This is a genomic window from Emticicia aquatilis (genome assembly GCF_014644295.1).
Classification (GTDB): Bacteria; Bacteroidota; Bacteroidia; order Cytophagales; family Spirosomataceae; genus Emticicia; species Emticicia aquatilis.
This window is the reverse complement of the sequence record NZ_BMKK01000007.1, coordinates 1-115,343: the sequence shown is the minus strand read 5'-3', so window position 1 is coordinate 115,343 and position 115,343 is coordinate 1. Positions and strand designations below refer to the sequence as shown.

The window sequence follows — 115,343 nt, the reverse complement described above, 5'->3', positions numbered from 1 at the left end:
TGGTCACCCTCATCGCCGTATTTTCCCATCAAAACCGAAAGGTTTTCGATAGTTGGAGTTTCGATTGGTTGAAAACCGAATTTCTGAAAAGTACGCTTAATTGTATCAAAAATATAATTTCGCTTGACCATTACCGATGGTCCAAAATCTCTTGTTCCTCTTGCTAAACTTGGTTTACTCATTTTATTTTTTTAGTATTTTCTAAGAGCGTGTATCTCAGAAATACCGTCAGACCCGAGGTGCGTAACTTGCGGTGCAGACGGAGTTTTTAGATAATTATTTTTACGAAGCACAAAATTAGCTTAAAAAAGTCATTGTTAATTATTAAATGTTAATTGATTTTCGTAACTTTGTACCCTAATTTTGCCCCAAGCCCCTCAAAAAGGGACTTTAGATATTCCAAAAATTTTTTACTATGCTCTGATTCTCCATTAGTAAATGGGTTTTAGGGTCTAAAATACATAATACAATGGCAGTAACACAGTTAAAGCGTAAAGCGAAAAGAAACCAAGCAGTAGCTAAAAATAGAGTAGCAACAATCAAACGTTTATCTTTGAAATTAGATGTTAAACGTGTTGATATCGAGGCATTGAAAGCAGAATTTACAAAATAATTTTTGTAGTTCGATTATCGAACAAAAAAAGAGATACTCGGCGAGTATCTCTTTTTTTGTTTATCTAAGTGGTGTTTCGAGCTGAAAAGCATTTTCGGTAGGCTCACTATTTTTCGAGTAAAAAATAGCTATTTTGGGACTACACGGAAACGAATTACTATTTGCTTCTACATCCATAAAGTCTTCGTTCCAAGCAATTACGGCTGACTCGCACAGCGTTTCTTCAATTTTCAACAAGAAATTTGCTAAATTTCGGGTAGCTTGTAGGATAAAATTAAAAGTAAAATTGGCATCAAAAAAAGTTTGATACTGTTTCATTGTCTTTTGTTTCTCTTCCAAACATTCTTTTGAATCAACAAAAAATACAAAGTTCAGTAAGACATTAAACTGAGATATGTATCGGTTGAAAGCAGTTAATTTCTCTATATCAGTTTTCTGCTCAGTATCAGCCAAAATACTAATATTGTGCGGAAACGCTAACTGAATTTCTGGTGGGACTACCAAAATACCAGCAGGTACTTTACGTAAAATTTGCGTAGAAACACTACCCATTTTCCACGATTTTGGGGTATTTGAAGTTCCGACAACGATTGTATCAAAACTTTCTATGCTATGCAACTCCGCAATTTTATTAGAAATTTGTTCGGCAGAAATTCTGTGTTCCAGAATACTTTTAACTTCTACTCCATGAACATCTTTTACTTTTTTTAGAAGTAAGTTCACCTTTTCGGCATCCGTAGGGTCTAATACTTTTTCTTTATAGCAGTACAATAAGGTGTATTCGCAAAGAATACGCTTTGTAACTACCACCGAATACATTATTAGATTTTCTGAGTTTTTTTCTAAGTCAACAGCTATTAAAATTTTTCGTATTCTTTGAGTTGCTAATGGCATTTGTGTACCATTATCAGTTTGTTTCATCTATAGGTTTTAGCAAAATTGAGTAAAAACGACTTTCATCATATTGGTTTTACAAAATTACATATATTAATTATATTTTCACAAAATACTGATAATCAATTATTTAAATTTACACATTATAAGTATTTATACTCAAAATAATTCTATAAAAACTTTCCATTATTCAAAAGTCAATGGTTTTGTTTGGAAGCTATTAGCTGTATATCGGAAAAGATTAACTTATTCACTTCTCGAAGTATCTAATTTTGTGATAGTTAGCTTCTTTCTTGCGTTTTTTTCTCTTTGTTTTAAGGCCTTTTTGATAAGCTTTTTGTTTTCCATTCTTACCTTAAAAATAATAGCTTGCCCAAACACACACAACCCTGCGTTAATCATGATTAGGCTGTAACTCCCGAGCAAAAACCAACGCAAAAACGGAGCATTCGTATGCTTTAAATTGGAGGCTTCGCTAAAAATACTCAGGCCAAAGCCAATTAAGATTAAACCACCAATAGCACACAAAAGCCATTTGGTGTAAAGACTCATTCGTTTCAACATTTTTTTTCCAGGTGGTTTTTGCTTTTTTACTTCCATCTTCTTGAATCTTTATTGGTATTGGTGTAAAATCTAACAACAAAAATAACTAATTTTGAGAAAAAAACAGAACAATTATCAATTATCCGTTATTAGTTACTTACTTGATTTTCTTGATAATGAGCTGATAATAAACCACTTGACTTGTTTCACCAAAACACTTGTTGGTTAATAAAAACGCAGAACTCAGAAATAAGAACTCAGAACTCTATTACTCATGGGAAAAATTATTAGTTTTTTACTCCGATTTATACCTCGAAAATACCTTCAATTATTCAGTCATATTCCGCTCAAAATCTATACATTTTTCTTGAAAGGAAATAATGTCGAATGCCCAGTTTGTGATGCAAAGCTTACGAAGTTTATGCCTTATGGTCGTTTGGTTTCTCGTCCAAATGCACTTTGCCCTAATTGTTTAGCTCTCGAACGCCACCGTTTGATGGCTTTGTATTTGAAACAACGAACAAATTTCTTTACTGCTCAAAACTTAAAGGTATTACACGTAGCACCCGAATATTGTTTCATTGACCGTTTCGAGGAAATGAAAAATTTGGAATACATCACGGCCGATATTGAGTCGCCGTTGGCAAAAGTGAAGATGGATATTCACCAAATTCCGTTTGAAGCTAATACTTTTGATGTGGCAATCTGTAATCACGTCATGGAACATGTAGATGATTATCACAAAGCAATGTCGGAACTTTATAGAGTACTGAAACCAAACGGCTGGGCGATTATTCAATCGCCACAAGATTGGACAAAAGCACATACTTTTGAAGACCCAACCATCACCGACCCACGTGAACGTGAACGAGTTTTCTGGCAAAATGACCACCTACGTCTTTTTGGTCGTGATTATGGTCGTGAGCTTGAAAAAGCAGGTTTTACAGTAACAGAAGACGATTTCGTAATGAAAATGTCGAAAGAACTGGTGAAGCGTTACTCTTTGCCAAGCGAAGAAATTGTTTATTTCTGCGAAAAAAAGTAGATAAATAATGGCGAATTGAAAATTGATAATGGAAAATTATCAATCGAGCGACGTTCCATTATTAATTATTCATTATCAATTATTCATTAACATTCAACCTATGAGATTTAAAGACAAAGTTGTAATCATTACTGGCGGAAACTCTGGTATTGGCAAAGCAGCAGCAATACTATTTGCCAAAGAAGGTGCAAAAGTAATGATTGCTGATTTATCAGAAAAAATGGGCGATGACCTCGTCGAAGAAATAGAAGCAGCTGGCGGAGAAGCAAGTTTCATTAGAGTAAACGTAACCGACCTTGATGATGTGCAACGCATGGTTGAGCAAACAATTAGCCGTTTGGGACGCTTCGATATTTTGGTCAATTCGGCTGGGATTTTGGGGCCACGCATCCGCACTGATAAATATCCCGAGGAAGATTTTGATAAAGTAATCAACGTAAACGTGAAGGGTCTTTGGAACTGTATGAAAGTGGCACTTCAGCATTTCATAGTTCAACGCAGCGGAAATATTGTCAATATTGCATCAGTGGCTGGGCATCTTGGCATGGTTGGCCACATTGCATATTCGGCAAGTAAGCACGCCGTGATAGGGATGACCAAAACTGCGGGAATAGAATATGCCAAGCATGGCATCAGAATCAATGCAGTCTGCCCAGGGTTTACACAAACCCCAATGCTCGAAGGAGCAGACACCGATGATGCGTATTTGGAAGCACTCCAACACGCAACTCCGATGAAACGCTTTGGTAAGCCCGAAGAAATTGCAAGTGCAATTTTATATTTAGCCGCCGAAGAATCATCTTTCATCACGGGTCAGAGTATTATTTTAGATGGTGGGCTGATATTGCAGTAATGCCGCCCAAGCCCCTAACTCCTAAAGGGGGATAAAGGAAAAACAATAAAAACTTGTAAGTAAAATAATTTCAACTTTGTTAAAGCCCCTTTAGGGGTTTGGGGCGACCGTCGCTCGGTGTTTATGAAAAACGTATTCGATTTAACAAATAAAGTAGCCGTAATTACGGGTGCGAGTAAAGGGATTGGCGAGGCCATTGCCCGTATATATGCTTCTCACGGGGCAAAAGTGGTCATTAGTAGCAGAAAACAAGCCGATTTAGACGAGTTAGCTGCCGAAATAAAAGCTGAAGGTGGCGAATGTGTAGGCATTGCAGCTAACACTGGCGATATGGCACAGCTCCGAAACTTGGTTGATAAAAGCGTAGAAATCTACGGTGGAATTGATATTTTGGTCAATAATGCGGCTACCAACCCAGTTTATGGGCCATCGCTTGAATGTTCGGAGAGTGCTTTTGATAAAATCATGCAAGTGAATGTGAAAGCTCCTTTTGAACTGGCCAAAATGGTTCACCCAATCATGAAATCTCGTGGTGGTGGAAGTGTAATCAATATCAGTAGTATTGCTGGGCATACGCCTGACCCGGGTTTGGGTATGTACAGTGTCAGCAAGGCTTCTTTGAATATGCTAACAAAAGTGTTGGCAAAGGAATGGGGAGAAGATGGTATCAGAGTAAATGCAATTGCTCCAGGTTTGATAAAAACCAAATTTAGCCAAGCACTTTGGGACAACGAAAAAACTTTGGCTCACTTTACCAAAAACCTTCCGATTGCCCGCATGGGAAGTGTAGAGGAAATTTCACCGATGGCACTTTACTTAGCTTCGGCTGCATCAGGCTATACAACTGGCGGTATTTTTGCCATTGATGGTGGTACGATAATTTAATTTTAGTGATTAGCTTTTAGCTTTTAGCTTTTAGCTTTTAAAAATACTGTAGAAACGCTAATAGCTAAACGCTAATAGCTAAAAGCTCAAAAAAGTGAGTGTTTGCGTAATTATTCCTATTTATCAAGAAAAACTGAGCAAGACCGAAGAGATTTCACTTGCACAAGGCATACGTGTATTGGGGCATTATCCAATTATTATCATCAAGCCAAAGTCGCTGAATATCAATCATTTACAACAACAATATTCACAAATACAATTTGAAGACTTTGATGATTCATACTTCAAAAGTACGCTTTCTTATAATAAGCTCATGCTTTCGGAAGAGTTTTATGGTCGTTTTTTGAAGTATGAATATATGCTCATCTATCAATTAGATGCTTTTGTTTTTCGTGATGAACTCGAATATTGGTGCAAACAAGGCTATGATTATATTGGAGCTCCGTGGAGAATTGAGATAGATTTTGACTCGAAAATCAAAGAATTGATTTGGAATGTAAAGAAAAAAGTCGCTCTGTGGTTCGACCTCAAAGAGGAACTTTACGGTAAATACGGCCCAAAAGAAATCATCATGAAGCGTGCCGTAGGTAATGGAGGATTTTCGCTGAGAAAAACGAAGAAATTGCTTAGTATGATTCCGAAAAACCGACAAAAAATTGAAGAATATCTCGAAAAAGTTAAGACTCACCCAGCTTATAACGAAGATATGTTTTGGGGAATTGAACTAAACAGGTATTTTCCACAACTGAAAATTCCGAGCTGGCGAACAGCTCTAAAATTTGGCGTTGAACACATGCCCGAAAAAGCATTTCGTCTCAATGGTGGTTTACCATTTGGTTGTCACGCTTGGGATATTTACGAAACTGATTTTTGGAAGAAAGAGATTGAAAAATTTGGGTATAAATTTTGAAAGGCTCTACTAATTTAAAAATGACAGGTTGAAAACCTGTCCTACGAAACAAACACTGTATGAGAAAATACTGCGGAACACCACGAGAAACCATTCCTTTTAAAATCATGGATTTTTTTGTGGATATTTATGCAAATCTTTTCTATAAAAAACGAAAAAAAGCTCCAATCAATCATGATGCACCCCGAATCTTGGTGGCTTCATTGGGGCATTTGGGCGATGCTCTCACGGTGACGTATATGTTTCCGCTCATTAAGAAAACTTACCCAAACGCCACAATTGATTTGCTGACGGCTCAATGGTGCGAGCCTGTCAATCTGCATAATCCGTACGTAAATCAGACGATTTATATCAATCATTTTCAGACAAACCGACGTAAGATTTCTCGCTGGGAAAAATTCAAAGACTTTTATCAGACTTTTCACCAAGCATTATCTGTGTTACGCCAAGCTGATTATGATTACTACATTGACATTCGTTACAGCGATGCCGTGGCACATTTTGTGTTGCCTTTCATCTCCGTAAAAAAGGCTTATGGTTTTTCGAGACGTGCCTTGGGCGGACTTTTAGACAAAGAATTTGACGTACCAACGCACGAATTTCATCATTTTGATATGTATTTCATGCTTTTGCGTGAAATCGGGGTGAAAGGAACTTTTGCTGATATTGAACCTTATTTTCCAATACCTGAGAGTGTTAATTTTGAGAAAATCCAAGAAAAAATAGGTTTAGCTAATGAGTCATTTTTCATGCTTTTCCCTGAATCTGGTGGCGAACACAAGCAACTTTCAACAGCATTCTGGGCGAAGTTAATTGAACAGATTTTAGAAAAACATCAACTAAAAGTATTGCTGTGCGGACAAACCTCGATGTCGAAACAAATTTTGGATTTGGTTGCTGATAATTTCAAAACTCAACTCATTGATACTTCGGCCAAAATCAACATTCAAGAAATAGCAGTTTTATCAAAAAATACCAAATTCGCTCTTACACTTGATTCTTTTCCTGAGCATTTAGGTTGTATTTTTACCAAAACAATTACCATTTTTAAAGGAACAGGTTATCCGTTTTTCCCTTTAGCCAACTTCCCTGTTTACCTTATTCATAACCACAAACCGAGCGTTGGATTGCCATTTGAGAGAGATAACGTAGAGGTGGTTTATCAAGAAAATGTTGAAACTGATGCCGTAAAAGCCTTAGTTTTGAACAAAATAAGCAATTTTTTAAATGAATAAAGTCATTTTAGATACATCGGTTTTGGGATTGGGTTATTTCCATGAGCAATCTCGCACTGGAATTTTCAGAGTTGCCGAAGAACTTTTCAAGGGCCTGCACAGCAGCAACGAAATAGAACTTTCGTTGGCAAATACCGAAAATTTGCCCGAAATGATAAGTTATCTAAAAAAATACTTTCCCGAATCGAAGTTTAATTTGGTCAATAAACAATCAGATAAAGTTAGGGCAAGATTCGAGAGTTCGATTATTTCAATTTTTCCGTTTAAATCTTTACCACAAAAGGCTGTCAGAGAGGCATTTGTGCGTACTCGTGGATACTTGAAACCACAATTTTCGTTCAATCCAACATCTTTGTCCGCCTACGATATTTATCATTCGCCATTTTTGCCGATTCCGCAAGAATTAAAAGGTTTTTCAAAACCCAATAAAATCATCACGATTCATGATTTGATTCCGCACTTATTTCCTCAATATTTCGGGGAATGGAATAAAATAATCATGCGTAAGATTTTAGCAAGCATTGATGAGCATACAACGCCTATTTGTGTTTCGGAAGCAACAAAAAATGATTTGTGTGAAGCCACTGGTCTTTCGCCCGAAAGAGTTTCGGTAGTGTATTTGGCAGCCTCGAAAGAAGTCTTTTATCAAGAAAGCAATCAAGAAAAGATAGCCAATATCTTAAAAAAATACAATATTCCGACTGAAAGTAAGCACCTTCTTTCGGTTTCTACTTTAGAACCTCGCAAAAATATCGAACGTACGATTAGGGCTTTCTTGAAACTCATTCAGCAAGAGCGTATTGATGATTTAAACTTGGTGCTTGTAGGCACAAAAGGCTGGCAATTTGATGGAATTTTTGAAGAAATCAAGTCAAATCCTGCTCTAAAGGAGCGAATCATCACAACTGGTTTTGTGGCAGATGAAGACTTAGCTGCTCTATATTCTTCGGCCATTGGGTTTGTGTATCCATCGCTTTACGAAGGCTTTGGGCTACCTCCGCTCGAAGCCATGCAGTGCGGAACGCCCGTGATTTCATCTACTAAAAGTTCAATTCCAGAGGTCGTTGGCGATGCAGGAATTTTGGTCGAACCGACCGATGAAACTGCTATTTCGGCCGCTATGCTGAAATTTTATCAAAACGAAACTCTCAGAAACGAGTTAAGTAAAAAGGCTCTTTTACACGCAGCCAAGTTTTCGTGGGAAAGATTTACCGACGAACACATCAAAATCTACCAAGAGGTTTCTTAAATTTCATCATTTTTATAAAAGTTTATTCATTAACTTTGATGAACTAACGACAAAATCTTGTCAAAAACCTAAGTTTTTTGACCTTAATGAAGCAATTTTTCTCGATAATCGCCATTCTTCTGATGCTTTTGGGAAATCGGACAGAAGCCCAAATCAAAATTGTGGTTTCTGAATATCCGACATTCCTCGTGCCTGATGGCGAACTATACATGGCCAGTTCGATTAATAATTGGAGCCCAGGCGACCCCAACTACGCACTCAAAAAAGACATCGACGGTAGCTATTTTATTATTTTACCCGACTCAATCCCTTACTTTGAATATAAATTTACACAAGGAAATTGGATGCTGGTTGAGGGCGGAAAAGATGGAAGAAGCCGCCAAAACAGAATTTATGATGCTGCAAACGAAGCTAATCCAAGATTAGTAAATGTGAAAATTGAAAGTTGGGAATCGAAACCTTCGTATGTGATGGTGATTGAGAAAATCCCAACAAATACGCCCAAAGATGCTCATATTTATATTACAGGAAATTTTAATAATTGGAACCCTGGAGAAGAAAAATACCGACTCAAACGCCAAGCTGATGGCACTTATCGCACTATTATTTACAGCGATTTGTCTCGATTAGAATATAAATTTACTCGTGGGTCGTGGGAATCTGTCGAAGGGCGTGAAAGTGGAAAAGCCCGCCCGAATCGAGTATTTAATCGCTCAAATAGCACCGACTTAAAGACAATTCAGATAACTATCGAAAGCTGGGAAGACTTTTCGGGAGCATTTAACTTTTTCTCTCTCTTTGATTTACTGATGCTTTTTGCCTCTTTTCAAGGCATTTTGCTCATTATTGCTATTCCTACCATTCATGATTACAACCGAGCGGCAAACCGTTGGTTGGTTTCCTTGATAGCGGTGACATCGCTCATGGTGCTTTTGCGAGAAATGTCAAACCACAAAGAATTTGCTCAGACCTATCCTAAACTTTTGCTAATACCGAATTTATTGTTGTTTCTCTACGCCCCTCTTTTTTATTTTTATCTGAATAAATTGCTATTTCAGACCAAGAAATTACCTAAAAAATGGCAGTTTCATTTTATTCTACCAGCCATTCAGCTCGTTGTGTATCTGCCGTATTTTTTGATGGATTTCAGCGTTTTCAGGTTAAAGTTGGTCAACGAAGACAATGATTTGCAAACCGTTTTGGCAGTAATGGGGTCGATTGGTTTATGTAGTAATTTCTACTATTGGAATATCTGTCGAAAAATGATTCAAACCTACAAGCGGGATTATAGCCACAATTATTCTTACGAACAAAACCTACAATACCTCAACACTGTTCTTTCGATTCAAGCATTGTGCTTAATTCTTTGGCTATTTACGGGTTTTTGGAGTTTAATTTCTTATTTGGGTTACGTCAACGACAGTCTTATTGCCGAGCGAAGCATCGACACTATTTGGTTGGTATTCTCAACTATTGTCTATTTCTTAGGCTATTTTGCTATTCATCAACCCGAAATTTTCAAGCTTCCACAGCGTGAGGTCGAATTTTTTCAAAATCCGCTACCAATCAATCACGCCAATAGCTACGCTCCTACTCCCGATAAAACCGAGGTTATTGATGAAAATATCATAGTTTTGAAAAGCCAGTTGGAAACCTACATGGACAAACACAAACCTTATGAAAACCCAAAACTGACACTCAACGACCTTGCTGCAAAACTCAAGATTCAGCCCCACGTATTATCAAAAGTTATCAATGATGGCTTTGATAAAAACTTTTTTGATTTAGTGAATACCTACCGAATCGAAGAGTTTAAACGACGTATCGAAGACCCACGTTACAAAAATTACACGCTACTCAGCTTGGCTTTTGAAGTGGGGTTCAATTCTAAAACTGCCTTCAATCGTTCGTTCAAAAAGATTACAAACCAAACTCCAAGCGATTTTTTTGAACAAATCAATGATTAAATTGCTCATTTTGTAGTTCCACTTTATAAAGTGGATACTCATTTGACTTTTATAATCAGCTACACATCAACACATTACATCTTCTAAGTTATAGTTTACTGCACTTTTTATAATATTTATAAAGTGGAGCGACACGCCTTAATATCAATTGTACTTTTGCAGGAAATACTTTAACTATACTCACCGTATTTCGTAAACATTATTTCTTTTCGATGAAACAAACTTACTTGTTAGGTGTCACTTTTTTGTTTTCGAGTTTTTGTTGCCAAGTAAAAGACATTGAAAAAGAACCACTCTTTCTTGGTGGCGATTTATCGTATGTCAATGAAATGGAAGACTGTGGTGGAACTTACCAAAGCAATGGTATGAAAGTTGACCCTTACAAACTCTTCAAAGATAAAGGTGCGAATGTAGTGAGAGTCCGTTTGTGGCATTCGCCCGATTGGACAAAGTATTCAACTTTTGAAGACGTAAAGAAAAGCATTCGCCGAGCCAAAGAGCAAAATATGCAAGTGCTGCTTGATTTTCATTACTCCGATACTTGGGCCGACCCCGCTCATCAAACTATTCCGAAAGCTTGGGAGAATATCAAAGACACCAAAATCTTGGGAGATACTGTTTATGCCTACACTTTTAATATACTTAACAAACTCGCCAATGCCAATCTAACGCCCGAATTTGTGCAAGTAGGCAACGAAATCAATAGTGAAGTGATGCAATACACAAAAGATGCTGCCAAAACAATCAACTGGCAACGGAATGTGGCATTGCTGAACAGAGGAATTGAGGCCGTTGATAAAATTTCAGCTATACGTGGACAAAAAATTCAAACCATGCTGCACATTGCCCAGCCTGATGAAGCCTATAATTGGTTTGAAAATGCCAAGAAAAACGGCATCATCAACTACGATTGGATTGGCCTTTCATATTACCCAAAATGGTCAAAATTTAATCTTTTGGGCTTAACAAATGAGGTAAAAAGATTGAAAGCCGATTTCAATAAAAGAGTAATGATTGTCGAAACGGGCTACCCGTATTCGCCAAAAAACTTTGATACTGCCAATAATGTATTAGACGGTGAAGGAAAAATTTCGGGTTACGATTACACGCCAGACGGACAACTAAAATTTATGATTGACCTGACAAAAACAGTCGTGAAAGGTGGTGGAGAAGGAATTATCTACTGGGAACCCGCTTGGATTTCGACCAATTGCAATACCGCTTGGGGAAAAGGCTCCCATTGGGACAATGCCATTTTCTTCGATGCAGAACGCAACAACGAAGCACTTCCTGTTTTCGATTTTTTCAATCAAAAGCTTTATAAGTAAGAGATTTATTCCGCAGTCGATTGTCCACAGTCAACAGAAATGGAGTAAAATCAGACTTCTTAATAAATAAAAAGACTTTAACTAAATACTTTAATTTTTAAAACAAACTACTTTTCAAAACTATGAACAAATACTTTAACAATTGGAAAGTCTTAACTGCGGCGGGAGTCCAACGCATGGCTTACTGTAAGGGTATCGTTTCGGTATTGCTTGCGGTGATGCTCACAAGCGTGGCTTTTGCACAAAAAACAGTTAGCGGCAAAGTTACCGACCTAACCGATGGTTCTCCACTACCTGGAGTAGCGGTTTCGGTCAAAGGAACAACAACGGGTACACAAACCGATGCCAGTGGTAGCTACCAAGTGGCAGTACCAGCCAACGCAACGCTGGTTTTCAGTTTTATTGGTAAAGCAACTCAAGAAATTGCGGTGGGTAATCGCTCAATGATTGATGTAAAGTTGGTTGATGATAACAAAATCTTGCAAGAAGTGGTAGTTGTGGGTTATGGAACACAAAAGAAACAAGATTTAACAGGTTCGATTACATCAATCACTTCGACTGACTTCGTAAAAGGAAACATCGCTACGCCTGAGCAATTGGTTTCGGGTAAATTGGCGGGTGTGCAAATCACCTCGAATGGTGGAGCTCCAGGTTCGGGTAGCCGTATCCGTATTCGTGGTGGTTCGTCGTTAAGTGCCAGCAATGACCCACTTATCGTAATTGATGGAATTCCGCTCGATAATAGTAATGTTTCGGGTGCTGCTAACCCTTTGAGTTTTATTAATCCAAATGATATTGAATCGTTTAATATCTTAAAAGATGCCTCAGCAGCAGCTATTTATGGTTCACGTGCGGCCAATGGTGTAATTATCATCACTACCAAAAAAGGCAGCAAAAAAGATAAGCTTAATGTGGCGTTTAGTACATTGTTTTCGTCAGCCTCAAGAGTAAATAACGTTGATGTACTTACAGCCGATGAGTTCAGAACTGCTGTGAATACTTATGGAACTGCTACACAGCAAAAACTTATGGGCAATGCTAACACCAACTGGCAAGACCAGATTTTCCGTACAGCACTAAGCAGCGATAATAATTTGAGCGTAACGGGCAATTTGAAAACAATGCCTTATCGTGTATCAGTGGGTTATACCAAACAAAATGGTATTTTGAAAACTTCGTCGATGGATAGAACTTCAACATCGGTTGGTCTTACGCCTACGTTCTTCAAATCGCATTTAAAACTTGATATTAACTTCAAATATTCTTCAACCAAAAGCAATTTTGCTGATGAAGGAGCTATCGGAAGTGCCATTGGTTTCGACCCAACTCAAAATGTTTATGCCGAAAACAAATTCGGTGGTTATTTCCAATGGTTGGCACAAAATGGCGACTTGGCTGGTTTAGCACCAATCAACCCACTGGCTTTATTGAATCTAAAAAGCAATGTTGGTACGCTTAATCGTATGATTGGAAATATCCAAGCTGATTACAAATTCCATTTCTTCCCAGACCTTCGTGCCGTTTGGAATGTTGGTTTCGACCGCTCAAATACCAGAGGCGACCAAACTGAATCAAACTTACTTTCGGCTACTTCATTTACTAATCAAGGTTCGGTTGGCTATTATACCCAAACTCGTAATAATTTCACCAACCAGTTTTACTTAAACTATGTAAAAGGCTTGAATGGTCAGTCGATAAATATCATGGCGGGTGCTGAAAACCAAGGATTTGTGAGAGAAAACGAAAATGGAACTACTTACGGAAATAGCGGTGTAGTGCCAATTTACTCATACTTCAAAACTGACTACGCTCTACTTTCATTTTTCGGTCGTTTGAATTATTCATTAAATGATAAATATTTGGCAACCGTAACAGTTCGTCGTGATGGGTCTTCTCGTTTTGCTCCAGAAAATCGTTGGGGAACATTCCCATCGGTAGCTTTGGCTTGGAAAATCAATAAAGAATTCAAAAACGATGAGATTTTCTCTGATTTAAAACTACGTTTTGGTTGGGGACTTACGGGTCAACAAGATTTATCAACGGGCGATTATCCTTATTTGAATGCTTATACTAAAGGTCAAGGTTTGAAGTACCAGTTTGGAGATAGATACTACGATGTACTTCGCCCAAATGCCTACGACCCAAATATCAAATGGGAACAAACGGCTTCTACTAACTTAGGTTTAGATTTTGGTTTGAAAAAAGCACGCATTTCTGGTAGCATTGATGTTTACCAAAAGAAAACAACCGATTTGATTAACGAAATTGATGTAGCGGCTGGCTCAAACTTCAGTAATAAAGTAACAACCAACGTTGGAACACTCGAAAACAAAGGTCTTGAAGTGGTGATTAATTACACACCAATTATGAACAAAAACTTCAATTGGGATATTAGTGGAAACTTCACGTATAACGAAAGAAAAATCACGGCTTTAACCAAAGTTGATAACCCAACTTACGTAGGTGTTTTGGTAGGTGGCATCAGTGGTGGTGTAGGAAACTACGCACAAGTGCATTCAACTGGCTACACGCCAAATACATTCTTTGTCTATAAACAAGTATATGACGAAGCAGGAAAGCCAATCGAAGGCTTATTTGCTGACCTCAATGGTGATGGAAAAATCACTGAATTAGACCGCTATCGTTATCAATCGGCTGTTCCTAAATATTTCTTAGGTTTTAGCTCGCAGATGTCTTACAAAAAAGCAAGTTTAGGCTTTGTAATGCGTTCAAACATCGGTAATTACGCCTTGAATAATATTTACTCAAGCATGGCTACTTACCAAAACATTACGGGTGCGGGCAACTTCATCAATAACGTTTCGGCCAATGTTTTGGAAACGAACTTCAAAACTCGCACTGACCAAACCATTCTTTCAGATTATTACGTACAAAATGCTTCATTCTTACGCATGGACAATTTGAACGTGGGTTATAATCTGAGCGATTTGTTTAGAGCTAAGAAAATCCAAGCACAATTATCGTTTGTGGTGCAAAATGTATTCGTAATTACGAAATACAAAGGTTTAGACCCAGAGATTGCCGATGGTATCGACCGTCAAATCTATCCAAGACCACGCACCTACTCGGTAGGCTTAAACATCAACTTCTAATTCTAAATTTCAAATGAAAAATATATCTAAAAAATTAATAGCCGTTTTAGCACTGATTTTCGTGATGGGGTCGTGCAAAGACTTAGATACCAAGCCTTATGTGGGGCAAGTTTCAGAATTGGTTTATCAAGATGCCAATAATTACAAAGAGATTTTGGCAAAATTATACGCAGGTTTGGCGGTTTCGGGTATCAAACCAAAAGACGATGATGTAGATTTGAAAAACTTTGATGGTGGTTTTCAGGGCTATATGCGTGTGTATTGGTACTTACAAGAATTTACGACCGATGAAGCAATCGTAGGTTGGGGAGACCCAGGTTTACCTGATTTGCACAAAATGTCTTGGACAGCCTCAAATGCTTGGACATCAGCTTTTTATTCAAGAATCTTATTCCAAGCAGCCGTAGCTAATGAGTTTTTGCGTGAAACTACTGACGCTAAATTGAGCAGTCGTGGAATTGCCAATTCACAAGATATAAAAAACTACCGTGCCGAAGCCCGTTTCATTCGTGCATTGGTTTACTCGCATGGAATCGACCTTTTTGGTAGTATTCCGCTCGTAACCGAAAACGATAAAGTAGGTTCTGATTTGCCTAAACAAGCATCTCGTCAAGAATTATTCAATTACTTAGAAACTGAATTAAAAGCTCTTGAAACGGAACTTCCAGATGCACGCAAAAATGAATACGGAAGAGCCGATAAAGCAGCCGCTTGGATGGTTTTAGCTAAATTGTATTTGAATGCTGAGGTTTATACTGGTCAGAAAAAATTCAGCGAAGCTGCTCTTTACGCAAAAAAAGTAATTGATGCGGGTTATGTTTTAGAAAACAATTATCAGCACAATTTTTTAGCCGATAATCACCTTTCTACCGAAAATATCTTTGCTATCAATTTTGATGGAAACGAAACTCAAACTTGGGGCGGAACTACCACAATTATTCACGCTTCGATAGGTGGAAGCATGAATGCCGCTGAATTTGGCGTTGACGGTGGCTGGAGTGGCTTCCGTACAACCAAAGAATTTGTGTCTTTATTCAATGACAAAGCCGATAAACGTGGAATGTTCTACACTAATGGACAAGAATTAGAAATTGATGAAGTAGGTACTTTCTCGAATGGTTATGCCGTTACGAAATGGAAAAACGTAAAAAGAGATGGAAAACCAGGCAAAAACCTAACGCACACGGACACCGATTTCCCGTTATTCAGATTAGCCGATGCTTATTTAATTTACGCCGAAGCCGTTACTCGTGGCGGTAGTGGCGATGGTACTTTGGCACTTAGCTTAGTAAACTCACTTCGCAAACGTGCAGGTACTGCCAACCTTTCTTCACTGACATTAGACAATCTTTTGGCCGAGCGTGGTCGTGAATTATACTGGGAAGCACATCGTCGTACTGACTTAGTTCGTTTTGGGAAGTTTACAAATGGCTATAATTGGGCTTGGAAAGGTGGAATTAAAGCAGGAAAAGACGTAGAAACGTTCCGTTCGGTATTCCCGTTGGCAGCTTCCGACCTTATTGCAAACCCTACTTTGAAACAAAATACAGGATATTAATAGCCGTTGGTAATTAGCATTTAGCAGTTAGAACTTTGAGCGTTTTTATCAAGAAAAGCTAATCGCTAAAAGCTAAATGCCAATAGCCTAAACATAAAAAATATGAAAACATTCAATAAATTATTTCTCTTCGGGCTGGCGATTTTGTTTGCGTGGGGCTGCGAAAAAGAAGAAGAACGAGCAATTTTAAGTACTGGAGCAGCTCCTGTGGTCACGCTTTCGAGCAAAAGTGTTGTATTGAATAAAGACAATGCCACCAAAGAAGCACTAACTATCTCATGGGCAGCCGATTATGGTTTTAGTGCGGCAGCAACCAACACCATTTTGATTGATAAAAAAGGTGGAAATTTCTCGAAAGCATCATCAATCACTGCTGGTTCTGACCTAAAGAAAACCTTTACAACCGCCGAGTTAAACGGAATCTTATTGGGTCTTGGACTTGCCCCTGGCACACCTGCCGACATCGACATCAAAATAACAGCTACAATGGGAGCTTCTACGGTGTTGAGTTCGACAGTAAGTAGCCTTACGGCCACGCCTTATCTCGATAAATTAGACCTAAGTTCTACTTGGGGTGTAGTGGGAAGTGCCACAACCAACGGTTGGGATGGCCCTGATATGCCATTCTACAAAACTGAAGTACCAAATGTATTTGTAGCGTATGTAACACTTAAAGACGGTGAAATCAAGATTCGTGAAAACAACAACTGGGCAGTAAATTATGGTGGAACAAACGGTGTGTTGAAAAAAGATGGTGATAATATTGCTGTAAAAGCAGGTACTTATAAAATCACATTTAATCCAGTTGCACTCACTTACAAGGTTGAGAAATATTCTTGGGGAATTGTGGGAAGTGCCTACAATAACTGGGGTGCAACGCCTGATGCTCCGCTCAACTACGACCCAAGCGTTGACCTTTGGACTGGCATTGTGACACTTATTGATGGTGAATTTAAGATTCGCAAAGACAACGACTGGGGTGTAAATTATGGTGGTTCGAACGGAGTATTGAAAGAAGGTGGAGATAACATTGCAGCAAAGAAAGGAACATACTTGATTACGGTAGATTTCAAAAAAATGAAATATACGATTACAAAATATGCTCCTTGGGGAATTGTGGGCGATGCTACTGCCACAGGTTGGGGCGACAAACCTGACCAAAAATTCAGCTATGACCTCAGCACCGAAACTTGGTATCTGAACAATGTAGTGCTGAAAGATGGCCAAATCAAATTCAGATTGAATGATGATTGGGGTGTAAATTATGGCTCGGCCAATAGCACCGAACCAGACCCAATTGCAGCAAGCGGAGCATTGAAAGACGGTGGCAAAAACTTTGGTGTAAAAGCAGGTACGTGGAATTTCGTCTTAGACGTAAAAGACCCTGCCAAGCCAACTTACAAAGCTACTAAGGTTAAATAAGAATCATCATAGGTTAAATAATCAGAATCTGCATAACGTTTGTTATGCAGATTTTTTTGAACTCATTTTTCTTGCAGCCTAATAATTTTCACTTTAACCTCTCCTTTTACGCTAAACTTACAGCTATTATGTTAAAGAAATCATTCACTTTATTATGTATTTTGTGCCTGAAATTTTCCGTAAACGCACAAATCCAGCACGTTGAGCCACTGAATTGGTGGGTAGGCTTAAAAAATCCAAACTTGCAATTATTGATTCATGGAGAAAATATCTCCGAAACTCAACCCTCTATCAACTATGCAGGTGTAAGCATCAAAAAAGTCAATAAAGCAGATAGTAAAAACTATCTTTTCCTTGATTTAGTCATTGCCAAAACCACCAAAGCAGGTAGTTTCACTATCAATTTTAAGAAAGCAGGCAAAACTATTTATACGTACAATTATAGCTTACTTCCCAAGCAACAAGCATCAGCCCAAATGCGTGGGTTTAATTCTTCTGATGTCATTTACCTTATCACACCCGACCGCTTTGTCAATGGAGATTACTCGAATGATGTGGTTGCGGGCATGAAAGAAGCCAAAATCAATCGTAGCCTTGATGGCGGACGCCACGGCGGCGATATTAGAGGAATGATAAATAGCCTTGACTACATTGCCAGCATGGGTTTTACGGCAATTTGGCCAACGCCTGTGCTCGAAAACAATATGTCGGGCTATTCTTATCATGGCTATGCCATTACGAATCACTACAAAGTTGACCCAAGATACGGCACGCTTGATGATTATAAGGAACTTTCGAGCAAAGCTCGCCAAAAGGGTATAAAATTAATTTTTGATGAAGTATTGAATCATACTGGCTACGGATATTGGTGGACAGAGGATTTGCCATTTAAAAACTGGCTCAACTATCCCGATACCAAAACTTCGACTAATCATCGTCGTACGGTCAATCAAGACCTTTATGCTTCAGATTATGACAAAGAGTTCATGAAAAAAGGTTGGTTTGATAGAATGATGCCCGACATGAACGGCGAAAACCCTTTCATGGCTAACTATCTGATACAAAACACAATATGGTGGATTGAAACCATCCAACTGGGCGGAGTTCGTCAAGATACCTACGGATATTCGGATAAGACTTTCTTGAAAAACTGGAGTTGTGCCATCATGAACGAATATCCTAATTTTAGCATGGTTGGTGAAGAATGGAGCGTCAATCCGCTCATAACTTCTTATTGGCAAAGAGGCAGAAAAAATGCCGATGGCTATGATGGTTGTCTGACGAGTATCATGGATTTCCCACTGCAAGAAGCACTCGTCAATGCCCTCAAAGAAAAAGAAACTTGGGGAAAGGGCTTAACAGTTTTGTATGAGGCATTGGCAAATGATTTTGTGTATGCCGACCCATCGAATATTCTAATTATGGGCGATAACCACGATATGGACCGCATTTTTACACAACTCAACGAAGATGTTGACCTTACTAAAATGGCACTGGGCTATTTGCTTACTACCCGTGGAATACCTCAAATTTATTACGGAACAGAGGTTTTGATGCAAAACACAGGGCATCATAAAGTAGATGGACTGATTCGTTCGGATTTGCCCGGTGGTTGGAAAGAAGATACTGTGAATGTTTTCACCGAAAAAGGCCTAACGGCAGCACAAAAAAGCACCAAGTCATATTTGAAACAATTGTTAAATTGGCGAAAAAACAACTCTGTTATTGCCAATGGAAAAACGCTTCATTTTGCACCATTTGATGGAATTTACGTTTATTTCAGATACGATAATCAGAAAACGGTGATGGTTGTGATGAATAAAAATGAAAAAGAAATAAAGCTCGAAACCAAGCGTTTTGATGAAATCTTGCAGAATAAAACTTCAGCCAAAAATATTCTAAACAACGAAACACAAAGCCTAAAAAATGGTCTTTCTATCTCACCAAAATCTACGATGATATTTGAGATTTTCTAAGAAATACCAACAAAAAAGTCCGAAATTCAATAATTGAGTTTCGGACTTTTTTGTTGGTTAGACATGCGGTTCAGACCTCTTTAAAAGAAATTCAAATACATTTCGATACCATAAGTACGTGGGCGACTCAACGAGGCTTGACTCCCCCAAATATATTCCCAACCGTGCTGATAATATATTTGATTACCTAAGTTTTTGCCCCATAAAGCAATGCTCCATTTACCATTTTTAGGCATTAACGAAACACGACTATTGATAATGGTCGACGGCTGACGTGCAATGATTTCTGAGTTACTAATATCGTTATAGGCTTTACCAACATGATTGATACTAAGTCCGAACAATAATTTATATTTATCAATCAAATTATAAGTATATGATGGAGCCACCGAAAGCGTTACGTTGGGAGCTTTCAAAAGTTTGTTTCCCGAAAAATCTATCAATTCGCCGTTTTCATCTTTCCCGAAGATAAATTTTTTGTATTTCATGTCAATCAAACCACCAGAAATATCAAAACGAAAACCTTTCAACATTGCCGAAAACTCAGCTTCTGCTCCCATTCCACCTGTTTTATCGGCATTCACAATGGTTACGGTTTCGCCTTGGTCTAAGAACTCTTGTTTGTTCAAATAATTGTTATAAAAAACAGCCGCATTAAGTTTCATACGATTACTGAATTTTGATTTAAAACCAGCTTCAAAACTCGTTACATACTCAGGCTTAAAAACCAATGCACTGCCTGTTACATCTCTTGTTACGGATGTATTAAAACCTGTTCCTTTAAAACCTTTCACATACTTCACGTAAGTCAACACATAGGGGTTTACTTTATAATCAAGGCTAATATCATAAGTCAGTACATTATCGTTGGTTTGACGAGTAAGTGGATTTTGTGCCGAACCCACTTGGGCTGCATAAGTATCCATTAACTTAACAGGTTTTCCATTATAAATAAAGTAGCCAATGTTTTCGTAAAATGAAAACTTGCGGGCTTCGGAAGTAAATCTTAGTCCAGCATTTATTTTTAACTTTTCGCTTAACTTATAAGAACCCGAACCAAATGCGGCAAACGAAACCGACTGAATATCGCTATGCACATCGTAGGTTTCTTGAAAACCCTTAATATCAGGCACTTTACTATTCAAATATTTACGAGCAAACGGAATAAAACCTTCATTGATTGAGCTTGTATCCAAGCCTTTGATTCGTTCGCTCAGAAAATAAAGTCCACCAACGTACGAAATCGTACGGTCGTCACTTCTTGGTGAAGCCAATCTGAATTCTTGACTAAAGTTTTTGAGGCCTTGTTTACGTCCCCAACGTGATACGTCCACGATAGTTTCGTCAAAATCTTGTTTCACAAAATCTTCCGATGAATTGAAAGCTGAGATTGAAGTGAAGGTATTTTCACCTACTTTTCGATTCAGACGCAACATACCTCCCGACTGATTTCTGTAAAAAGTTTGAGGAGTATTGGCCGAGTAAGTGTCAATATCTGAAGCAGGCACTCCCAGAGGGTTTTCGCCTTGCCCGCTTAAATAAATCATTGTTTGCTCAGTTTTATTATCTCGACCATAATACGCCTTAAACGTTATATCAGTTTTATCGTTCGGATTATAGAAAATCGTGCCACGTAAACCATTATAATTATTACCATTACTGGCATTGATGGCAGGATTTGGGTCTTTTATATAACCATTACGGCGAGTTAAAGCCCCCGTCAAACGCATTGAAAGTTTATTTTTTATCAATTCATAATTCCATTTTCCACGTAATTGTAGGTAATTATAATTTCCATAGACAATCTCGCCTTGACCATTATTGGCCCACTCTGGTTTTTCTGAAATTACATTCACAACACCCCCAATGGTGTTTTTACCAAAAAGTGTACCCTGCGGCCCACGAAGCACTTCGATACGGTCAATATCAAATAAAGCTGAGTTAAAAGCAAATCCACGTGAGAAATATACGTCGTCAATGTAAAGACCAACGGTCGATTCAAACCCTACGTTATCGAAGTTGTTGGCCAAACCTCTGATTGAAAATGAAGTCTGAGAAGCAATCCACGAATCGGTCAGTACCAATGGAGCATCTTTGAGGGCATCGAGCGTACTATAAGATGTGCGTTGCTCAATATCTTTACTCGAAATAACGGTAGCGGCAACGTTTACTTTTTGTAGATATTCTTCGGTTTTATTGGCCGTTACGATAATGTCTTGCAGTTGAGTATCATTACTTACCATCGCAAAATCTACATTTATTTTATCACGCCCATTCACTTTTACTGCAATCTCACGGTCTTTGAATCCAATATATTTTGCGATTAAAACTACATCTTCGCCTTTTGCATTTAACTTATATTTACCTGAAATATCAGTAATTGTACCTCTTGTTGTTCCTTTTACCGAAACCGAAGCACCAATTAAGACTTCACCACTTTCGGCTCTGGTTACTTTCCCACTAAACGTAATGTTCTGTCCGAACATCACTATTGGGCATAGTAATGCAAGTATAATTTTTTTCATTTATTCTGCTGTTTTGGGTTATTTAACGGTTATATATGTTGTACTTCCACTTCAAAAAATCGAAATTTGATATCGCTTTTTATTTCACAGCGGTTTTGCGGATATTCATTTCGAGTAGTCGTAGGGCTTTTTCTTGATAAAGCTTAATTTTATCGGTATCTTCTTGCGGAGAATATTGTTTATTGCTGTAACGTATCTTTTCGAGCAGATTAGTCGAGCCATAAACTACACTACGGTTGGGGTCGTAGAGGTGCGGAGCTACACGAAGGTTTAGTTCTAAAAGTACATCAATGGTTTTATCAAAAACCCACCATGCTTCTGCATTGCTATCAAACTGTTTGGTGGCTTTGATGCTTCCATTTTCTTCATCAAACTGAAAGCCTAAACTTGCTTCGCTCAATCGACTCACGAGAGCATCTTTGGCTTTTGCTGCCGACACATCATAAATTCTGACAACTGCGGGGTCTTTCAAAATCTCATTTTCATACTTAATTTTTCGGATTTCGTCTTGGGCAGTAGTTAAGTCTTTTTGAGTTGCCTGTAACGTTTTATTGACATTAAATGTAGATTCTTGCCATTTTTTACTCTCAAAATCTAATTTTTTACTTAAATCAATTTGACTATTGAGAGAGTCTCTTACGTTTGAAATTGTCTGATTGAGTTGTCGAAGATAGCTATGCAGATTTTTGTTTTCTTCGGTAAGTTGATTGTTGAGTCGAGTAGCTACCGAAAGCTTATTTTTAAGTTGTTTTGTAGCCCTATCAATTTGAGCATTTGTGTTTGTAGTGTATAGCAAAAGTACCGTTGCTATGGAAAGCAATTTGAGGAATTTCATTTCTTTTTGGGTTAATTTGTGTTTTGACGTACAAATAAAATTATATTTTTTGTATTTTCAAAAATAAATGAAAGTATTTTTTAGCTAAATTTGCTACCGTTCAATAATAAACGCTACCAAAAATAGCCCATAATTGTACGAATATTTGATGAATGAGAAAATTGCCTTACAGCATATTGTATTTTGAAGCCAAGTGTTTAGGAGCAACTTCGCAGTAAGCTGCCATGAGAGCGTCATTCAAAAACTCCTCCTCTACTTTGTTGAGCAGAAACTGTGTCCAACCCTGTTTGCCCCATTTGTTTGGTACGGGATAAACAGCCGTTTTATCGCCATAAAGCGAGAAAATAGATTGGTCATTTTCTGAAAGTTTCAGAGTAGCTCTTTGTTGCGTTTCGTTGAGGGTGGCAAATATTTTCTTTTTTATGCGAAACGAAGCCTTATCGAAGTGTGGAAGCTCTTCGGCTTCTTCAAATGCTAAGGCCAGTTTTCGGAAGGTTTGTGCTGTAATCATAGTTATTGAATAAAGTCGATTGCTTGTGGTTTGATAGTTATTTTCATAGGTAAATACCCTACAAACTCGCCATCCATATCTATCGGCATTTGGGGGGTATCAGAATCAAAGTGTAGAGTCTTAGAAATATAATATTTGACCGCTGGATGGCTTAATGGTTTACTGTTTTTCAAATTAGGAAAATTCTTCAAGTAATCTATCAAACCTACTTCGCCAATGGCTACGGCATTCAATATGCCATCGTTTATTTCGGCATCGGGAGCAACTCCTAAACCGCTTCCAAAAAATTTGGCATTAGCAGCACAAAAATTCATTACTTTACCTTCATAAATAAAATCATCGCCAACAACTTTGAGCGATTGAGGCTTATATGTTAGCATATTTTTGATGATAAAGTATTGATAGGTAATTGTTGAGCCAAATAGCTTTTTTGATTCAGAAAGTTGCCGAGCAATTACCCCGCCAATACCCACATCTGCAATATTAGTAAAATAGCGAGAAACTTCTACTCCTTCTTTCGACACAAACTCAGCCAATCCAACATCAATTTTCTTAAGTCTATCATTCGTGATTGCTTCTTTCAACCCAATTAATGTTTTCGGTGAAAGAATGGTTTTAGCAAAATCATTTCCCGAACCTCTGGGTATTAAGCCGAGTCTAAGATTAGGTTGTTTTGATTTCAAAGCCCCATTTAAAACTTCATTGAGCGTTCCATCGCCACCACAAGCGATGACGTACTTGCATCCACTTCCAGCTGCTCTTTCCGACAAAAGTATCGCATGTTGTTCAAACTGTGTTTCATAAATATGGGTCTGAAAAGCAGGTTCATGAAAGACACTATTTATTTCGTCAACTAAGGCTTGCTTTTGTCGAGCTTTCCCGTGAATAATGAATGCTATTTTTATCATAGGGTAAATAAGTGGTTGAATATAATTCAAGATAATACAAATTATTATTACTCAAAAGCTCTGCTTGCTATTCTTAATTCTTCAAAGCAAGTTTTTATCCAAAACCTCAGTTTCAGCTTTCTCGTATATACGTTAAAATGGTATTTTTCAGTAAAATTTTAGTGTGAGGCAACATTTTCATGTATCAAGATGTTTGTCTTTTACACAGTCCAAATAAATATTATGAACCACTACATAGAATCAATTCAAGAAAAAATCGAACCTTTAAGACAGCAAATTATCAATCACAAAGTTTATTCTGTAATCAATGACCTCGACGACCTAAAGGTTTTCATGCAGTATCATGTCTATGCCGTCTGGGATTTTATGTCGTTGCTCAAATCTCTCCAAAGTAATCTCACTTGTACAACTGTGCCGTGGTTTCCTGTGGGTTCGGCCGAAACACGTTATTTAATCAACGAAATTGTAGCGGGCGAAGAATCTGACGTAGATATGAATGGTGTTCGCAAAAGTCACTTCGAGCTATACCTCAATGCCATGCACCAAGCCGAAACCGAAACATCTCAAATCGAAAAATTTATTTCTGTTTTGAAAGAATCAGGCGATTTACAATCATCATTTGTGGTTGCAGGCACGCCCGAAGCGGCTCGTAACTTCGTCAACTTTACATTTGATATTATTAATAGCAATAAATCTTATCTTCAAGCCGCCATCTTTACATTTGGCCGTGAAGACTTGATTCCCGGAATGTTCATGTCCATCATCAATGATATTCATTTGAGTGTTCCCGAAAAAATCTCGACTTTCAAATATTATCTCGAACGCCACATCGAAGTAGATGGCGACCACCACAGCCATTTGGCTTTACAAATGACAGCCAACTTGTGCGGAGAAAACGAAGAATTTTGGAAAGAAGCCGAAGCAGCCACGATTCAATCGCTCCAGAAAAGAATCGAGCTTTGGGATGGCGTTTACGAAAGCATTGCCTCTAAAAAAGTTTCAGCATAATAAATAACAAAACGGCTCAGAGTTTACATTCTGAGCCGTTTTGATTTTATACTAATTTGTCAAATACAATCGCCTGATTCCAATAAACACTACCAGAAATACTGTAAAAATAATAAAAAAAGGTATTATCAAATTTACCAAATTGAGAGCCAGCATTACAGCAATAATCAACAACTGAAAACCTAAGCCGTAAACTGAAACCATAGTCATAAACCAATTCGGAAAAGTTTGGATTTTATAGGCTTCTGCATCTAAACTATAAACAATTCTATCAAAAACTCCGTAAAGTGATAGATAAACAGCAAACAAAACATTGACTGTCTGTTGGCTTTCATTCGGAAATGCTTTCGGTGTTTCAGTCTCAAAAATCTTACTTGTGGCATCGCCCCCTACCGAATTATTCCTCAAAATCACATAATAAAAATTATATACAGTTCCCTGCAACTGAATACACAAAAAAGCAACCAGTGCAAGTTCCCATGAGCTATCAGCGATATGGCAGATGGTCATCAGAAATAGAAAATTCAAGATAATATCAAATACACTATCCAAATACCGGCCTGTGTACGAAGGAGTGTTTTTCACCCTTGATAATTCTCCATCGGCGGCATCAAGAATTGATTTGAAAATAAGAAAGAAACCTGCCCATAAATAGTGAGCCGTGAGCATACAATAAACGGCAATTAAGCCCGAAACTCCAAAAAGAAGCGTTAGATGAACAGGTGTAAAACGAGTATTTTTTAATTGATTAGCAATGACTTGGGCAAATGGTCTTCCATAATCAGAAAAGTCAAGAAATTTATCTTGAGCTGCAAGTTTGGACATTAAAGATGAAGCATAAATACTAAGACAATATAGTCGGCTCACAAAAGTATGGCTTTTAGCTTAAAAAACCGCCTCAAATCTATGTTATAGATACAATTACTACGTAAATAATCAAATACTGGACTTGTCTATACAAATATTTTCGTAATTTGGTAGGCAAATTTGACCTTTACCATGCAAAAATTAATCAAAGAATTTCTACACGCCGAGGCCCAATACCAAACCCGACGCCATTTCCTACAAACCTGCACAACAGGACTTGGGGCAATGGCTTTTGGTTCACTATTAGGTGGTTGTTCGGGAAAAGATAATCCAGCACAAACACTCACCGACCCCATGTTTCCGAAGCAACCGCATTTTGCTCCGAAAGTGAAACAAGTGATTTATATTCACATGGCGGGTGCTCCATCGCAGTTAGAACTCTTTGATTATAAACCTGCTTTGCAAAAGTTCGATGGACAGGACTGTCCGCAAGAATTTCTTGAAGGAAAGAAATTTGCTTTTATCAGAGGTGTACCCAAAATGCTTGGTTCAATCGGAAAATTCAGTCAGCATGGAAATTCGGGAGCAATGATTTCAGATTTTCTTCCCTACTTACCCGAAGTTGCCGATGACTTGACTTTCTTGAAAGCCATGTACACCGACCAGTTTAATCACGCTCCTGCCCAGCTACTCATGCACACAGGAAGCCCACGTTTGGGGCGGCCAAGTATCGGTGCATGGTCGGTTTATGGTTTGGGTTCTGAAAATCAAAATCTACCAGGTTTTATAGTTTTGGCTTCAGGCGGACGCAGCCCCGATGCAGGAAAAAGCGTTTGGGGTAGTGGTTTTCTACCTTCAATTTATCAAGGTGTGCAATGCCGCACGGGGGGCGACCCAGTTTTGTATGTTTCTGACCCGCACGGTATGAGCAGAGATATTCGGAAACAGACCATTGAGGCAATCAATGAAATTAACAAACAACAATACGAAGCCGTCCAAGACCCCGAAATCTTGACCCGAATTTCTCAATACGAAATGGCATTCAGAATGCAAATGTCTGTTCCCGAAGTGATGGACACCAGCAAAGAACCAGAATGGGTACGAAATATGTACGGAGCAGTGCCAGGCGAAGGCTCATTTGCAAATAACTGTCTGTTGGCAAGGCGTTTAATAGAAAATGGTGTCCGTTTCGTACAGCTTTTTCATTGGGGCTGGGATTCACACGGGACAGACCAACGCCTTTCTCTCGATGGAGGTTTCAAAGATTTATGTCAAGTAACTGACCGTGCCGTAACGGCTCTCATAAAAGACCTAAAAATGCGTGGTTTGCTCGATGAAACATTAATTGTTTGGGGCGGAGAATTCGGCCGAACTCCCATGCAAGAAAACCGTGACGGGCAAACCCTCCCATTTAAAGGACGTGACCATCATTTGGACGCTTTTACAGTTTTCATGGCAGGTGGCGGACTCAAAAAAGGAATGACTTTTGGCGAAACTGACGATTTAGGATATTACGGAGTAAAAGACCGCACACACGTGCATGATTTGCAAGCAACCATCTTGCATCTGATGGGCTTCGACCACGAAAAACTAACATATGCTTTCCAAGGAAGACCATTCAGGTTAACTGATGTGGCAGGAAAAGTAATTAAACCAATTTTATCGTAAATTTGTAGCACAATTCTCCGAATTGTGCATTTACTCAACTCACAATTCGGAAATCGGTCCGCCGAAGCGATTGTGCTACAAAAAACTTATGAAAACACTCCTCACACTCTTATTTTTAGGTATTTCTTTTGGCATTTTTGCTCAGAAAGATTCATCTTATTATAATCCAAATATCGTACGTAAATTATATTATCTAAAACCTTTACAGAAAGTTAATGGTGTTTATTTTTACGGCGAACGTCGTATGAGTAGCTATAACTCGCTCGAAGTACCTTTTTTTGAATTGAATAACCCAGAGGTAAATTTTCATTACCGACGCTATAAAACATTTACAGGTATCGGGCAAGCCATCGGGTTTATTCCAACAATTTATGTACTTGCTACGCTCAACAAACCTCGCACTCGTCAAACTGGGTTTTATACGAGTACCTATTTGAGTATTATCGGAGCAACATTGGCAGGAAGTATCACTTGCTCATTAATTGGCAAATCGCACATCAAAAAAGCTGCAATTAAATATAACCAAGCACTCGGCCAAAGTAATGTGAGTAATTTACAATTCAAAACTGACGAAAATTCCTTGGGTTTAGCTCTACGCTATAATTTCTAAGGCAGAAATACACTGACAATTTATTAATTTTCTTGTCAAAAAAAGTCACATCAAAACATTTCTTGTCAGTATTTGAAACATTTTTGGCAGTCAAAACTGAAATTTTGGCAGAAAACCGTACCTTTGCCGCTCGTTGGCAGAACTTTTGTGGAACTGACATCACGTCAAGAATTAAGTTTTAGATTCAATGACGTATGTAAGGTAACGGTTGAGTTATCGGAAATTAAAAACACTTGTCTCGAATCTATTTAAATCTTAAATCTAAATTTTATAAACTCAAAAACTCAGAATAAAATGTCAGTAAACATCAAGCCATTAGCAGACAGAGTATTGGTAGAAGCTGCTCCGGCAGAAGAAAAAACAGCATTCGGTATCATCATCCCTGATACAGCAAAAGAAAAACCACAAAAAGGTATTGTAGTAGCAGTAGGGCCAGGCAAAAAAGATGAGCCAACTTTAGTTAAAGTAGGTGATAGCGTACTTTATGGTAAATATGCTGGTACGGAAATCACTGTTGACGGTAAAGAGTACCTCATCATGCGTGAGTCTGATATTTACGCTATTGTATAACCCTGCTTCGGCAGTCCGACCCGCCCCTAAAGAGGAGCTTAAAATTCTTAATTCAAAATTTTTAATTATTAATTAAAAAAATGGCAAAGCAAATTATATTTGATACAGACGCAAGAGAAAAATTGAAACGTGGCGTTGACACTCTTGCAAATGCAGTAAAAGTAACTCTCGGACCAAAAGGTCGTAATGTTATCATTGATAAAAAATTCGGTTCACCAGCTATCACTAAAGATGGTGTAACAGTAGCAAAAGAAATCGAATTGAAAGATTCTATCGAAAACATGGGTGCTCAACTCGTGAAAGAAGTAGCTTCTAAAACTGCTGACCAAGCGGGTGACGGTACTACTACTGCTACTGTATTGGCACAAGCTATCTACACTATCGGTGCGAAAAACGTAGCGGCTGGTGCAAACCCAATGGACTTGAAACGTGGTATCGAAAAAGCGGTAACTGCGGTTGTAGGTGCATTGAAAGAACAATCTAAAGCTATCTCGACTTCAAAAGAAATCGAACAAGTAGCTACAATCTCTGCCAACAACGACCACGAAATCGGTCAAATGATTGCTCACGCAATGGAGAAAGTTGGTAAAGAAGGTGTTATCACGGTTGAAGAAGCTCGTGGAACTGAAACTGAAGTTAAAACTGTAGAAGGTATGCAGTTCGACAGAGGTTACTTATCTCCATACTTCGTAACTAACGCTGAGAAAATGGAAGTTGAAATGGAAAAACCATTCATTTTGATTTCTGAGAAAAAAGTTTCTTCAATGAAAGAACTTCTTCCAGTGTTAGAAGGTGTAGCACAAACTGGCCGTCCGTTGTTAATCATCGCTGAAGATGTTGATGGCGAAGCTCTTGCTACATTGGTAGTAAACAAAATCCGTGGTGCATTGAAAGTTGCGGCTGTTAAAGCTCCAGGTTTCGGCGACCGTCGTAAAGCAATGTTGGAAGACATCGCAATCTTGACTGGTGGTACTGTAATTGCAGAAGAAAGAGGCTTCAAATTAGAGAACGCTGATATTTCTTACTTAGGACACTGCGATAAAATCATTATCGACAAAGATAACACTACAATCGTTAATGGTTCAGGTGACCAAGAGCAAATCGCTGGTCGTGTAAACCAAATCAAAGCTCAAATCGAGTCAACTACTTCTGACTACGACCGTGAGAAATTACAAGAGCGTTTGGCTAAGTTGTCAGGTGGTGTAGCTATTATCTACATCGGTGCTGCAACTGAGGTTGAAATGAAAGAGAAAAAAGACCGTGTTGATGATGCCCTTCACGCAACTCGTGCTGCGGTTGAAGAAGGTATCGTAGCTGGTGGTGGTGTTGCTTTGATTCGTGCTCAATCTTCATTGGCAGGTCTTGAAGGTGCAAACGGCGACGAAACAACTGGTATCGCAATCATCCGTTCGGCAATCGAAGCTCCATTACGTACAATCGTTGCGAATGCAGGTGGCGAAGGTTCGGTAATCGTACAAGAAGTAAAAGGTGGAAAAGACGATTACGGCTATAACGCTCGTGAAGATAAATTTGAAAATATGTTGGCGGCTGGTATCATTGACCCTACGAAAGTAACTCGTTTGGCTCTTGAAAACGCTGCATCAATCGCTGGTTTATTGCTTACAACTGAAGCAGTTGTATCTGATATTCCAGAAGATAAAGCTCCAGACATGGGTCACTCACACGGTGGCGGCATGGGCGGCATGATGTAATATCTGCCAGCTTTATACACAAAAAAGGTCTTAGGAGAAATTCTAAGACCTTTTTTGTGTTTGATGGTGCTTATTTCTATATTTGTTTAGAAAATGTTTGAAACTATGGAATTAAAATTAGAACTCGGTTACGAGCAAATATGGGAATTAGTAAAACAGTTGCCTCCTGTTCAGCAAGTACAATTAAAAAACGACATTGAGCAAATTTCGAAAAAAAACACACTAAACGATTGGCAAAAATTACTCTTGAATGGCCCTGTGATGAGCGATGAAAGTTTTGAAGAGGTCAAAAAAACAAGAAAACAACTGAATAAAAGATGGAAAATGAATTAATATGCTTAGATTCTTCCGTTTTGATAGAATATTTTAGAAAAACGGATAAATCCAATTCTTTTTTATTTCAACTATCACAAAACCATCAATATTTTACTGTTTCAGTTGTAGTTTACTTTGAGGTTTTGAAAGGAAGTAGCCCAGAACAAGATACTTTTTGGCATACTTTCTTTGAAAATATTGATGTTTTACCTTTGAATCAAGAAATTATTTCAACAGCAATATATCTACACAAAGACTTAAAGAAAAAAAGAAAAACCAGTGATGCGATGGATTTACTGATTGCCGCTACTGCAAAATTTCATAATCTTAAATTAGCTACTTTAAATAAGAAGCATTTCATTCACTTTGATGGCTTAGAAATTATATAATCTACTTACAATCTCACAAACCAAACATCTATTACCAACTTTTGCAAATCAATAAGCACATGAAAAAACTTCTCCTACTTTTCGCCATTATTTGCTGCTTAAAATCAAATGCTCAATATCGCATTGAAATAGCGATGCAAGCACCAAAAGATTCGGTTTATTACCTTTATCACTGGTATCAGAGCGAAAAACTGTATTTGATAAAAGATACTGCAAAAGTTGAAGCAGAGAATAAAATCGTTTTTACGGGGCAGAAAAATCTACCCGAAGGAATGTATTTTTTAGTCAATCGAAAAGCACGTTTATTTGATTTCCCTGTGGTTGGTCAAAACTTTAAAATCACAACCGATACCAGTGATTACGTTGGAACAATGACAATCGAAGGCAATACCGAAGCCTCGACTTACGCCAATTTTACCAAAGAAAACATTCGTTTACAGCGAGCTTTTCAGAAAGCAAGCAACGAAACCGATAAAAAGACAATCTACCAACAATACCAATCACTGACAAAAAGTTACATTTCATCAAACCCAAATACTTTTACGGCTAATTTCTTAAAGGCAAATATTCCAGTTGAAACCGAAGCCATCAAACCCAATGCTTCTCGACAAGACACTCTTGCATATATAAAAAATTATTACACCCACACCCTCGACAACATTGACCTTTCAGACGACCGCTTGATTCGCACAACGCTTCTCGACAATATTTTTGATGATTACCTAAAAAATATCGCTTTTAGTAACTCACCCGACGAAATCATTGCTTTGGCCGATAATCTACTTGCTCGCACAAAGCCAAATTCAGAAATAAGGAAATACATCGTCATTAAATTTGGCAATAAATTCATCGCTCCAGATGTCTTAGGCTGCGACAAAGTTTATACCGAAATAGCCAAAAAGTATATCATCGACGAGCCTGATAGCTATGATGCAAGCACTATTCAACGAAATATTGAATATGTTAATCGAATAGAACCAAGCCTAATTGGCAAAACACTCCCTGATATGTGTTTGACAGATCCTTTAGGGAATTGGGCTACACTTTGGGGTTTGAAATCAAAATATACAATGGTTGTAATTTATGACTACGGTTGCGGGCATTGCCAAGAATTCACAAAGAAACTGGTAGATTATTATCCAAAATTGGAGCAACAAGGTATGAAAGTATATATGTGCTGTAAAGTACCTGACCGAGAAAATTGGCTAAAATTCATTAAAACCTATAAAACCGAAGCCTTTACCAACGTGATGGATTCGCACAAAATTGTGGATTTCGATAATACTTATAATGCTTCTTTAGTTCCAAAAGTATTCCTGCTTGATGAACAAAAGAAAGTCTTATCCAACCTAAGATTAGAACTACCAGATTTTGAGCGAATGATGAAAAAGTGATAATTCTGTTATTTCTTTTTAATCATCAACAACAAAATACCACTCACAATCAACCAAATAACAGTGGAAGTCCATAAGTAAATTCGATGTAATGAGTAAAAAACAGCTTTGTTTAAGACTACTCTTTGCCCAAAATCAAGCAGTTTGTCTAACTTGAAATGCACAAAGAACAGCACAACTTGCAAAAGCACCAAAAATATAGCCGCTATGAAAAAACGTTTTTCAGCACGAAAAGCATAAGCTGCAAAAGCGAAAATAGGTAAACTGATGAAGTTCAAGTAGTTCGTGACAGCTTGCGTAATAAAACCCATTTCGGTATGGCTACCAAGCACTTGCATACCTACGTTTATCACAACACCCGAATAAAAAGTAAATGCTCCCCACCAAATACATAACAACACCATTGAAATTTTCTTTGCAGTATTATTTTCCATAAAAACTCTTTTTTGCGTTTAGTTGAATAAAATAAAGTCGCTTTTTCTACATTCTAAATACATTTCCAAGAAAACTTTATTCAGCAAAAATCGTTAAGTTTGTAAAAATACTACAATTATGTCAGCAATTTTGGATAAAGAGTTAATCAGAAAGTCATTAAAAGATTTGGTTACAGAAGACACCAATTTTGTAAATGAATTGATTATTGAACTTAAAGACGATTTAAGAAATGTTGAAAATCAACTCTTCGAAGAAACAATTTCCAATATATTTAATAGATACGAACAAACTTTTAAAAGTCTGGCATAAATATTTTCTAAATAAATTATCGTAATATTTTTTAAAGTATTACGAACAAAAAACACATTTTTGATGTATTTCAATCTGAAACGAGTACAACCAACTATAATACTATCAAATAATGTCAACTTTCCAAGCACTCTACATCACAGAAAACGACGATAAAACTTTCACCCAAAACATCGTTGAGCGTAAAATCGAAGATTTACCTGCGGGCGAAGTCCTCATCAAAGTACAATATTCTTCATTAAATTATAAAGATGCTCTTTCGTCAACTGGGAATCGTGGCGTAACCCGCAATTACCCACATACACCTGGTATTGATGCCGCAGGTGTCGTTGAAGAAAGTCAGTCAGCCGATTTTCAGAAAGGTGATAAAGTACTCGTAACTGGCTTTGACCTCGGTATGAATACTTCGGGTGGATTCGGACAATACATCAGCGTTCCTGCCAAATGGGTTATAAAACTTCCTCGTGGACTAAAAGCCAAAGAAAGTATGATTTTCGGAACGGCTGGTTTGACTGCTGCATTGTGTATTGATAAATTATTGCAAAATGGTCTTACTCCCGAAAAAGGGAAAGTCATCGTAACGGGAGCAACGGGCGGCGTAGGCACAATGGCCGTAATGATTTTAGCGAAACTCGGTTTTCATGTGGTAGGCGTTACAGGCAAACCCGAAGGCAAAGAATTTCTGCTAAAAATCGGAGCAAAAGAAGTTGTTTCGAGAGAAGAAGTTGATGATAAATCGGGGCGTCCTTTATTGAAAGGAATTTATGCAGGTTGTGTAGATACCGTTGGCGGAAATATGCTCGCAACTATCTTAAAATCAATGCAATACAACGGAGTTGTAGCCATTTGTGGCTTAGTAAATTCGCCCGAATTACCAACGAGTGTATTCCCATTTATCTTGCGTGGCGTATCTATGTTTGGCATTGATTCATCAGAATGTGATATTGAATGGCGTAAAAAACTCTGGAAAAACCTCGCTAAAAACTGGAAACCAACTGATATTCTATCAATCACAAAAACCGTTACATTAAAAGGCTTACCAAAAGAAATCAAGAAAATCTTGAAAGGCGGACAAATCGGGCGTGTAATTGTACGTTTGTAAAACAAGTTTCCAATTTGTTAGTTTCTGTTTGCCGAAAATGACAAGTTGAAAACTTGTCGTACTTTATAAAATTATTATCTTTAAGGCATAAACCCTAATCTTATGCCTGTTCTAACTCGCCTTTCCTCAGCCGATGTCTATCGTGGCTTTGTCATGCTTTTGATGATGGCTGAGGTCTTACATTTCGGAGAAGTTTCCGAAGCACTTCCCGAAAGTTCATTTTGGTCATTTCTCGCTTTCCACCAAGACCACGTTGAGTGGGTTGGCTGCTCACTTCACGACATGATTCAGCCATCATTCTCATTTTTAGTCGGGGTCGTTCTACCCTACTCCATCGCCAGCCGACTGACCCAAGAAAGCAGTTTTAGCAAAGTTCTTTTTCACGCCTTCAAACGCTCATTAATTCTGATTTTGCTGGGTATTTTTCTACGTTCTCAGTACAAAACTCAAACCTATTTTACTTTTGAAGACACCCTCAGCCAAATCGGGTTGGGTTATCCTTTCTTGTTTTTATTAGGTTTTCGTTCTCAGAAAGTGCAGATTTCGGCACTTGTCATTATTCTTGTTGGTTATTGGTTGGCTTTTGCTCTCTATCCGTTGCCCGATGCTAATTTTGATTATGCAAGTGTAGGAGTTGCCAAAGACTGGGAGCATAACCTGACAGGTTTTGCAGCACATTGGAATAAAAACACCAACTTTGCTTGGGCATTTGACCAATGGTTTCTGAACCTTTTCCCGAGAGAAAAACCTTTTATCCGTAACGGTGGAGGCTACTCAACGCTGAGTTTTATCCCAACACTCGGAACAATGATTTTGGGACTTCTGGCAGGAAATATTCTAAAATCTGATACACTACCACCCTACGAAAAACTCAAGAAATTCATTATTCTCGGAATTTCGGGCTTAGTAATAGGTTTAATACTGAATCGACTTGGTATTTGTCCAAATGTCAAGCGTATCTGGACACCAACTTGGGTTATTTTCAGTGGTGGTCTTTGCTTCTTGTTTTTAGCTTTCTTTTATTGGATAATCGACATCAAAGAAAAAACCAATTGGGCTTATTTTCTGAAAGTAATCGGCATGAATTCTATCGCCGCCTACTGCATAGCAGATGCTTTGGGAGTTTATATTTCCAAATCGCTCAAAATCCATTTAGGCGAAAATTATGCAACCATTTTCGGGCTTCCATACCAATCGCTCGTGCATGGCGGATTGATGTTGCTCATCTATTGGCTGATTCTTAATTGGATGTTTAAAAAGAAAATATTTATAAAAATTTAGGATAAATACAGTTCTGTCAGAATTTCACTTAAATCTTCAATCGTATATCATTACGGTTGAAGATTTTTTATTTTAAGCCCTCCTCAAAAACCTTCCCAAAAATCATTTCTACGCTTTGCTACCGAATAATAATATTATGGTTTCAAGGGTCATTTATAAGGGTAAAAATGTGTGAACTATATAATTCTTTTCCATAATTATATAACACTTGGGGTGCTTATTTCTTTCAATTTTACGCCTCGAAGGCAAGTTCTGAAAATGCCTTTCCTAAATTTCATTTTTTTAACATGAAAACACTCTTTAACATGAAAGCATCAATCGTTACACCAACCAAGAAAACCACAAAAACTAACTCACTAACTATCAACACATTAAATCGAAAAATGAGAAGAGATGGCTTTTGTATCGCAACAATTTTTATTCTTTTATTTACTGTTAACTTCAAATTGTTTGCTCAAAACAATCCCTCTGCAATGCTTGATGTCGCTGCATCAAACAAAGGCGTTTTAGTTCCCCGTGTAAGCCTCACCTCTACCACCGACATTAGCACTATTACTTCGCCAGCAACCTCTTTACTTGTTTACAATACCAATACCATCGGCACACCTCCCAATAATATGTCACCAGGTTTTTATTATTGGAATGGCACAAAGTGGAGCATTCTTGGCAACATCACAACCTTTGCCGAATTTTATGCACTCATGCCAGGCGATAACGCAGCCACCATCGCCGCAGGTTCTCCCATAGAATTTCCACAAAATGGCCTAAGCAATGGAATCATTACTCGTATCAATGCAAGTCAGTTTAATATTCCCGCTATCGGAATATATACAGTAGATTGGCAAGTGAGTATTGCCGAAGCTGGTCAACTTATTTTACAACTCAACGGCACTGATATTCCGACAAGTGTAGTAGGTCGAGCAACAGGCACAAGCCAAATAAGTGGACATACAATGATTGTAACTACTTTGCCTAATTCGATACTCCAAGTAGTCAACCCAAGTGGTAACCCTGTTGCACTCACAGTAAATCCAACAGCTGGCGGTACACGTGCAGTATCGGCGAATCTTGTTATTACTCGTATTCAGTAAAATTTTCTATGCAATAAAAAGTATGTAGTACGTACATACTTTTTATCATTTTTAAACAATAAATCCATGAAAACAGCAATTAAGGTTGGGGGAAGAACCCGACTATTCTCCGAAGATGTAGCCTATTTCGAGGCTAATATCAATTATACAATTATTCATTATTATCAAGGGAATAACAAAATTGTAGCAACTACGATTGGACATATTCACGAGCGAATTGGCGAAGAATGTGGGTTTATTCGCCCCAACAGAACCTTTCTTATCAACCTTCAATTCATTGATAATTACCAATTGGGCGAATTATTACTACAAAATAATATGAAAATAAATGTGTCGAGGAGAAGAAAAAAAAGATTAAAAAGTATCGTAGAGAAGTATTTTGAGCAGAAAATGCCAATTAATACTTAATTCTTTAAGTAACGAAGCATATCTTCTAACGTCGGCAGGCAGTTCCACTGCGGGTTTTGAACCCTGCCGACGTTTAATACGAGTTGCTAATTATCTCCCTCTTTTCTCACATCAAAAACTCGTCTCAGCCAAGATTTCTTTTCCTCCTCATCGGCTTCTTTTTCTGCTTTTGTTGGCTGATAATTTAGTAATGCTGCTAAATCTGGCTGGCCAGCATCAATCCAGCAAGTGAGCCAAAAATCTCCAACCATTTTAATCGAAGCACGCATCTGTCGCTCGACTTGATTTTTAAGCATGGCATGGTAGCGTTCTGAAAAATCTTTTGAATAATTTTTTGTTGTGATGCCATTTCGCTCATCAAAACCAAATTTTTTATCTTCCGAAAACTGAGCTGTCAATTCTCTCTCAAAAACCAAAACCGAATCAAGAGCAGCATTGGCACCCAAAACTGCTTGCCAAGCACGTTTTTGCGGAGTTTTTATGTATTCAGCTTGTCCGACAAAAAAATCATAATTATCCGAAAACAACTCGGGCAAACGACTCTCCCAAAAACCATGAATACCAACTTGATTAGTTAGTTGGCCATTATAATTCCGTGTTGTATGAAGTGGCACATTGGCATCGGCAATATAATGACCAATATCAGCCGAAAGCATCAAAATTCTGCGAACATCACGCTTACGAAAAGCTTCCGTAAGCTGAAACTTCATAAAATTGATATGCCACGGCACAATACCGTGTCGGTTTAAAGTATCTTCCGAAATCTTCTCCGTCACTTCTTTCCATGAGTAAGTTGGCAACTTCTTTCGCAACGAATCTGCATAATTATCCAAATCAATAAAATGTCGAGGAGCTTCTTCTTTTACTGCGTAGCGGCGTTGGTCGGGGTTTACAGCATTTTCGGTTACAAAGTCAATATGCTTTTTATAAAACTTAAACATTTCGGGTGGAAGCGTAAAAACCGCCAAACGATTTATCCGTTGATGCCCAAAAAAGCCCCAGAGTGGACGCTCCCACAGTGGATGCTGCCAGAGTGGATGCCGATTTTCAGTCCTTATTTTCCATGAAGAAATCAAAATTATACCCAAAAAGAGCAAGCTGCTTCTCACCAAACTCTTCCATTTCGGAAAAAAAACTTTTTTAACGCCTCTTTTCATCATTTTTGCCACTATTTTTTTTCAAAATAAAATATTTTATTAGACACTTTTTCAAAAACTTTCGATTTTAACCTCAAAAACTACGATTTTTCATTTTTTCCTTAAACATCTCCTAAATTCTAAACGCCCTTTTCTGAAAAAATAAATTTTTCTTTTAAAAACGCCTAAAAATAAAACCTAAATCCAAATATTTTTAAAAATTGAGTAATTACACTCATTTTGATAAAAAGCCTCAAAACAGAATAATATTTGGCAATATATAATAAAAACAAAAACAGTAAAATATTTTCTTGAAATAATGCAACATTTTCAAATAAAATGTGTTATATTTGTATCGTATTACAGAATATTATTCGGATTTAAGAAAATGAGTCAAGCACAAAAAAAATCGTTATTAAGATATTTAATGCCAGCAATGGCTTTGGGAATGTTTGCTTTTTTAATGGTAGCTTACGGTTCGGCATACACGCCACCAAAAGCACAAAAGCAACGTATTGTTTGTTTTAAATTCAAACAAGGTACTTCAGCAGAAGCAATCAAGAAACACATGGCTGACTTTCAAGATTTGAAACGTCAGATGCCAGAAATCGCAGCTTATTCAGCAGGCGAAACTTTCGGAGAAGATAATTCTAAAGCTGAGTACGACGTTATGCACTATCTTACTTTCAGAACTGAAGCTGAAGTTGAGAAATTCCGTGAAAGCACGCAATACAAAGCATTTGAAAAAGCCAACGAAGCCAACTGGGATAAAGTATTGGTTATCAATTCAGAAATTAAATAATCTGATTTCAAATAGGAACGTTTAAGGAAGGCATCGCTTGAAGCGATGCCTTCCTTTTTATAAGTAAAAAATATTTTAGTTTAAGTTTTTTCTTTAATATTATTTCATTAATTTTGCACTCCAAATTTAGAGTAAGACAATTATTATATTAAAATACAATGGCAAATCATAAGTCGGCATTAAAGCGTATCAGAGCAAACGAAACTAAGCGTTTGAGAAATCGTTACCAACACAAAACCACTCGTACTTTGGTTAGAAAATTACGTGGTTTAAGCGATAAAACAGCAGCTACTGAATTATTCAAATCAGCAGCCTCAGCTTTGGATAAATTAGCTCGTAAGAACGTTATCCACAAAAACAAAGCAGCAAACTTGAAATCAGGTTTGGCTAAGCATATCGCTGGATTAGCAGCTTAATTTCCCTTCGGGAATTCAATATTTTGCTCATGGAAACAATTTCTCCGTGAGCATTTTTTGTTTGCAAGTCACGTAAACAATATTATACCAATACTAAGCTTTGCTGTAAATTATAAATAGAATGATTAGCAATATTCTATCGTGGGCGGAAGAAGACCGACCAAGAGAAAAACTTTTGTTGAAGGGTAAAGCGGCCCTTTCGGATGCCGAATTGATTGCTATTCTGATAGGCTCAGGTACAAGAGAGTTATCGGCTGTTGATTTATCAAAGCTAATTCTACAAAGCGTTAATAATAACCTTAACGAATTGGCAAAGCTGAGTATCAATGACTTAATGAAATTTAAGGGCATTGGCGATGCAAAAGCAATTTCGATTGCCGCCGCCTTAGAACTCGGCCGACGAAGAAAAGAAAGTGATGTTATCAAGAAAGCAAAAGTTAGTTCATCGGCTGATGCTTATGAGGCCATCCGCCCTTATTTAATGGACTTGCAACACGAACAATTTTGGGCATTATTGCTCAATCGGGCAAACGAAGTCATTCGTCCACAGCAGATTAGCATCGGTGGTGTTTCGGGAACAGTAGCCGACCCAAAGATGATTTTCAAGGCGGCCATTGAACATTTGGCCTCGGCCATAATTTTAGTGCATAATCATCCATCGGGAAACTTAACACCAAGCCAAGCCGATAAAGATTTGACAAAAAAGGTAAAAGAAGCAGGGCGAACACTTGACATTCCAGTACTCGACCATCTCATTTTCAGCGATAACGGTTATTTTAGCTTCGCCGACGAAGGGATATTCTGAATAAGGGAGACGGGGTCGCCCGTGCGATGTAAAATGAATAATTAATAATGACTTAATTATTCATCCAGAAATACATACATTCTTAATACGAAAAATATATTTTATTTATAAAAACTAAAAGATAGGATTTTGAATTTTAATTGAACGTAGTAGTAATTCTACATTCTACATTCTACATTCTACATTAATTAAAATGCTTACAGTTTCAAATATTTCGCTAAGTTTTGGCAAAAGAACTCTCTTTGAAGAGGTAAATCTAAAGTTTACACCCGGCAACGTTTATGGCCTTATTGGAGCAAACGGTGCGGGAAAGTCAACGTTTGTAAAAATCCTTTCGGGCGACCTTGAACCAACTTCGGGTAGCGTAAGCATGGACCCAGGTGAAAGGATGTCGGTTTTGAAGCAAAATCAAAATGCTTTTGATGATGATACCGTTTTGAACACCGTTGTGCGTGGAAACGAGCGTTTATCACAAATCATTGCCGAAAAAGATGCCATTTACGCCAAAGAAGATTTCTCGGAAGAAGATGGTAATCGTGCCGCTGAATTAGAAGCAGAATTTGCCGACATGAACGGATGGGATGCCGAATCAGATGCTGCAAACTTACTTTCGGGTTTGGGTATAAAAGAAGATTTGCACTATACTTTGATGGCTGATATGAACCCTTCTGATAAAGTAAAGGTTTTGTTAGCTCAGGCATTGTTTGGAAATCCAGATATTTTATTACTCGATGAGCCTACCAACAACTTAGATATTGAATCTATTTTATGGCTCGAAAACTTTTTGATGAATTTCAAAAATACCGTAATCGTTGTTTCTCACGACCGTCACTTCCTCGATAACGTGTGTACATACATTGCTGACCTTGACTTCAAGAAAATCACGCTTTATGGTGGTAACTACTCTTTCTGGTACGAATCAAGCCAGTTAGCAGCACGTCAGAAATCTGACCAAAACAAAAAAGCCGAAGAGAAAAAGAAAGAATTGGAAGAATTTATTCGTCGTTTTTCTGCCAACGTGGCTAAGTCGAAACAGGCTACTGCTCGTCAGAAGATGATTGAAAAATTGAATATTGAGCAAATTCAGCCATCCTCACGTAAATACCCTTATATCGGCTTTAAACCTGAGCGTGAAGTAGGCGACCAAATCTTATTGGTTGAAAACCTCAGCTACAAACTTGAAGATGGCACTTACCTATTCAAAGATTTGAGTTTCCAAGTGGCTCGTGGCGAAAAAATTGCCTTTTTGAGCAAAGATGGTTTGGCAGTTTCGGCATTGTTTGATATTCTTTCGGGCGAAAAACAGCCTTCGAGTGGTAGTTTCAAGTGGGGTATCACAATTACGCATACTTACCTACCAAACGACAACAACAAATATTTCTCTGATGGTAGCCTCGACCTCGTTGATTGGCTCAGACAATATTCGGTTGAAAAAGATGAAACGTTTATTCGTGGATTCTTGGGTAGAATGTTATTCTCGGGTGAAGAAGCCCTAAAAAAATGTACGGTACTTTCGGGTGGTGAAAAACAACGTTGCATGTTTTCGAGAATGATGCTTTCGGGAGCAAACGTTTTGATGTTCGACGAACCAACTAACCACTTAGATTTGGAGTCGATTCAGGCCCTTAACAAAGGTATGGAAGATTTCCCGAGCAATATGTTATTTACTTGCCATGACCACCAACTAACTCAAACAGTTGCGAATCGTGTAATCGAGCTTTCATCGAAAGGTTTCTTGGATAAATTAACTGATTTTGATACTTACTTGACTGATGAAAAAATCAAAGTTCAACGTGATGCTTTATATAAGTAAAATGTTTATATCTTGATTCTAAAAGCCATATCTTTGAAATAAATCAATTTAAAGATATGGCTTTTCTATATTTACATAATATGATAAAATCAAGAAAATTGAATCTATTAAGTTTACTATTAATGAATTTTTTCGCTATAATTGTATTTATGGTTGGAAATAGTTTTTTATGTTCAAATGAGATTGATGGAGGAGAATGTATCAAATCACTTGATAACTCTATGTACTTCATTCAAATAACTCTAAATATAATCTTTTCTTTATTTTACTATTTGAAAATAAATCAGCAGTATTGGTGGAAATTAATATTGAACATCGTTACACTAAGCATTTTCTACATTATCGCATCCTTTTTTCATAGTGTTTTACAAATTGGACTTTTCTAACCTCATATAATTTGGGTATAAATGATGCAGGACTTCACCGAAATAGCACAAAACGATTTAGAGAGCGTTTTGTCTGACCCAAATACTATCTTAGTTGATGTAAGAGAAATAACCGAATTTGCAGATTTCAATATCGGTGGAATAAACATGCCTCCGCACGAAATCACGGAGCGATTGGGAGAACTCAAAAACTACAAAACCATAGTGGTAGCTTGCTCAAACGGGACACGAAGCAATATCGTAGCTCGACTTTTGTCAAAGAAGTTGCCAGAAAAAACTATTCTACACTTAGAAGAAGGAATATTTTAGAGAGTTCTGAATTCTGAGTGTAGAGTTCTGAGTCATTTCGTTATAAGCTAAACCTTTAAAAAGACCTATCTACAAAACTCAAAACTCTAAACTCAGAACTTTATTAAAATCCGTCGTAATCTCTTTCTTTTTTGATTAACCATTTGCCCACTGCAAAAGATAATACCATTAAAATAACAAAGAATGCAATTGCATACCAAGTAGGATATTGATAACCGAACATAATCGTATGAAGTTTAAATTATTACCCTGCAAAAATACAACAAAATAAAAAAGATTATAACATTTCTCTAAAAAAAGTTATAATTCTGTTCAAAAGAATAGAGTTCTTTATGAATTTATCAGGTTTCATAAAGCATAAAACGTCGGCAAGGTTTTGAACCTTGCCGACGTTAATACACCCGATAAATTTATTTGGAACAAAAAATAATTTAGACTGATTTTAGCACCACATAGGCGACCCCATCAAAACTCAAAACTCAAAACTCACTTCCCGCCTTTCAAGATTGAATTGTAGCGTGGCATATCTTTGAATAGCTTCAACGCCTCTTGTACTTCTTTATCACGCTCAAATGCCACAAACTTCATGGCTTTTTGGTAGTAATAACGACTCAGGATTTCAGCTTCCAGTTGCTCTTTGATGTCTTCTTTATTTTTAGCTAAATCCTGCAACTTACCTTGATTGATTTTATCACGCAATGATTTGATTTGCTCTTGTACTAAATCCAAAGAGTTTTCTTTCTTGGCTGATGCCTCCAAATTATCCAAATTACGCTCCATTGTGGTGATGTACGTAAAATCTTTGCCCTTCAACCAAGTAATAAAGTCTTGATACTCAGCTTCGGTCAAGGTAAACTTCTCTTTTGGTTTCTGATTTGCGTGTTCGAAATAGTATTTGGTTGCGTAATCAAAGATGTAGTTCTTTTGAAGTAAATTCACCGTTACGGCAGCCATTGTTGGTACTTCGGTCTTAATATCAGGGTCAACACCTCCACCATCATAAACTGTTCGCCCGTTTTTGGTTTTGAAAGCAGTCTTTAATGAGTCTGGCACACGTCCTACGCTACCATCGGGGTTGCGGTGGCTATAATCTAAGGCCTGAATACAACGCCCGCTTGGAATGTAATATTTAGCGGTCGTGATTTTCATTTTAGTATTGTAACTTAGGTCACGAGTGGTTTGTACTAAGCCCTTCCCAAACGAACGTTGACCAATAATTACGGCACGGTCGTAGTCTTGGAGTGTTCCGCTCACAATTTCAGAAGCTGATGCACTCATACTATTTATCAAAACTACAATTGGCATCTCAGTATCGAGCGGTGCTTCCATTGCCATGTATTTATGATTCCATTCGGCCACTTTTCCACGAGTTTCAACAATTAGTTGGTCTTTTGGTAAAAAAGCATTGCAGATTTCAACCGACATATTCAACAAACCTCCTGGATTTCCACGCAAATCCAAAATTACTTTTTTCATGCCTTGTCCTTTCAACTCAGCAAAAGCTCCTTTTACTTCTTTGGCGGCAGTTGCCGTAAAATCATTGAGTTGAATATAACCTACCTCATCGTTAATCATACCTGAATGCGGTACGTTTGGCGTTTTTACAATATCACGCCCAACCACCAAATCAATTGGTGAGTTTTGTCCATAACGTTTCACCGACATTTTTACGGTTGTACCCGTCTGGCCTTTCATTAATCGACCAATATCAACGCCTTTACGAGCCACTACATCTACGCCATCTACTTTTATGATTTCGTCACCAATTTTCATCCCCGCTTTATCGGCTGGCGAACCTTCATAAATCATCACTACCACGTGTTTGTTATCACGGTGCGAAACTGTGGCTCCAATACCATTATATTTCCCAGTTGTCATGGTCATATAATCTTCGATATCATCCTCGGGAAAGAAGTTGGTATAAGGGTCGAGCTGCTTGAGCATTGACTCGATACTCAAACGCATAGCCTTGTTTGGGTTGATTTCGTCAACGTAGTAGGCATTAAGCTCTTTAAACATCGTTGCGAAAATATCTAGGTTTTTTGCTATCTCGAAATAGCGGTCGTCGTATTTAAAGGCTACAAACGGAACTGTAACAACGGCCAAAGCAATTAAAGTAAATCTGCGTAGGTTTTTCATTTTAAAAAGTTTTGTAACACAATCTTTAATTGTGAATATCTAACGAGCAAGTTAGAAACTTGCTTTACAGTTAACGCAAAAACTTGACCAAAAGGTGTTACTGAGGCGAAGTTTTTCCGTAAGTTTTTGCAAAGAAACGCATTTTTCGGACTGGAAAAAACTGCCGCTCTACAATATACAAATTATCAAAATCATTATCGGGAATATCTGCTCGTAATGTATCTCGCTCAAACAAACCATTAACCACATATTTGGTGGTATTGCTATGCCCCACAACCAACACATTTTTGCCTCTGAATTTCTTTAACTTTTCGATAAAAACTCGCATCGAATCAGCTGGGCTGGCAGCATAAATCTTAGTTATTAAACCCTTAGAATCGGCCAAAGGTTTGGCAGTATTTTTGGTTCGTAAAAAATTGGTCGAATAAATCTCCGATATTCCTTTATTGGCCAATGCTGTTTTCAAATCTTCGGCTCTTTCTTGTCCCAAAGTGCTGAGTGGCGGATTGGCCGAATTATCAACTTTTTCGCCATGACGAACCATATAAAACGTTGACTGACAAGAAGTTAAAACCAACAACCCCCAAATAAACTTTTTCATAATTTCAATTATTTATACTTTTTCTCAGATGATAATCGCACATTTTATTTTAATATCAAATCTATGCCGAAAATGCGAAATTATTGGCGTGTAGCTTCGATTATAAATTTTAAAATTCCGATAAAAATGTGTATCTTTACATCTAAAATAATACTAAAAACTGTGAGTATCAAAGTTAAGATATTCTATTCAGATAAATTCTGATAGTTAAATTTTTATAAAAAATAAATTATGGCAGAAAATCAAGAAGGCATGGAGCCTCAGAAGTCGAGAGCAGATTATGGTGCTGAGAATATTCAGGTACTTGAAGGGTTAGAGGCAGTAAGAAAACGTCCAGCCATGTACATTGGCGACATCAGTGCAAAGGGTCTTCACCACCTCATCTGGGAAGTAGTTGATAACTCGATTGATGAAGCTTTAGCAGGGCATTGCGACACGATTCACGTAACAATCAATGAAGACAATTCGGTAACAGTAAAAGATAATGGTCGTGGTATTCCGACAGGAATGCACTCAAAAGAGAAAAAATCAGCTTTGGAGGTTGTAATGACCGTACTTCACGCTGGTGGTAAATTCGATAAAGATACTTATAAAGTTTCTGGTGGTTTGCACGGTGTGGGGGTATCCTGCGTAAATGCCCTTTCGACCCACCTACGAGTAGAAGTACACAGAGAAGGAAAGATTTTTGAACAAGAATATAACATCGGAAAGCCACTTTATCCAGTACGTGAAATCGGTACGGCCGATGATACTGGTACACAAGTTACTTTCAAGCCAGATGGCAGCATTTTTACGGTAACAGAATACAAATACGAAACCGTAGCCAATCGTTTACGTGAATTATCTTTCTTAAATAAAGGTATCACGATTATCTTGAAAGATTTACGTGAAATTGATGAAGACGGCAACGCATTGACTGATACTTTCCATTCGCAAGGTGGTTTGGCCGAATTCGTTTCGTATATTGATGCAGGTCGTGAGCGTTTGATTCCAGAACCGATGTTTATGGAAGGAAATAAAGACGGCGTACCTGTTGATGTGGCGATGCTTTACAACACAAGTTACAGCGAAAACGTATCTTCGTTTGTAAACAATATTAATACTCACGAAGGTGGAACGCACGTTTCGGGTTTCCGTATGGCCCTTACTCGTACGTTGAAGAGTTACGCCGAGAAATCGGGTATTTTGGCAAAAGAAAAAATTGATATTAGTGGAGATGACTTCCGTGAAGGACTTACAGCCGTTATTTCGGTAAAAGTACAAGAACCACAATTTGAGGGTCAAACCAAAACCAAATTGGGTAATAGTGAGGTTACTTCGGCAGTAAGTGCTTGTGTTTCGGAAATGCTTGAAACTTACTTAGAAGAACATCCAAAAGAAGCTCGTATCATCGTTGACAAGGTAATTTTGGCAGCGAAAGCTCGTATTGCTGCTAAAAAGGCTCGTGAGATGGTACAACGCAAAAACGTGTTGGTTGGAAGTGGTTTACCAGGGAAATTGGCTGACTGCTCAGAATCTGACCCAACAATTTGTGAAGTTTACTTAGTTGAGGGTGACTCGGCGGGTGGTTCGGCCAAACAAGGTCGTAATCGTGCCTTCCAAGCTATTTTGCCTTTACGTGGTAAGATTCTCAACGTTGAGAAAGCACAAGAATTTAAGATTTACGAAAACGAAGAGATTAAAAATATCTTTACGGCTTTAGGTGTGCAAATCGGTCGAGATGGCGATGAGCGTGCTTTAAACACCGAAAAATTACGTTATCACAAAATCATCATCATGACCGATGCCGATATTGACGGTAGTCACATTCGTACGTTGATTCTGACGTTCTTCTATCGTTATATGAAAGAGTTGATTGAGAAGGGTTATATCTACATCGCTCAACCGCCTTTATATTTAGTGAAGAAAGGAAAAGATGAGGAATATTGCTGGACAGAAGAGCAACGTGAGATTGCCGTGAAGCGTTTGGCGGGTGGCGGAAAAGAAGAAAATGTGGGTATTCAACGTTACAAAGGTTTGGGAGAAATGAACCCAGAACAACTTTGGGAGACAACCATGCGACCAGACAAACGTACGTTAAAGCAAGTAACCGTTGAATCGGCTGCCGAAGCCGACCACCTATTTGCGATGCTCATGGGTGATGAAGTTGGTCCACGCCGTGATTTCATTGAGCGTAACGCCAAATATGCTAAGATTGATATTTAATCAAGTGAAGTAAATATTTAGTCTTTATTTCATTGTGAATATTTTAAAGGCAGTTATCTTTAGCAATGCTTAAAGATAGTTGCCTTTTTTTTTCAAACCAAAACCTTCATCAAACTATGAAAAAACTGATAATTCTCTCTCTATTTTGTGTTGTAGGAAACTTGACATTTGCTCAAAAAAAGATATATCCACTCATTAAAGGTGGTGGTGGAATGTTTGAAGTACCAGAAGCGACACCCATAGCCGATAAAAAGATGAAGTATAAACTAATAGTTGATTTATCGAAGGCCTCTGATAAGCCTGATTCGGTCAATGCTTCGCTCGATAAATTGGCACGTTTGGTAAATGCTCATATTGAAGCGGGAGTTCCGAAAGAAAATATTGATGTAGTGGGTGTATTTCATTTTTTAGGAACACCAGTCATTTTAGAGGATGAAGCCTACAAAAAGAAGTTTGGAATGGCGAATCCGAATACGGCATTAATAAATGAATTAGGCAAAAATGGTGTGCGTTTCTTCGTGTGTGGGCAGTCGCTTAGAGCAAGAAAATTAGTAGATGAAAAACGCAATGAAAACATAAAAGTAGCACAATCGGCCTTGATAACTTTCAGTACTTTTCAGAGTAAAGGTTATGCTTTGATTTTGCCTTAAAAACGTAGAGCCGTTGCATGCAACGGCTCATATCATAAAAATATCTTATTCCAAATTTTAGACGTTGCAGTGCAACGTCTCTACGGAATTCTCAAAATACTTGTCTCGCAACGGCCATTGTCGTATCTGATTTGCTCATGGTATAAAAGTGCAAAGCAGGTACACCGAAATCAATTAATTCACGGCATTGCTGCACTGACCACTCGATACCCAATTGTTTGGCTTGTTTATCGTTTTCGCAAGCCATTACTTCTTTTCTGAATGCCTCTGGCATATCCAGATAAAATAATCTTGGCAAAATATCTAATTGCTTTTTAGTAGCCAACACTTTCAAACCCGGTATAATTGGAATAGTGATGCCTTCGGCACGACAACGATTCACAAAATCGAAATACTTTTGGTTATCGAAAAACATCTGAGTCACTACATAATCTGCTCCAGCGGCTACTTTACGCTTCAGATTTTCCATATCTTGGTCTAAATCAGTGGCTTCGAAGTGTTTTTCGGGGTAAGCAGCCACACCGATACAAAAATCGCTGGCATTCAAATACTCCGAATCTTCGTGCAAATATTTGCCACTATTCATGTCTTTTATCTGCGAAACTAACTCATTGGCAAACTGATGCCCATCTTTTTTGGCTTTGAAGGTATCATATGGCTTCGCAAAATCACCACGGAGGGCAAGCACATTGTCAATTCCTAAATAGTTAAGGTCAATCAATAAATCTTCAGTATCGTCTTTTGTAAAACCACCACAAAGTACGTGCGGCACTGGGTCGATTTTAAAACGGTGCATGATTGACGAACAAATTCCGACTGTTCCGGGGCGTTTACGCGTACGCACCTCCTTGATTGAACCATCGGGCATTTGCTTCGTAAAATATTCTTCACGGTGAAAAGTAACATCAATAAAAGGAGGTTTCAATTCCATCATTGGCTCAATGGCATTCAAGAGGTCATTGATATTAGTGCCTTTGGTTGGCGGAATGATTTCAATCGAAAAAATTGGTTTTCCGTTATTGCTCTTCAAATGTTCGGTTACTTTTGCCATTTTATAAAAGAAAGTTTTATCCTTATTTTTCGACAAAAATAGATATATTATTTATTAAAACAAATTTTTATAGTTATTTTATCTAATATTTAAGCATTAAGTAGTTATATTATTTTTACGTATAATAACAGAGTAATTAAAATTTAACCGAACTATGGTGTTTGAAACGCTCATAGGCCGACTTAGCCAAAGCTTCTTGATGGTCGGGGTGAGCAATTTTGATGAGTTCTTTGGCCCTTTCTACCAAGTTCTTGCCAAATAAATAAGCAATTCCAAATTCTGTAACTACATAATGTACGTTGGCCCGAGTAGTTACTACGCCCGCTCCTTCTTTCAGATGCGAGACAATTTTCGACAAGCCATAAGCAGTGGTAGCATTCAAAGCAATAATTGGTTTTCCACCTTCCGATAATGCTGCCCCTCTGATAAAGTCCATTTGTCCGCCCACGCCCGAATACATATTATAACCAATGCTATCAGCACAAACTTGGCCAGTAATATCAATTTCAATGGCACTATTAATGGCCGTAACCTTCGGATTTTGTCTAATAATTGAGGTATCATTTACGTAATCTACCCGCATCATTGTCACGAGTGGATTATCGTCAACAAAATCGTAGAGTTTCTTCGACCCACACAAAAAGGTAGAAACAATTTTCCCTCGATTACGCTTTTTGTATTTTCCTGTAATAATTCCTTTTTCGACCAGCGGAATAATACCATCCGAAAACATTTCGGTATGAATTCCTAAATCTTTGTGATTTTCGAGGGCAGCCAAAACCGCATTCGGAATACTGCCGATTCCCATCTGGAGTGTCGCTCCATCTTCTACTAATGAGGCCACGTGGCTACCAATTTTCTTATGCTCAGCGGTTGGCTCTCCCCACGAAACTTCGTGAAGAGGCTCATCAAAAGGCACAAAATAATTGATTCGACTGGTATGAATTTGGGCATCACCGAGTGTACGAGGAACGAATTTATTTATTTGAGCAATAACCACATCAGCCGAGTCGATGGCTGCTAAAGTGGCATCAACCGATGTACCGAGCGAACAAAAACCACTTTTATCGGGAGTAGAAACCGAGATTAAAGCAATATTTAACTTGATGATATTTTGAGTAAAAAGTTTAGGAATCTCTGATAAAAAGACTGGGATATAACTTCCTCGACCTTCTGCGATGGCTTTTCGGGTGTTTTTTGCAATAAAAAAAGCATTGGTATGAAAAACTTCGGCGTATTCGGGATTGGTGTAAGGAGCTTCACCTTCGGTGTGGAGATGATATATTTCGATTCCTTTCAGCGTATCAGCTCGGTTAACTAAAGCATTTACCAAATGGTGTGGCACAGCCGAAACGCTGTGAATAAAAATTTTATCACCTGATTTTACAGTTTCGAGGGCTTCTTGGGCAGTTGTGATTAACATAAGCTTGTTTAATTTTTGTGCAAAAAAATAGGTTTCATTTCCTTCGATACATGACAATAATCATATTTTGAAACACTTATGCTCAACTTTTATTTATCCAAAATAACGGCATTATGTTATCATTAATTTTTCAAAATAAATATAAAAATAATTATATTTACCAAAGCAAACTAATTACTAAGCATTCACGTTTAGGCATTAGAATCATTATTAAACTTTTATTATCTATCAATGAAAAAACTTTCTTTATTACTAATCTTGGGCATTTTTGCCTTTAGTTTTGATGTTTCGGCACAAACTACTCCCACCACAACGGCAGCAATTGATACAGTTGCGGCAAAGGCTTATGTAGGTAAATATAAGGTAAAAGAAGGACCTTTTGAAGAATTAATTGTAAGTATTCAGAATGGTAAACTTTTTGGTGAAGCAGTAGGTCAAGGTTCGGCTGTACTTGCTCCGACCAAAGAGGCTGATATTTTTGAAGTCGTGGGTTATGATGGAAAAATCGAATTCGTCAGAAACGATTCAAAAGTTGTTGTAAAAGCGAAACTCTCCATACAGGGAAACGTAATTGAGAGCGAAAAACAACCTTAAATGACAATTTGGGCATAAAAAACGCCGCTTTGAAGCTCAAAGCGGCGTTTTTTATGCTTAATTATTTCTATCGACGTGATGCTAATTTTGCTAATAATTTTAAGATTTCGAGATACAACCAAATGATTGTAACCATCAAACCAAAAGCGGCATACCACTCCATGTATTTAGGGGCTTGCATTTCGGCACCTTGCTCAATCAAATGAAAATCTATGATTAAATTCATAGCAGCAATTGTGATTACTACTAATGAGAAAATTATCCCGATAATACCTCCTTCGTGGATATATGGCACGTTTATACCAAACATTCCCAAAATCCAAGTAAGCATATATAATAAGAAAACCGCTCCAGTTGCGGCTGCTACGCCAAACATAAAGCCTTGAGTTGCTTGCAATACTTTTGTTTTATAAAGCATCCACATCACAAATACTACTCCGAATGTAAGCCCAGCTGCAATCAATGCAAATTCTTGAAAAATGGCCGAGATTGCACCAATTGCCAAACCTTCGAGCAACGCATAAGTGGGTGCTAATTGTGGAGCCCATTCTTTCTTAAATGCTAAAACTACTGCACAAAGGAGTCCACCGATACAACCAGCAGGAATAAGCATTGGAGCGATACTCCAACCTTGCATAAGACCTATCCAAGAAACAGCCGAAGATGTCATTAGGATAAATAACAAAATTCCGACTTTAGTAAGGGTTGATTCTACCGTCATGACCTCGTTGCGGTCGTAGGTATAATCAATATTTGTGAATGTTTTTTCTGAAAATGCTGGATTTGCCATAGATAATTGTTGGTTTTAGGTTTTAATAGATAAAGCAATTAAATGATAATTCTGAATTTTTCAAAATAATTTTTATCAGTCCTTTTACACTTTATAACTACGGTGAGCATCTAACTTCAAAAATATAAACAACAAGATTGTAAATGACCAAAGTGACGAACCACCATAGCTCAAGAATGGCAAAGGAATACCGATTACGGGCATTAAACCAATAGTCATACCAATATTCACAAACAAGTGAAAAAACAGAATGGAAGCTACGCAATAACCGTAAATACGAGAAAACTTGCTTCGTTGCTTTTCGGCTAAATTGATAATTCTATTCAATAATGCCGCAAATATCAAAATCACAACCACACTTCCCACAAAACCCCACTCCTCGCCTACCGTACAAAAGATGAAGTCAGTTGATTGTTCAGGTACGAAGTCGAATTTAGTTTGGGTACCTTGTAAATACCCTTTTCCGATAATACCTCCCGAACTAATCGCCACCCTCGATTGTGTAACGTTCCAACCTGCTCCAAGTGGGTCAGAATCGGGATTTACTAATACTTGAATACGTTTTTGCTGGTGTGGTTGCAATACATTCGTTGTGAAAAACTTCACACCGAATACAAATGCTGAAGCAATGACAAATACGCCACCCAGACGAATGAGGTTCTGACGAGTACGTTCGTAGCGTTTCAAAAACATATACCAAAACAAACCACAAGCTACCGCCAAACCAGCCACCACATAAAACTTATTGAAGAATAATACTAATACAAAGAGAATTGCTAAGGCTATACCAAGAGCAGGATAGATACCAGGAAGGCCTTCACGGTAGAAAACCGCAATAAATGCAGCGAAAGTCAAGGCCGAACCTGTTTCTTTCTGCAAAATAATGATGATTGGCGGCACAAAAACCAATAAGCCTGCTACGATTGCATCTCTAACTTTCGAGATATTTACCCCTTGTGTACTCAGAAACCTCGCCAATGCCAAAGCCGTAAAGATTTTGGAAAACTCGGCGGGTTGCAAGGAAAATGTGCTTCCTAATTTTATCCAAGACCTCGAACCTTTGATTTCGGTTGCCAGAAATATGGTTGCAATCAATAATAAGATTACAAAACCATAAAATATGTAGGCAAATGAATCATAGACTTTATAATCAACAAAGAGGATTATCAGAATCAATACGAATGTTGATGAAATAAAGAGCAACTGCTTCCCAGCATTATGAGAAGTAGAAAAAATCGTGATTGGGTTTTCAGGGTTGTAAACCGCCGCATAAATATTCAACCAACCAAAAAACACCAATGCAGCATATAGCCAAACGGTTGTCCAGTCAATGCCTTCTCTAATATCAATATCACGTGCCATACTATTTAGTTTTATTAAGGTTTTCGTCTTTTGGTTTTATGAATGTCGTTTTTACTGGTTTCTCTGATTCTTTCTGAGGCTTTGTTGGAGCAACAGGAGCAGCAGGCGTAGGTTTGCTTGTTGACTCTGGCGTAAGTGTCGGAATCGGTTTTGCCGCCGCACCAGCAGCCATTGCTTCAACAGTTTTGATGCTCAAATTCAACATCCTTTCCTTGATAGCCGTACGCTCAATTTTGCGTTTCAGATACTTTTCTATCATCAAAGTAGCAATAGGAGCAGCTACCGAACCACCAAAACCTGCATTCTGAACCATTACGGCAATGGCAATCTTAGGATTATAACGAGGAGCAAAAGCAATAAATACTGAGTTATCTTTACCTTTTTTGTTTTGAGAAGTACCCGTTTTACCACAAATAGCAATACCTTCAACGATACCAGCACCACCACCTACGGTTCCACGCTCAACCGCATCTTGCATACCACCGATGATAGCCTCAAAATGTTGTGGGTCAATGCCTGTACGATGTACAGTACGGAGGTCAGGATTAACACCTTTTCCGTTCTGACCAACTCCACGTACTAAATGTGGTGTTACCCAATAACCTCTATTAGCAATCGTTGCTGCCAAATTGGCCATTTTCAACATATTTACAGAAACCTCACCTTCACCGATACTTAATGAATAGATGTTTGAGAATTTCCATTGGAACGAGCCATAACGCTTATCATAATATTTTACGCTTGGCAATAAACCTGACGACTCTGAAGGTAAATCAATACCAAGTTTTTGTCCATAACCAAATTTTTCGACCATATCATGCCATTTAGAGAGCATTACTGGTGCTTCTTTAAACGGGTTGGTTTCTCCGCCCAAACTCATTGTTTTACGAAAAACATTATAAAAATACGGGTTACACGAGAAACGTACAGCGTTATGAAGGTCATTGGGTGAACCTGGGTGATTATGACATTTTACGGGAGCCCCACCCAACGGGAAAGCAGTAGAAGGTGTAATTGCCCCCAATTGTAAGGCAACCAACGCCTGCACCAATTTGAATGTTGAACCCGGACGGAAGAAACCAGTAGCTACTCGGTCATTGAGTGGCTTATCTGGATTTTTATATAATTCTTTAAAATACTTACTAAATTGCTTACCTGAAAGCATATTTGGGTCATAATAAGGATACGAACCCATAGCCAAAATTTCGCCAGTTTTTGGTTCAATCGCTACTGCACAACCAGTTTTTCCTTGAAAAAGGCTATCTGCCAACTGCTGAACCTCTACATCAACTGTGGTAAAAAGATTTTTGCCAATAACAGCCAATGTATCATACTCTCCATTTGAATACGAACCCTTATTTTCTCCGTGAACGTTCATCATCGTAAACTTCACACCCCGCCTACCCCGAAGCTCCATTTCGTATTGTTTTTCGAGGCCAGTGATGCCAATGTAATCACCACTTCTATAATATTCTACCTCTTGGGCTTCGTAGGCTTTTTTACTAATCTCACCGATATATCCTAAAGCGTTAGCCATCGTACGAGCAGGATACGTACGGAAGAACGATAATTCAAATGTAAACCCAGGAAAACTCACCATTGCATCGGCCACACGAGCATAATCCTCTTTCGATAATTGACGCAGAAACAACGTAGCACGATTGCGTGAATAACTCTTCGCAATGGCCATTGTACTATCAAAATAGCTACGTGTAATATTGAATAAACGGCAGAAAGTAGTAGTATCCATCTGCTTTACTTTATAGGGCGTTACGTACATGTCATAAACATCTACATTTGCCACCAAAAGTTTTCCATTTCGGTCATAGATTTGCCCTCTAAGAGGAATCTGAACCTCTTTCTTTAAAGCTCCAGTGGAGCCGATTGTGTGGTAGGTATCGTCGATTACTTGTAGGTATAACAACCTAAGTATGTAGATACCACAAACTAAAAAGAAGAAACTAAGAATGATTTGCTTTCTGTCTTGGAACATTCTACTTATAAAATCTATTGGGTTTGGCTAAAAATATAGGTCACAGCAATTAATCTTTAGCTCTTAAGCGATATGGGCTTGCTCAATGAAGCTAAATACTAATCGCTACTAAACTAACAGGTATTCTATTATAGGTGCGTTTTTTATTTCGTCTAACAAAGTTCTTGAAAAATCAACAGATTTCTGCATATATTGCCTAAGAAAATTTGATTTTTTCTTAAAAACTAAATTTCCGAAATAAGATTGAAATTATTTTAAGTATTTATGCGATTTTTGCAGGAAATTTCTAATAATGAGGGTAAAATGATTTATAAAATTGCGGATTTGCCTACAATTGCCCAACAAGTGATTGAGGCTGCCAAAGAGCGTAAAATTTGGATTTTTGAGGCCGAAATGGGGGCAGGAAAAACTACACTCATCAAGGCAATCTGCAACGCTCTGGGAGTTTTTGGGCATATTCAAAGTCCAACATTTTCGATTGTAAATGAGTATATAACTTCAGCAGGAGAAACGATTTATCATTTTGATTTTTATCGCCTAAAAAACGAAACCGAAGCTCTTGATTTTGGCGTAGAAGAATACTTCGACTCGGGCAATATTTGCTTGCTCGAATGGGCCGAAAAAGTAGAATCGCTTTTACCCGAAAATTGTTTTAAAATAAATATTAGCTTAGCCGATGACTTAGGTAGAAATATCGAGTTTAGCTAAAATACCCGTTAAGAATAACCAAACTCACCAGTCAATTTCTTAATAACAAGTTTTCCAGTAAACAAGTCCCCAAGTAACTAAACAATGACAGGACAATCACTTTCAGAATTAGCACGACAATCGACACTCTATCCACAAGAGTCGCCAGAGATGATAAAAAGAGGAAAGAAAAGCCTTTTTATTGGTCTTCCACGTGAAGTTTCGTTGCAGGAAAATCGCATTGCACTTACGCCCGAATCGGTTACTTTGTTGGTCAGAAATGGTCATGAGGTAATCATAGAAAAAGGTGCTGGCGAAGGTGCGAAATTCTCAGATAATGATTACAGCGAAGCGGGTGCAAAGATTGTTTATAGTCCTGAAGAAGTTTTTGAGGCTGATTTGATTGTAAAAATCGAACCGTTGGTTGAAGCAGAAATGGCTTATCTGAAAACTGGACAGACGGTTATTTCGACGTTGAACGTACCGAATCTTTCTCGCTCATATTTTGAGCAACTCAACGAAAAACGAGTGACAGGTATTGGTTTTGAGTTAATTCAAGATAAAGTGGGTAACTTCCCGATTATCAGAACCATGAGCGAAATTGCAGGAAGCACCGTGATGCTTATAGCGGCCGAATACCTGAGCAGCGTTCATGATGGTCGTGGAATGATTTTGGGTGGAATTACAGGCGTGCCACCCACCAAAATCGTGATTATCGGAGCGGGTACAGTAGGCGAATACGCAGCCCGAACAGCACTCGGTTTAGGAGCAGAAATCAAGGTTTTTGACCAACACATTTATCGACTTCAACGCCTAAAGTATGCAGTCGGGCAACATATTTATACTTCAATTATAGATTCTGATACACTCGGAGACGCACTCGCTCGTGCTGATGTAGTTATCGGAGCAATGCGTGCCGAAGATGGTGTGGCTCCGATGGTAGTTACCGAAGAAATGGTATCGAAAATGAAAAATAATTCGATAATCATTGATGTGTCAATTGACCAAGGTGGCTGTTTTGAAACTTCGGAAATGACAACACACAAGCATCCGACCTTTCAGAAATACGGTATTACGCATTATTGTGTACCAAATATTGCATCAAGGGTAGCACATACTGCAAGTATTGCTTTGAGCAATGTATTTACACCATTCCTTCTAAAAACTGGTCATGTTGGCGGAATAGAAGATATGATTTTTGCCAAGCAATGGTTTACAAAAGGTGTTTACTGCTTCAAAGGTAGCCTCACAAACCTTTCGATTGCCCAACGTTTTAATCTTCGATATAAAGATTTGAGTTTACTGATTGCAGCGAGAATGTAAGTGGAATGACGATTTACGAATAATTCGATTTACGAATGTTTTGTAGTACTATTCAGACATTTTATAAAAATAGGTGCATAGCACCATAATATTTTTAGTACAAAAATTTACATATTCCTAAAAGGTGCATCACACCGCAATTAAATCTTGGTTCAACTCTGCTTTGTACGAAAATGAACGCTGGCAGGGTTTTGAACCCTGTCAGCGTTGGTCCTACACTTTCTACGTTTTCATTTATTCAACCTCCACAACTTCATTTTTCAGCGTAAATTTCAAGTAGAAATATCCTAACATTCCCGCAAGCAACGAGGCCGTCAGTATCATAAATTTAGCGTTGTTGATGACAATCGCATCTTCAAAAGCCAATAGTGTAATAAATATAGACATTGTAAAGCCAATTCCACCCAAAAGCCCTGCTCCGATGATAGATTTCCAATCTAAATCGAAAGGAAGTTTACAAATTCCCAACGAAACTACTACAAAACTTATCAAAAATATACCCAAAGGTTTTCCCACGATTAAGCCAAAGGCAATACCCAAACTGTAATTTTGAGTCAGTGTTTCTACGATATTCCCATCAATGGCAATGGCTGTATTGGCCAACGCAAAAAGCGGCAGTATAATAAATGCCACTGGTCGATGAAGAAAATGTTGCAAAATATACGAAGTCGATTTTTCATCGCCATTGCCAAACGGAACGGCAAAAGCCAATAGTACGCCCGTGATTGTTGCATGAACACCCGAATTGAGCATAAAATACCACATCGCAACACCGCCAATTAAATACGGAATCAAGTTTCGTATTTTTAGTCGATTGAAGATTAACAACACAACAAAAATGCTTAAAGCGATAAAAAGATTCATCCACAAAATGGTTTTTGTGTAAAAAATCGCAATCACGAAAATCGCTCCTAAATCATCAATAACTGCCAATGCTGTCAGGAAAACTTTGAGTGAAGTTGGCACTCTACTTCCGAGCAACGACAGGATGCCGAGTGCAAAAGCAATATCGGTAGCCATCGGAATGCCAATTCCTGCTTGCCCTTCTGTTCCGTAAGTAAGCAGATAAAATATTCCAGCTGGTAGTAACATTCCACCGATAGCAGCAAAAATGGGTAAAAGAGCATCTTTGATATTTGAGAGTTCGCCTTGGTAAATTTCACGCTCTAATTCCAACCCAATCAACAAAAAAAAGATTGTCATTAGTCCATCGTTTATCCAGTGAGCAATACCATGCCCTGCGAAATCTGTATGCCAAAAATGCTCGTAGCTACTTGCCCAAGTCGAGTTAGCAATAATCAGCGAAACGGCCGTACAGACAATTAAGGTAAGCCCGCCCGATTTCTCGCTTTCAAAAAAATCCTTAAATAACTTCGTCGGTTTTAGTTTCTTCAGTGTGTTTTTCATTTTCTTTTGTTTGCATCAAACCAAACATCATCACGAGTGCGGTTAGAATTATGACTTGAATTATTAATGATTTATTGGCCAAAGTAATGGTTTGTCCGAGTGGAATTGATAAAAATAACAAAATTGTAATTAGCCCGCGAGGTGCAATAAACAGAATCGGCAAGAATTCTATTTTCACAAACTTTAAAAAAGCTATTCTTAGCGAGTAGATTCCAAGTGTTATGAGTACCGCCCAAAGGATTGTGTCGAGGTTCAAGATTTCGGTGGTTTCAATCAAAAAACCGAATAATAAAAAGAACAAAGCACGAATCAGAAAAGCGATTTCGGTAGTTAGTTCACCAAACTTGTGTACCTCTTTATCAAGAATTTCGGGGTGAAGTTTATTGATTAGTTTGAAGCCTTTTAGTTCATCAAGATTTCCCAAAAACAATCCAAAAAGCAAAATAAAAATCAACGCAGGCAAATGGTAGATTTTTGAAATGCTATAAATCAAAACAATAAGCAGAATTATCGGTACATATTTTACGTGGTGCTTGATTCGGCTCAGCAAAAAGGCAAGCCCGAGCGTAGCCACAAACGAAACAATAATGATTAGCACAAGTTCGAGCAAAAAATGCCAAACCGAATCTGAGCCTATGCTATCATTGAGTGTAATAAAATTAAAGAAAATTACTCCAAAAATATCGGATAGGCTACTTTCATAAGTGATGAATTCTCGGTTTTCGGGCGACAGGTTTTTGGCACTCGGAATAGCAATAGCACTACTAATAATAGCCAACGGAATGGCATTTGCTAAAGCTATCTTGAACGAAACATTGCCAAAATACTGAAACGCCCAAGCCAAAGCAAGGCTAAAAAGCAATATCGGAAAGAAAGCCACTATTGAAGATTTACCAATCATCGGAAATTTGGATTTGTTTAGTTCTAATTCCAATGAGCCTTCCAAGACAATCAGAATCAAACCAACAGTGCCCAAAATTGGCAAAATGGCTGTCAGATTTGGTACTCGTAACTCAAAAAAATCGACACCTTGCCGCACAATCCACCCCAAAACGAGTAGTAAAATAACCGAAGGTATTTTGGTTTTGGCCGAAGTAATATCAAAAACGTAAGCTAAAAGTAGTAATGTACAAATGGTTATTATAATTGTTGTAGTCATGTGTGTAGGGTTAAAGTGAAAAATAATTTTAGGTTTTCGAGACAGAAAAATGATAAAAACTTGAAGTAAAATCCTGTGTGTGAGGATTCGTAGATTGGCCGAAAACCACTAACGTTTGAGATTTTATAACGAAAAAAGGCCTTGTTTAATTCTTTACTTTCACTAAAAATGAATTAATCGGGTAAATTTATGGTTAGAAAGAAATGGAATTTTGACTTTAATTTAGGAAGTATTTAACTTTGCAAAAGAATTATAATTAGCTATTCGAGTCAACTATAATTCATTAATTATCAGACATTTACAAATATAAAATAAAATGACTTCACACTCAAACGAAAATACAATTTTAGATGATGTAAACTCGCCCGAACTCGACCAAAAAATTATGAGTCAGGTTGCAGGTGATTTTATAAAAGTATCTGACCATCTGAAAGAAGCATCTTATCAAATCCGTAAACGTGGTTTTTCGGATTATCCGATTTTTGTGGTCAATCGCACATTGGTTGAGGTTGGACAAATGCTTTTTACAAGACTTGATTTCGATACACAATTCGATTATAAAGCATCGTTTTTGGATGAATTCGTACAGCGTAAACTCATTGGCGAAGAATCTATTGAGCTTTTCAAAGAAAACTACAAAAATGCCGATGAATACTGTTGCTTGTTCGTAATCGAAGCCGAATTTGCAGGATTTATTTTTATTCCTTTTCCAGAAGATTGATAGAAAAGTTTTCAATTTGCAGTCCACAATTTACAGTTTTAGTCAAACGACTATTTACCGATAAATTGAAGACTGCAAATTGAAAACTACCAACCCCTACTTTTCTGCTCTCACAGTCGGATATTTAATTCCGAGTTGCTCCAAATAGGTTTTATATTTTGTCGAATCATAGTAATATTTGCTCATCTCTGGGCGAAATTTCTCCATGATTTCCTTATTCAACTGAATCGCTGGTTTATCATCTTTCGAGATAAGTGGCGTGTATTTGATTTCTTTCGTTTGCTCTTTATTATAATATTCCCAAGCATTCTTGATAATTTCTGGCTTGAAAAGCATATCCAAAATCGTTAGTGCCTCGGCTTTTGCTCCTGCTGTACAACCTTTATGGGCAATCGGAGTGGCCATCGTGATGGCATTTGCCCAGTGATGCCCTGGCATTCCTGGCATATTTGATGGGTAACGCAAAACCACCGTTGGCAAAGACCACGAAATATCGGCAATATCATCGGAGCCACCTTGACGAACAATATTTGGCGAGTAAACTGGCTCACTCATGGTATCGAGTTTCATGGCTAAGCCCTCAACTTTTGGAGCTTTTAGCTCTTTTTGAGCAGCTTTGGCCAACATTTGGTCTTCTTCTGACCATTGTGGCAAACCTACACGCTTGATATTCTGATACATCGCATCGGCGATTGGCTTATTAAAATGCCCCGGCCATGCACTACCCAAAATCTCATAAGTAAACTTCGTATCGGTCATCATGGCAGCACCTTCGGCAATTTTCAAACCACTTTCAAATAGTTTTCTGATGCGTGGATAGGTACGGTCACGGAAATAATACCAAACCGTAGCCTTCGATGGCACAACGTTAGGTTGGTCGCCACCATCCGAAATTACGTAGTGCGAACGCTGCGTAGTTTCTAAGTGTTCACGCTTAAAATTCCAACCAATATCCATCAACTCTACGGCATCTAAAGCACTGCGTCCACGCCACGGAGCTCCTGCTGCGTGAGCAGCTTCACCTTCAAAATGAAATTTAACCGACACTAAACCATTGTTTCCTGCATCTCCCCACGATACGCCCAAATTATCACCCACGTGCGTAAAAATACAAGCGTCAACATCTTTGAAGTAACCTTCACGCACGAAAATCGCCTTCGCTCCTACTTGCTCTTCGGCTACACCCGGCCATAACATTAATGTTCCCGGAATTTTATCACGCTCCATGACTTCTTTCAAGGCTAATACTGCGGTAATATTGAGAGCCTGACCCGAATTATGACCTTCTCCATGTCCTGGGGCTCCTTCAACGATTGGGTCTTTGTAAGCCACACCCGGTTTTTGCGATGCTTTTGGAATACAGTCGATATCGCTACCGATAGCAATTACAGGCTTGCCCGAACCCCACTTAGCAATCCAAGCGGTGGGCATTCCTGCCACGCCACGCTCAACTGTGAAGCCATTTTTTTCGAGAAGATTGGTTAAATACTTTGAGGTTTCGTATTCTTGAAAACCAAGTTCGCCAAAACTAAAAATTTGGTCGTTTACTTCTTGCGTAAACTTTTGACGGTCGTCAATTTTTTTGATAACCTCTTGTTTGAGCAATTCGAGCTTGTCGGGAACTGGAGCAGCTACGGCTTTTTTCTTTTGCGAAAAAGCTAAGTTACTCACAATCAACATTGTAGTGATGAAGATGTAAGTTTTTTTCATGATTTGGTTTAGGTAAATTTTGAACTCTATGTTTAATAAATTGAAAATATGCACATTAAAACCTTTTGCTAAAGATAAAATACTTCACATCTTTAATTGGCAAAACCATTACATTTTATCATATTTCTCTGTTTGAAATATGAAGCATTGGCATCCAAACCAATTTTACGTCCTGCTTTGGCCTTATTGTTAGGCGTAGGAAGATTTAATCCTGCTATAATTCTTGCTCTCATTACAGTGACTTGGTCGTAAGTGAAGTAAAACTTTTTGTCAGTAGGGAAATACCCCATCACATTTCTTTGTGTAAATGCAATTCCGTCGCAGTTAGTGACAACTTTGCCATTTGAAACTGTGGGAGTGTCAAGTAAACCATCTGAGTGGATAGCATCTCTGCATTCGGTCGAATTACCAAATATGTGTGGCAAACCTAAGATATGTCCAATCTCATGTATAAGCGTATTTTCAGTACTCAAAGGACTTATATGTAAATATCCATTTAAAGCAATAAAAGGCATATCGGTTTCTTTGATATAAATGCTATGATAACCAAAGAAACCATTATAATTAGCTAATGGTAAATCAAAAAACTCGGTTGGAATTAGCTTTTCTCTACTTTTATCAAATGCAGCATCAAAGGCAATTCCAGCATAGCCATAATTATTATTAAACGGCTCTAAAATGACATTTAAGTATAAATTAGGATTCCACCTTCTTATTAAATTATCTCTTTTTTGAAAATATTCAGCTGCTTCTTGACTTGACCAGTCATATATTATTGATGTTTGTTGAGGTCTTGAAAAGGGCAAGATATTTACGCCTTTTTGTTCAAGTTTATTTCCATCTGGGTCAGTTTCGGCAAGAAAAAACTCTATAAATGTATCTTGTGCGTTAGGGTCATGTTGTCGTATATCTGTCTCATATTGATTTCTAAATATTTGATTTACATAATTAATGTAATCATTTTGTAAGGTTTCTAAGGCTTTTTTATAAGCAATTTCATCAGTTTTTGAGTATGGTGGGCAAAAATGAAAAATGATAGGGATTTTTATTAAATCAAAAGTACGAGGAGACCGAACTTCAAACTTGATATTTGTCTCTTTACCATACGCATTTACAGAAATATCTTGAGTTCCTTTCTTACTAAAAATTAAGTTGTTTAAATCAATTGCCTCATTATTATTTTTTGCTTTTAGACCCTTTTTTATCGGTATTTCATTTCCTTTATTATCAAAGCCTTTAACCCTCAACTCTGGAACTGAGTTAAGGATAGTTTGCGTTACAGCATATTTATTGACAAAACCACTTTCGATAACGATTTTATTTAATTCTTTTTTAGGATTCTTAACTGTAAAAATGTTTGATTCGGAACTTAGCCTATTACCTAATTTTGCCTTGAATGTAAAACTACCTTCGTCTTCAAAGCGATAAATATTTGAAGATAGCTCTTTATCATTGGCAAAATATGTTATTTCACCTGCATAATTTGAAATTATGTTTCCTTTATTATCTATAAGCTCAGCATTAAGAGAAATTGGTTCAGACTCTCCTATCCAATAAACACCTGCGGACTCTGAAATTTTTAAGCTTATAGAAGACACAGATTGTAGACCTGCATCGGGCTTTGTACACGCCAATGCAAACGTCAATAATATTAAAGCTAAAAATGTCTTCTTCATTTTTGTGTTTTTGATAAAAGACTTGCTTTATTACATAAGCACATCAAGTTGTGCGAGCAATAGATTAAGATGAATCACTATTACTCGAACAACATTATCTATCACTGAGGAAATTTACTTTTATCCAAACCTGGAATAATTTTTAGGGCATTTTTGTAGTAAACTTTTTTCAAAACCTCATCCGAAAGACCTAAGCCATACATACGCCAGTAAGCGTGGTATTTTTTGTGGTATGGAAAATACTCATCTTCACTTTCCAAAACTCTGAAATAAGTTTGGTATTCGTCAGGAACCCACGAATCTTTTCCAAAAAGAATGCGGTCTTGTCGTTTTTCAAAGAATTTCTTAGCCATACGTGGTTGGCGACCTAACTCGGCAATTACCGCCCCGATTTCGGCATACATATTCGGGAACGCATCCATTAGACTATCGAGTTTAGCCAAATTATTCGGATACCAGCCCATGTGAGCATTAATAAACGTAGTTTTTGGGTGTTTTCTGAATACACTATGCTGCTGTTCAATGAGTTGCTCCCACGAATAGTCTTTTCCAGCGGCAGCATCACGCTTACGTCCAGGGTGGGTTTTGAGTTCGAGCCAGCGTTCGTTTTGAGCATTGAGTGGGTCCCAGAAAGAAGCAGGGTCGGCGGTGTGAATCAAAACTGGAATACCCAATTCGCCAGCTTTTGCCCAAATCGGGTCGATGCGAGCATCATCAACTGGTACGATTTTTCCGTTATCTTTCACACTAAACCCAAGACTTTTATAAATCTTTAGGCCTTTTGCTCCACGAAGTTTTACATCTTCTTCGAGCGTTTTCACGGCTTTGGCTGTCCAATCTGGTTCGTTGATTTTCGAGAAATCGATATTCGTAAAAACGGCAAAACGAGTTGGATAGTTAGCTTTTACGGCACTAATCATATCAACTAAACCAGCCGTACTTTTAGCTTCGTCCTGATTGAATCCACGTCCGCTAAGGTTTACCATCAAGCCCATATTCATCTTGTCCATTTCGGTGATGAGCTTCGTAAGATTTTCTTTCGAGTTCATTTCCCATTGATGATTATGCACATCAATAAACGGAAATTTGGCACGATTAATAACTTTTCCGGGTACTACAAGAGTCGATTTTGGTTCGTATTCTTCGAAAGTTACTGTACCAGCATTATCACCAATTTTGATTTGTTGGGCTTGTAGAGAACTGATGGTCAGCATTGCACCAACTGTAAAAGCAAGTTTTTTCATTAAATAATGGTAGGTTTTTACAAACGTCGGCACCACAAGTCTGACGTTTGAGCGAGATTATGAAAATGTTTTATGCAATTTAATGAAAAACCGCTAAACTCATATAGTCAATTAGGTGTTTTCGACAATCTACTTGAAATTGGCGATGTAACGACAAAAAAAGGAAGTCTTCGCTCAGAGCGAAGACTTCCTTAGAAACAAAATAAAACGTCAGAACTGCGGTACAGACGTTTGTAATTATTTATAAATCAATGCAATAGCATGAGCATCTAAACCTTCCTTTCGGCCAACAAAACCCATTTCTTCGGTGGTTGTAGCTTTTATTGAGATGCAGTTTTCGGGTAAGCCAGTTACTTCCGAAATCGCTTTTATCATTTCTGGAATATATTTGCCGATTTTGGGTTCTTGCAAGCAAACCGTCGAATCAATATTCCCGATTTTATAGCCTTCTTTTTCGAGCATTTCTACTACAATTTTCAATAAAATCTTGCTGTCGATGCCTTTCCAACGTGGGTCGGTGTTTTTGAAGTGCTTACCAATATCGCCCATGGCGGCGGCTCCGAGAAGTGCATCACACATGGCGTGCAGTAGCACATCAGCATCTGAATGACCAACCGAACCAACTGTGTGCGGAATCTTTACGCCACCCAACCATAAATCATAGCCTTCGCCGAGTTGGTGTACGTCGTAGCCTTGCCCTATTCTAATATTCATAAATTACAGATTTCTTTTTGGCAAAAGTAGGTATTTTTCAATTCTTTCCCCAGAATATCTGCCATTTAATCTTAGTTTTTTCCCATGTTGAATATGGGCATTCGATGCCTTCACAATTGATTTTATTGAAAGTTTCTTCGGCTTTATCGGCTTTGTCGGCTTGCAAATAAGCAATTACCAGCATCCATTTTGAGTTTCGTTGGTAGTTTGAGCTAATTTCGGGGTTGTAGGCCAGTTTCTCTAAAATCATTATGGCATCTTGTGGGTTTTCGCCTTTATTGATAATTGCTTTGGCTTTTTCAAAATCATTAGCCCGTGCTTCGCTTGCTTGGTTGATGGTGGTTTCTCCTCGATAATTAAACTCTTGTGAAGTAAGCATCATCGGCGACGACAGCATGAACAATAGAACACTGGCGGCTGCCGCAAAACCACCAAGCATAAATATCAATCCTTTACCTTTTCGAGGTTGATTGATTTCGGCACGAGCAGCATCTACTTGCCTACGTACACGGCTACGCAACAAAATTTCTCGTAAACGCTGAGTTTCGTTTACTTGTTGAAGAAGCTGTGCATCGGATTTTATTTTTTCTTCAAAGCTGACTTTATCGGTTTCGGACATCACGCCTGCCACGTAATCTTCGATTTGTTCTTGTAAAAGGTCAGTCATGGCGGTTATTTATTAAAAGTTCACGTTTATCATTTCCATAATTTTCTTTAGGCACTTGCTTTTGGTATTTCGCACGGTCTGGTCGCTTTCAAAGACTCCGTCAGCTACGAGTTTCTGCGAGATTTCTTGCATCGAAAAGCCATCAATCAATCGCATATCCAGTATTTGTCGGCAGTTTTTGCCTGCTTTACTAACAATATCAATATAATACGCCCAGTTTTCTTTCTCAATCAGGGTTTCGCTTACATCATCGTCGAGTTCGTCCCAATCTGCCATATACTTGGTTTGGCGTTCGTCACGTGATGCTTCCGAAGAAATATATCGAAACCACAAATTCTTGCAAATACTTTTTAGGTATGTTTCCAAGGCAGCATCTTTTAGGCTATAAGACTGCTTTTTTACGTTCACCACAAACGCCTCAATTGCTTCCCAAATAATATCTTCGGGTTGTTTGGCGTAGTCTCGGTCTGAGCTACGGTGCGTAATAAAACGCTCCAGTGAAACATGGAATTTCTTGTAAAGGGCTACCAAAGCTTCGTGTTCTCGGCGTCCTCCTGTCAGGATTCCTTCCACGATTGCCTCATCAGTCCATTGTTTTGATAAACTAAAATTCATCTTCTTTTATTTAATATCAGCGAACCCAATAAATGTAACCTCGCTTTGATATTTTTTTTTGAAAAGGTTTAATATATAATAGGAAAATATACTGAGCGGTGGAATTTAGGCAGTAAAACTCTGCTAAAATTGACAAGTTGAAAACTTGTCCTACATGTTACATAAAATTACCCCAACAAAAGTCGATTCTCTAAGCCTTATAATCAATATTATTTCGCAAAATCTTTTTCTTTTTTATTTGGCGGTGTAATTTTTTTAGTTTTTTACATATAACCAAAACGCTGACTATCAATTATTTACATATCAAAAACAATGCTAAGAAAAAATATTTTAAAAAATTTAGTTTACGAAGGTTACATCAAGTAGGGTGTCTGATATTAATGAATGAAAACTAATTATAACGAAGGAGGTTTCCCTGAAAATCCGTCAAAAGAGTAAGGAAATTTAAAAACATACACTAAACAATTTTACAGCCATGAAAACATCATTTTATCGTACGGGTGCATTAGTTCTTTCATTAACGACTTTAGGTCTATTGAGTTGCGAAAAAAACGAAAGCCTTGTACCCAATTCAACTACCAATCAAACAACAACTTTTGATGTTACCAAATCTCACACAACTTCACCTTTTGTAAACGAATCATTACAAAACGTCGGGAGCGACAAAATCTTAGCTGCTGCCTGCGAAAACTACTCGTTGGTGCTATCGGGTGTTACGGCTACACCACACGCAGGTGGGTTGGACTCTTACTTGGCTAACGTTGATATGGTTACGGGAGCTACAACAGCTGCGAGTGCTATCACAGTTGGTGGTTTAATCGTGAAATCAGTTACAGGTATTACTAAGATTCCTGCTGCAGCTCCAACACTTTATGCAGTTACGGGCATGAATTCAAGCATTCCACGTCGATTATTAAGAGTAAATCCAGCTACGGGTGTAAGTGTGAATGTAGGAGCAACAGTATCGGCAGGAGCGGTGATAGCTCTGCAAGACATCGAGTATTGCACTACTAATGCCCGCTACTATGCTATCATGGAAGGTACAAATCGAATTATGATATCGCCTGATGCTCTCAACTGGACGCTTTTAGCGGTTGCTCCGACCAATTTCCGCTTAAATGGTCTGACGTTTCAAAAAAATGCAGCTGGCGTTGAAACGCTTTGGGTGATTGCAGGACAAGCTAACACCCTATGTGGAGGGAAATTTGGCGATATGTTTAATTATACTTTGGGAGGAGCTTTCATAGCTAATAATTCTTACAATGCTGCTACTGCTGGCCCAGTTACGCCCGAATTAGGTTTAGATTTTTACCAAAATACTGCTTGTGTCATTCGCAATTTTGTAGTGGGAAGTGCATCGGGCTTTTTATCGCATAATATGACATTGTGTTCGGGCGGTGGTATTCCTGCTCCAATCGGTGGCAGCGGTATAAAAGCTACTTATGATTTTGCTAAGAGATAATTTTAGACAAGAGATTTTAGACAAGAGATTTTAGACAAGAGACAAAAGATTTTAGGAGAAACAAACCGAAAAAGACGTACACTTTTTGTGCAAAACACTTCTCTTGTCTTTTATCTCTTGTCTAAAATATTTTTTCCATGAAAGTTACAAACCACACAACTACTGATATTAAAGTATAAAACGAGCATTTGAAAAATACGAATCTATAATATTAAAACATTACTCCTATGAAAACTTCTTACAGATTATTAGCTGCCATTACTGTTTCTACCGCTCTATTATTTGCCTGTGAAAAAAATCAGGACTTAACACCTGCTGTTGGAAACGCTCAAAAATCTGCTATTCAAACCCATACAGATTTATCATCAGATGAGTCTTTGAAAAACATTTCACCCGATAAAGTTTTAGCCGTTGGTTGCGAAATTTATTCGTTGGTTTTGGCAGGCAACTCTGGTACGCCACACATAGGCGGACTTGATTCTTATTTAGTAAACGTCGATATGGTTACAGGAAACACTACGGCAGCCAGCCAAATTATGATTGGTGCAGTTGCAGTAAAAAGTGTAACTGGTATCACCAAAGCTCCAACTTCGGCTACAACTCCGCCAACAATTTTTGGGGTTACGGGTATCAATTCAAATTTTCCAGGAAGATTATTAAAAATAAATCCAGCAACAGGAGCAGCCGTAAATGTTGGGCCGACAATGATAGGAAATAATCAAATCTATTTACAAGATATTGAATATTGCCTCGCCAATAATAGATACTATGCTATCGTAGAAGGTACAAATAGAATAGTTTCTTCCCTCAACGGACTCTCTTGGGTAAATGTACCGACTGTAATTCCTACCAGTGTTCAATTGAATGGTTTGACATTCAGAACAGTAGGAAATATAACCAGAGTTTGGGTGATAGCAGGGGCAGGCAATACTTTCTGTGGTGCAAATTTTGGAAATATGTGGGAACTCGCCTTGAATGGAACATTGATAAGTACCAATAATTACAATGCCGCAAATGTACTATGGACCAATAAAGAATTAGGTTTAGATTTCAATGCAAACACAGGTTGTGTACCACGCAACTTTGTGGTAGGTAGTGCCATGGGCATACTTTCAAACAACCTCACTCTTTGCCCTGCTTTGCCTACCTTGATTGGAGCGGGACAAATAAAACCGACTTATGATTATGCAAAAAAATAAAACTGAAATGCACTTATAATCCGAAATAATCTACACTCTCCGTATCAAAGATTGATGATGTGGGGAGTGTATGTTTTTGCAAAATTTATGACTAAATTCGTACAAATGATTATGAGGTTCCACGAAGTTTTCAAATTCAGTCATTTATTAAAAACTGTTGAAATGAAAAAATTTTTCAGTGTTATTGCTCTGCTATTGATGGTCGTTTTTGCATCTATTGCTCAGTCGGTCACTATTTCGGCTGGTGGTTCGGGCAATGTCCAATTGCCTACACTATCCAATGCTCAAATCACCAATTTTACAAATCCACAGGTGGGCATGATGGTTTTTGATAAAACCTATAACGTAGTTCGAGTTTATAACGGTACTAATTGGGTTTGTTTGACTTGCACCGAGCAAACATTTAATACTGCACAAATTGCTAATATTAAGTCATTTACACTCAGCATGGGTACTAATAACAGTTATACAGCAAGTGGTATGAGAGATTTTAAAGCAGCCGATAATGCCATCGGCGACGTAAAAACTTCGCTCGGAGGCTCATCGCCCAATGGCTTTTTGTTAGATAACCAAGAAGTAATTGTTTTCGAAAATACATTGAGTTCGACGATGCAAAACTTAACAACTCAGGAAATACTGAGGCTTGTTTCTCAATCACAATGGTCAAATCCGAGTATTTATAATCAGCCAATTGATGTCGTAGTGAGGTCAGATGATGCAAATTATATCTATTTAAGCAGAGAAGCGGGTAGTTTTGAACGTCGAGAAGGGAGTATTTTGGGTGTAAAGGCCTTTAGATTTACTAATAAGATTTTTACCGAAAAATACGCATCTTTTATAACGGTAACTGACCGAATTATTAAAAATACAACATCGATTAATTTACTTTCGGGAATGAGCATAACCAATGCCGAGAGTTACAATATTATTAGCTCTTCTCAGTGGTTTGTCATTACAAATGGTGTACTAACTTTTCCGACTGGTACCAATAAGCCACAACATAACTATGGCATTATTTATTTTTTACCTAAATCAAGTAATCTGCCAACTTATCGTATGAGAATATTTACACACAAGGCCTCAGCGAATACGATTGCTCAGTATTTTGATTCAAACGGCAATGTCATTAACCGTACTAATTACTTAGATAGTTATTTTACAAATGTTATCAGTTCAAATGTACCATTTGTACTATATCTCGCTGGTGGTACAAACTTACGGTCTATCAACGCTGTACGTGTACCACCACCAACTGCAGGAACTGAAGAATAATTGGGAAAGAGTGACCATTACGAGTGAACCAAAACGATGAATAGACTTTTACTTTTCTTATCTCTGACTTTGTTAGTTTGGCTATCTGCATCGGCACAGCCTGACCCGACTATTGCCCAAATCAATAGCCTTAGAGATGATGTCTATTCTAAACTCCAAAACCACCAAATTTCGACCGAAAAAGCAGAAATTATCTATAAAAACGAACAAAAAAGGCTTTTTGAACAGCAGAAATATCCGTTTTATATTCAAATGTATTTGTTTAAAGCCGTAGATTTTTATGTTACAAACGATGATTACGAGAAGGCTTCACAGTGTGTTTCAGAAGGGCTGAAAAACCTAAAAAATGTCAAAGGTATTTCTTATGACACCTTGTTTTTTCAACTCAATGCTGAGCTTGCCGAATATTACCGCCGAACACCTAATAAGCTAAACTTAGCCGAAAAGCACTTCAAAATATGCTACGATTTTCTACTAAAAAAGAAATGGTTGGAGCAAAAAATGTCGGCTTTTGTGATTACTTTTTTAAGCAATTACGGACGTTTGGTCGATGACCTCGGTGATGCTGAACAAGCTTTCAATTATTTTCAAGAAGCTCATCAGATTGGGAAGCAAGAGCATGTAAGCCTTAATCAGTATGCAGTTTTGAGTAATATGGCCAAATATTACCGAGAAAAAAAGGAATACGGAAACGCCCTAAAATTACTCAAAGAGGCCCTTCCGCTGGCAGAAAGCGATGATAAAACATCGGTTGTATATCTGGCAATGGGGCGTTGTTTTCAGCAAATGAAACAACCTACCGAAACACTAAAAGCCTTATCATCAGCCGAAAGTTTTTATAGAAAATCGAAAGAAGCACAGCCACGGCAATGGATAAATATTCTGACGCTACGAGCCGAAGCTTATTTATCATTACAAAAACCAGACCTTGCCGAAAAGTTTTACAAACAAGCACTAAAAGAGTTTACCCAAAACTTCCACCACCAAAAAGGTGTGCAAGTAGCACGCATCGAAAATGGGCTAAGTGAGGTTTATGAACTAAAAAATAATACAAAAGAAGCTCTGTTTCATTGCGAACAAGCTCTTAAAGCCTCCGATACAACCCATCAAAAAACAACTTTTGCGTTTGAGCGTGTCATTGCTCCACAAGAATATTTTGTGGCTTTAACACAAAAAGCAGAACTGTTGGCCACAACAAACCCAAAGCTTTCAGCCCAGACCTACCTCGAAACGATTGATTTTGTAGCTAAGCTTCGCCAAACATTCGATATGCCCGAGTCAAAACTTTTTTATAGCGAAAAGGTATATCCAGTCTATGAAAAAGCCCTCGAAAGTGTGTATCAACTCTGGCAAAAAACAAAGTCAGAAGTTTGGGCAAAGGCGTTCTTTTATGTACTCGAAGCCAGCAAAGCGGCTACTTTGGGCGATGTTGTCAGAGAAAACTACATCAGACCAGCCAATCTCGACCAAAACCTGCTGGCCGAAGAAGCAACTTTGCGGCAGAAGATAGTTAAGCTACAAGTAAAACTCTTAGATGCGGGCAATGAGAAAACCCTCGCCGACCTTTCTGATGCGAAAATAAAACTCAATCATTTGGTAAATAAAATTGAGGCATCCTCAAAGGAATACTACAAACTTAAATACGAAAACCGACAAATCGGACTTCGAGAAGTACAACAGAAACTGGCAGAGAACTCGGCATTTTTGAGTTACTTTTTAGGAGAAAATAGCCTTTATTACGTCGCTTTGTACAAAACTGGTTATCAAATAATCAAACTAAACGACGCAGCAAATATTTCAAAAATTTTAACTGAAACCTATAAAAGCATCAATACTCCACCAGGAATTGATGCTTACAAAGGCCATATTTTAGCTCAGAAATCCTATAATATTTTAGTCCAACCAATCGAAAAAACACTTCAAAACATCACTAAAATCATTGTTTCACGCCACGAAATCATCGGTTTTCTGCCTTTCGAGGTCTTAGAACCCAAAGCTCAAGCCGATTATTTGGTCTATAAATACACCTTTTCTTATGCAAACTCTGCAACTTTACACTTCGATTCTAATCATGCGGGGCAAAATACTGATGTCATTGCCTATGCTCCTTTTAGCAATGGTGCGGAAACAGGGCGTTTTCGAGACCAAGGATTCAAGGCGTTGCCTGCTTCGGTCAACGAAATTGCTGGTATCAATGGCCAGATTCTCCATGATAAACAAGCAACCAAAATAAATTTTCAAGAAAGCTATCAAAACAAAGGTATTATTCACTTCGCCACCCACGCCCAAGTAGATGACCAAGACCCAGCAAAATCGTTTATTGCTCTCTTTCCTGATGGCAAAGATTTTAGGCTTTATACACTCGAATTATATAACCTTTCGCTAAAAAACACCCAGTTGGTCGTGCTAAGTGCCTGCGAAACAGGCAAAGGAAAAATTCGTAAAGGTGAAGGAATTATTAGTTTGGCAAGGGCCTTTCAATTTGCAGGTTGCCCATCGGTTATTACAACCATCTGGAACGCCCACGACGAAAGTATGGCTAAATTATCGCAGCGTTTTTACTATTATTTGCAAAAAGGATTTCCAACCGATGAAGCCATTCGGCTCTCAAAAATTGACTTAATTCGTACATATTCCGACCATCCGTTCTATTGGTCCAACTTTATTCTGATAGGTCAGTCAACAAGCATCGACTTGCCCTCCAATTTATTTATTTATACCATTGTGGGTGTTAGTGTTGTGATAGTTATTCTTGCATGGAGTATTCGCCGAAGAATATTTAGTTTTTTTATGAAGTAAATTATTTAGAAACCTTACATTTGTAATTCTTGTTAAGAAAATAGACAAAAGTGTCATTCGCCAAAGCAGTTTTTGCATGGGAAGAATGAATTAGAAAAACTCAAGGATTAGAAATGATTAACTACCAACATTTTACTTTAAAAAACGGCTTAGAAGTTTACGTCCACGAAGACCATACAACCCCAATGGCGGCATTTAATATTCTATATAATGTCGGCTCACGTGACGAAGATGAAAATAAAACAGGTTTCGCCCACCTTTTTGAACATTTGATGTTTGGTGGCTCAAAAAATATCCCGTCTTACGACGAACCTCTGCAAAAAGTAGGTGGCGAAAACAATGCTTTTACCTCGCCCGATATTACCAATTATTATATCACGCTTCCCGCTCAGAATATCGAAACTGCTTTTTGGCTCGAATCTGACCGTATGATGAGTTTATCATTCGACCCAAAAGTGCTTGAAGTACAACGAAAAGTAGTAATCGAGGAGTTTAAGCAACGTTACCTGAATCAACCTTATGGTGATGTTTGGTTAAAACTTCGTCCATTAATTTACGAAAAACACCCTTACCGTTGGGCAACGATTGGTAAAGAAATCAGCCATATCGAAGAAGCCACAATGGACGATGTGAAGCACTTTTTCTATAAATATTATTTACCAAACAACGCTATTTTGGTAGTTGCGGGCGATGTAACAGTTGAGCAAGTAAAAGACCTATGTAAGAAATGGTTTGAGCCGATTCCGGCAGGTGAGAAATACGTACGAAATCTTCCACAAGAAGCCCCACAAACAGCCCCGAAATTCTTAGAAACTTCGGCAAAAGTGCCTTTAAATGCTATTTATAAAGCATATAATATGCCGGGGAGATTCGACGAACAGTTTTATGATGCCGATTTATTGAGTGATATTTTAGGTCGTGGAAAATCATCGAGACTTTACACAACATTGGTTAAAGAAAAGCAACTATTCAATAATGTTTCGGGCTATGTAACAGCTTCGCTCGACCCAGGTTTATTAATGATTCAAGGAAACCTCAACGAAGGAGTAAGTATTGAAGAAGCAGATGCAGCAATTGAAGAAGTTGTTGCCGAATTACGAGATAATACGCTGTCAGAAAGTGAATTACAGAAAGTAAAAAATCAAGCGGAATCGACATTGGCTTTTGCTGAAGTAGAACTATTGAACCGTGCCATGAATTTGGCTTTTGCTGCCAATGCAGGCAACGCCGATTGGTGCAATGATGATGCCGAAAAAATTGCTAAGGTAAACCCACAAAGTTTACAAGCAATGGCAAAAAGAATATTCAGAAAAGAAAACTGCTCAACGATGTATTATAGGGCGGAGAAGTAATTTTGAGTGAGTGAATGATAGAATGAGTGAATAATAAAACATACATTTATTCTATCAGTCACTCATTCTATCATTCAAAATTCATTATTAGTGTCCTTTCACCTCTACTCCTTCTTCGTGTTTGTGTTTAAACAAGATGGCAAAAAGAATGGCTACAACTAAAGAATAAATAGCAAATGTAAGCCAAATACCAGTCCAAGTTTTTGTACCATCGGCCAATGTGAAGTATTTCTGAATCACGAATCCGCTAATCAAACTTCCCGAAACTGCTCCAAAACCATTTACCATCATCATAAACAAACCTTGAGCCGACGAACGAATTTTAGGGTCAGTATAAGTTTCAATAAATAACGAACCCGAAATATTGAAGAAGTCAAAAGCCATTCCATAGACAATACACGATAAAATAATCATCCAAAGTCCATCACTTGGGTTTCCGTAAGCAAAAAGCCCGAAACGCAACACCCACGCAACCATACTGATTAGCATTACTTGCTTGATACCAAAACGCTTCAAAAAGAATGGAATCGCCAAGATAAATAGCGTCTCAGAAATCTGAGAGATTGACATAATAATGGCAGGATATTTTACGGCAATGGAATCTTTATAAATATCAACATTCGCAAAATCATGCAAGAAGGTATCGCCATAGGCATTGGTTAGCTGCAACGAAGCACCTAAAAACATCGCAAAAATAAAGAAAATCGCAATTTTCGGGTCTTTAAATAGCTTGAAAGCATCTAAACCCAATATCTGAACAAAACTTCTTTTGTCAGGCGTACCAGCCAAAGGCGGACATTTAGGCAAGGTAAGTGAGTAAATCGCCAAGACAACCGCCGAAGCCGCTGCAATATAAAATTGATTGGCTGAAGTTTCGTTGTGAGTAAGGCTAATCACCCACAAAGCCACCACAAAACCGACCGTTCCCCAAACCCTAATCGGTGGAAAATCTTTCACGAGGTCTGTGGTATTATTGTTTTTCAGAATCGTATAAGCAATTGAGTTAGAGAGTGCCAAAGTAGGCATATAAAATATCACACAAAGCAAAATTGCCCAAAAGAAATCATTCGGATTATCGACTTGTGGAATATAAACTAACACCAAAGCTCCGAGCAAATGCAAAATAGCGTAGAGTCGTTCGGCGTTGATATATTTATCGGCAATGATACCAGCGAGGGTTGGCATAAACAATGAGGCAATTCCCATCGTCGAAAAAATAGCTCCAAATTCAGCCCCTGACCAACCTTTATTTTGAAACCAGTACGCTCCAATCGTAATGAGCCAACATGCCCAAATAAAAAACTGGAGAAAATTCATTACAATTAGTCTGTTCTTGATGCCCATAATCAAAGATTTGGTAATTAGTTTAGGTTATTTTAGTGATGTTAGTGTTATGTTTGGCAGAAAACGCCATTTTTCTGCTAAAGTAAATAAAAATTCTGATTTTTTATTTCTGCCGAATATCAACAAAAGCATTTAATGACGAAACGGCATTTCCTCTGAAACCACCTCGAATCGGATTTATCAACTCTGCTTGGGCCGAAGAAGCCAATGCAATATAGTGAAAATCAGTAATTCGGCCTTCGGTCGGGTCGAAACCTCGCCAACCTGCACCTGGTAAATAAACCTCTACCCACGCATGAAGTTCGTGGGCTTGCAGTTCGCTTCCGTAGCAATAGCCACTCACAAATCGAGCCGCCAAACCCAATGCTTTGCAGGCCGCAATCATCAAAACGGCATAGTCTCGACAAGTGCCTTTTCGAGAAATCAACGTTGCTTCGGGCGAGTGAGCAGCACCTTCGAGACGTTTTTCATACAAAAAATTATATCGAATATATTTTGAAATGCGGGTCAGAAAATCGGTTGTTTTCCAGTTAGCTTCGGCGGCAATTTGTCGAGCAAACTGGTCGATGAGCGTTGTGATGCCATCGTCGGTCAAATAAGGCTGTAAAAGTACCAATTCTTTTTCGGGGTACTTAAAAGGCAGTGTTTCAGCTCCAAATGGATAATAAATAAAATGAAATGGATTTACTTCTTCCGAAACAATTTCAACCTTCGCCCGAAAACTCAGTCTATCAGTTGGTGTATTAAAAAACGCCACCGATTGAGCATTACCTTCTACATCAATATTTTTATAAAGAATGTTTGGAGTAGGTAAAATCTCAAGCTGAAAAGACACAATTTCCTGATTGGGCGAAGCTTTTGGCGTAAGATAGATTGTGTGAGGCGTAAGCGAAACTGAGTTGGAATAGCTGTAATAAAGGGTATGTTCGACGTTTAAAATCATTTTTGTTGAGTGAGATGGGAAGAATTAATCTTAAAAATGATTTTGTAAATTTACCACGGAGACACAGAACAGCACGAAGTTTCACAGAGAAAACTCTATGAAAACTTATACACTTGCAACCTCCGTGATAAACTAAACTTATGAATATTTCAACTTAAATTTCAAGCGATTTCGAGAAAATTGGTTCCATCCAATCGGTTGGGAGTTTCTGCACGGAAGCATTCAGCAAGGCATTCCATTGATACGAAATCTGTTCTAAATCGGCTTTTTCGTAACGTTGCTCGTTGATTTTAAAGCTATCTTTTTCACACAAAATCACATCAATCGGAAAATCGACATCATTGGCACTCACACGAGTAGAATCAAATGCCAAAAAGCCGAGTTTCAGCACTTCCTGCAATGAAGTATTGTACTTTAGGTTTCGATATAAAATCGGTTTTCCATAATTTGGTTGACCAATGATGATAAACGGCGAACCCTCGGTTACTTCAATCCAATTTCCTTCGGGATACAACATATACAATTTGTGTTCGTCGTCTTTTTCGAGTTGTCCGCCAATAACAGCCGACAAGTTGAACGATAAACCAGCTTCTCGCAGTGATGCCTTATCTTCGGCAGCCACACGCTTCACCATATCACCAAAGGCATTTACGGCTTTGTATAACTTATCGAATTTGGTATCTTGTTCTTCCAAAACTTCTTTGAAATAAGTAATGGCTTTATCACGCACCGAACGTAAGCCAGCTGTCATGATAAACAACGAATGATGCTGCGATTGATGCACAAAAACTTTTTTATTGCTCGAAACCTCGCTTCCCGATGTGATGCGCGTGTCGGCAATGGCCACAATTCCTTTAGCTACTTTTACTCCAAGACAAAAAGTCATTCTTTCTAATTGATAATTGGGAATTAAAAATTGATAATTTTCCTTCTCAGTTGTCCTTAGTTCTTTCCGATTTTATGCTTCAACAGGTTTTAGGTCGAAATAGGTATTGAAAATTTCGGCCGCTGCTGTATTATTTTTTATCTGAAACTCATCTAAATACGGGTGAAGTCCCTTCTTGAAAATATCTCCTACCTCGGTGAATTCGATTTCATGACGCAAACGTGTCATTTCTTTTTCGGCTAAATTTGAATAACCACTGGTTAAATCTCGACCCGAAATTTGATACAAAGAAAGCTCTGCTTGACGCACACAGTAGAATATTGATCGAGGAAAGCTTTTATCAAGCACCAAGAAATCTACAATATGCGAAGGATTAATGACACGGTGCTGCTGGCGATACATATTGAAAGCACTTACCGACTTCAGTACTGATGTCCAGATAAGTAGTTCTTGTGGAGAACCCATCGCTTGGTCGTCGGGTAGAAGTGTAAAATAACGCACATCTAAGAAACGAGAAGTTTTATCGGCTCGTTCGAGCAGGCGTCCTAAACGACCAAAATGAAAACCCTCATTACGAGTTACGGTCGAATCAATGATACCAAAAAACAACTGGCAACCTTCTTTGATTTCTTCAAAAAACTGCAATAATTGCTCTACCTCCCAGTTTCTTGCCGACTGAGTTTCAGAGATTTTTAAATAGAAAATATTAATGTGTTCCCACATTTCTTTCGTGATGCTCTCACGAATGGTGCGGGCATTCTCACGGGCGTTGGCCAAACAACTATAAATCGAATTCGGATTACGTTTATCGAAAGTCATGTAATCAATTACAGTATCACGGTCGGCTACTGAATAATGCTCAAAAAAACCATAGTTATCGGCCGTAGCGATGAGAAGCGGCTCCCACTGGGCGGTCATAATTCCGGGAGCATCGAGGGTTAGATTAAGGTTTACGCTTACAAAACGGGCATAATTTTCGGCTCGCTCAATATAGCGATTAATCCAATAAATAGAATTGGCGACACGACTCAACATAATTATCTTTGGTTTTTATTGACGAAAACCAAAGATAATAAACGGAATTGAAAAAACAAGCAAAATATTAATGGGTAAGGTTTTTTCGATTTTATAGACAATCATAGCACGGTATTTTATACGTCGAAGATAAAAATTCACTACAAGTAGGTATTTTTTATAATTAATCAGTACCATACTTTTGTTGCAGAATAAAAATAAAACTAAAGTGTTTGTTTTTGAAGAAGGTTTTTTATAGTATAGCAGAATCAAACAATAAGCACTATCAACCTAACCTCATAAAGATGTCCCAATCCTACAGGTTTTGTTTCATTGACCGTTTTACCCACACATTTCTCAAAAAATTATCCAAAATTAAGCATAGCCGAATTGTAAAATAATTTATGGTTCACCAAACTTTATGATTAGAGTTCTGATTGCCGACGACCATGTGATTGTAGCCGAAAGTTTGAGTATTTTAATTGATACAATGGATGGCATTGAGGTTGTAGGCACAGCCAATAATGGTTGGCAAGTACTAACATTTTTGGAAACCAACGAAGTAGATATTGTACTGGCTGATTTACACATGCCGCTCATGAACGGTATTGAAACTACCATCAGAGTACGAGAGAAATACTCGAAGGTGCGAGTGATGCTACTAACGATGTCGGAAGAACCAGCGGTTATCAAAGAAGCTCTGGTTGCAGGAGTTGACGGCTATATCATGAAGCGAACCGAACGAAAAGAACTTGAACTGGCACTAAAAACAGTAGCAAATGGTCAGCGGTATTTTAGTGAGGCGGTAGTAATGCGATTGGCTCAGTTACCCAATCAGAATACGCCAAGTGGAAAAGACGAGATTTCGGAGAATATACCTCTTACACCACGAGAAATTGAAGTAATGCAGCTCGTCATACAAGACCTAAGCAACATCGAAATTGCTGAACGGATTTTCATCAACGTCACGACGGTTGAAACTCATCGCCGCAATTTGATGAAGAAAGTAGGTGTAAATTCTGCACTTGGACTGATGCGTTGGGCAATGAAGAATGGATTTTTGAAGTGATTTTTTAACAATTTAAATTTATACCTGAAATGGGATTTGTGAACAAAGCCAATGTTATTGACAAAAAGAAAAACGTCTTCACTAAAAAGCCTGAAATTAGAGCTTTAATTGATGCAGGGACCCACGTGCAACTTAAAGGAGTAGCACTTTTTGAACTTACTGACGCAGAAAAAGCAAATCCGATGCTTAATGATGGCAACAAATGGTTGAGATTAACTTTCGCCCCACAACAAGAGCGTGAGCCTTCGTCTATTGGGCCAGTCAAAGGATTTATCGAAAAATATATTAATCCACAAATAGAAAAGCCTACGAGTACTCACTTTGTTTATATTCTCAATAACTCGTGGGAAATTGATGGTATCGAAACCTTGGTTGAAAGCAACGAGAATAATATTAAAGTAATCAACCTTTGCCTTGCAAAAAAAACAGAAATAAGAAGGGTGACCTACGTGAAAAGTGGTAATTATATATTCACTCCAATAGCTCAAACTGTTAAAGAAATGATAATAACAATTGATGGTCAAGAAGAGTCTTCATCACAGATTTTGCCTCCTGTATGCTCAGGTGCATCTACTCAAAGACCTATCGACAATGGTGTAATCATCGGCTGAGAAACTAAAACATGATACTTACACTGCAAAACGTAATTTATTATCTGTATTCGAATGGCTTTATTGACGAAGGCAGGATTTTCGATAATCTTGTTGAGGCTCGTCAGGAAGAATCATTGAATAGTACATTTTTGATTAGATTCAGAAATGAAAATGGTAATACAATAAATGATGGTAGAGTAGTAAAACAAGCCTATAAAATTGCGGAAGAACAAAAATTAGCTCTCAAAAAAGATGCTTATTTAACTTGTATTTTTGAAGAAAAACTCATATTGAATAGTTCCCAAAATTGTATCGAAACTTTAAAGACATCTATTGATGAAGAAAAGCTAATATACGTTAGAAAATATGTAAACGGCGATAACTTTTTTACAGTCTTGAAAGATATTCAGCAAAAAACAGGTAAAAATAAAAGTCTAAATTTCAATTCTGTAGCCGATAGGATATTTTCTAAAATTAATGAAGTGCATAATTATGCAGAAAAAAACATTCCAGTTTCGGGTTTAAATTTAGCATTTCCGATTTCAGTTCCAGAACCCAAAGTCAGTAGTTCGCTTATACAGCAATTTTGGTTAATCATTGGAGAACCATTCAAACAATTCATTAATGAGGAATATAAAAAATGGGGTAAGGAAACTGGCTATAAAGTACTTATTCATGGTGATTTTTCACTAAGTAATATTGTCTATACAGAAGGAGAATTATACTTTTTAGATTATGAATTTGCTCAATTTGGTAATCCACTGTGGGACTATGCTTGGTTAATCAGTGATGTTGAGTACTCATTTCCTTCGCAAGAGTTTCAGGAATTTAATGAAATCCTAAAATCAAAAATCGTTACTTCTGACAGCGATAAGTCTTTGCTTGAAAAATATATTCTACTCGCGAAGCTAAAGCGAATCCTGAGAAGTGTAACCGAAGGAAGTTTCGATGATAACAAAGCCCAAAAAGTATCGAATCTAAACATAGCTTTTGAAGAATTATGAATAATCGATTAACCCAATATGAACTTAATGAGAGAAATCTCGGAATTTTATTGGCAAATGTAAAATTCGATTCAACTACAGGTTTGATAAATTATGGTAAGAGTTTTAAGGAAAAAGCCTCAATTACTGAAAAAAAAGAGGAATTAATTGCCAAAATAGGAAGCTATTGGTACGCTCACTTATATACTTTCAAAGCCGAACTAAGAGAAACCATAAATGAATCGAACAATGCTGTTTTTGCGAGCGAACTGTGGGAGATTAGTAAACGTGTAAATCCTGCGGCACTCAACGAAAATTGGATTGTTGATAAGGAAGTAAAAAACAGTGATGTGATTCAAGCACACAAAGGTTTCGTAACGAAAAGATTTAACCGCAATGGTATTACGCTCAATAAACCATACGAGGAATTAAAGAAAGGCTCACTCATCAATATCTTTGAAAACTCGGGGTTTCAGTTTAAAAAAGATTCGGACTGGGCTTATTTTTACGGAAAAACTTACCCAAATGATGTTGATGATGTAGTTAGGTTTTATTTCAATGTAGATGCCCAAGTTTTATCTTATGAGAAACTATTAGAGTTTGTTCATGCTTTACTTTTGCAGTTGAACGAGGCAAAAGTAAGTTTTTACTTTAAACTTTTTTATAAACAAATAAAGTTTTGCAGGGCAGATAGTATTGTGCTTTATGTTGAAAAACGTGGACTCTTACGAGCCTTAAAAATAATTGATGTTTTGGAGAAACCCTCTTTAAGGCATGAAACACCCATGTTTACTCATGAATTATGGCCAGGAATAGGCTTTGCCGAAGAACCCTCCGACCCTAATAATAATGATAGTTTTGGACAGTCGAGGATAAACTATGTTACAAGTGTAGTAATCAACTATCTTATTTCTAATAAAAAACTTCCTACTACTCAAGAGGTTATAGATATCATAGATATCGAATATGATTTTGAAAATTTTCATTTAAAACCTAAATCAATTCTACCAAAAGACTTAAAAAAAATTAACTTTTCACAGACAACTTTAGTAAGTTGGAAACTTGATAAGTCAAAATTATACCACGCAGAATCAATCGCCAATCAGTTAGCAAATCAAGCTATCTGGGATACAAAGGGAGAAAAATGCACTTGGACAAAAGCTACTTTTCAAAAAAAATCTATTCGGGCAGTAATTTGTAATGGCAGTCTGTTTGATGGATTGGCTGGAATTGTTAAGTTTTATACCCAACTCTGTGTATATAATCCAGATAGTTTTTTTATAGAAATGCGTAATGGTATAATAAGAAGTTTATTAAATGCTCAAATCACTTCAAATAAAAGTCAAGATTTTTATTTGGGGTTAGCTGGTATTTACTCTTCTCTTTCATATATCAATACATTACCCGACTCACCTGACCGAATCTTAGGAAAGGAAATAAGTAAAAAAATAGATGAAATCGCTCAGATATTTATCAAAAAAATTGAGCTTTACATAGAAAAAGCTAATTACTCACTCATTGATAAAGAACTTGAGGAAATCATTGGAATCTTAAAATGTGACTTATTCATAAAAAAACTTGACTATAGTATAAAGCAACAACTAATAGGATGTCTAATTTACGCACAAGAAAAAGGTGCTGTAAATACCACTAAAATATTGTTTTGTCTGGTAAAACTCAAATATAAAAGTAATATTGATGATTTAGGAACCTACCATAAACTACTGGAAACACAACTGATTTCTGAAAACCAAAATATTGATAAATTGAGTACTTCTAAAGCTATACAATTACTTGAATATCGATTAGAAATATTAGATTTCTTGATTGCTGGCGGGGGTGATATTAAAATTGAGGCAGTATTGAAAATAGATATTTTAATCAAGCATTTTTGTCTGAACTACGTATTTATCCATACAAAAGACAGCAATATATGCAATTTCATGTCTTATAACCAAGATACCCAAGAATACGAATACGGAATATTGGGACTTTTAGAAATAGTCTATCTAATTAAACGACTCGTCAGTAAGGGTCATTTAAATACGACTTTTAGATTTGATGAGTCTCAAAAAATAGCAGACTATATTATCGAAAAATACCTCAATTACGGGCACTTCCCACCGACTCAATTTGGCCATGATTTTTATAATCCTGGTTTATATGATGGTATTGCGGGGGTTGGTTATTTTTTACTACAACTTTATGATTCAACAACCCCATCTCTAAAATTCTCTAACAATTCATAATCAAAAACAACCCTAACTTGTGTTCCTCCAGAAAATTGATTTTTAATTTCAAATTTTCCATTGAGCGATTTTACCCTTGCATTGATATTGTTGATACCCATAGAAGAATTTTCAATTTTATTCATATCAATTCCAATCCCATTATCAAACACCTCAATTATTAAACTATCGTCGTCAGTTAAAATACTAAGTTTTGCCTCTGAACCTTTTGAATGTTTTAAGACATTATTGAGTAACTCCATGCAGATACTATAAATTTCAAGCGAAATTTTATCATCAAGAATCGAAGCATTGAAATTACTTTCGAAATCAATCACAAATTTAGTATTTGAACTTATTTCACTGATAAAATTTTGTAAAGCACCAATCAACCCTTTTTCTTGAAGTTGTGTTGGCATAAGATTATGAGAGATTAATCTGACTTCTGAGTAAGCATCATTCATCATATCTTGAATACTTTTATACAACTTCTGCTCTTTTGGGTTTAAATTTTCCATATTTAAAGCATCCAAACGCCACTTTAATGCCGATAAAGTACTCCCTAAATTATCGTGAAGTTCACTCGCAACCCTTTGTCTTTCAATTTTTTTACCCTTGAAAAGAGCTTCAACGATTTCTTTATTTTTTCTTAATAACTCAATGTTTGCATCTTTCAATTCTGCTGTACGTACTTCAACTTTCTTTTCTAAGGAAGAATTTAAAAGTTCAATTTCACCATTTTGAGCCTCAATTAATCTATTCTTTTTATTCAAAATAATATTACCCCTTATAACAACCAATGAAATAAGCAATACAGCAAGTCCAATCCCTAAATACCATTTTTGCCGTTCTTTTTGAAGATTTAATTCTTCTGATTTTATATTGAGGTCATACTCAAACTTCGCACTTGCAAGTCGCCTTTCATTCTCGATATTATTCAAACTATCTTGCTTAACTCTAATCTTCTCACTAATAAGATAAGCATTCATATAATCACCATCTTCTCTGTATATTTTCAGTAATACATCATTTGCTTTGATAAAAGTTGATGTAATAGCTGAATTATTTGTATTAATGGCCAAAAACGCAAATTTCTTGGCAAGTACCATATTTTTTTGATTTAAAAATATTTCAGCCAAACCTGTATAGGCAGATGCGAGTTGTTCAAGCTCAGTATCTCCAACTGATAAATAAATTTCGATTGCTTTCTCATAACTTGCTTTAGCTACTTCATAATTTTGTTGCAGCCTGTTTATATTAGCAATATTATGATGTGATAGCCCCATGAAATGGCGATTAATGTACTCTATACTTAAATTCAAACAATAATTATGGGTATCTAATGCTTTTACAAAATCATTAAGTCGGGTGTAAGCAATCCCCATATTATTATAACACAGAAGAACTCCATTTTTATTATTGATTGATTTATACATTTTTAGTGCTTCCTGATAATACCCTAAAGCAACGCTTGGTTTTTTTGAAATACTATAAATATCGCCAATATTTTGGAGTGAATATGCTTTCTGAGCAATAAAATTATTTTTAGTTGATAGGGTCAAAGATTTAAAAAAAAACTCTTCCGCTTTGAAGAAGTTATTCTGTTTTTTTAATTTTTTCCCGTAGAGATTTTGAGACAAAACTAAACCATAAGGCCAATCGATAGTTCGAGAAATATCGATCGCCTTAGTAAAAATTAATACTGATGTATCTTTTGATATTAGTATCTCTCCCATCTCACAAAGTAACTTCACTCTCATTGTGTCAGTTGATAAGGATTTTCCTTCAACTGGCAATTTGGCCAAAACAGCCTTTAAGCTATCAAGTTTTCGCTGTTGTTGAGCAAAAATTAGATTTGAAATAAGTAGTAATAAAAATAGTAGCAGTCGTTTCATGGTAGGGTTCGGCAATTGACTTTTGAAAATACTTGAATTTATCTAAAAAATCAAACATTTTCTCACAATCTACTGTCCAGACAGTAGATAAAATCATGGCAAGGCAGTATTGAACCGTAGCGTAGCTTAACGGAGATTTGTATCGTTACTTCGATGCTCAAAACTACTGTTGCTATGAACCCTAAAGTCAAACTTTTCCTTGCTGATAGTTATCAACTCTTTGCAGAGGGATTGTCGATGATGTTGGCTTTATCCGATAACTTCCAGATTGTCGGAATTGCCAACAATAATCGGGATTTAATTAATTCTCTTCCAAAATCGCCTTCTGATGTTCTAATCATTGATGCCAATTTTTTCTTTCAGGGAGATTTAACACTTCAAAAAAGACTAAAAGATATTTACACTGGTAAAATCTTGATTTTACATGATTCGATAGCCGCTTCCTGTCTAAAAAAAATCTCCGCTCTTGCTGATTGTTTTGTCTCAAAATGTAGCAATCAGACGTACCTCATCGAATGTATCAACAAAGTCTATAATGGACTAAAAATCAAACTTGCCAAAGAATCACTTTTTGGAAGCCTTACTACCGAATACCAGCACGAACTCGTGGCTCGCTACTCACTCACCACTCGTGAATTAGAAGTAATCAGGCTCATTGCTCTCGAATTTCTATCAGCCGAAATCGCCGAAAAACTATGCGTAAGTGAATTTACGGTTGATACTTATCGAAAGAATATCACTCGAAAACTCAACGCTCGCAATGTTGCGAGTATCGTCAATTTTGCCCACCGTTGGCAGCTTGTTTAATTTTTCTTTGCTCAAACTTCTAAATATTAGCCGATATGACACCCCTCAAAACTCCCGAAAACAATGAGATAACGTATCTCGAAGCCGACATTAATTACACTATTTTCCATCTAAAAAATGGGAAAAAGATGGTTTCATCATTTACACTCAAAAAATACGAAAGTGATGTTCAATTGAATGGTTTTTTGCGTGTACATAAATCGTATTTATTGAATCCCGATTTTATTAAAAACTTCAATCAAATCGGTAAAAAAGCAACTGTGCAGCTTACAACTGGCAAAATCTTAGAGGTTTCTCGCCGAAAACTGACAATGGTTAAAAACCAAATCTACTTGGACCAAAACAAACGCTTATGATTTACGTTCTTTCCTATTCTGATTCATTCATTGTTTTTTCTTAACTTGCTCACTCAACCCGAGCAAGTTTTTTTATGCAAACCATCATCATAAACACCACTGTTCACACAGGGACGGAAGTCCTTCAAAATCAATCAGTTATTATCGAAAATGGGAGAATTTCAACGTCTGACCACAGGCGGGTGGCGTTCCACTCTGACGCAAAAACCATGGACCTGGCAGGCAAACATATCTCAGCAGGCTTTGTTGACACGCATATCAATGGTGGTGAAAAGTTTTATTTTACTCAACACGCCAACGAAGAAACCATCGAAGATATCTATGAGTCGAGCTTAAAACTTGGTACTACGCACGTCCTGCCTACACTCATTACTTCGCCGCTCGAAAATATCTTGAAAGGAATCGAAGCTACTCGCAATTTTTTAGAGAAAAACCCAAACTCAGGCGTACTTGGTATGCACCTCGAAGGACCATTTCTGAATCTTGCTAAACGTGGAGCTCATTTGGCTCGATATATCAAAAAACCAAGTAATAACGAGTTAGAAGAAATCATAAAATACGGCAAAGGAATTATCAAATTAATGACCATCGCCGCCGAAAACTTTACGCCCAAACAAATTGATATGCTGCTCGAAAGCGGCATAAAAATCTCACTTGGGCATTCAAACGCTACCTACAAACAAGCAAAACAAGCTTATAACCAAGGCATTACGCTTTGTACGCATCTCTACAATGCCATGACACAAATGGGTCACCGTGAGCCTGGGGTTGTGGGTGCAACTTTCGATAGCCCAGAAGTTTACGCTCCAATTATCTTAGACGGTTTTCATTGCGATTATGCCGCCGCCCGCATTGCCTATAAAATCAAGCAAGACAAACTTTTCTTGATTTCGGATGCTCTTTTTGTAGGTGAAAAGGTAAAACAATTTCAATGGGAAGAATTTGATGCTTACCTCGAAAATAGGCAGTACCGAAACTCGGAAGGGAATCTGGCAGGAGCAGCAGTCTCGCTGGCCGATTGCGTGAAAAATGCCGTTGAAAAAGTTGGAATTTCGCTCGAAGAAGCCATTAAAATGGCAACCATTCGCCCTGCAAAAGCTTTGGGTATTGATGCCAAAATCGGACAAATTGCCGAAGGCTTTCCTGCTAAATTTGTTGTTTTTGACGAAAATTTGACTAACTTCACCCCATTGATTTTATAATTCATCTTTTCACAACTAAATTTCACTACCATGAACAACTTATTTAGAGGATTAATCGCAGGCTACGGAGCAAAAAAACTCGGCGGAGGCTGCTTCGGCACAATCATCGTTTTCGTAATTATTTGGGTAATTTTGGGTCAGTGTAGTTAAAAATAAAAATTTTGTAAAAGCCATTTAAGCACTAAACACAGCTTAAATGGCTTTTGTATTTTCAAAAAATCGTACAACAATTTTCCAAATTGTTTCGCACACATTGACAATTTGGAAAATTGTCGTACAAGCTCTCAAACCATTTCTTACTAAAAACCGTTATTCAGAAGAAGCACATTATTCATTTTCAATTCTACATTATCCATTAAATACATGGCATTCGATAAGAATATTTTAAAAATAAAAACACTTGGCGAATTAAAAGCCAGCGGCTACCGCCCAAAATCAATCAAACAAGAACTTCGTGATAATTTAGTTGAGAAGCTTAAAAATAAAGAGTCGGTTTTTCCAGGAATTTGGGGATACGAAGACACCGTTATTCCTGATGTCGAAAAAGCGATTCTTTCGATGCACCACATCAACTTACTGGGTTTGCGTGGACAAGCAAAAACCCGTATTGCTCGCTTGATGGTAAACCTTTTAGATGAATACGTGCCAATCGTAGAAGGTTCTGAACTCAACGACGACCCACTCGAACCACTTTCACGATTTGCCAAAGATTTGATTGCCGAAAAAGGTGACGCAACACCAGTTACATGGCTACCTCGTGACGAACGTTACAATGAAAAATTGGCAACGCCCGATGTTTCGATTGCCGACTTAATCGGTGATGTTGACCCAATTAAAGCGGCAACTTTACGCTTGCCTTATTCCGACGAACGTGTGATTCACTTTGGTATGATTCCACGCTCGCACCGTTGTATTTTTGTGATTAACGAATTACCCGACTTACAGGCTCGTATTCAGGTTTCGCTGTTCAATATTTTGCAAGAAGGAGATATTCAGATTCGTGGTTTTAAACTTCGTATGCCCCTTGATATTCAATTTGTATTCACGGCAAACCCCGAAGATTATACCAATCGTGGAAGTATTGTAACGCCACTCAAAGACCGTATTGATAGCCAGATTGTGACGCACTACCCGAAATCTATCGAAATTGGGCGTAAAATTACCGAACAAGAAGCTATTATTAAAGATGGTCAGAAGAAAATCGTTGTCAATGATATTCTGAAAGATTTGGTTGAACAAATTGCGGTTGAAGCACGTCAAAGCGAATACGTCGATGCCAAAAGTGGGGTTTCGGCTCGTATGACAATTTCTGCTTATGAAAATTTATTGAGTTCGGCCGAAAGACGTTCATTAATCAACGGCGAGAAGAACGTAAACGCAAGGGTATCAGACATTTACGGAGCGATTGCAGCTATCAATGGAAAAATAGAATTGGTTTATGAAGGAGAGGTTGAAGGCCCAGTTTATGTGGCTCAAAGCCTTATCGGAAAAGCCATGCGAACGGAATTTTTGAAATATTTCCCGAATCCTGAAGCAGTTAAGAAAAAGAAATCGGGTAAAAATCCGTTTCAACAAGTATCGAATTGGTTTGGCGAAGGCAATGTAATTGATTTTACGAATGACCTCACCGACCGAGAATATCGTGCAAGATTAAAAACAATCGAAGGCTTGGAAGAATTAGTAGAAGGCTACCACGAGCGTTTGGGCGAAGATGACAAACTTTTTATGATGGAGTTTGCTCTTCATGGTTTGGCTGAATATTCATTAATCAGTAAGCAAAATTTAGATACAGGTCTGCAATTCAAAGATTTATTGGATAGTATGTTCGACCCCAATAAGATGAATTTCGGTGATGATGACGAAGATGATTTCAGATAAGAAATCTTGAATAAATGATAACAAAAAGGGTAAATCTTGATTTAGATTTGCCCTCTTTGTTATTACTCATCTTTAATAATTTCCCAACCATATTTTTTCATAAACTCTTCTACTTCTTCATCAAAAGACTTTTTGGTATGATGAATCTTCTGATTCTTGATATAATCCACCACTTTCTCAACTTGTGATTCACTGACAGAGACTGCAAAGTAATCATCTTGCCAAGCAAATTTCTGTGCAGTAAGCTGTTGTTTATTTATCCAAAATGAAGATTCGCCTTTAATGAGTTTTGCAATGGCAGCAATTGATTGGTCTTTCCCCAGAGAAATCAAGCAATGAATATGCTCAGTATAACCATTGATTGCTTGTAGAAAAATATCTTTCTCTCGGCAGTTTTCGATGATATGAGTAAATATTTCATATCGAATATCTTTGGTAAGAAAAGGGAATCGGTTCTTTGTAGAAAAAACTACATGAACCCAAATTTTCACATAAGACATTTTATAGCATTGTTGTTTTTGTAAATATAGAAAAATATTGTAATTTTAAAAGGTTTGGACTGAAGTCAATATTGTAATTTTATCCTAAGTAGCAGACGGCAATGAAATAACTCACTCCACAGCCTCAGAACAAATTTTCTATTCATTGCCGTCAGTTTTAACTGACGGATAACTGAAAACAAATCAGTACTGGGCTTTAGCCCAAACAAAAAAGGCAGTCTTGAAAAATCAAAACTGCCTTTTTAAATGATTCTAAAAACCTCAACCCAACTTCGCCAAAGCTTCTTCCAAAGCTTTAATCTTAGTTTCAGCATCGGTTAATTTTTGACGTTCTTTTTCGATGATTTCTGGTTTTGCATTTTGAACAAAACGCTCATTCGATAATTTCGCTTCGGTCGATTTTTTGAAACCAATGATATAATCTAAATCTTTTTGTAGAGCTGCTTTTTCTTCCTCTATATCCAAATTTTTACCTAAATCAATCGTTAGTTCATCGCCTTTGATAACGAAACTCATACCTTCGGCTTTGTCGCTAACATATTGAATATCAGAGATATTAGCCATTTTCTTGATTAAACCTGATAAAGTTTCGTAACGTGCCTGATTCTCGGTTTTTACCGCCAACGGTAATGCTTCTTTCGGTGAAATTTGCTTGGCATTTCGTGTATTACGAACCGTCGAAACGATTTCATTTAATAACTCAAAATCTGCTAAAAGGCTTTCGTTTACTTCGCCACCTTGTGGAAATTGAGCCAAACAAATTGAATCATCTGCACTTCTTTCCTTAATAGACTGCCACAATTCTTCCGAAATAAATGGCATCCAAGGGTGAATCAAACGCATCAATTCATCAAAGATTTCGAGCGTTGCATTGTACGTTTCTTGGTCGATTGGTAAGCCTTTTCCGTCAACGTAAGCGGGCTTAATCATCTCCAAATATAACGAACAGAAATCATCCCAGATGAGGTTGTAAGTGCTCATCAAGGCATCCGACATTCTGAACTTATTGTAATGGTCAAGCGTCTCGGCAACTACTTTATTCATTTTACTTTTGAACCAAGCTACCGCCAATTTATTGCTTGCAGGTGCTGCTTCGGTGCTTGTTTCCCAACCTTGAATTAGGCGGAAGGCATTCCAAATTTTATTACTAAAATTACGTCCTTGCTCGCATAGTTTTTCATCAAAAGGCAAGTCATTTCCTGCGGGTGAACTAAACAACATACCCGTACGAACACCGTCTGCACCGTATTTTTCAATCAACTCAATTGGGTCAGGTGAGTTACCCAATGATTTCGACATTTTACGGCCTTGTTTGTCTCTTACGATACCCGTCAAATATACATTTTTGAATGGATATGTGCCTTTATATTCATAACCTGCAATAATCATACGTGCTACCCAGAAGAACAAAATCTCAGGGGCAGTTACTAAATCATTGGTCGGATAATAATAGTTAATATCTTCATTATCAGGGTCTTTGAAGCCATCAAAAACCGAAATTGGCCATAACCATGAGCTAAACCATGTATCCAAAACGTCTTCGTCTTGCGTAAGGTCAGTTTCACTCAAAGCAAATAATTGGTATTTATCACGGGCAATTTTCAAAGCCGCTTTTTTATCTTTTGCTACGATACAAGTGCCATCGGGCATATAAAACGCTGGAATACGATGTCCCCACCAAAGTTGGCGACTGATACACCAATCTCTCACATTTGCCATCCAATGGTTATATGTATTCTTGAATTTTGGTGGAATCAACTGAATCGTATCATTCATTACGTTTTCCAAAGCAGGCTCCGAAACTCGTTTCATTTTCAAGAACCACTGCAACGAAATCTTTGGTTCGATAATCGCACCTGTACGCTCGGATGTTCCAACTGTCGATTTATAGTCTTCTTCTTTTACTAAATTGCCTGATTCGGCCAATAATTTAGCAATTTTCTTACGAGCCACAAATCTATCTTCACCTACCAAAATCAAGGCTTTTTCGTTTAATTTGCCTTCGTCGGTCAAAATATCAATGATTTCCAAACCGTGTTTTTGTCCGAGAGCGTAGTCGTTTTGGTCGTGGGCAGGTGTTACTTTCAAACAACCCGTTCCGAATTCCATCGTTACATATTCATCGGCAATAATCGAAATCTCACGATTAATTAACGGAATTCTAACTTTTTTACCAATCAAATCTTGGAAACGCTCATCGGCAGGATTCACACATATTGCAGCATCAGCCATGATGGTTTCGGGGCGAGTCGTGGCAATCGTTACACTTCCCTCCTCTCCATCGTATCTGATATAATACAATTTCTGTTGAACATCTTTCATGATAACCTCTTCGTCCGAAACCGTTGTTTTAGCTTGCGGGTCCCAGTTTACCATGCGGTGTCCACGATAAATATCTCCTTTATTATGTAAATCAACAAAAACATCAATTACGGCATCATACAGACTTGGCTCCATCGTGAAACGAGTTCTGTCCCAATCGCACGACGCACCGAGTTTACGGAGTTGTTGCAAGATAATTCCACCGTATTTTTCGGTCCATTCCCAGCAATATTTCAAGAATTCTTCACGAGTAAGGTCAGCTTTATTGATTCCTTGCTCTTTCAGCATCGCCACAACCTTGGCTTCGGTAGCAATAGAAGCATGGTCAGTTCCTGGCACCCAACAAGCCTCTTTGCCTTCCATACGTGCTTTGCGAGTCAATACATCTTGAATCGTATTGTTGAGCATGTGGCCCATGTGCAAGACACCCGTGACGTTTGGTGGAGGAATCACGATAGTATAAGGCTCTTTATCGGGATTTGGTTTCGACTTAAAGTACTGATTATCAACCCAATACTTATACCATTTGTCTTCTATCTCTTTCGGATTGTACGTTTTGCTGATTTCTGCCATTATTCTTTGAGTCAACAGTCGATAGACGACGGACGACGGTTATTTGTTAATAATAGTGCAAAAATAGGGAATTTTAAGCCATAAAAAAACCTGTAAGAACTCTTTAAGCCTTACAGGTTTTAGTTTTAGAAAATAATTTCATCAATTAGCATCAAAAATCTTTCCTGAACCCGAAATTCGTTGGCTGATGCGTGGATTTCCTCTGAACCATACGCTTCCACTTCCCGAAATAGTTACACCAAGATTGCTCAGTGCGGTAGTTTCGCAACGCCCCGAACCAGTGATTATAATATCCGAATTATCAGCGTGCATTCCAAACGACTCAATTTTTCCACTTCCTGACACATCATAAATACCATTATAGGTGTCTCCTTCCATGAAAATCAGCCCTGAACCACTCAAATTGGCTACTAAATCATTTTTCACGTCTAAGGCTACATCAATCAAGCCGCTGCCCGACAAGCGTAAATTCATATTTTTCGAAAAAATCTTGTTATCGCTGATTACTCGGCCGCTTCCAGAAACAAAAATGGCGTTGATGTCAGGGACTTGTACATAGATTTTCACATTGTGGCTACTACGAAGGCGGCCATTATCATCTAAAATCAAGGTATTACCACTTACTCGGCTATAAACCAAATTGATGATATTGCTTTCGGCGGTAATTTCAATGTCCTTCGTATTTCCTTGACGAATGATTACTTCGGCAGGAAAATACAATTCGATTTTATTGAAATATGCCATACGACGGTACTCGGTCTGAACGATGCCGCTTCCATCAATAACTTCGTAAGTGTTACAAGATGACAACCCAAATACTCCCAAAAGGATTGTGAAGATTACGATAAATGAACGTTTCATGGTGATGATTCTATTTTAGCTTTTTATAAAAATTGTTGTCTTTGATGATAAGATGCTATAAGTTTGTAAGGAGTTGCTCGTTGATTTGTTAATGACAAGTTAACAGCATTTTTCCCTCATAATAATCAACCTTATTTATAAAATGAAGACACTTTGGGGTGTAGATTTAGGCGGCACAAAAATCGAAGGCGTGGTGATGAATGCCGAAAACAATGAAGTTTTATCAAGAAAAAGAATTCCAACCGAAGCCAGTAAGGGTTACGAACATATCATTAGTCAAGTCGTAAGATTGATTGATTCAATCAAAGAAGAAATAAACATCGCTCCAACTGCTATTGGTTTTAGTACGCCAGGAACGACCGACCCGACTACACAGACGATGAAAAACTGCAATACGACGTCGATGAATGGCAAACCCATGAAAGCCGACCTTGCAAAAGCTCTTGGAGTGCCAGTTGAGTTGGCAAATGATGCCAATTGTTTTGCTTTGGCCGAAGCTACGATGGGAATTGTGAAGGATGTTTTACCAGATGCAAAAGTTGTTTTTGGCGTAATTCTCGGCACTGGTGTGGGTGGTGGAGTTATTGTAAATGGTCAAGTAATCAACGGAAGGCACGGCATCGGTGGTGAATGGGGACATAATTTCTTTGAAGATGATGGTGTAATATGCTACTGCGGAAAAACAGGCTGCAACGAAAATGTATTTTCTGGCCCAGCGTTGCAGCAATATTATAAGAAATTGAGCGGAAATGACCTAACAATGAAAGAAATCTACGAACTTCATAAAGCAGGAACTGACCCGCACGCAACCGCTACGCTCAACCATTTAGTAAAGTCTTTCGGACGTGCCATTTCTTCTATTGTCAATGTGCTTGACCCCGATGCCATTGTAATTGGTGGCGGTGTGGGAAATATTGATATGATTTATGAAGCGTTCCCCGAAGAACTCAAAAACTGGATTTTCAATAACCGCAAAGTAGAAACGCTTTTCTTAAAACCAAAACTCGGCGATAGTGCAGGTGTTTTTGGTGCGATTGAGTTGGTTAGGGGGTATTGAGATTTCACTTACATTTACCACGGAGGCACGGATTACACGAATTTTAACGGAGAATAATCTATGAAAATCTGTGTAATCTGTGCCTCTGTGGTAAACGACGTTTGGTGAAAATATACGTGTCACTTCCTTTTCAAAATCAAAGCACTAATTAGTGACACAACTAAACCTACTGGCAGAATCTCCATGTAAGTCAAAAATATTACGCCGAATGGATTGCTGTACATCTTTTTATAACCTTCCATTTCCGCAGTTTTTGAGGCAATTTCAGTTTGACTTGCTCCGTCTGCTTTTATTTTTTCTAAACCATACTCCGAAAACTTCTCCAGAAAATCAGGAATAAATACGTAGTAGTCAATCAGCCAAGCCAGTACATAAATCGAAGAAGCAATAAGTGCGATGTAAAGTCCAATTTTGAAGGCGTTGCCAAAACTAATCTTCCCGCCACCGTCTTTATCTCTGAAGTTTTTTACACCTACAAAAACAAGCGAAAAAGCTAAAATCATAGCCGCATAGCCAAGCAGCATATTGCCCTCAAAGCTTTTTGTGGCGTAGCAATAGGCAATAGAACACACCGTAAAAGTAGCAATCAAAACGCCCGAAATTAGGCCGTAAGTAAGTACAATTCTTTTCATATTTTTGTTTTGTTTAGGCCACAAAACTGAGTATTTAGCCACACATTTAGCTCATACTTTTGAGTGATTTTGACAGAAAAGCCCGTTTTCACCCAAAAGTATGAGGCTATCATGGAATCAAACTCAATCTTTTGGCTTTTTCTACGGCCTGCGTGCGGCGTTTAACATCTAATTTTTCAAACAGATTTGAAGTGTGAGTCTTGATAGTATTGAGCGAAACAAAAAGCCGTTCGGCAATTTCTTGATTGCTTAGTCCTTCGGCCATGAGTTGTAGCACATCGAGTTCTCGTTTGCTTAAACCGAGGTCGGTCATGGCAGCTTCATTGAAACTAAAATCATTGACTGACACGGCCTTTTCTATGATTTTAGTCTCTACTTTGGGTTTGTTTAGCTTCAAGGCCAACCATATTCCTAAAGCTGTAAATAACACTGCAATGATACCTGCATAAATCTCAAACGTATGATTGATTATGATGAAGCGTAGCTCAATCCATTTCAGAAAGAAAAGCAGAAAAGCCAACGAAATTCCGTAAAGAATAGTATCTCTATTTTTATTGATAAAATTCAAAATCATTTTTTGTTAAAAAAGAAATGGCACAAAATATCATCGAAAGATAATAAATTGTGCCATAAAGTTGATGTTTACATCATCAAAAATAACGACCAATCTTAGGGTGGTCAACTATCATTCGCTTCAATTTTTGATTGTCGATGCTTCCTTGAATGCTATAAACTACTTTTCCGTTTGGCTCAACCAAAAGCGTATAAGGTAAAGCACCATTCCATTTTGGGTCGATGGCTTCGATGAGTTTGTAAATGTCTTCGTCTTTAAAAATATAGTTTTTTACGCCCGAATGTTTTTCTTTCAAAAACTTCAAGGCTTTTTCTTTTTTATCCAATTTATCGGCCGAAACTGACACAAATTCAAAATCTCTTGCTCCATACATTCGGTGAATATCCAAAAAGTCGGGGTATTCCATCACACAAGGGCCGCACCATGTTGCCCAAACGTTTATTAGGCGAAGTTTGTCCGAATCATCATTTTTTACCAGTTTTTTAATGCCTTCGGTGTCCAATTCTTCGAGCGTGACGGGGCGTGATGTCCAATTTTTTTCGTTTTTCTCGTTGTATTCGGTTTTCCAAGCCCATTTTATCGAACAACCGAAAGTCTTGGTTGTGGGCGTTGTTACTTCTTTTCCTGCCAAAACTTCGTCAATTGCTTTGCGTAAATCTTCGGCGTTAGCTCCTTTGCTTGGTTTTTCTACGGCATCGAGTCGGCCATTGTATCTCAAAATTCGTTGATTATCAAACACATACGCATGAGGTGTAGCCACTGGGCCATATTTTATCGAAACCGCCTCATTATCGCCATCGTAGAGATACGGAAAGTTAAATTGCTTCTCTTTCGCTCTTATTTTCATATTGTCATAATCATCGTTGAGGTCAGTATAACCCAACTCTTCTAACAATAGTCCATTGGGGCTATTAGGCGAAATAGCCACAACCGCCACCCCTTTGCTTTTATAATCATCTACGATTTTCTTGATTCGGTCTTCGTAAGCCTGTGCAGTGGGGCAGTGCGTACACGTAAAAACAATAACCAAGACTTTGGCAGCCGCAAAATCTTTAAGAGCATAGAATTTACCATCGTAGTTAGGTAGTCGGAAATCAGGAGCTTTTGAGCCAATTGCCAAAGTAGGCGTTTCTTGATGCGGTACTGCCAGAGGACGAGCTACGAATTTGGTTTGGGCTATTGCTGACACCACAGCCAAGAGCAATAAAAAAGTGAGAAAAGGTTTCATTTTAATGAGGTTGAATAGAGAAAATTGAGAGTTTATTTACAATCAAAATTATGCAAAAAATTTATGAATTAACGATACTTTTTTAACAAATGATAGCAATCATTTCGAGAATTAAACTAAATTTGTTGGTAAATTATTCAACTCTATAATCATACACATAATGAACTCAAATTTTTCTCGTCGTGATTTCGTAAAGGCTTCGGCAGCCGCAGTTGGCGGTATCTCGATGGCATCTTTACCCATCGAAACCTTCGCAAATTCATCAGTTGAAGATACCATAAAAGTTGCCCTAATTGGTTGTGGTGGCCGTGGTACGGGTGCTGCCATGCAGGCTCTTTCTGTGAAGCAAAACGTAAAATTGGTAGCAATGGCCGATGCTTTCCGTGATAGAATCGACTCAAGCTATCAAAACCTAACTAAAGGGAAGGTTAAAGACCGTGTAGATGTACCCGAAGACCGCAAATTTGTAGGTTTTGATGGCTACAAACAAGCAATCGCATTGGCCGATGTGGTACTTCTCACAACACCCCCAGGCTTCCGCCCGATTCATTTTGAAGAGGCTGTTCGTCAAGGGAAACACGTTTTCATGGAAAAACCAGTGGCTACTGATGCCCCAGGTATTCGTAGAGTTTTGGCCGCGGCCGAAGAATCGAAAAAGAAAAACTTGAAAGTGGTTGTGGGTTTACAACGCCATTATCAAAAATCATATCTTGAAACTTACAAAAAAGTAATTGACGAAGGTGCAATCGGCGACATCGTAGCGGCTCGTTGCTATTGGAATAATGATGGTGTTTGGGTAAATGAGCGTAAGCCTAACCAAACCGAAATGGAATACCAAATGCGTAACTGGTATTATTTCGTATGGCTCTGCGGTGACCACATCAATGAGCAACACATTCATAACATTGACGTAATCAACTGGTTTAAAGGCGGTTACCCAACAGAAGCACTCGGAATGGGTGGTCGTCAGGTAAGAACAGACAAGAAATATGGAGAAATCTATGACCACCACTATGTTGAGTTTAAGTACGCCGATGGTATGATTTTATCGAGTTCGTGCCGTCATCAACCAGGTACAGTTTCAGATGTTTCGGAGCATTTGATTGGAACAAAAGGCAAAGCAACTGAAGGCAAGATTTTTGACCTAAAAGGAAATAATATTTGGCGACACAAAGGTGAAGGAGATGGCGACCCTTATCAAGTTGAACACGATGTGCTGTTTGATTGTATTGTAAACAATAAGCCAATAAATGATGCAGAAAGAGGAGCTAAAAGTACAATGACTGCCATTATGGGTCGTATGGCTACTTATTCGGGCAAAAGAGTGAAGTGGGAAGAGGCTCTAAACTCTGACATTAATCTTATGCCAGATGCTTATACTTGGGATACTCTACCAAAAACTTTACCTGATAAAGATGGTTATTACCCAATTCCAATGCCAGGTAAAACGAGAGCAGTTTAATATTTAATTGATAATTAATAATGGAGAATTGATAATGAAAAGTACACATTTTGTGATTACTCATTATCAATTCTCCATTATCAATTATTTAACAAGTTCTCCGCTCAAACGCATGATTTGTAGCTCTGAGATTTTGATATTATAACGAGCATTTGTAAGGCGATTCAAAGAAGTATTCAAACTGCGTTGTGCTTCGTTCAATTCTAAGATTGTTGACCCACCCAACTTAAATTTCTCCAACGAAATCTTCAAGTTTTCTTCGGCTACTTCGTTGTTTTCCTCTTCGAGCTTCAATAATTCTTTATCAGTTTGATACTGATTGTAAGCACGCATCAAATCTGACTCGATCTGAATCCAAAGGTCTTCTTCTTGTTTACGCAAAATATCAGTATTGATTTTAGAAGTCTGAATCTGACGACGAACAATTTCACCATTAAAGATATTCCAAGTTGCTCCCAAACCTACGTTTAGACCAATATTTTGGTTATATAAAAACAAACCTGCATTTGTTTTGCTCAATGAATAACCAAACGAAGAGTTGAGTGTCACTCTCGGAAGTTTTGCAGCCGCCACTTCTCTTTGTGTAATCAAGCTAATATCGGTTGATTTACGTAAGGCTTGTAAGCTTTTATTAGCCGCACGGGCTTGACTTTTGAGTTGCTCGGTTGTAGGGTCAAACATAATTCCTACAACTTCCTGTACATCAAAATCTTGGTCAGCAGGTCTTACCAAAAGATTATTGAGGGTCACTTTGGCATTTTTCAAAGAGTTTTTGGCCTGAACTAATTGGGTATTTTGAGTATTTAACTCAGTTTTTGATTGTAAATAATCCAATTTTGAGCCTTTACCAAATTCCCAACGCTGCTGTGTAATTGTCAGACGTTCTTCATAATATTTAATGATAGTCTGTAAAAATGCTACCGTTTGTTTCTGACGCATCACTTCATAATAAGCCTGCATAACATTCACGACGGTATTTTCCATCATTTGGCGAGTCTGCAACTGGCTTAACTGACCTTGACCTTTTAGGCGGTCGAGTGTGGCGTACATTCGTTTTCCATCATAGAGTGTCCACGCCATTGCTACGTTGGAAGTTGGGGCAAGGCTGGTACCAAAACGATTAATCTCACTACCATTTGATAGTTTTTGGCTCACTCCGTTAAAGGCACTTCCGACGTTTGCATTCAAATCTACTCTCGGAAGCATTCCTGCATTTCCTTTAAAGACTTGCAATTCTGACGCTTCTTGTTGCATTTGAGCTACTTTTATATCGTAGCTTTTTTCGAGAGCAGTTCCAACGGCATTTTCGAGTGTTAATATTTCTTGGGCTTGTAAAACAGCAGGCAATAAAAATATAAACAGAAAGTATTTTTTCATGATTAAGAGTTTCAATCTATAGGTAAGGGCGTATCGCATACGCCCTTACAACGAGTATTTATGCTTGTAGGCGTATGCGATACGCCCTATGTTTTTACGCCATTTCAGCTTCGTGAGCAATTTCTTCGATTTGCTTCATACGCTCGAAATTTTTATTACGAGACAAGAAAGTATAAATCGCAGGAATTACGTACAGAGTAAGCACCAAAGAGAACAACAATCCACCCATGATTACGATACCCATTGCCATACGGCTTTTTCCGGCTGAGCCGAGAGCGAAGGCAATCGGAGCAGCACCTAAAACTGTTGCAAAACTTGTCATCAAGATTGGACGGAAACGCATAGAGGCAGCTTCAATGGCAGCTTCTCTAATACCCATTCCTTTCTCTCTTAGTTGATTCGCAAATTCTACAATCAAGATACCATTTTTAGTTACCAAGCCGATGAGCATAATCATACCGATTTGGCTGAAAATATTAAGCGTTTGATTGAAATACCACAACGAGAATACCGCTCCAGCAATAGCTAAAGGCACAGTAAGCATGATAATGAATGGGTCAACAAAACTCTCGAACTGAGCAGCCAAAATCAAATATACCAACACCAATGCCAATAAGAACATATAAAGTGTATTCGACGAACTTTCAGAGAAATCTCTCGACGAACCTGCCAAAGCTGTACGAATCACATCATCGGCTAACTTATCTCTGATTTTATCCATTGCCTTGATACCATCGCCAATCGTTTTTCCTGGTGCTAAGCCAGCCGAAACCGTAGCACTCATGTAGCGATTGAAGTGGTATAATTGCGGTGGGCTGCTTTCTTCGTTAATCTTTACGATATTATCAAGCTGGACAATTTCACCACGATTATTTTTAACGTAAGTATTCTTCAAATCCAATGGTTCGTCACGATTTGCACGGTCGAATTGTCCGATAACTTGATACTGACGACCATTCATCGTGAAATATCCGAAACGCTGACCTGCAAAAGCTAATTGCATCGACTGTGCCACGTCGGTTACCGAAACGCCCATACTCTTAGCTTTTTCACGGTCGATACTCACTTCGAGTTCTGGTTTATTAAATTTCAAGTTCAAATCCGATACCATGAAAGTTGGGTCTTTGGCAACTTCTTCCATAAACTTCGGTACATACTGACGAAGTTTCTCAAAATCAGGGGCTTGAATTACGTATTGTACTGGCAAACCTCCTCTCTTATCCAAAGAGATAGTTTCTTGTTGCAAAACAAACGCTCTTGCATCTGGCATTTTTTTAGTGATTTTACCCACCTGGTCGGCAATTTGTTGTTGCGTACGTTTTCTGTCTTGTGGGTCATTGAGAACCAATCTCGTAAAACCTGTATTGGCAGCACCCGAACCAGAAAATCCTGGGGCAGTCATTGTTACGATTACATTGGCTTCTGGCACAGAATCACGAATTGTTTTTCCGAGTTTTTGAATGTAGTTATCGGTAAATTCAAAAGAAGAACCTTCGGGAGCAGTAATTTGCAAACGCATGGCACTACGGTCATCGAGGGGAGCTAATTCTTGTTGAAGGTCTTTTCCGAAAAACCAAGTCATACCGAATGTAAGTAAAATCAAAGGAATTGCCACCCAACGAATATTCATGAAACTTGTCAGACGTGTTTTGTATCCATCAATTACTCTTTCAAAGAAAGGTTCTGTCATTTCGTAGAAACGACTGTGTTTTTGATTTTTTCTTACCAAGTAAGCATTCAACATTGGCGTAAGTGTCAATGAAACGAATGCCGAAATCAATACGGCGGTGGCCAAAACGATACCGAATTCACGGAAAAGACGACCAACAAAACCTTCCATAAAAATAACTGGCAAGAATACCGATGCAAGCGTAATTGAAGTAGAAAGTACGGCAAACATAATTTCATTTGCACCTTTGATTGCCGCTTCAATCGGCTTCATCCCCTCCTCAATCTTTTTATAGATATTTTCGGTAACAACGATACCATCATCAACCACTAAGCCCGTTGCTAAAACGATAGCAAGTAGTGTAAGAACATTGACCGAGAAACCAAAAATATACATAAAGAAGAACGTACCCACGAGTGATACTGGAATATCAATCAACGGGCGAACGGCAATAATCCAATCACGGAAGAATAAGAAGATAATGATTACAACCAATCCGATAGCAATCAAGAGGGTCTCTCCTACTTCTTCTACTGATTTTTTGATAAAAGTTGTGTTATCCGACATCAACTCCATTCTATAATCTTTCGGAAGTTCTTTTTTGATTTCGGCAAGACGCTTATTCACTTGTGCCGAAATATCCAAATAGTTTGCACCTGGTTGTGGTACAATTGCTAAACCAATCGAAGGAACTCCGTTGATACGCATGAGCGTTTCTTCGTTTTCAGCTCCGAGTTCGGCACTACCAATATCTTTGAAACGAATGATTTTTTCGCCTACGGTTTTTACAATCAAATTATTGAAGTCTTCCTCCCCTTTGAATCGACCAATGGTTTTTACGGTTAATTCAGTGTTATCTCCTGCCAATTTACCACTTGGAAGCTCCACGTTTTCACGGTCAAGAGCTTGTTTTACGTCTTGTGTTGTTACCCCCTGTGCTGCCAATTTATTTGGGTCCATCCACAAACGCATCGAAAATCTTTTTTGTCCCCAAATCATTACTTGGCTAATACCCTGAATGGTTTGTAGGCGTTGAGCAACTACGTTTTCGGCGTAATCGCTGATTTCCATGTGACTTCTGATATCTGATTGCAAAAGCATACTCATGATTGGGTCAGAGTTGGCATCGGCTTTTGAAACCGTTGGCGGGCCATCAATATCTTGTGGGAGCTGACGCACCGCACTCGAAACCTTGTCACGCACGTCGTTAGCGGCAGTTTCCATATCTACACCGATTTCAAATTCGATGGTGATTTGGCTCGAACCATTGTTCGATGACGAGTTAATAGATTTTATCCCCTCAATGGCATTTAATGCTTTCTCGAGAGGTTCGGTAATTTGAGACTCAATAATGTCGGAGTTGGCACCAACGTAATTGGTACGCACCGAAACAACAGGCGGGTCAATGGATGGATACTCACGTACACCCAAAAAAGTATAGCCAATTGCCCCAAACAAGATGATGAGTAGATTCATCACGATGGCTAATACTGGACGTTTGATAGAAATGGTTGAGATTGACATGTTTGTCGATGGTCAATGGTCAAAAGACCGTAATTTTATTCGGTTTTGGCAATCTATTGGGTAGTTATTGGTTATGCGTCACAGAAAATTGGTTTAGTAAGTTAAAAATTACCAATGACAAATAACCAGTAACCAATATACTATTTACTTCCTCCTTTTACTTTCACTGCGGCATCTTTTTTCAATGCCATGATACCCGAAACAATGAGAGAATCGCCCATTTTGAGTCCGCTCGTAACTTGGATTTTCTTGTCGTTACGAACACCCGTTTCAATCATTACTTCGTCGGCTTTTCCATTACGCACTACATACACTTTTTTACCTTTCAAAACTGGCACAACTGCTTCGGTCGGAATCATAATCGCTTGAGCAATATCTAAATCAACCGAAACCCTTACGAACATACCTGGCACGAGTCTGTCGGCTGGATTTTTAGCCAAAGCTCTGAGTTTTAAGGTACGAAGATTTGGGTCGATTTTTGGGTCGATGGCCACAACATTTGCATAGTACGCATCTGGCTGACCTTCCACTTCAAACTTCACGTTTCTACCTACTCTGATGAGCGTAGAATATTTTTCTGGAATCGAAAAATCCACTTTTACAGGATTTGTCTGTACGAGGGTTGCTAAGCTTGTCGTTGGCGTAACATACGCTCCTTGACTTACGTTTTTCAGACCGATTTTTCCTGCAAACGGTGCTTTCAAAACTGTTTTTTCGAGATTTGCTTCGATGAGTTCTTTGTCGGCGTTAAGGGTATTGATTTTATTAGCCGTAATTTCGTATTCTTCTTTGCTAATGGCATTGATGTCTAATAATTTTTTCTGACGGGCCTCGGTTTGTTTGGCCAATTCTATCTCGAAATTAAGTTTTTTCAACTGTGCTTGAAGGTCAGTATCTTTGATACGAGCAATCACTTGTCCTGCTGCAACTCGGCTACCTTCTTTGATATTGAGTGCAAGAATACGGCCAGAAGCCTCAGCTCTCAATTCAATTTCTTCGTTCGGAAAAATCGTACCTGATGATGTAATGACATTATCAAGGCTTTCGGTATTGACCACAAAAACATTTACGGCTACGGCGGGGCCACCACCTTTCATGTCTTTGCCTTTTTCGCCTCCTTTACCGCCTGATGGTGCAGCACCTGGCCCACCACCTGGACCTTTTTCGCCTAAATCAGGCTTTTTAAAGAAGAAAATTTTGCCAAGTACCAAGACCGCAACAACAGCAACAATAGTCAGAATCGTACGCATATTTTACTAAGTGATTAGAGGAGTATCTATTAGAAATATTAGAATAAGTTATATAAAATAAACACAAAAATATATTGAACTGTTACGATAATAAAAGTTTTTGTATTATTCCTATTAAATAATCGACATAAGGGGTGTTTTTAACGACTGTTGGAGTAAAAACAGGCAATTTAGGTGAGTTTTTGGAAAGTAAAATTTCTGACTCTAACTTTGTGGCTTTCAATAAAATACAACTTTGTTTAGATGAAACAACTCTCCACTCTTCTGCTTATTGTTTGTTTATCGCTTCGTGTTTTTGGGCAGCAGGAAACTATGCCTAAGATATGTACAAATCCCGGAAATGGGATTTTGGTTGGAGGAGATTTTAGTACTAACATAGAATACGGATGTATAGACGCACAAAGTCCTAATATAACATTTCGTGTATTTAATGGAACATTGCCAAGTGGCGAGCAGTCATTAAACCTTAGTTATATCTTTAATTTTAAAGACGGCGACCCACTTGTTTTTGGAAATACATCTTCAACCACAGTATCAAAACCTGGCACTTATTGGATATTACAAGCTGGGAATTATAAAGGACAAGTTTATATAACTTGTAAAGCTGTTGAAGTTATTCAGACAGAACAGCCTGATGTAAGCATTAGTACTTGTGGAGACAAAAATGTCACTATCACTTTTCTTAATACGCCTAAAAATCAAAAACATAATAGCTATAGAATAATTTGGGGTGATGACAACCAAACATTTATAGAACAAATCACTAAAAGCTCTTTCCCATTTTCGTTGGAGCATATTTACAATAATATTCCAACGAAAAACCTTATCATATTATCTGGTTATAGAAAAGCAAATATGCAAAACGATATTTGTAGAAGCGAGCCATTAAGCATTCCTATTCCAGTAATTAAAGAATTACCAGCTCCAGAAAGCATATCAACTGTTTCAGTTGATAATTCTAATACTATAAAATACAGCATTTTAGAAACCTCAGGAAGAAAAGCAAAATACCTTTATTACAGGTCTATAAATGGGAATAATTTTGAAAAAGTGGCAGAGTCAATCGACAATTTTTACATAGACAAAGATGTTGATTTAAGCAAAAACCAGTATTGTTATGCTTATAAATATGAAGATATTTGCGGTGTACAATCAGCCTTATCAATCAACAAAAATTGTAATGTAAAATTATCACTTAATAATACAAATCTTGAATGGACACCATTTAGTATTGATACTAAATCGAAAGCCATTCCCGAATATTCTATTGAAGGATTGAATGACGACAATAGCTTTATTACGCAAGTTGGAACCACTACAAAAACTAATTTCAATATTTTGGATGTTTGGAATATCATCCCAAATAATATCACAAAATTCAGAATTCAAGCTAAGATTACTGAGGGAACATTTCCATCCATTGTCTATTCAAACTCTGTTACTCTTCCCATCCTAAGCACCTCAAAAGAAGCAGATAGCTTCAAGATTTACCCCAACCCAAGCGAAGATTTTGTGCAGTTAAACTCAACGTTACAGCTAAAGACTGCCGAAATTGTGGATTTGCAAGGTAAAGTCATCGAAAACCAAAGCATTGAAAACGGTCAAGTTTCGGTAAAACATTTGCCCAAAGGCAAGTATATTTTGAGGCTATACGGAAACGATAAAAAGCTGATTAGCAGCAAAGCAATCATAAAAATGTGAGGTATTACAAAAAATACCTCACTCCAAATTCATAACCTTTTACGCCCAAACCCGTAATCATGCCTTTGCATACACGAGTCAGATACGAATGATGGCGGAAAGCCTCACGGGTATGAATATTCGAAATATGTACCTCAACGGCAGGTATTTTTACAGCCGAAAGAGCATCGGCAATAGCTACCGAAGTATGTGTATATGCCCCCGCATTGATGACAATTCCTGCAAATTCGGTTTCGCCGTAGCCCACTTCGTGGATTTTATCAATGATTGCCCCCTCGTGGTTCGACTGAAAATAATGCAGCGTAACATCGGGAAATATCGCCTTTAATTCTTCAAAATAAGTCTCAAAAGTCAGACTTCCATAGATATGTGGTTCACGTTTTCCAAGCAGATTAAGGTTCGGGCCGTTAATTATGATGATATTTTTCGACATTCGACAAAATGTATAGAGATAAAAGACTTATTTTGCCGTAAAATTAACAGAATATCTTTTGAATTGGCCAATCTACATACAGCACTTTAAAAATTACTTACGCTTGGAGCGTTCGATGTCCGAAAACTCTATCGAAGCGTATGTGCGTGATGTAGAAAAACTCAGTCAATTTGCCGAAATTGCCAAACACCAACCAAAACCCGAAACTATCACCGAGCGTGATATTATGGATTTTCTGGAATACCTCAATGATTTTGGGCTTTCGGCTACTTCACAGGCACGTATTTTGTCGGGCGTTAAATCGTTTTATAAATACATGGCCATCGAAAATTTGATTCAGACTGACCCTACGCATCTGATAGAATCACCAAAAGTTGGCCGAAAACTGCCTGATACGCTATCTTTTCCCGAAATTGAGCAGATGCTCGAAATGGTTGATGTTTCAACGCCAGAAGGCACTCGAAACCGAGCTATTTTGGAGGTTTTGTATAGCTGTGGAATGCGGGTTTCGGAGTTGATAGACTTAAAACTAACGAATTGTTATTTCGATATTGGTTTTGTGCGAGTTTTCGGAAAAGGACGAAAGGTAAGGCTTATTCCCATCGGTCGAGATGCCATTAAGTACACAAAAATTTATCTCGAAACTATCAGAAATCATCAAGAGGTCAAGGAAGAAGCTGAAGATATTGTCTTCTTGAATCGTCGAGGAAAACCACTTTCGAGAGTGATGATATTTTTGATAATCAAAGACTTAGCCGAGCGAGCAGGCATTCAGAAAAACATTTCGCCGCATACATTTCGTCATTCATTTGCTACGCATCTCATCGAAGGTGGTGCCGATTTGAGAGCCGTCCAAGAAATGCTCGGACATGAGTCAATTACGACAACAGAGATTTACACACACCTCGATAGAGTGTTTTTAGAAGAAACCATGCGAAGTTTTCATCCGAGAGAAAATCGTCTTTCGTCAGTTAGTAAATATCAGTCAGCAGGTTCTAAGTAAAGCTAATGGGAAATAAAAAGAAGAGCCAATGAAAAAGATTATCTTTAGTCTGACTCTTTTTATTCGTCAATCGTAATTCGTAAATCTACATTATGTCAAATAAAATAATCACACTAACCGTCAATCCAGCGGTTGATAAAAGTACAAAGTTTTCGGGCTTAGTAGCCGAGCAGAAAATTCGTTGCGAAAACCCTCATTTCGATGCGGGCGGTGGCGGAATCAACGTCTCGAAAGCCATTGCACGTCTGGGCGGAAAATCGAAAGCAGTTTTCACAACGGGAGGGCCAACAGGAGATTTGTTACAAGATTTGCTAAAGAAAGAAAACATTGACTTTCAAGCAATTACAACTAAAAACTGGACTCGTGAAAATTTTATTGCAGTCGACGTGTTGACCAATGCACAGTATCGTTTCGGAATGCCTGGGGCAGAAATTTTGCCCGAAGAAGCAAATGAAATTTTACAACAAATCGAAGCCTTAAAACCCGATTTTTTAGTAGCCAGTGGTAGCCTTTCGGCAGGTTTGGGCGACAATTTCTACGAAAAAGTTGCTGCAGTTTCTCGTAAAATCGGTTCAAAACTCGTTATTGATACATCGGGCGAACCACTCAAACGAGCCATTGACGAAGGCGTGTATCTGCTAAAACCAAACGTCGGCGAACTCGCAAAACTGGTAGGCGTTGAAGCTTTAGAAATCGACCAAGTTGATGAAGCTGCTCGTGAAATAATCGCCAAAGGTGGTTGCGAAATCGTGGTAGTTTCGCTTGGCCCACAGGGAGCAGTTTTGGTTACGAAGGATATTTGCGAGCATATTCCTGCTCCATCAGTAACGAAAAAAAGTACCGTAGGTGCGGGTGACAGCATGGTTGGAGGTATGGTTTGGGCATTATCCGAGGGTAAAAGTGTACAAGAAATGCTTCGTTGGGGCGTGGCTTGTGGCTCGGCAGCAACTATGAACGAAGGCACTCAACTCTTCAAAACCGAAGATGCCAAAAGGCTTTTTGATTGGTTGCAAAAGTATAAATAGTACATAGAAAAATAACCAAAATATTTCTTTAACAATGAAAACTAAATTTTTCATCATTTTTCTGTTGAATTTGGGGATAATTCAAAATGGAATTGCACAGAATTCTTTCATAGAAGGCTGCTTAGGAACTTGGAAAGGCAAAATGTATATCTATAATAAAGGTAATTTAAGAGATTCCGTAGAAGTTAGATTAACTGTCAGCAAAACCAATAAACCAGATGAATGGAGTTGGAAGACTGAATATCTTTCGGCTAAAATGCCAATGGTAAAAGACTATGTATTAAGATTGAAAGATGCCTCAAAAAATGCTTATGTCACTGATGAGGGAAATGGCATTGAACTCGCTGATTATCTGTTTAATAACAAGCTTTATTGCGTGTTTGAAACCCATAATATTATTCTGACTTCAACTTACGAATTACGAGAAAACGAGCTTATTTTTGAAGTAACTTCTGGCAAAAAAGGCGATATTGGTAATCAAGAAGTAGTCAACTATCCAGTAGAAAATTTACAGCGTGTAGTTTTTAAGAAATAAACCAAAACTACTATTTTACATAAATCTATGAAAAAAAGCTTATTAATTTTATTGTTTTTGCTTGGTTGTATTCTTTGCACTTCAGCCCAAATCATTCATTCTCACAATGATTATGAGCAGAAAGAACCGTTTTTTGCAGCCTACAATTTAGGTTTTGACTCAATTGAAGCCGATTTGTATCTCAAAGATGGCGAACTTTGTGTATCCCATGACCAAAAAGATGTATCAACCGAGCGAACACTCCGCAAATTATATATCGAGCCACTACTGGCCAAAATCAAAGAAAATGGTGGTTATCCATACCCCAATAAAAAGCCCTTGCATTTATTACTCGACTTGAAAAAACAGGGCAAAGAAATTATGCAAGTGCTTGATGCACAGCTAAAACCTTACAAAAAAGAACTTCGTCATGTGACTATTTCCATCAGCGGTGATATGCCAAAGCCCGAAGAATTTCAGAATTACGATAAAATGTTTTCGTTTGATGGTCGAAAAAGTTTGATTTATTCAAAGCAAGCCTTCAAAAGAATATACATGGTGAGTGCCAGTTTCACTGATTTTGGGAAATATTGGGCAGGAAAAGAAGCACTTTCGCAAGAAGTAGCCGATAAAATCAGCGTTTTTGTAAACGAAATGCACGCCAAAAACAAAAAAGTAAGACTCTGGGGAACCCCAAACACCGTACTTGGTTTTGCAACTTTAAAAGCTCTCAGGATTGATGTAATCGGAACTGATGACCTACCTTTGCTCCGAAATTTTATGGATAGTTCAAAAAAGTAAAAACATGAAAAAAGCAGTCATTTTATTATCATTTTTATTCATAACTGTTGCGGTCTTCGCCCATGAATTTTGGCTCGAACCACAAAAGTTTCTTTTGACAGTTGGCGAAAAAATCAATTTTAGAATTTTTGTCGGTGAAAACTTTACGGGCGAAGAAGTGGATTTTACGAAGTTTGAAGTAACAAAGTTTTCACACTTTACTAGCAGAGGCGAAGAATCAACAAAAGGTAATTTGACCGAACAAAACCTCAGCGATTTTTTGAAATTTGAAACCGAAGGGAATCATTTGATTGCCTTCAATAATTCAAATAAACATATTGAGCTGGAAGCAAAAGAGTTTAATCAATACCTAAAAGATGACGGTTTAAATAATGTGGCCGATTTCCGTAAAAATAATGGTCAACTGAATAAAAAAGGCAGAGAAGAATACCAACGTTGTGTAAAAACACTTCTTCAAGTTGGGAATGTACACGATGAAACTTATCGAATAAATACAGGTATGAAACTCGAAATCATTCCTGAACAAAACCCCTATTCCAGCGATAAATCATTGACTTTCAAAGTTTTATTCGATAATAAACCGCTCAAAAATGCTTTAGTAGTAGTTTGGCAAAAAGGCATTGAAAAGCCAAATAAACGTAATTTCAGAAGCGATTCTGAGGGTAAAATTAGCTTTAGTTTTGAACCAAAAGGCGTTTGGATGGTCAGTACGGTACGCATGGTACCATACCCAGATCCAAAAACCGCCGACTGGCAAAGCTATTGGGGAAGTTATACTTTTGGTTTTAATTAAGCTCTATCCTCAAAGGCATTTTGTTATTATATGGGATATTAGCCGTAAATTTGCTGCCAAATATATTATTTTCTCATTTCTTGATGCAAAACAATTTTCATCTTATTCGATTTATTGCAGCTACTTTAGTTCTTTTTGGGCATTGTTATCCACTTTCAGGACGTGGCTATGATTATATAACCGAAATCTCACAAGGAATTTTTCCAACCGCTCACATGGGTGTATGTATTTTTTTTATTGTCAGTGGATATCTGGTAAGCCAAAGTTTGCACAATACTGCTTTTTATAAAGTAAAAAAAGAAGCCGATGGAAGTATTTCATTTAATCAGAATCTGAGAGTTATTGTTAATTTTATATGGAAAAGAGTTGTTAGAATTTTTCCTGCCTTAGTAGTAGTTTTATTACTCACTGTATTTGTTTTAGGCCCTGTTTGTACCACTTTGCCTTTAAGCGAATATTGGCAATCATCAGAAACATATCGTTATCTTAAATTTATCAAACTCTACCCATTTGTAGATGATATTTTACCTGGAGTTTTTGAAAATCATCCCGAAAAAGGTATTAATGGCTCACTCTGGACGCTTCCATATGAAGTAACGATGTATTTATGTTTAGCAGTTTTACAACTCATAAATCTATTCTCAAAACGAAATGTATTGTTAATTCTTTTCGGGATATTATCTCCAATCATCATTTTTTTTATTTTTACTTACAACCAACAATCACTTATTCCCGTCATACATCTAAACTTTGTTCAGACACTCGAATTCAGTATGTATTTCATGACAGGAACATTGTTTTTCCTTTTTGATGATAAAGTACCCTATCACATTGGTTTGTTGCTGTTGATGATATTTCTTTGGTTTGGATTGGGGTTATTACACCTAACAAACCCTACCACAATTAAAGTGATTAGTTTTTTTGCTCTACCGTATATAGTCCTTTATTTAGCTAAGCAGAAGGGCAAACTCAATGATTTTGGGAAGCTTGGCGATTTTTCGTACGGAATTTACCTTTATGCCTTTCCAGTACAGCAGATGATTATTTATTTATATGGGTCAAACATTAGTATCTCAAAAATGTTTCTAATAAGTGTGGTCATTGTGTTCCCATTAAGTATTCTATCTTGGTTTTTGGTAGAAGAGAGAGCCATGAAGCTCAAATCTTTAAAAATTATATGAAAAATAAAATTAAGATAGCACTTTTTGTACTTTTTAGTTTTTTAAGTGTTTCATTATCAGCTCAAACTCCTAATTACCCACTAAAAGTTGCCATACTGGGCAATAGCATTACACAACACGGCCCTTTGCCAGCCAATGGTTGGAATGGAAACTGGGGAATGGCTGCTTCAGCTGAAGAATTTGACTATGTTCACCTATTAATAAAAGACTTAAAGACCATATCTACTGGTATTGAGGTATCGTATCTGAATATAGCAGGGTTTGAAAGTGGATATAACAAAAACTACAACATTAACAATGATGCTCTTAATTACATAAAAAACCAAAAACCTGACATCATATTATTCAGAATTGGAGACAATATGAGTGACCTTCAGATAGATTTGGTTGATTTCCCAAAAGCCATGACAGCATTGGTGAAATACCTAACCACTAATCAACCAAATGCTAAAATAATTTTCACCAATAGCTTTTGGACAAATGCTTACCGTGATTATGTTATCCAATCTTACGCATCTGATAATGGTCATCGTTTTATAGACTTAAAGGGGCTTTTTGATATTTCTGAAAATACTGCCGCAGCTACATATAAAGATTCATTTATTAGCCGCCATCCTTCTGATAAAGGTATGAAAGCAATAGAAGAACGCATCTGGAAAGGCATGAAAATAGATGTTGAAGATTTGATTTGTAAATATTACGGTAAGTGTAACTATTGCCAAGAAGGGAGTCATACTGGCTATCTTGATGAAGGAAGCTGCGACACAATATGGGGGTGGGCATTTGATGAACAAAATCTCGAACGCACTGTACAAGTAGATATATTAGTTGATGATAAGCCATTTATAAGTTTATTGGCCAACGAAGCCCGTCCTGACGTTCAGAAAGTATTTGGAACAAAGGCACTAAATCATGGATTTAGATATACAGTACCTGCTGGCGTATGGTGGAAAGATGGACAAAAGCACATCATTACAGCTCGACCATGTTGGAAAGATGCTAAATATTTGAACTGGTCGGGTAAAGAAGTAAAATGTAGTAAGCCAGAAGAAGTCAAAAATGAAGTACCGAGTTACGTTGCCGACTGGTTAAGCACAGAATGTGATGAAATTATTGGATGGGCTTATGACAAAAATAATCTCACGAAAACGCTTAAAGTTGATTTTCTTTTGAATGATAAAATAATGCAGACCTTAGATGCGAATGTTCAAAGGACCGATTTATTACAACAGCTTATAAGTAACCCTGATGCGGCAAAACATGTATTTGTGGCAAAATTCCCCCCATTATCTCTTGGTAATTATAATGCACAAATAAGGCTTGCAGGGACAACAACAATCATTGGCAATACCAATAATTTTCAATGCCCTAAAGTAGTTTCAGCAGTCGAAAATTCGGATTTAGATGTTTCTGTTTATCCTAATCCAAATCAAGGAGGTTTTAACCTAAAAATTCCGAATGAATATCAAAAGTATGAAATCGCCTTGTTTGATAGTTTTGGGAAAAACATACCTATAACCCAAAAAGAGGACAATATAACTATCAATAATATTTCAACAGGAATATACCTATTAAAAATCAACGTAAATGGTAAAATAATTACCAGAAAAGTTGTGATTAATTAAACGATGATAAAGTAAAAATTAAATGCTATTCTTACCTTTGCAAGAAAAAGAGCAAAAATGAGATGCCTTCATTGTAATAGCGAAAATAC

100 protein-coding genes (1 of these 100 running past the window's edge) are annotated in these 115,343 nt (G+C 37.8%); 60 read left to right on the top strand and 40 right to left on the bottom strand.

Features of this window, described 5'->3' with window-relative positions; all coding sequences use genetic code 11:
* Positions 1-182, bottom strand: the start of a protein-coding gene (hisS, locus tag IEX65_RS17555; RefSeq protein ID WP_188767783.1) for a histidine--tRNA ligase. It extends 1,195 nt beyond the left edge of the window; only the first 182 of its 1,377 coding nucleotides appear in the window; its start codon is at positions 180-182; its stop codon lies beyond the left edge, outside the window.
* Positions 183-469: 287 nt separating this feature from the next.
* On the opposite strand from hisS, the gene IEX65_RS17550 reads away from it, so the two are divergent.
* A complete protein-coding gene (locus IEX65_RS17550) occupies positions 470-613 on the top strand; it encodes a hypothetical protein (protein ID WP_188767781.1) in 144 nt (47 codons plus the stop codon).
* A 60-nt stretch (positions 614-673) separates the two neighbouring features.
* Here IEX65_RS17550 and IEX65_RS17545 read toward each other — a convergent pair whose 3' ends face one another.
* Both IEX65_RS17545 and IEX65_RS17540 read right to left on the bottom strand, forming a co-directional pair.
* Positions 674-1,534, bottom strand: a complete 861-nt coding sequence (locus IEX65_RS17545; protein WP_188767779.1) for a universal stress protein — start codon at positions 1,532-1,534, stop codon at positions 674-676.
* A 219-nt stretch (positions 1,535-1,753) separates the two neighbouring features.
* On the bottom strand, positions 1,754-2,107 hold the full coding sequence (locus IEX65_RS17540) for a hypothetical protein (protein WP_188767777.1): 354 nt from the start codon (positions 2,105-2,107) through the stop codon (positions 1,754-1,756).
* A 217-nt stretch (positions 2,108-2,324) separates the two neighbouring features.
* Here IEX65_RS17540 and IEX65_RS17535 point away from each other — a divergent pair, with 217 nt between their 5' ends.
* From IEX65_RS17535 to IEX65_RS17480, 12 genes are all read left to right on the top strand, one after another.
* Entirely contained in the window at positions 2,325-3,095 is a 771-nt protein-coding gene (locus IEX65_RS17535) for a class I SAM-dependent methyltransferase (protein WP_188767775.1), read from the top strand.
* A gap of 100 nt (positions 3,096-3,195) precedes the next feature.
* The gene (locus tag IEX65_RS17530; protein WP_188767773.1) at positions 3,196-3,948 is read left to right on the top strand and encodes an SDR family NAD(P)-dependent oxidoreductase; all 753 of its coding nucleotides are present in this window, start codon (positions 3,196-3,198) and stop codon (positions 3,946-3,948) included.
* A gap of 123 nt (positions 3,949-4,071) precedes the next feature.
* On the top strand, positions 4,072-4,833 hold the full coding sequence (locus IEX65_RS17525; RefSeq protein WP_188767771.1) for an SDR family NAD(P)-dependent oxidoreductase: 762 nt from the start codon (positions 4,072-4,074) through the stop codon (positions 4,831-4,833).
* A gap of 94 nt (positions 4,834-4,927) precedes the next feature.
* Positions 4,928-5,743 carry a DUF5672 family protein gene (locus IEX65_RS17520; protein WP_188767769.1) on the top strand — a complete coding sequence of 272 codons (816 nt, stop codon included), beginning with the start codon at positions 4,928-4,930 and terminating at the stop codon, positions 5,741-5,743.
* Between the two features lie 59 nt (positions 5,744-5,802).
* A complete protein-coding gene (locus IEX65_RS17515; RefSeq protein ID WP_188767767.1) occupies positions 5,803-6,978 on the top strand; it encodes a glycosyltransferase family 9 protein in 1,176 nt (391 codons plus the stop codon).
* The gene (locus IEX65_RS17510; RefSeq protein ID WP_188767765.1) at positions 6,971-8,227 is read left to right on the top strand and encodes a glycosyltransferase family 4 protein; all 1,257 of its coding nucleotides are present in this window, start codon (positions 6,971-6,973) and stop codon (positions 8,225-8,227) included. Before IEX65_RS17515 ends, IEX65_RS17510 begins: the two co-directional genes overlap by 8 nt.
* Positions 8,228-8,313: 86 nt before the next feature.
* Complete coding sequence (locus IEX65_RS17505; protein WP_188767763.1) at positions 8,314-10,194, top strand: helix-turn-helix domain-containing protein; 1,881 nt, start codon at positions 8,314-8,316, stop codon at positions 10,192-10,194.
* Positions 10,195-10,406: 212 nt separating this feature from the next.
* Positions 10,407-11,522 carry a glycoside hydrolase family 53 protein gene (locus tag IEX65_RS17500; RefSeq protein ID WP_188767761.1) on the top strand — a complete coding sequence of 372 codons (1,116 nt, stop codon included), beginning with the start codon at positions 10,407-10,409 and terminating at the stop codon, positions 11,520-11,522.
* 122 nt (positions 11,523-11,644) lie between these two features.
* Entirely contained in the window at positions 11,645-14,635 is a 2,991-nt protein-coding gene (locus tag IEX65_RS17495) for a SusC/RagA family TonB-linked outer membrane protein (RefSeq protein WP_188767759.1), read from the top strand.
* A gap of 13 nt (positions 14,636-14,648) precedes the next feature.
* Positions 14,649-16,193 (top strand): RagB/SusD family nutrient uptake outer membrane protein, encoded by a 1,545-nt coding sequence (locus IEX65_RS17490; protein ID WP_188767757.1) that lies wholly within the window; start codon positions 14,649-14,651, stop codon positions 16,191-16,193.
* 102 nt (positions 16,194-16,295) lie between these two features.
* Complete coding sequence (locus IEX65_RS17485; RefSeq protein WP_188767755.1) at positions 16,296-17,615, top strand: SusE domain-containing protein; 1,320 nt, start codon at positions 16,296-16,298, stop codon at positions 17,613-17,615.
* Positions 17,616-17,743: 128 nt separating this feature from the next.
* Positions 17,744-19,591: a glycoside hydrolase family 13 protein gene (locus IEX65_RS17480; RefSeq protein WP_188767753.1), complete on the top strand. Its 1,848-nt coding sequence runs from the start codon at positions 17,744-17,746 to the stop codon at positions 19,589-19,591.
* Between the two features lie 80 nt (positions 19,592-19,671).
* Here IEX65_RS17480 and IEX65_RS17475 read toward each other — a convergent pair whose 3' ends face one another.
* From IEX65_RS17475 to IEX65_RS17460, 4 genes are all read right to left on the bottom strand, one after another.
* Positions 19,672-22,116, bottom strand: coding sequence for a TonB-dependent receptor (locus IEX65_RS17475; protein ID WP_188767751.1), 2,445 nt, complete (start codon positions 22,114-22,116; stop codon positions 19,672-19,674).
* A gap of 79 nt (positions 22,117-22,195) precedes the next feature.
* Entirely contained in the window at positions 22,196-22,951 is a 756-nt protein-coding gene (locus IEX65_RS17470) for a hypothetical protein (RefSeq protein WP_188767749.1), read from the bottom strand.
* 166 nt (positions 22,952-23,117) lie between these two features.
* A complete protein-coding gene (locus IEX65_RS17465) occupies positions 23,118-23,462 on the bottom strand; it encodes an MmcQ/YjbR family DNA-binding protein (protein ID WP_188767747.1) in 345 nt (114 codons plus the stop codon).
* A gap of 2 nt (positions 23,463-23,464) precedes the next feature.
* Positions 23,465-24,370, bottom strand: coding sequence for a diacylglycerol/lipid kinase family protein (locus IEX65_RS17460; RefSeq protein WP_188767746.1), 906 nt, complete (start codon positions 24,368-24,370; stop codon positions 23,465-23,467).
* Between the two features lie 222 nt (positions 24,371-24,592).
* On the opposite strand from IEX65_RS17460, the gene IEX65_RS17455 reads away from it, so the two are divergent.
* On the top strand, positions 24,593-25,378 hold the full coding sequence (locus tag IEX65_RS17455; protein ID WP_188767745.1) for a DUF3050 domain-containing protein: 786 nt from the start codon (positions 24,593-24,595) through the stop codon (positions 25,376-25,378).
* A 51-nt stretch (positions 25,379-25,429) separates the two neighbouring features.
* On the opposite strand, the gene IEX65_RS17450 is transcribed toward IEX65_RS17455, so the two are convergent.
* On the bottom strand, positions 25,430-26,203 hold the full coding sequence (locus tag IEX65_RS17450; protein WP_188767744.1) for a CDP-alcohol phosphatidyltransferase family protein: 774 nt from the start codon (positions 26,201-26,203) through the stop codon (positions 25,430-25,432).
* 174 nt (positions 26,204-26,377) lie between these two features.
* Between IEX65_RS17450 and IEX65_RS17445 the strand changes: the two genes are divergently transcribed.
* The 7 genes from IEX65_RS17445 to IEX65_RS17415 all read left to right on the top strand — a co-directional run bounded on the left by IEX65_RS17445 (position 26,378) and on the right by IEX65_RS17415 (position 32,843).
* Complete coding sequence (locus IEX65_RS17445) at positions 26,378-27,853, top strand: DUF1501 domain-containing protein (RefSeq protein WP_188767743.1); 1,476 nt, start codon at positions 26,378-26,380, stop codon at positions 27,851-27,853.
* 88 nt (positions 27,854-27,941) lie between these two features.
* Complete coding sequence (locus IEX65_RS17440) at positions 27,942-28,463, top strand: hypothetical protein (RefSeq protein WP_188767742.1); 522 nt, start codon at positions 27,942-27,944, stop codon at positions 28,461-28,463.
* 294 nt (positions 28,464-28,757) lie between these two features.
* Positions 28,758-29,033: a co-chaperone GroES gene (locus tag IEX65_RS17435; protein WP_188767741.1), complete on the top strand. Its 276-nt coding sequence runs from the start codon at positions 28,758-28,760 to the stop codon at positions 29,031-29,033.
* 80 nt (positions 29,034-29,113) lie between these two features.
* Complete coding sequence (groL, locus tag IEX65_RS17430) at positions 29,114-30,745, top strand: chaperonin GroEL (protein ID WP_188767740.1); 1,632 nt, start codon at positions 29,114-29,116, stop codon at positions 30,743-30,745.
* Between the two features lie 105 nt (positions 30,746-30,850).
* Complete coding sequence (locus tag IEX65_RS17425; protein ID WP_188767738.1) at positions 30,851-31,078, top strand: hypothetical protein; 228 nt, start codon at positions 30,851-30,853, stop codon at positions 31,076-31,078.
* Complete coding sequence (locus IEX65_RS17420) at positions 31,063-31,449, top strand: type II toxin-antitoxin system VapC family toxin (RefSeq protein ID WP_188767736.1); 387 nt, start codon at positions 31,063-31,065, stop codon at positions 31,447-31,449. Before IEX65_RS17425 ends, IEX65_RS17420 begins: the two co-directional genes overlap by 16 nt.
* A 59-nt stretch (positions 31,450-31,508) precedes the next feature.
* A complete protein-coding gene (locus IEX65_RS17415) occupies positions 31,509-32,843 on the top strand; it encodes a peroxiredoxin family protein (protein WP_188767734.1) in 1,335 nt (444 codons plus the stop codon).
* A gap of 8 nt (positions 32,844-32,851) precedes the next feature.
* Here IEX65_RS17415 and IEX65_RS17410 read toward each other — a convergent pair whose 3' ends face one another.
* The gene (locus tag IEX65_RS17410) at positions 32,852-33,277 is read right to left on the bottom strand and encodes a hypothetical protein (RefSeq protein ID WP_188767732.1); all 426 of its coding nucleotides are present in this window, start codon (positions 33,275-33,277) and stop codon (positions 32,852-32,854) included.
* Between the two features lie 118 nt (positions 33,278-33,395).
* On the opposite strand from IEX65_RS17410, the gene IEX65_RS17405 reads away from it, so the two are divergent.
* The 5 genes from IEX65_RS17405 to IEX65_RS17385 all read left to right on the top strand — a co-directional run bounded on the left by IEX65_RS17405 (position 33,396) and on the right by IEX65_RS17385 (position 37,469).
* Positions 33,396-33,587, top strand: coding sequence for a hypothetical protein (locus tag IEX65_RS17405; protein WP_188767730.1), 192 nt, complete (start codon positions 33,396-33,398; stop codon positions 33,585-33,587).
* Positions 33,588-33,699: 112 nt separating this feature from the next.
* Complete coding sequence (locus IEX65_RS17400) at positions 33,700-34,689, top strand: YhdH/YhfP family quinone oxidoreductase (protein ID WP_188767728.1); 990 nt, start codon at positions 33,700-33,702, stop codon at positions 34,687-34,689.
* Positions 34,690-34,791: 102 nt separating this feature from the next.
* Positions 34,792-35,970, top strand: a complete 1,179-nt coding sequence (locus tag IEX65_RS17395; protein WP_229250747.1) for an acyltransferase family protein — start codon at positions 34,792-34,794, stop codon at positions 35,968-35,970.
* Between the two features lie 287 nt (positions 35,971-36,257).
* Positions 36,258-37,061, top strand: coding sequence for a phage tail-like protein (locus IEX65_RS17390; RefSeq protein WP_229250745.1), 804 nt, complete (start codon positions 36,258-36,260; stop codon positions 37,059-37,061).
* 66 nt (positions 37,062-37,127) lie between these two features.
* The gene (locus IEX65_RS17385; protein ID WP_188767726.1) at positions 37,128-37,469 is read left to right on the top strand and encodes a LytR/AlgR family response regulator transcription factor; all 342 of its coding nucleotides are present in this window, start codon (positions 37,128-37,130) and stop codon (positions 37,467-37,469) included.
* Positions 37,470-37,555: 86 nt separating this feature from the next.
* Here the strand turns inward: IEX65_RS17385 and IEX65_RS17380 are convergent, their stop codons facing one another.
* Positions 37,556-38,629, bottom strand: coding sequence for a zinc dependent phospholipase C family protein (locus IEX65_RS17380; RefSeq protein ID WP_229250742.1), 1,074 nt, complete (start codon positions 38,627-38,629; stop codon positions 37,556-37,558).
* 364 nt (positions 38,630-38,993) lie between these two features.
* Between IEX65_RS17380 and IEX65_RS17375 the strand changes: the two genes are divergently transcribed.
* The 5 genes from IEX65_RS17375 (at position 38,994) to IEX65_RS17355 (ending at position 43,136) form a co-directional block, all read left to right on the top strand.
* On the top strand, positions 38,994-39,407 hold the full coding sequence (locus IEX65_RS17375; RefSeq protein ID WP_188767725.1) for a Dabb family protein: 414 nt from the start codon (positions 38,994-38,996) through the stop codon (positions 39,405-39,407).
* 158 nt (positions 39,408-39,565) lie between these two features.
* Complete coding sequence (rpsT, locus tag IEX65_RS17370; protein WP_188767724.1) at positions 39,566-39,823, top strand: 30S ribosomal protein S20; 258 nt, start codon at positions 39,566-39,568, stop codon at positions 39,821-39,823.
* Between the two features lie 121 nt (positions 39,824-39,944).
* Positions 39,945-40,628, top strand: a complete 684-nt coding sequence (radC, locus tag IEX65_RS17365; protein ID WP_188767722.1) for a RadC family protein — start codon at positions 39,945-39,947, stop codon at positions 40,626-40,628.
* A gap of 193 nt (positions 40,629-40,821) precedes the next feature.
* Positions 40,822-42,441 (top strand): ABC-F family ATP-binding cassette domain-containing protein, encoded by a 1,620-nt coding sequence (locus tag IEX65_RS17360; RefSeq protein ID WP_188767719.1) that lies wholly within the window; start codon positions 40,822-40,824, stop codon positions 42,439-42,441.
* Positions 42,442-42,848: 407 nt separating this feature from the next.
* Complete coding sequence (locus IEX65_RS17355; protein WP_188767711.1) at positions 42,849-43,136, top strand: rhodanese-like domain-containing protein; 288 nt, start codon at positions 42,849-42,851, stop codon at positions 43,134-43,136.
* 486 nt (positions 43,137-43,622) lie between these two features.
* Here the strand turns inward: IEX65_RS17355 and IEX65_RS17350 are convergent, their stop codons facing one another.
* On the bottom strand, positions 43,623-45,275 hold the full coding sequence (locus tag IEX65_RS17350) for a S41 family peptidase (RefSeq protein ID WP_188767710.1): 1,653 nt from the start codon (positions 45,273-45,275) through the stop codon (positions 43,623-43,625).
* Positions 45,276-45,372: 97 nt separating this feature from the next.
* On the bottom strand, positions 45,373-45,876 hold the full coding sequence (locus IEX65_RS17345; protein WP_188767709.1) for a phosphoglycerate mutase family protein: 504 nt from the start codon (positions 45,874-45,876) through the stop codon (positions 45,373-45,375).
* Between the two features lie 231 nt (positions 45,877-46,107).
* Between IEX65_RS17345 and gyrB the strand changes: the two genes are divergently transcribed.
* Positions 46,108-48,081: a DNA topoisomerase (ATP-hydrolyzing) subunit B gene (gene gyrB / locus IEX65_RS17340; protein ID WP_188767708.1), complete on the top strand. Its 1,974-nt coding sequence runs from the start codon at positions 46,108-46,110 to the stop codon at positions 48,079-48,081.
* 116 nt (positions 48,082-48,197) lie between these two features.
* A complete protein-coding gene (locus tag IEX65_RS17335; RefSeq protein WP_188767707.1) occupies positions 48,198-48,731 on the top strand; it encodes a DsrE family protein in 534 nt (177 codons plus the stop codon).
* Positions 48,732-48,822: 91 nt separating this feature from the next.
* Here the strand turns inward: IEX65_RS17335 and metF are convergent, their stop codons facing one another.
* Together metF and IEX65_RS17325 are read right to left on the bottom strand one after the other, a co-directional pair.
* A complete protein-coding gene (metF, locus tag IEX65_RS17330) occupies positions 48,823-49,782 on the bottom strand; it encodes a methylenetetrahydrofolate reductase [NAD(P)H] (protein ID WP_188767706.1) in 960 nt (319 codons plus the stop codon).
* A 136-nt stretch (positions 49,783-49,918) separates the two neighbouring features.
* The gene (locus IEX65_RS17325; protein ID WP_188767705.1) at positions 49,919-51,205 is read right to left on the bottom strand and encodes an acetyl-CoA hydrolase/transferase family protein; all 1,287 of its coding nucleotides are present in this window, start codon (positions 51,203-51,205) and stop codon (positions 49,919-49,921) included.
* A 231-nt stretch (positions 51,206-51,436) separates the two neighbouring features.
* Here IEX65_RS17325 and IEX65_RS17320 point away from each other — a divergent pair, with 231 nt between their 5' ends.
* Positions 51,437-51,799 carry a hypothetical protein gene (locus IEX65_RS17320; RefSeq protein WP_188767703.1) on the top strand — a complete coding sequence of 121 codons (363 nt, stop codon included), beginning with the start codon at positions 51,437-51,439 and terminating at the stop codon, positions 51,797-51,799.
* Positions 51,800-51,866: 67 nt separating this feature from the next.
* On the opposite strand, the gene IEX65_RS17315 is transcribed toward IEX65_RS17320, so the two are convergent.
* The 3 genes from IEX65_RS17315 to IEX65_RS17305 form a co-directional block, all read right to left on the bottom strand.
* Positions 51,867-52,589, bottom strand: coding sequence for a Bax inhibitor-1/YccA family protein (locus IEX65_RS17315; protein WP_188767702.1), 723 nt, complete (start codon positions 52,587-52,589; stop codon positions 51,867-51,869).
* 84 nt (positions 52,590-52,673) lie between these two features.
* Positions 52,674-53,951, bottom strand: coding sequence for a rod shape-determining protein RodA (gene rodA, locus IEX65_RS17310; protein ID WP_188767701.1), 1,278 nt, complete (start codon positions 53,949-53,951; stop codon positions 52,674-52,676).
* A 1-nt stretch (position 53,952) separates the two neighbouring features.
* On the bottom strand, positions 53,953-55,944 hold the full coding sequence (locus IEX65_RS17305; protein WP_188767699.1) for a penicillin-binding transpeptidase domain-containing protein: 1,992 nt from the start codon (positions 55,942-55,944) through the stop codon (positions 53,953-53,955).
* A 303-nt stretch (positions 55,945-56,247) separates the two neighbouring features.
* Between IEX65_RS17305 and tsaE the strand changes: the two genes are divergently transcribed.
* Complete coding sequence (gene tsaE / locus IEX65_RS17300; RefSeq protein WP_188767697.1) at positions 56,248-56,652, top strand: tRNA (adenosine(37)-N6)-threonylcarbamoyltransferase complex ATPase subunit type 1 TsaE; 405 nt, start codon at positions 56,248-56,250, stop codon at positions 56,650-56,652.
* Between the two features lie 84 nt (positions 56,653-56,736).
* Positions 56,737-57,954 (top strand): alanine dehydrogenase, encoded by a 1,218-nt coding sequence (locus tag IEX65_RS17295; protein WP_188767695.1) that lies wholly within the window; start codon positions 56,737-56,739, stop codon positions 57,952-57,954.
* Between the two features lie 234 nt (positions 57,955-58,188).
* On the opposite strand, the gene nhaA is transcribed toward IEX65_RS17295, so the two are convergent.
* A complete protein-coding gene (gene nhaA, locus IEX65_RS17290; RefSeq protein ID WP_188767693.1) occupies positions 58,189-59,361 on the bottom strand; it encodes a Na+/H+ antiporter NhaA in 1,173 nt (390 codons plus the stop codon).
* Entirely contained in the window at positions 59,318-60,520 is a 1,203-nt protein-coding gene (locus IEX65_RS17285) for a cation:proton antiporter (protein WP_188767691.1), read from the bottom strand. The genes nhaA and IEX65_RS17285 overlap by 44 nt, the downstream gene beginning before the upstream one ends.
* Positions 60,521-60,836: 316 nt before the next feature.
* On the opposite strand from IEX65_RS17285, the gene IEX65_RS17280 reads away from it, so the two are divergent.
* Positions 60,837-61,241: a hypothetical protein gene (locus tag IEX65_RS17280; protein WP_188767688.1), complete on the top strand. Its 405-nt coding sequence runs from the start codon at positions 60,837-60,839 to the stop codon at positions 61,239-61,241.
* 96 nt (positions 61,242-61,337) lie between these two features.
* On the opposite strand, the gene IEX65_RS17275 is transcribed toward IEX65_RS17280, so the two are convergent.
* From IEX65_RS17275 to IEX65_RS17250, 6 genes are all read right to left on the bottom strand, one after another.
* A complete protein-coding gene (locus IEX65_RS17275; RefSeq protein WP_188767686.1) occupies positions 61,338-62,951 on the bottom strand; it encodes an amidohydrolase in 1,614 nt (537 codons plus the stop codon).
* 92 nt (positions 62,952-63,043) lie between these two features.
* Positions 63,044-64,627: a M43 family zinc metalloprotease gene (locus IEX65_RS17270; RefSeq protein WP_188767684.1), complete on the bottom strand. Its 1,584-nt coding sequence runs from the start codon at positions 64,625-64,627 to the stop codon at positions 63,044-63,046.
* A gap of 101 nt (positions 64,628-64,728) precedes the next feature.
* A complete protein-coding gene (locus IEX65_RS17265) occupies positions 64,729-65,871 on the bottom strand; it encodes an amidohydrolase family protein (RefSeq protein ID WP_188767682.1) in 1,143 nt (380 codons plus the stop codon).
* A 237-nt stretch (positions 65,872-66,108) separates the two neighbouring features.
* Positions 66,109-66,585 carry a 2-C-methyl-D-erythritol 2,4-cyclodiphosphate synthase gene (gene ispF / locus IEX65_RS17260; RefSeq protein WP_188767680.1) on the bottom strand — a complete coding sequence of 159 codons (477 nt, stop codon included), beginning with the start codon at positions 66,583-66,585 and terminating at the stop codon, positions 66,109-66,111.
* Between the two features lie 37 nt (positions 66,586-66,622).
* Entirely contained in the window at positions 66,623-67,252 is a 630-nt protein-coding gene (locus IEX65_RS17255; RefSeq protein WP_188767678.1) for a hypothetical protein, read from the bottom strand.
* A 12-nt stretch (positions 67,253-67,264) separates the two neighbouring features.
* Entirely contained in the window at positions 67,265-67,867 is a 603-nt protein-coding gene (locus tag IEX65_RS17250; protein WP_188767677.1) for an RNA polymerase sigma factor, read from the bottom strand.
* Between the two features lie 475 nt (positions 67,868-68,342).
* On the opposite strand from IEX65_RS17250, the gene IEX65_RS17245 reads away from it, so the two are divergent.
* The 5 genes from IEX65_RS17245 to IEX65_RS17225 all read left to right on the top strand — a co-directional run bounded on the left by IEX65_RS17245 (position 68,343) and on the right by IEX65_RS17225 (position 75,951).
* Complete coding sequence (locus tag IEX65_RS17245) at positions 68,343-69,329, top strand: hypothetical protein (protein ID WP_188767676.1); 987 nt, start codon at positions 68,343-68,345, stop codon at positions 69,327-69,329.
* A 227-nt stretch (positions 69,330-69,556) separates the two neighbouring features.
* Entirely contained in the window at positions 69,557-70,528 is a 972-nt protein-coding gene (locus tag IEX65_RS17240) for a hypothetical protein (protein ID WP_188767675.1), read from the top strand.
* 162 nt (positions 70,529-70,690) lie between these two features.
* Positions 70,691-71,800, top strand: a complete 1,110-nt coding sequence (locus IEX65_RS17235; RefSeq protein WP_188767674.1) for a phage tail-like protein — start codon at positions 70,691-70,693, stop codon at positions 71,798-71,800.
* 36 nt (positions 71,801-71,836) lie between these two features.
* Positions 71,837-74,599 carry a CHAT domain-containing protein gene (locus IEX65_RS17230; protein WP_188767673.1) on the top strand — a complete coding sequence of 921 codons (2,763 nt, stop codon included), beginning with the start codon at positions 71,837-71,839 and terminating at the stop codon, positions 74,597-74,599.
* A gap of 113 nt (positions 74,600-74,712) precedes the next feature.
* A complete protein-coding gene (locus tag IEX65_RS17225; protein ID WP_188767672.1) occupies positions 74,713-75,951 on the top strand; it encodes a M16 family metallopeptidase in 1,239 nt (412 codons plus the stop codon).
* 87 nt (positions 75,952-76,038) lie between these two features.
* On the opposite strand, the gene IEX65_RS17220 is transcribed toward IEX65_RS17225, so the two are convergent.
* The 4 genes from IEX65_RS17220 to IEX65_RS17205 all read right to left on the bottom strand — a co-directional run bounded on the left by IEX65_RS17220 (position 76,039) and on the right by IEX65_RS17205 (position 80,159).
* Entirely contained in the window at positions 76,039-77,295 is a 1,257-nt protein-coding gene (locus tag IEX65_RS17220) for a nucleoside permease (protein ID WP_188767671.1), read from the bottom strand.
* A gap of 103 nt (positions 77,296-77,398) precedes the next feature.
* Positions 77,399-78,238: a transglutaminase family protein gene (locus IEX65_RS17215; RefSeq protein WP_188767669.1), complete on the bottom strand. Its 840-nt coding sequence runs from the start codon at positions 78,236-78,238 to the stop codon at positions 77,399-77,401.
* Between the two features lie 154 nt (positions 78,239-78,392).
* Positions 78,393-79,124, bottom strand: a complete 732-nt coding sequence (locus IEX65_RS17210) for a proteasome-type protease (protein ID WP_188767668.1) — start codon at positions 79,122-79,124, stop codon at positions 78,393-78,395.
* Positions 79,125-79,196: 72 nt separating this feature from the next.
* On the bottom strand, positions 79,197-80,159 hold the full coding sequence (locus IEX65_RS17205; RefSeq protein ID WP_188767666.1) for an alpha-E domain-containing protein: 963 nt from the start codon (positions 80,157-80,159) through the stop codon (positions 79,197-79,199).
* Positions 80,160-80,559: 400 nt separating this feature from the next.
* Between IEX65_RS17205 and IEX65_RS17200 the strand changes: the two genes are divergently transcribed.
* The 4 genes from IEX65_RS17200 to IEX65_RS17185 are packed head-to-tail and all read left to right on the top strand — an operon-like array spanning position 80,560 to position 85,032.
* Complete coding sequence (locus IEX65_RS17200; protein WP_188767664.1) at positions 80,560-81,207, top strand: response regulator transcription factor; 648 nt, start codon at positions 80,560-80,562, stop codon at positions 81,205-81,207.
* A gap of 29 nt (positions 81,208-81,236) precedes the next feature.
* Positions 81,237-81,818 (top strand): hypothetical protein, encoded by a 582-nt coding sequence (locus tag IEX65_RS17195; RefSeq protein WP_188767663.1) that lies wholly within the window; start codon positions 81,237-81,239, stop codon positions 81,816-81,818.
* An 11-nt stretch (positions 81,819-81,829) separates the two neighbouring features.
* Complete coding sequence (locus IEX65_RS17190; RefSeq protein WP_188767661.1) at positions 81,830-82,804, top strand: phosphotransferase; 975 nt, start codon at positions 81,830-81,832, stop codon at positions 82,802-82,804.
* Positions 82,801-85,032 carry a T3SS effector HopA1 family protein gene (locus IEX65_RS17185; protein WP_188767659.1) on the top strand — a complete coding sequence of 744 codons (2,232 nt, stop codon included), beginning with the start codon at positions 82,801-82,803 and terminating at the stop codon, positions 85,030-85,032. Before IEX65_RS17190 ends, IEX65_RS17185 begins: the two co-directional genes overlap by 4 nt.
* On the opposite strand, the gene IEX65_RS17180 is transcribed toward IEX65_RS17185, so the two are convergent.
* Positions 84,987-86,906 carry a tetratricopeptide repeat-containing sensor histidine kinase gene (locus tag IEX65_RS17180; RefSeq protein WP_188767657.1) on the bottom strand — a complete coding sequence of 640 codons (1,920 nt, stop codon included), beginning with the start codon at positions 86,904-86,906 and terminating at the stop codon, positions 84,987-84,989. The genes IEX65_RS17185 and IEX65_RS17180 overlap by 46 nt on opposite strands.
* A gap of 174 nt (positions 86,907-87,080) precedes the next feature.
* Between IEX65_RS17180 and IEX65_RS17175 the strand changes: the two genes are divergently transcribed.
* From IEX65_RS17175 to IEX65_RS17160, 4 genes are all read left to right on the top strand, one after another.
* Entirely contained in the window at positions 87,081-87,713 is a 633-nt protein-coding gene (locus tag IEX65_RS17175) for a response regulator transcription factor (protein ID WP_188767654.1), read from the top strand.
* Between the two features lie 35 nt (positions 87,714-87,748).
* Complete coding sequence (locus IEX65_RS17170) at positions 87,749-88,069, top strand: LytR/AlgR family response regulator transcription factor (protein ID WP_188767652.1); 321 nt, start codon at positions 87,749-87,751, stop codon at positions 88,067-88,069.
* Positions 88,070-88,143: 74 nt separating this feature from the next.
* A complete protein-coding gene (nagA, locus tag IEX65_RS17165; RefSeq protein ID WP_188767650.1) occupies positions 88,144-89,271 on the top strand; it encodes an N-acetylglucosamine-6-phosphate deacetylase in 1,128 nt (375 codons plus the stop codon).
* Positions 89,272-89,634: 363 nt separating this feature from the next.
* Entirely contained in the window at positions 89,635-91,149 is a 1,515-nt protein-coding gene (locus IEX65_RS17160; protein ID WP_188767648.1) for a P-loop NTPase family protein, read from the top strand.
* Positions 91,150-91,211: 62 nt separating this feature from the next.
* Here the strand turns inward: IEX65_RS17160 and tnpA are convergent, their stop codons facing one another.
* From tnpA to IEX65_RS17145, 3 genes are all read right to left on the bottom strand, one after another.
* Positions 91,212-91,649: an IS200/IS605 family transposase gene (gene tnpA, locus IEX65_RS17155; RefSeq protein WP_188767646.1), complete on the bottom strand. Its 438-nt coding sequence runs from the start codon at positions 91,647-91,649 to the stop codon at positions 91,212-91,214.
* Between the two features lie 261 nt (positions 91,650-91,910).
* Positions 91,911-94,544, bottom strand: coding sequence for a valine--tRNA ligase (locus tag IEX65_RS17150; RefSeq protein WP_188767644.1), 2,634 nt, complete (start codon positions 94,542-94,544; stop codon positions 91,911-91,913).
* Between the two features lie 141 nt (positions 94,545-94,685).
* Positions 94,686-95,405, bottom strand: a complete 720-nt coding sequence (locus IEX65_RS17145; RefSeq protein WP_188767637.1) for a head GIN domain-containing protein — start codon at positions 95,403-95,405, stop codon at positions 94,686-94,688.
* Positions 95,406-95,547: 142 nt separating this feature from the next.
* Between IEX65_RS17145 and IEX65_RS17140 the strand changes: the two genes are divergently transcribed.
* On the top strand, positions 95,548-96,462 hold the full coding sequence (locus IEX65_RS17140) for an ROK family protein (RefSeq protein WP_188767636.1): 915 nt from the start codon (positions 95,548-95,550) through the stop codon (positions 96,460-96,462).
* A 119-nt stretch (positions 96,463-96,581) separates the two neighbouring features.
* Here IEX65_RS17140 and IEX65_RS17135 read toward each other — a convergent pair whose 3' ends face one another.
* The 3 genes from IEX65_RS17135 to IEX65_RS17125 all read right to left on the bottom strand — a co-directional run bounded on the left by IEX65_RS17135 (position 96,582) and on the right by IEX65_RS17125 (position 98,896).
* Complete coding sequence (locus IEX65_RS17135; RefSeq protein WP_188767635.1) at positions 96,582-97,094, bottom strand: DUF4199 domain-containing protein; 513 nt, start codon at positions 97,092-97,094, stop codon at positions 96,582-96,584.
* A gap of 109 nt (positions 97,095-97,203) precedes the next feature.
* Complete coding sequence (locus IEX65_RS28135) at positions 97,204-97,668, bottom strand: response regulator transcription factor (RefSeq protein WP_188767634.1); 465 nt, start codon at positions 97,666-97,668, stop codon at positions 97,204-97,206.
* A 76-nt stretch (positions 97,669-97,744) separates the two neighbouring features.
* Positions 97,745-98,896, bottom strand: a complete 1,152-nt coding sequence (locus tag IEX65_RS17125) for a redoxin domain-containing protein (protein WP_188767633.1) — start codon at positions 98,894-98,896, stop codon at positions 97,745-97,747.
* A 160-nt stretch (positions 98,897-99,056) separates the two neighbouring features.
* Between IEX65_RS17125 and IEX65_RS17120 the strand changes: the two genes are divergently transcribed.
* Positions 99,057-100,358 carry a Gfo/Idh/MocA family oxidoreductase gene (locus IEX65_RS17120; protein WP_188767632.1) on the top strand — a complete coding sequence of 434 codons (1,302 nt, stop codon included), beginning with the start codon at positions 99,057-99,059 and terminating at the stop codon, positions 100,356-100,358.
* A gap of 84 nt (positions 100,359-100,442) precedes the next feature.
* Here the strand turns inward: IEX65_RS17120 and IEX65_RS17115 are convergent, their stop codons facing one another.
* The 3 genes from IEX65_RS17115 to IEX65_RS17105 form a co-directional block, all read right to left on the bottom strand.
* The gene (locus tag IEX65_RS17115; RefSeq protein WP_188767631.1) at positions 100,443-101,735 is read right to left on the bottom strand and encodes a TolC family protein; all 1,293 of its coding nucleotides are present in this window, start codon (positions 101,733-101,735) and stop codon (positions 100,443-100,445) included.
* 94 nt (positions 101,736-101,829) lie between these two features.
* Complete coding sequence (locus IEX65_RS17110) at positions 101,830-104,928, bottom strand: efflux RND transporter permease subunit (RefSeq protein WP_188767630.1); 3,099 nt, start codon at positions 104,926-104,928, stop codon at positions 101,830-101,832.
* A gap of 140 nt (positions 104,929-105,068) precedes the next feature.
* Positions 105,069-106,178: an efflux RND transporter periplasmic adaptor subunit gene (locus tag IEX65_RS17105; protein ID WP_188767628.1), complete on the bottom strand. Its 1,110-nt coding sequence runs from the start codon at positions 106,176-106,178 to the stop codon at positions 105,069-105,071.
* 243 nt (positions 106,179-106,421) lie between these two features.
* Between IEX65_RS17105 and IEX65_RS17100 the strand changes: the two genes are divergently transcribed.
* Entirely contained in the window at positions 106,422-107,879 is a 1,458-nt protein-coding gene (locus tag IEX65_RS17100; RefSeq protein ID WP_188767627.1) for a T9SS type A sorting domain-containing protein, read from the top strand.
* Positions 107,880-107,883: 4 nt separating this feature from the next.
* On the opposite strand, the gene aroQ is transcribed toward IEX65_RS17100, so the two are convergent.
* Positions 107,884-108,312 carry a type II 3-dehydroquinate dehydratase gene (gene aroQ / locus IEX65_RS17095; protein ID WP_188767626.1) on the bottom strand — a complete coding sequence of 143 codons (429 nt, stop codon included), beginning with the start codon at positions 108,310-108,312 and terminating at the stop codon, positions 107,884-107,886.
* A gap of 58 nt (positions 108,313-108,370) precedes the next feature.
* Between aroQ and xerD the strand changes: the two genes are divergently transcribed.
* From xerD to IEX65_RS17060, 7 genes are all read left to right on the top strand, one after another.
* Complete coding sequence (gene xerD / locus IEX65_RS17090; RefSeq protein ID WP_188767625.1) at positions 108,371-109,315, top strand: site-specific tyrosine recombinase XerD; 945 nt, start codon at positions 108,371-108,373, stop codon at positions 109,313-109,315.
* Between the two features lie 92 nt (positions 109,316-109,407).
* On the top strand, positions 109,408-110,340 hold the full coding sequence (locus tag IEX65_RS17085) for a 1-phosphofructokinase family hexose kinase (RefSeq protein ID WP_188767624.1): 933 nt from the start codon (positions 109,408-109,410) through the stop codon (positions 110,338-110,340).
* A 34-nt stretch (positions 110,341-110,374) separates the two neighbouring features.
* Positions 110,375-110,875 carry a hypothetical protein gene (locus IEX65_RS17080; protein ID WP_188767623.1) on the top strand — a complete coding sequence of 167 codons (501 nt, stop codon included), beginning with the start codon at positions 110,375-110,377 and terminating at the stop codon, positions 110,873-110,875.
* Positions 110,876-110,902: 27 nt separating this feature from the next.
* The gene (locus tag IEX65_RS17075; RefSeq protein ID WP_188767622.1) at positions 110,903-111,655 is read left to right on the top strand and encodes a PI-PLC domain-containing protein; all 753 of its coding nucleotides are present in this window, start codon (positions 110,903-110,905) and stop codon (positions 111,653-111,655) included.
* Between the two features lie 4 nt (positions 111,656-111,659).
* Positions 111,660-112,448 carry a DUF4198 domain-containing protein gene (locus IEX65_RS17070; RefSeq protein ID WP_188767621.1) on the top strand — a complete coding sequence of 263 codons (789 nt, stop codon included), beginning with the start codon at positions 111,660-111,662 and terminating at the stop codon, positions 112,446-112,448.
* Positions 112,449-112,531: 83 nt separating this feature from the next.
* On the top strand, positions 112,532-113,629 hold the full coding sequence (locus IEX65_RS17065) for an acyltransferase family protein (protein ID WP_188767619.1): 1,098 nt from the start codon (positions 112,532-112,534) through the stop codon (positions 113,627-113,629).
* Positions 113,626-115,254, top strand: a complete 1,629-nt coding sequence (locus IEX65_RS17060; RefSeq protein WP_188767618.1) for an SGNH/GDSL hydrolase family protein — start codon at positions 113,626-113,628, stop codon at positions 115,252-115,254. Before IEX65_RS17065 ends, IEX65_RS17060 begins: the two co-directional genes overlap by 4 nt.
* Positions 115,255-115,343: the final 89 nt, after the last annotated feature.

What these genes read in the sequence shown, in the direction of transcription:
- IEX65_RS17360 (WP_188767719.1), top strand. Translation starts at nt 40,822, where the DNA reads ATGCTTACAGTTTCAAATATTTCGCTAAGTTTTGGCAAAAGAACTCTC.
- IEX65_RS17355 (WP_188767711.1), top strand. Translation starts at nt 42,849, where the DNA reads ATGATGCAGGACTTCACCGAAATAGCACAAAACGATTTAGAGAGCGTT.
- nagA (WP_188767650.1), top strand. Translation starts at nt 88,144, where the DNA reads ATGCAAACCATCATCATAAACACCACTGTTCACACAGGGACGGAAGTC.
- IEX65_RS17445 (WP_188767743.1), top strand. Translation starts at nt 26,378, where the DNA reads ATGCAAAAATTAATCAAAGAATTTCTACACGCCGAGGCCCAATACCAA.
- IEX65_RS17270 (WP_188767684.1), bottom strand. Translation starts at nt 64,627, where the DNA reads ATGAAGAAGACATTTTTAGCTTTAATATTATTGACGTTTGCATTGGCG.
- IEX65_RS17085 (WP_188767624.1), top strand. Translation starts at nt 109,408, where the DNA reads ATGTCAAATAAAATAATCACACTAACCGTCAATCCAGCGGTTGATAAA.
- IEX65_RS17060 (WP_188767618.1), top strand. Translation starts at nt 113,626, where the DNA reads ATGAAAAATAAAATTAAGATAGCACTTTTTGTACTTTTTAGTTTTTTA.
- IEX65_RS17335 (WP_188767707.1), top strand. Translation starts at nt 48,198, where the DNA reads ATGAAAAAACTGATAATTCTCTCTCTATTTTGTGTTGTAGGAAACTTG.
- IEX65_RS17275 (WP_188767686.1), bottom strand. Translation starts at nt 62,951, where the DNA reads ATGAAAAAAACTTACATCTTCATCACTACAATGTTGATTGTGAGTAAC.
- IEX65_RS17225 (WP_188767672.1), top strand. Translation starts at nt 74,713, where the DNA reads ATGATTAACTACCAACATTTTACTTTAAAAAACGGCTTAGAAGTTTAC.
- tnpA (WP_188767646.1), bottom strand. Translation starts at nt 91,649, where the DNA reads ATGTCTTATGTGAAAATTTGGGTTCATGTAGTTTTTTCTACAAAGAAC.
- IEX65_RS17345 (WP_188767709.1), bottom strand. Translation starts at nt 45,876, where the DNA reads ATGAAAAAGTTTATTTGGGGGTTGTTGGTTTTAACTTCTTGTCAGTCA.
- IEX65_RS17530 (WP_188767773.1), top strand. Translation starts at nt 3,196, where the DNA reads ATGAGATTTAAAGACAAAGTTGTAATCATTACTGGCGGAAACTCTGGT.
- IEX65_RS17375 (WP_188767725.1), top strand. Translation starts at nt 38,994, where the DNA reads ATGAGTCAAGCACAAAAAAAATCGTTATTAAGATATTTAATGCCAGCA.
- IEX65_RS17205 (WP_188767666.1), bottom strand. Translation starts at nt 80,159, where the DNA reads ATGTTGAGTCGTGTCGCCAATTCTATTTATTGGATTAATCGCTATATT.
- IEX65_RS17550 (WP_188767781.1), top strand. Translation starts at nt 470, where the DNA reads ATGGCAGTAACACAGTTAAAGCGTAAAGCGAAAAGAAACCAAGCAGTA.
- IEX65_RS17415 (WP_188767734.1), top strand. Translation starts at nt 31,509, where the DNA reads ATGAAAAAACTTCTCCTACTTTTCGCCATTATTTGCTGCTTAAAATCA.
- IEX65_RS17475 (WP_188767751.1), bottom strand. Translation starts at nt 22,116, where the DNA reads ATGAAAAAAATTATACTTGCATTACTATGCCCAATAGTGATGTTCGGA.
- IEX65_RS17140 (WP_188767636.1), top strand. Translation starts at nt 95,548, where the DNA reads ATGAAGACACTTTGGGGTGTAGATTTAGGCGGCACAAAAATCGAAGGC.
- tsaE (WP_188767697.1), top strand. Translation starts at nt 56,248, where the DNA reads ATGATTTATAAAATTGCGGATTTGCCTACAATTGCCCAACAAGTGATT.
- groL (WP_188767740.1), top strand. Translation starts at nt 29,114, where the DNA reads ATGGCAAAGCAAATTATATTTGATACAGACGCAAGAGAAAAATTGAAA.
- IEX65_RS17400 (WP_188767728.1), top strand. Translation starts at nt 33,700, where the DNA reads ATGTCAACTTTCCAAGCACTCTACATCACAGAAAACGACGATAAAACT.
- IEX65_RS17150 (WP_188767644.1), bottom strand. Translation starts at nt 94,544, where the DNA reads ATGGCAGAAATCAGCAAAACGTACAATCCGAAAGAGATAGAAGACAAA.
- IEX65_RS17495 (WP_188767759.1), top strand. Translation starts at nt 11,645, where the DNA reads ATGAACAAATACTTTAACAATTGGAAAGTCTTAACTGCGGCGGGAGTC.
- IEX65_RS17435 (WP_188767741.1), top strand. Translation starts at nt 28,758, where the DNA reads ATGTCAGTAAACATCAAGCCATTAGCAGACAGAGTATTGGTAGAAGCT.
- IEX65_RS17135 (WP_188767635.1), bottom strand. Translation starts at nt 97,094, where the DNA reads ATGAAAAGAATTGTACTTACTTACGGCCTAATTTCGGGCGTTTTGATT.
- IEX65_RS17515 (WP_188767767.1), top strand. Translation starts at nt 5,803, where the DNA reads ATGAGAAAATACTGCGGAACACCACGAGAAACCATTCCTTTTAAAATC.
- IEX65_RS17470 (WP_188767749.1), bottom strand. Translation starts at nt 22,951, where the DNA reads ATGAAATTCCTCAAATTGCTTTCCATAGCAACGGTACTTTTGCTATAC.
- IEX65_RS17195 (WP_188767663.1), top strand. Translation starts at nt 81,237, where the DNA reads ATGGGATTTGTGAACAAAGCCAATGTTATTGACAAAAAGAAAAACGTC.
- IEX65_RS17160 (WP_188767648.1), top strand. Translation starts at nt 89,635, where the DNA reads ATGGCATTCGATAAGAATATTTTAAAAATAAAAACACTTGGCGAATTA.
- IEX65_RS17510 (WP_188767765.1), top strand. Translation starts at nt 6,971, where the DNA reads ATGAATAAAGTCATTTTAGATACATCGGTTTTGGGATTGGGTTATTTC.
- aroQ (WP_188767626.1), bottom strand. Translation starts at nt 108,312, where the DNA reads ATGTCGAAAAATATCATCATAATTAACGGCCCGAACCTTAATCTGCTT.
- IEX65_RS17230 (WP_188767673.1), top strand. Translation starts at nt 71,837, where the DNA reads ATGAATAGACTTTTACTTTTCTTATCTCTGACTTTGTTAGTTTGGCTA.
- IEX65_RS17100 (WP_188767627.1), top strand. Translation starts at nt 106,422, where the DNA reads ATGAAACAACTCTCCACTCTTCTGCTTATTGTTTGTTTATCGCTTCGT.
- IEX65_RS17315 (WP_188767702.1), bottom strand. Translation starts at nt 52,589, where the DNA reads ATGGCAAATCCAGCATTTTCAGAAAAAACATTCACAAATATTGATTAT.
- IEX65_RS17220 (WP_188767671.1), bottom strand. Translation starts at nt 77,295, where the DNA reads ATGGGCATCAAGAACAGACTAATTGTAATGAATTTTCTCCAGTTTTTT.
- IEX65_RS17480 (WP_188767753.1), top strand. Translation starts at nt 17,744, where the DNA reads ATGTTAAAGAAATCATTCACTTTATTATGTATTTTGTGCCTGAAATTT.
- IEX65_RS17255 (WP_188767678.1), bottom strand. Translation starts at nt 67,252, where the DNA reads ATGACTGACCTTTTACAAGAACAAATCGAAGATTACGTGGCAGGCGTG.
- IEX65_RS17390 (WP_229250745.1), top strand. Translation starts at nt 36,258, where the DNA reads ATGAAAACACTCTTTAACATGAAAGCATCAATCGTTACACCAACCAAG.
- metF (WP_188767706.1), bottom strand. Translation starts at nt 49,782, where the DNA reads ATGGCAAAAGTAACCGAACATTTGAAGAGCAATAACGGAAAACCAATT.
- radC (WP_188767722.1), top strand. Translation starts at nt 39,945, where the DNA reads ATGATTAGCAATATTCTATCGTGGGCGGAAGAAGACCGACCAAGAGAA.
- IEX65_RS17065 (WP_188767619.1), top strand. Translation starts at nt 112,532, where the DNA reads ATGCAAAACAATTTTCATCTTATTCGATTTATTGCAGCTACTTTAGTT.
- IEX65_RS17305 (WP_188767699.1), bottom strand. Translation starts at nt 55,944, where the DNA reads ATGTTCCAAGACAGAAAGCAAATCATTCTTAGTTTCTTCTTTTTAGTT.
- IEX65_RS17175 (WP_188767654.1), top strand. Translation starts at nt 87,081, where the DNA reads ATGAACCCTAAAGTCAAACTTTTCCTTGCTGATAGTTATCAACTCTTT.
- IEX65_RS17295 (WP_188767695.1), top strand. Translation starts at nt 56,737, where the DNA reads ATGACAGGACAATCACTTTCAGAATTAGCACGACAATCGACACTCTAT.
- IEX65_RS17070 (WP_188767621.1), top strand. Translation starts at nt 111,660, where the DNA reads ATGAAAAAAGCAGTCATTTTATTATCATTTTTATTCATAACTGTTGCG.
- IEX65_RS17200 (WP_188767664.1), top strand. Translation starts at nt 80,560, where the DNA reads ATGATTAGAGTTCTGATTGCCGACGACCATGTGATTGTAGCCGAAAGT.
- IEX65_RS17485 (WP_188767755.1), top strand. Translation starts at nt 16,296, where the DNA reads ATGAAAACATTCAATAAATTATTTCTCTTCGGGCTGGCGATTTTGTTT.
- IEX65_RS17210 (WP_188767668.1), bottom strand. Translation starts at nt 79,124, where the DNA reads ATGACTTTTTGTCTTGGAGTAAAAGTAGCTAAAGGAATTGTGGCCATT.
- IEX65_RS28135 (WP_188767634.1), bottom strand. Translation starts at nt 97,668, where the DNA reads ATGATTTTGAATTTTATCAATAAAAATAGAGATACTATTCTTTACGGA.
- IEX65_RS17120 (WP_188767632.1), top strand. Translation starts at nt 99,057, where the DNA reads ATGAACTCAAATTTTTCTCGTCGTGATTTCGTAAAGGCTTCGGCAGCC.
- IEX65_RS17185 (WP_188767659.1), top strand. Translation starts at nt 82,801, where the DNA reads ATGAATAATCGATTAACCCAATATGAACTTAATGAGAGAAATCTCGGA.
- IEX65_RS17125 (WP_188767633.1), bottom strand. Translation starts at nt 98,896, where the DNA reads ATGAAACCTTTTCTCACTTTTTTATTGCTCTTGGCTGTGGTGTCAGCA.
- IEX65_RS17505 (WP_188767763.1), top strand. Translation starts at nt 8,314, where the DNA reads ATGAAGCAATTTTTCTCGATAATCGCCATTCTTCTGATGCTTTTGGGA.
- IEX65_RS17410 (WP_188767732.1), bottom strand. Translation starts at nt 33,277, where the DNA reads ATGGAAAATAATACTGCAAAGAAAATTTCAATGGTGTTGTTATGTATT.
- IEX65_RS17265 (WP_188767682.1), bottom strand. Translation starts at nt 65,871, where the DNA reads ATGAAAAAACTTGCTTTTACAGTTGGTGCAATGCTGACCATCAGTTCT.
- IEX65_RS17105 (WP_188767628.1), bottom strand. Translation starts at nt 106,178, where the DNA reads ATGCGTACGATTCTGACTATTGTTGCTGTTGTTGCGGTCTTGGTACTT.
- IEX65_RS17545 (WP_188767779.1), bottom strand. Translation starts at nt 1,534, where the DNA reads ATGAAACAAACTGATAATGGTACACAAATGCCATTAGCAACTCAAAGA.
- IEX65_RS17075 (WP_188767622.1), top strand. Translation starts at nt 110,903, where the DNA reads ATGAAAAAAAGCTTATTAATTTTATTGTTTTTGCTTGGTTGTATTCTT.
- IEX65_RS17420 (WP_188767736.1), top strand. Translation starts at nt 31,063, where the DNA reads ATGGAAAATGAATTAATATGCTTAGATTCTTCCGTTTTGATAGAATAT.
- IEX65_RS17190 (WP_188767661.1), top strand. Translation starts at nt 81,830, where the DNA reads ATGATACTTACACTGCAAAACGTAATTTATTATCTGTATTCGAATGGC.
- IEX65_RS17450 (WP_188767744.1), bottom strand. Translation starts at nt 26,203, where the DNA reads ATGTCCAAACTTGCAGCTCAAGATAAATTTCTTGACTTTTCTGATTAT.
- IEX65_RS17285 (WP_188767691.1), bottom strand. Translation starts at nt 60,520, where the DNA reads ATGACTACAACAATTATAATAACCATTTGTACATTACTACTTTTAGCT.
- IEX65_RS17395 (WP_229250747.1), top strand. Translation starts at nt 34,792, where the DNA reads ATGCCTGTTCTAACTCGCCTTTCCTCAGCCGATGTCTATCGTGGCTTT.
- IEX65_RS17320 (WP_188767703.1), top strand. Translation starts at nt 51,437, where the DNA reads ATGAAAAAACTTTCTTTATTACTAATCTTGGGCATTTTTGCCTTTAGT.
- IEX65_RS17350 (WP_188767710.1), bottom strand. Translation starts at nt 45,275, where the DNA reads ATGAAAAACCTACGCAGATTTACTTTAATTGCTTTGGCCGTTGTTACA.
- IEX65_RS17465 (WP_188767747.1), bottom strand. Translation starts at nt 23,462, where the DNA reads ATGATTACAGCACAAACCTTCCGAAAACTGGCCTTAGCATTTGAAGAA.
- nhaA (WP_188767693.1), bottom strand. Translation starts at nt 59,361, where the DNA reads ATGAAAAACACACTGAAGAAACTAAAACCGACGAAGTTATTTAAGGAT.
- IEX65_RS17235 (WP_188767674.1), top strand. Translation starts at nt 70,691, where the DNA reads ATGAAAAAATTTTTCAGTGTTATTGCTCTGCTATTGATGGTCGTTTTT.
- IEX65_RS17080 (WP_188767623.1), top strand. Translation starts at nt 110,375, where the DNA reads ATGAAAACTAAATTTTTCATCATTTTTCTGTTGAATTTGGGGATAATT.
- IEX65_RS17245 (WP_188767676.1), top strand. Translation starts at nt 68,343, where the DNA reads ATGAAAACATCATTTTATCGTACGGGTGCATTAGTTCTTTCATTAACG.
- IEX65_RS17380 (WP_229250742.1), bottom strand. Translation starts at nt 38,629, where the DNA reads ATGATGAAAAGAGGCGTTAAAAAAGTTTTTTTTCCGAAATGGAAGAGT.
- IEX65_RS17525 (WP_188767771.1), top strand. Translation starts at nt 4,072, where the DNA reads ATGAAAAACGTATTCGATTTAACAAATAAAGTAGCCGTAATTACGGGT.
- IEX65_RS17180 (WP_188767657.1), bottom strand. Translation starts at nt 86,906, where the DNA reads ATGAAACGACTGCTACTATTTTTATTACTACTTATTTCAAATCTAATT.
- IEX65_RS17325 (WP_188767705.1), bottom strand. Translation starts at nt 51,205, where the DNA reads ATGTTAATCACAACTGCCCAAGAAGCCCTCGAAACTGTAAAATCAGGT.
- IEX65_RS17500 (WP_188767761.1), top strand. Translation starts at nt 10,407, where the DNA reads ATGAAACAAACTTACTTGTTAGGTGTCACTTTTTTGTTTTCGAGTTTT.
- IEX65_RS17280 (WP_188767688.1), top strand. Translation starts at nt 60,837, where the DNA reads ATGACTTCACACTCAAACGAAAATACAATTTTAGATGATGTAAACTCG.
- IEX65_RS17460 (WP_188767746.1), bottom strand. Translation starts at nt 24,370, where the DNA reads ATGATAAAAATAGCATTCATTATTCACGGGAAAGCTCGACAAAAGCAA.
- IEX65_RS17535 (WP_188767775.1), top strand. Translation starts at nt 2,325, where the DNA reads ATGGGAAAAATTATTAGTTTTTTACTCCGATTTATACCTCGAAAATAC.
- IEX65_RS17455 (WP_188767745.1), top strand. Translation starts at nt 24,593, where the DNA reads ATGAACCACTACATAGAATCAATTCAAGAAAAAATCGAACCTTTAAGA.
- IEX65_RS17490 (WP_188767757.1), top strand. Translation starts at nt 14,649, where the DNA reads ATGAAAAATATATCTAAAAAATTAATAGCCGTTTTAGCACTGATTTTC.
- IEX65_RS17540 (WP_188767777.1), bottom strand. Translation starts at nt 2,107, where the DNA reads ATGGAAGTAAAAAAGCAAAAACCACCTGGAAAAAAAATGTTGAAACGA.
- IEX65_RS17405 (WP_188767730.1), top strand. Translation starts at nt 33,396, where the DNA reads ATGTCAGCAATTTTGGATAAAGAGTTAATCAGAAAGTCATTAAAAGAT.
- IEX65_RS17250 (WP_188767677.1), bottom strand. Translation starts at nt 67,867, where the DNA reads ATGAATTTTAGTTTATCAAAACAATGGACTGATGAGGCAATCGTGGAA.
- IEX65_RS17215 (WP_188767669.1), bottom strand. Translation starts at nt 78,238, where the DNA reads ATGATTTTAAACGTCGAACATACCCTTTATTACAGCTATTCCAACTCA.
- IEX65_RS17440 (WP_188767742.1), top strand. Translation starts at nt 27,942, where the DNA reads ATGAAAACACTCCTCACACTCTTATTTTTAGGTATTTCTTTTGGCATT.
- ispF (WP_188767680.1), bottom strand. Translation starts at nt 66,585, where the DNA reads ATGAATATTAGAATAGGGCAAGGCTACGACGTACACCAACTCGGCGAA.
- IEX65_RS17115 (WP_188767631.1), bottom strand. Translation starts at nt 101,735, where the DNA reads ATGAAAAAATACTTTCTGTTTATATTTTTATTGCCTGCTGTTTTACAA.
- rpsT (WP_188767724.1), top strand. Translation starts at nt 39,566, where the DNA reads ATGGCAAATCATAAGTCGGCATTAAAGCGTATCAGAGCAAACGAAACT.
- IEX65_RS17425 (WP_188767738.1), top strand. Translation starts at nt 30,851, where the DNA reads ATGGAATTAAAATTAGAACTCGGTTACGAGCAAATATGGGAATTAGTA.
- rodA (WP_188767701.1), bottom strand. Translation starts at nt 53,951, where the DNA reads ATGGCACGTGATATTGATATTAGAGAAGGCATTGACTGGACAACCGTT.
- IEX65_RS17110 (WP_188767630.1), bottom strand. Translation starts at nt 104,928, where the DNA reads ATGTCAATCTCAACCATTTCTATCAAACGTCCAGTATTAGCCATCGTG.
- IEX65_RS17145 (WP_188767637.1), bottom strand. Translation starts at nt 95,405, where the DNA reads ATGAAACGTTCATTTATCGTAATCTTCACAATCCTTTTGGGAGTATTT.
- IEX65_RS17385 (WP_188767726.1), top strand. Translation starts at nt 37,128, where the DNA reads ATGAAAACAGCAATTAAGGTTGGGGGAAGAACCCGACTATTCTCCGAA.
- gyrB (WP_188767708.1), top strand. Translation starts at nt 46,108, where the DNA reads ATGGCAGAAAATCAAGAAGGCATGGAGCCTCAGAAGTCGAGAGCAGAT.
- IEX65_RS17170 (WP_188767652.1), top strand. Translation starts at nt 87,749, where the DNA reads ATGACACCCCTCAAAACTCCCGAAAACAATGAGATAACGTATCTCGAA.
- IEX65_RS17240 (WP_188767675.1), top strand. Translation starts at nt 69,557, where the DNA reads ATGAAAACTTCTTACAGATTATTAGCTGCCATTACTGTTTCTACCGCT.